We start from the raw sequence: 113340 nt of genomic DNA on the forward strand, positions 1-113340 counted from the left end.
CCCAGGCGCTTGACCAGGCTGCCGGCGGCGTAGTTACGCACGACGCATTCCACCGGGATCATGTCCAGCTTCTTGACCAGGCACTCGTTGTCGCCCAGCAGTTTGTCGAATTGGGTCGGAATGCCGGCCGCTTCGAGTTTCTGCATGATGAAGGCGTTGAACTTGTTGTTCACCATGCCCTTGCGATCAAGCTGTTCGATGCGCTTGCCGTCGAACGCCGAAGTGTCGTTGCGAAACAGCAGGATCAGGCGGTTGGCGTCGTCGGTCTTGTAAACCGACTTGGCTTTGCCGCGGTAGAGTTCTTCACGTTTTTCCATGATGGGCTCCGCTTTGAGTGAGGTGGGCTAGGCGATGTGTCGCCAGTCGAGCCCTGAATCTTGATCGGCCAGTTGCAGCCAGTCCGGGTCGCACCCAAGGGTGTCGACAAAACATTGCCGGGCAAGCGTCGGCAGGTTGTTCTTGCTGCTCAAGTGGGCCAGGACCAGGTGTTGCAGGTCTTGCCAGCCCAACTCATACACCAGGTACGCCGCCTGGTGGTTGTTCAAATGTCCCAGTTCGCCCCCGACCCGCTGCTTGAGAAAGTAGGGGTAATGACCGCGAGCCAGCAGGTCCCGGCAGTGATTGGATTCGATCATCAATGCATCGAGGTTCCGGTAACCGTCCAGCACCTTGGCGCAGTAGGAGCCCAGGTCGGTGAGTACGCCGAAACGCCGCTCACCATCACTGAATACATACTGCGTCGGTTCCTGGGCGTCGTGCGCCACGGCAATCACATCAATGCTCAACGCACCGATCTGCAGTTGCTCGCCACCGGCCAGGAAACCTGCGGGTTCAATCGGTTTGCGCATCCCGCGCAAGGTACCGCGACTGAGGTACACCGGAAGATTGTAGCGCCGAGACAGCAAACCCACGCCATGCACGTGGTCGGCATGTTCGTGGGTCACCAGAATCGCGCTCAGCTGCGTGGGGTGAACCCCCAGGCGCAGCAGGCGCCGCTCGGTTTCCCGTAACGAGAAACCACAATCCACCAGCACGTACGTGTCGTCATGAGCGACCAGCGTGCCGTTCCCTTGGCTACCGCTGCCGAGAACGGCAAAACGCATCGGATCAGCCCAGGTTGTCCTGAATCACCCCCAACACTTTGCGCGCTGTTTCAGCTGGCGCAACGGTATTGATGTTCTTCTCGACGGTGACTTGTACGCTTTCGCCAACCTTGCTCAAACGAACCTGGTAGCGCTCGGCGCGGGTCTCGATCTCTTCCTTGGTCGGCTTGCTGCCGAACAATTTGCCGAAGAAACCTGGCTCTTCATCTTTGCGCTCGGCTTTTTCCGCCACGTTGATGTAGTAGAGGCCCAGGCTGCGGTTGATGTCTTCAACACGCCATGGACCCTGCTCCAAGGCACGGCCAACGCTGGCCCAGGCACGGTCCAGGTCTTCACCCAGGTTCAGCACCACGTTGCCGCTGCCGTCTTCGGTGAGGCTGACGCGGCTCGGGGTGTCGTAATCACGTGCGGCGAGCAGGGAGACGGAACCGCCCTTCTCGGAAATGCGGCTCATGCTGGCCAGCATCTCGTCGACCAGTGCCGAGTCGACACCGGTGTTGACCGAACGGTTGGTGAAATCGACGTTGGCGGTGCTGCCGGCAGGACGCTCGGCGCTGACGACGTAGACTTCACTGGTATTGCGCTGCACGCCAGGCTCGATGCGCACCCGCACACGGGCTTCGCTGTCAGCGGCTACACCACCGGCCTGCAGGCGCTTGGCCATGCTGGCGGAGAGTTCGCTGCTGTGCTGCCATGCAGTGGTGAATTCACCGGTCTGTGGACGCTGCTCTTCAATACGGAAGCCGTTGTCCTGGAAGAACTGCACCGCCACCGGCCAGACTTCGGCAGGTGGACGCTGGGCCATGATCCAGCGCGAATCGCCGCTCTTCTGCAGGCTGTAGTCACTGGCATCCGCCACGGCCGAGATCGGCTGTGGACGTGGTACCACGTACTCACCCTTGGTGGTGTCGTCGGCCACATTGCGTGGAATCGGCAGCAACGGGTCAAGGCGCTTGGCGACATTGACGTCCGGCGGCAGTTGCATCGGTTTGGTTGCTTGTGCTTCCAGGTAATCGCTGCCGCGGTCACGGAAGTAGCCTTCCGGGCCCCAGATCCAACCGCAGCCACTGGTGCTGGAGATAATCAAGGCAAGTGCGGAAAGTCCGGCCAATCGCTTCATGCGTAGTGCTTCCTCAATTAAACCAGGACGCCGGACTGGCGCAGGGCCTGTCGCAGCGGTTCGTGACAGGCGTCGCTGAGGCGGGTGAGCGGCAGACGGATACCGTCCGGCATCAGGCCCATCTCGAACAGTGCCCATTTCACGGGAATAGGGTTGGATTCGATAAACAGTGTCTTGTTGAGCGGCATCAGCTTCTCGTGGATCGCGCGGGCGGTCACGGCGTCGCCGGCGATGGCGGCGGCGCACATTTCGCTCATGGCACGCGGGGCCACGTTGGCGGTGACCGAGATGTTGCCCTTGCCGCCCAGCAGGATCAGCTCGACAGCAGTGGCGTCGTCACCGGAATACACCAGGAAGTCGCTGCTCACGCCGGCGAGGATGTCCTTGGCGCGCTGCAGGTCGCCGGTGGCTTCCTTGATACCGATGATGTTCGGCACGGTGGACAGGCGGATCACGGTCTCGGCCTTCATGTCGCAGGCAGTGCGGCCGGGTACGTTGTAGAGGATCTGCGGGATGTCCACGGCTTCGGCAATGGTGCGAAAGTGCTGGTACAGGCCTTCCTGGGTCGGCTTGTTGTAGTACGGGGTCACCAGCAGGCAGGCATCGGCGCCGGCCTTCTTGGCGTTCCGGGTCAACTCGATCGCTTCACGCGTCGAGTTGGCGCCCGTACCGGCGATCACGGCAATGCGGCCCGCGACGCGCTTGACCACGAATTCGATCACCTGGATGTGTTCTTCCACATCGAGGGTGGCCGATTCACCTGTGGTGCCGACCGCCACGATGGCGTTGGTGCCTTCTTGCAGGTGGAAGTCCACCAGTTTGCCCAGGCTGTCCCAGTCGAGATGACCTTGTGCATCCATGGGTGTGACCAGTGCCACCATACTGCCCGCAATCATGCAACCGCTCCTGCCGGAAAAAGAGAGCCGTAATGGTACTGGCGCCAAGATGCTTGTACAAGCTAAGTACCGCCTGACGATGCGTTCCGGAGCAACTAAACGACGGGCAATGCCATCATTGGGCCAAAGTACGGCCGCAAGCCCGAGAAAATTCCGCCGTTCACGCAATGAAAACGCCACCTCCTATCCCTTGGCGACGCTTTTCGCTACCCTTCATCCTTTGATCGATACGGCCCTCACAGTATCGACCGCTCATCGTTTTAGGAAGGCTGCATGTCCACCCCCACAGTTCGCGAACAATTCCTTGTTATCAGTGCCCTCGGCGCCAACCCCATGGAGCTGACCAACGTCCTGTGCCGCGCCAGCCATGAAAACCGCTGCGCCGTCGTGACTTCCCGCTTGACCCGCCACGGCGAGTGCAGTGCGCTGGTGCTGCAGATTTCCGGCACCTGGGATGCCCTCGCGCGCCTGGAAACCGGCTTGCCGGGCCTGGCCAAGAAGCACGACTTCACCGTCAACGTGGTGCGCAGCGCTGCCCTGGAGAACCGTCCCCAGGCCCTGCCTTATGTAGCGTACGTGAGCTCGGCCTACCGCTCGGACATCGTCAATGAGCTGTGCCAGTTCTTTATCGACCACAACGTCGAGCTGGAGAACCTCACCTGCGACACCTACCAGGCGCCACAAACCGGCGGCACCATGCTCAACGCCACGTTCACCGTGACCTTGCCGGCCGGCGTGCAGATCAGCTGGTTGCGCGACCAGTTCCTGGACTTCGCCGATGCCTTGAACCTCGACGCACTGATCGAGCCGTGGCGCCCACAGAACCCAATGTAAGGAAGTTTTTTCATGGCGGTAGTCATCGACAAACCCGTAGCCGATTTCGAAGCCCAGGCCACCAGCGGCCAGACCTTCAGCCTCGCCGCTCTCAAGGGCAAGCAGGTGGTGATCTACTTCTACCCGAAGGACAGCACCCCGGGCTGCACCACCGAAGGCCAGGGTTTCCGTGACCAGTACGCGGCATTCAAGGCCGCCAACACCGAGGTGTTTGGCGTGTCACGTGACAGTGTGAAGTCTCACGAGAACTTCAAGGGCAAGCAGGAATTCCCCTTTGAGCTGATCAGCGACAAGGACGAAGCGGTTTGCCAACTGTTTGATGTGATCAAGCTGAAGAAGCTGTACGGCAAGGAATACCTGGGCGTGGATCGCAGCACTTTCCTCATCGATAGCGAAGGTGTGCTGCGCCAGGAATGGCGTGGCGTGAAAGTGCCGGGTCATGTGGATGCGGTGTTGGCGGCGGCGCAGGCTTTGAACAAGGCTTGATTGCTGCTGCGACCTTTGGATTGTCAGCGCCGGCAAGCCGGCTCCTACAGTTGTAGCGCATTTCCCTGTAGGAGCCGGCTTGCCGGCGATGGCGTATCCAATCCCCCGCCACGTTCTAAAGCAGCGGCGCCACCACCGGCTCCTGCCGCGGCCACGCATCCAGCACCGCCTTGAACAGCGTCGCCAGCGGAATGGCAAAGAACACGCCCCAGAACCCCCACAGCCCGCCGAACAACAGCACTGCGCAAATGATCGCCACCGGGTGCAGGTTGACCGCCTCCGAGAACAGCAGCGGCACCAGCACGTTGCCATCCAGGGTCTGGATAATGCCGTACACCGCCATCAGGTAGATGAACTGGTCGCTCCAGCCCCACTGGAACAAGGCGATCAACATCACCGGCACCGTCACCACCACCGCACCGACGTACGGCACGACCACCGACACCCCTACCAGCAACGCCAGCAATGCCGCGTAGTTCAGGTCCAGGGCGATAAAGGCGATGTAGGTCACGCCGCCACAGATAATGATCTCGATGACCTTGCCACGGATGTAATTGGCGATCTGGCGGTTCATCTCTTCGGCCACCCGAGTGATCAGCGCCCGCTCGCGCGGCAGGTAGCCGCTCACCCAACGACCGATCATCGCGCGGTCCTTGAGGAAGAAAAACACCAGGATCGGTACCAGTACCAGGTAGATCATGATGTTGACCAGCAACGGCAGGCTGGACAGGGAAAAGGTCAGCGCCCATTGCCCGAATTTTCCGATCTCGCCGCGCGCCGCTTCGATGGCCTGCAACACCTGCTCATCCGAGACCAGGTGCGGGTAACGCTCCGGCAGCAGCAGCAACAGTGATTGCCACTTGGCGAGCATGCCCGGCAGTTCGTTGAACAGGGTAATCAGTTGGTGCCACAGCAACGGCAACACCACCACGATAAACACCACGAGCAAGCCCATGAACAAGGCGAACACCAGGCCCACGGCAGCGCCGCCCGGCAGTCGCAGGCGCTCCAGGGTGGTGACCAGGCCCTGCATCAGGTAAGCCAGCACCATCCCCGCCAGTACCGGCGCCAGCATGCCGCCCAAGGTCAGCACGGCCGTAAAGGCCAGGAAAAGCAGGACCGCCAGCACCACCGCTTCTTCGTCGGAGAAGTAGCGCTGGATCCAGTCTCGTAACACTTTGAACATCAATCAACCTCGGGTGGTGGGGGCGAACGGTTCAGGCCTTGCGCAACCAGTAACGGTACACACCGGCGGCGTCTTCTTCATGTAGCAGGGTATGGCCCGCCAACTTGGCAAAGGTACGGAAATCACGCTGGGAGCCCGCGTCGGTGGCAATGACCTTGAGCACTGCACCACTGGCCAATCGATTGAGCTCCAGCTTGGCCTTGAGCAAGGGCAACGGGCAATTGAGGCCACTGGCATCGAGTTCGGCATCAAAGGCTACAGCGTCGGTCATGGTTTTACTCCAGGCACGCATTCGGGCTGCTTAGAATATCTGGTCCGAAGCTCAGTGTCCGGCTACAGTAAGCTCTTTGTCGAAAGGCTCTGTGCATGACTTTTTTGCGCCCTACCCTGCTGACGCTGGCTTGCCTGCTGGCCTCCCCGGGCTTCGCCGATGACCTGCCGTCACTTGGCGACGCCAGTTCTGCCATTGTCTCGCCACAACAGGAATACCAACTGGGGCGCGCCTGGTTGGCCTATCTGCGCGGCCAGGTCTCACAGCTCAATGATCCGCAACTCAAGGATTATGTCGAAACCAGCGTGTACAAGTTGGTAGAGACCAGCCAGGTGAATGACCGGCGCCTGGAGTTCATCCTGATCAACAGCCCGCAATTGAACGCCTTTGCCGCACCCGGCGGGATTGTCGGGGTCAACGGCGGCCTGTTTCTCAATGCTCAGACCGAGGGCGAATACGCTTCGGTGCTCGCACACGAATTGGCGCATTTGTCCCAACGCCACTTTGCCCGTGGTGTTGAGGCGCAACAGCGCATGCAGATCCCGATGATGGCGGCCCTGCTGGGCGGCATCATCGCCGCCGCTGCCGGCGCAGGTGATGCGGGGATTGCCGCAATTGCCGGTACCCAGGCCGCTGCGATCCAGGAACAACGGCGCTTCTCGCGCCAGAACGAACAAGAGGCCGACCGCATCGGCATCCTCAACCTGGAAAAAGCCGGTTACGACCCGCGTTCCATGCCGACCATGTTCGAACGCCTGATGCGCCAGTACCGTTTCGATGCCAAGCCGCCTGAATTCCTGCTGACGCACCCGGTCACCGAATCGCGGATCGCCGACACCCGCAACCGCGCCGAGCAAGCCAAGCCCGGCGGCAAGGAAGACAGCCTGCGTTATCAGCTGATTCGCGCCCGCGTGCAGCTGCAATACGAAGATACGTCCGGGCTCGCTGCCAAGCGCTTCCAGGCACAGCTGGATGAGAACCCTAAAAACGACGTGGCGCGCTATGGCTTGGCCATTGCCCAGATCAAAGGCTCGCAGTTCAAGGAGGCGCGGGAAAACCTCGCGCAGCTGCTGGCCAAGGCGCCCACTGACATCACCTACAACCTGGCCCAGATCCAGTTGGACATCGACAACAACCACCTGCCGGATGCGCAGCAGCGCACCGATAAGATGTTGACCCAGTATCCGGGCAACTATCCGTTGAATCAGGTGAGAGTGGATCTGCTGCTCAAGCAGAACCGCACCGCCGATGCAGAAAAGGCCCTCGACGCATTGCTCAAGTCTCGTCCGGACGATCCGGATGTCTGGTATCAGGTTGCCGAGACGCGCGGCCTGTCCGGCAATATCATCGGCCTGCACCAGGCGCGTGCCGAATACTTTGCCCTGGTGGGCGATTTCCAGCAGGCCATTCAGCAATTGGACTTTGCCAAGCGTCGCGCCGGCAACAATTTCCCACTGTCGTCACGCATCGATGCGCGCCAGCGTGAGCTGATCGAGCAGGAACGCCTGGTCAAGGGAATGATGAGCTAAACCCATCGCCCACAAAAAAGCCCCGCCTTCGTCATCCGAAGGCGGGGCTTTTTATTGAGCTGGCGGCTACTCGGCCAGCTTGAAGGTAATGAAGCTGGCACGGCCCTGACGCAGCACGCGCATCGAAACCGAGCGATTCTTCGGCAGCGCCTTGGCGATGTCGGTGAACTGCTTGGTAGAGTCAATCGCCTGATTATTCAGGTGAGTGATCACATCGCCTGGCTGCAGGCCGATCAAGGCTGCCGGACCATCCTGCACTTCCTTGATGACTACGCCGCTCTTGAGGTCGAAGGATTTCTTCTGCTCATCGGTCAACTCGGCCACGGCAATACCCAGGCGGTTGCTGCTGCGCTCTGCACCCGGCTTGGTGTTGCCCAGGGCATCCAGGGTCGCACCCTCTTCAGGGATGGCGCCAACCGTCAGCTCAACGGTCTGGCGCTTGCCTTCACGAATCACTTCCAGCTTGGCCTTGCTGCCGGCCTTGAGTGCACCTACCAGGTGTGGAAGGTCAGCCGACATGATGATCGGCTGGCCGTTCATGCTCAGGATCACGTCGCCAACCTGCAGGCCACCCTTGGCAGCCGGGCCGTCGTCCTGGATCTGCGCGACCAGCGCACCGGCCGGCTTGTCGAGGCCGAAGGATTCAGCCAGGTCCTTGTTCACTTCCTGGATCACTACGCCCAACCAGCCACGGCTGACCTTGCCACCGCTTTTCAGCTGGTTGGAAACATCCATTGCCACGTCGATCGGGATAGCGAAGGACACGCCCATGAAGCCACCGGAACGGGTGTAGATCTGCGAGTTGATCCCCACCACTTCGCCCGCCAGGTTAAACAGCGGGCCACCGGAGTTACCCGGGTTGATCGGCACGTCGGTCTGGATGAACGGCACGTAGTTTTCGTTTGGCAGGCTGCGACCAATGGCGCTGACGATACCTTGGGTCACTGTGTGGTCAAAACCGAACGGCGAACCGATGGCGACCACCCACTGACCGGCTTTGAGGTCCTGGGATTTACCCAGCTTCAGCACAGGCAGGTCCTTGCCATCAATCTTCAACAACGCCACATCGGAACGTGGGTCAGTTCCCACCAGCTTGGCCTTGAGTTCACTGCGATCGGCCAGGCGCACAAGAATCTCGTCGGCGTCGGCAATCACGTGGTTGTTGGTGAGGATGTAGCCGTCCGGCGAGATGATGAAGCCCGACCCCAGGGATTGCGCTTCACGCTGGCCACCGCCGCCACGGGGCGTGCGTGGCTGCGGCATGCCGCGCTCGAAGAACTCGCGCAGCATCGGCGGCAGGCCTTCGAGGTCCGGCATCTGCTGGTTGGAGACTTTGCGATCCGGCAGCTTCTGCGTGGTACTGATGTTCACCACGGCAGGCGAGGCTTGCTCAACCAATTGGGTAAAGTCAGGCAACTCGGCCGCTTGCGCAGGCAAGGCCTGGCCCAGCACCAACACCGTGGCGACTATGGATAGGTAAGACTTCAAACGTGGTATCGACATACAGCTCCCGTTACGACGAGCAGGGTTGAGCGACAGGGTTCAAGAAACGCCGAAAACTGCGACCGACATCTTTGTTCCGCGAACAAAACAAGGCCAGAGCCGACAAGCCCTGACCTATAAAAAACATGAGAGATTTTTGCAAGTGAAAATGCTGATCCGGACATTTCATGCTCTCGGCAGCCAACTTGGCGTGGATACACAGTGAAAGGTCAGGATGAACATAGGATTAACGGCTCACGGCTGGGTGACTGGCTTTTTTTCACCGCGCACTGACAGCGCGATACGTTCGGCCGTACCGATAGGAATCTCGCCGACAACCGTCACCATCATTTCGCCGTCCACCGTATTCAGGCGACGGGACACGGCCACCGTCGGGCCCAACTGGGTGCGGGTTTCCGTGACGCTTACATCGCTGATGGGCTCAAGAAACACCGAGAAGCGCGCCAGGCCATCTTCATACATCAGGCTTTCGACGGTTGCCTTGGTTTGCGTGTCTTTACGCACACTGCTGTTGCTCAGCTGAAACCCCGGCGGCAACCACTCCAGGTGCCACGCCTCGACAGACTGGGCTTGCGGTGCCTGAGTCTTGGCGACGCTGACCGGCGTGCAGTCGCTGCCGGGCTGCAGGTCGTGATCATCGGGCAGGGAAGTATCCAAGCGCGTGAACTGGAAACGCTCCAGCAATTGGCCCTGATCATTGAGCAGCAAGGACTTGAGCGGCAACGCGGTTTCACGGTCCAGGTGCAGCTCGAAGCCATAACGGTACTGATCACGCGGCGTTATCGAAACGATTACCGCATTCCGACCGGCCACGCGCGATTTGCCGATGACGGCCAGTTCGTAGAATTGATTGAGTTTTTGCGGATCCAGCGCGCGTGAAGGTGCATCACGCGAATTGCCAAGGCCTGCGACCAGGGTGCCGCTGACACATTGAGTACGGCCGTCCAGACGCACGACTTCCTGGGCAGAGCCATCGAGCTGCAAGAGCCGCTCACGGACCTGACCATCCTGGACGCGATGCCAGATGTCATGGGTGGAAAAACTGCCGTTACGTTCGTAGACAAACGTACCTTTAAAGCTTTGCTGCTGCTCTGCACGCCCAAGTCGAGTCAGCCAGTCTTGGGCTTCATCGGCATGGGCGGGGAGTGCAAACCAACCACTGAGCAAAAGCGTAAGGAGCGGTATGGCGCGCATAGGGCTCCTTGACGGTTTAGCGGTTTTCCAGGCTTGCAGCACGTGCATATGGCAGAGCGCTTTCAGTGCCTTTCAAGGCCGATTCCTGTGCGTGTTGGCGCAGGTAGCCTGGAAGACGCTGGTCCTGCCAGCCGGATTGCCCTTGCAACACACCGTTGGCCATAGGGCCGGTGGTGTCAGAGCTTTCCTTGTAGCCGGCCAATACCGCTGGGCCTTTGACTTGCGGACCGGCCATGACCGGTTGCTGAGTCTGCTGGGCCAGTTCGGCACCGGCGATTTCGTCCTGGTTGTACAGGCGAACACCGGCCAACACGGCAACAGTCACCGAAGCAGCAACTGCCAGGCGACCCAGGCTACGCCAAGGACCACGAGCAGCTTTTGCCGGAACGGCTTCATCAGCCAGCGCGGCAGAAACGGCCGCAGCAATATCCAGACGAGGGATTAGAAGATCCTTGTGCATCACCGCCCGAGCGACTTGGTAACGAGACCAGGTATCACGGGTTTCGGCATCATCAAATGCATTGAGCACTCGACGAAGTTCCAGTTCATCCGCTTCGTTATCCATCACTGCGGACAGCGATTCCTGCAGGGCATCACGACTCATGGCGGTTCCTCTCTTGGCTGTCGCCGCTGTCTTTAGTTTTCCTGCAACAACGGTTGCAAGGCTTTATCGATGGCTTCCCGGGCCCGGAAAATCCGTGACCTTACAGTCCCCACCGGACACTGCATGACGCTCGCAATGTCTTCGTAACTCAGACCATCGAATTCACGTAAAGTTAACGCCGTACGTAAATCTTCTGGCAGTTGCTGAATTGTGCGATGAACGGTTCCTTCGATCTCGTCGCGCAGCAATGCACGCTCCGGCGACTCGAGATCTTTGAGGCCGTGGTCACCATCGTAAAATTCTGCATCTTCTGAACTTACATCACTATCCGGTGGGCGGCGCCCGCGAGACACCAGATAGTTCTTCGCCGTGTTGATGGCGATGCGGTATAGCCACGTGTAAAACGCACTATCACCGCGAAAATTGCCAAGTGCACGGTACGCCTTGATAAAGGCTTCCTGTGCAACGTCCTGCGCTTCATGGGTGTCGTGCACAAACCGCACGATCAACCCGAGAATTTTGTGCTGGTATTTCAGCACTAGCAGATCAAAAGCTCGCTTGTCGCCGCGTTGAACGCGCTCGACCAGCTGCTGATCCTCTTCCTGGGTTAGCATGAACACTCCTCGTTGTACTTGAAGGAGGCTTGCATAACTAAACGATCAGGCTTGCAAACATAGACTCGGACTTTTCGCAAAAGTTCTCCCCCTCCAAGCAAGTTTCCGGCATGCACTGATTTGGCACACACGAAAAACGCAGCACGGGCAATGCCGACTGCGCGAATAATCTTGTCGTCGGTTTTCTGACGCGTCCAATGCTCCCGACGGGCCAATAAACTCAACGTTTTCCCAGCTTTCGGGCAACCTGCTATTGAGTCGGGGCTTATGCAAAAAGTTCCCATCTCAATAACCAGGCGATTTTAACCCGAGCCGCGCACCGTAATCTCACATTGCCACGAATGCCCGGCTATTGTGCCGCTCCCCCCCTCTATATACTAGTGGCCCGTGTGACCCTTTGATTCGCCGATCCGGGCGTCCTGTTTGCGCCAACCCTGTGGATCGCTTTTTGCGGAATCCTTCAAATGAGCCAACAGTTTCAACACGATGTGCTGGTGATCGGTAGCGGCGCGGCCGGCTTGAGCCTTGCGCTGACCCTCCCCCGCCACCTGCGAATTGCCGTACTGAGCAAAGGCGACCTGGCCAACGGTTCGACTTTCTGGGCCCAGGGCGGCGTCGCCGCCGTGCTGGACGACACCGACACGGTGCAGTCCCACGTCGAAGACACCCTCAACGCCGGCGGCGGCCTGTGCAACGAGGACGCAGTGCGCTTCACCGTCGAGCACAGCCGCGAGGCGATCCAGTGGCTGATCGACCAAGGCGTGCCCTTCACCCGTGACGAGCACGCGGGCACTGACGACGGCGGCTTCGAATTCCACTTGACCCGTGAAGGCGGCCACAGCCACCGCCGTATCATCCACGCCGCCGATGCAACCGGCGCGGCCATCTTCAAGACCTTGCTCGAACAGGCGCGCCAACGCCCTAACATCGAATTGCTGGAGCAACGCGTCGCCGTCGACCTGATCACCGAGAAGCGCCTGGGCCTGGCGGGCGAACGCTGCCTCGGCGCCTACGTGCTCAACCGCGCCAGCGGCGAAGTCGACACCTATGGTGCGCGCTTCACGATCCTGGCGTCCGGCGGTGCAGCCAAGGTCTACCTCTATACCAGCAATCCCGACGGCGCCTGTGGCGACGGCATCGCCATGGCCTGGCGTTCGGGTTGCCGGGTGGCCAACCTGGAATTCAACCAGTTCCACCCCACCTGCCTGTATCACCCCCAGGCCAAGAGTTTCCTGATCACCGAGGCCCTGCGTGGCGAAGGTGCGCACTTGAAACTGCCGAACGGCGAACGTTTCATGCAGCGCTTCGACCCGCGCGCCGAGTTGGCCCCGCGCGATATCGTCGCCCGCGCCATCGACCACGAGATGAAGCGCCTGGGCATCGACTGCGTCTACCTGGACATCAGCCACAAGCCCGAAGCCTTCATCAAGACGCACTTCCCCACCGTCTACGAGCGCTGCCTGGCCTTCAATATCGACATCACCAAAGGCCCGATCCCGGTGGTACCCGCCGCGCACTACACCTGCGGCGGCGTGATGGTCGACCAGCAAGGCCGTACGGATGTGCCCGGTCTGTATGCGATTGGCGAAACCAGCTTCACCGGCCTGCACGGCGCCAACCGCATGGCCAGCAACTCGCTGCTCGAATGCTTCGTCTACGCCCGCTCGGCGGCGGCTGACATTCTTGAACAGCTGCCGCGTATCCCGGTGCCAGCCGCCCTGCCCCGCTGGGATGCCAGCCAGGTCACCGATTCGGACGAAGACGTGATCATTGCTCACAACTGGGACGAGCTGCGGCGCTTCATGTGGGACTACGTGGGGATCGTGCGCACCAACAAACGCCTGGCGCGCGCTCAGCACCGGGTGCGGTTGCTGCTGGATGAGATTGATGAGTTCTACAGCAACTATAAAGTCAGCCGTGACCTGATCGAATTGCGCAACCTGGCCCAGGTAGCGGAGTTGATGATCCGCTCGGCCATGGAGCGCAAGGAGAGCCGAGGCCTGCATTACACCCTCGACTACCCGCAGATGCTGCCCGAGGCGCGCGACACTATTCTGGTGCCAACCACCTACGCCGGCTGAACTTCAGGCGAACCCGCAGGTGCCGGTGTACATCGGCGGCCTGCGAATCCCTCGGCACGCAGAGTGAACGCACGCGCCATTGGCCCTTCAGCCGATAGCGCAGCACCACGATCAGCGGCAACGCCAGGCTGTCGGGACGCAATTGCACACTCTGCCAGCCCAGCTCGTCGCTGAATAACTGCCAGCCGTCTTCGTCACGGCGCAGGCCACGAATCGACGAACGGTGAGTCAACAGGATATGGCGCGGTAAAACCCAGGCGGCGTGAGCCAGGCATACCAGCATGCCCAGACTGGCGAACGGTAGATCCACCACCAACAGGGCACCCAAGGCGAACGCCTGGGCAAGAAGATACGCCGCCAGCAAGAGCCGCGAGGCCTGCCAGCGGCATTCAAAACGATTACTTGGGTTGTACACGGTCCAGAATCATGCGGACCATGCGCTGCAGCTCCGGGTCTTCCGACTCGGCACGCTCCATGAACCAGCCGAACATGTCCTGGTCTTCGCACTCCAGCAGGCGGACATAGACATTGCGGTCCACCTCATTAAGGGTTGAATAGACCTCTCTGACGAATGGCACCAGCAACACGTCCAGTTCAAGCATGCCGCGACGGCTGTGCCAGTAGAGGCGATTGAGTTCTACATCTTCGACCATGGAGCGCTCCTCAAATAGAGCGCGAGTATACAGGCCGAACGGCACCGGAACAGTCGGCTTTGGTCGCCCCATACGGAAACTATCCATTTGCCGGGCGCCCCTCTATGATGCACCCATGACTTTTTGACCTGCGATGACCCATGGCTGACTCTGCTTTCTTCTGCCCCCTGTCCCACGAAGGCGTTCTCGCCGTCCGTGGTTCCGACGCTGCCAAATTCCTGCAGGGCCAACTGACCTGCAACCTCAATTACCTGAGCGACACGCAGGCCAGTCTCGGCGCGCGCTGTACGCAAAAAGGCCGGATGCAATCGAGTTTTCGCATTGTGTTGCAAGGTGACGGCGTGCTGCTGGCGATGGCCACCGAGTTGCTGGAGCCGCAGTTGGCGGACCTGAAGAAATACGCCGTGTTCTCCAAATCCAAGCTCACCGACGAAAGCGCCGCCTGGGTGCGTTTCGGCCTGGCCGAAGCCGATCAGGCCCTTGTCAGCCTGGGTCTGGAACTGCCGGCCGACACCGACAGTGTTGCCCGCACCGACCACTTGATCGCCATTCGCGTGTCGCCCGGCCGCAGTGAACTCTGGGTCCCCGCCGAGCATGCCGATGCCGTGCGCAGCCAATTGGCCACGCAATTGAAGCAAGCAGACTTGAATGAATGGCTGCTGGGCCAGGTCCGCGCCGGGATCGGCCAGGTCATGCCCCAGACCCGCGAGCTGTTCATCCCGCAGATGCTCAACCTGCAAGCCGTGGGCGGCGTCAGCTTCAAGAAAGGCTGTTACACCGGCCAGGAAATCGTCGCGCGCATGCAGTACCTGGGCAAACTCAAGCGCCGCCTGTACCGCTTGAGCCTCAATGCGGCGCAAATGCCCGAGCCAGGCACCCCGCTGTTTTCCCCCAGCCACAACAGCGCCATTGGCGAGGTGGTGATTGCGGCAAAAGCGGACCAGGTGATTGAACTTCTGGCCGTGTTGCAAGCCGAAGCAGCCGATAGTGGCGATGTGCATCTTGGCACCCTGGAAGGCCCCGGTTTACAGCTGCTCGACCTGCCTTACCAACTCGACCGTGATCGAGAGATCCAGCGTTAGTCGCCGTACCTTTTTGCAACACCCTAGAGATCATGAATGAACAAGCTGGCGGAAAAAGTCCAACAGGCGTTGGTGACGGCCATCGACAACGATGACCTGGTTCTGCCGACATTGCCGGAAGTCGCCCTGAACATCCGTCAGGCCGCCGAAGACCCGGACATCAGCATCAGCCACTTGAGCAAGGTAATCGGTCGTGACACCGCGCTGTCGGCGCGCCTGATCAAAGTGGTGAACAGCCCGCTGTTGCGCGCGACCCAGGAAGTCACTGACCTGCACACCGCCATCACGCGGCTGGGCACCAACTACAGCAGCAACCTGGCCATCGGCCTGGTGATGGAACAGATCTTCCACGCCCGCTCCGAAGCCGTCGAACAGAAGATGCGCGATGTATGGCGCCGCAGCCTGGAAGTGGCCGGCGTGAGTTACGCCTTGTGCCGCAGCCACAGCCTGCTCAAGCCCGACCAGGCAGCCCTCGGCGGCCTGGTGCACCAGATCGGCGTGCTGCCGATCCTGACCTACGCCGAAGACCACTACGAGCTGCTCTCGGACCCGGTCAGCCTCAACCACGTGATCGACAGCATCCACCCACTGCTCGGCGACAAACTGCTCGGTGGCTGGGACTTCCCGGAAATGCTGGCAAAGTTGCCGGGACAATATTTGAACCTGGAGCGCGACTCCGCCAGCCTCGACTACATCGACCTGGTGCAGATCGCCGTGCTGTATTGCCATCGCGGCACCGATCACCCGTTGGCGAGCGTACCGGTGTCCACCCTGCCGGCGATCAAGAAGCTGCGGGTCGACCCCTACAGTGACAGCTTGCGCGCGGAACTGGATGAAGCGCGCTCGATGTTCTATTGATCAACCGGCGATAAAACTCACGCGCACCTTCAACCCCGCCAGCTCGCCATCATGCAGGCTGATCTGCGCCAGATGCGCGCGGCAGATTTCGCCGACGATCGCCAGCCCCAGGCCTGACCCCATGCCCTGCTGGCTGCGTCGATAGAAGCGCTCGAACACTCGGTCGCGCTCATCCAGCGGGATGCCCGGGCCATCATCCTCCACTTCCAGCACCGCCGGCGCCGTCACCCGCAGGATCACGTTGCCGCCAGGCGGCGTGTGCGCCAGGGCGTTGTCCACCAGGTTACTCAGCAACTCGTTGAGCAGGGTCGGCTCGCCGCGCAGCCACACCGGCTCGTCGGCCTCCAAGGCCAGCGCCACGCCGCGGGCATGCGCCAGCGGCGCCATGGCCATGCCCAGCTCACGGGCGAGCTGGCTGAGGTCGAGCAACTGCGCGCCGCCTTCGGCAATCGCCCGCGCGCCGTTCTCGATACGCGCCAGGGACAGCAATTGGTTGGCCAGGTGGGTCAGGCGGTCCGTGCCTTGGGCCGCGGTTTCCAGGGTGCTGCGCCAGGTGGCCGGGGCGTCGCTGCGCAGGCCCAGCTCCAGCCGTGCCTTGAGCGCCGCCAGCGGGGTGCGCAGTTCGTGGGCCGCATCGGCAATGAACTGCGCCTGGCGCTCGAACTGGCCGCGCAGGCGCTCGGTGAAGTGGTTGAGGGAACGCACCAGCGGGCCGAACTCATGTTGCACCTCCACCAATGGCAGCGGCCGCAAATCGTCGGGCTGGCGCTCTTCCACCGCCGTGCGCAGGCGCTCCAGCGGGCGCAGTGCCGCACTGACGGCAAACCACACCAGCAACAAGGCGCCGATGGCGAGCATGCCCAGGCGCAGCAAGGTGTCGGCCATCAGGCTGCGGGCCATGCTCACACGCGCTTCATCGGTTTCGGCCACGCGGATTTCCGCCATGCCGTTCATGTTCGGTTCGGACACCGCCTTGAGCAGGCTGACCACCCGCACCGGCTGGCCCAGATACACGGCGTCATAGAAGCGCGCCAGTGCCGGGTAATCATCGGTGCGTGGCGTGCCGGGCGGCGGGCCGGGCAAGTTTTCGTAGCCGGAGATCAGCTTTTGGTCGATGTCATTGACCTGGTAATAGATGCGCCCGGCGCTGTCATAGGCGAACGTGTCCAGGGCGACGTAAGGCACATTGGCACTGAGGGTGCCGTCCACCTGGGTCAGGCCCGCGGCGATGGTGCGGGCCGAGGCCAGCAGGGTGCGGTCATAGGCGGTATCGGCGGCCTCGCGGCCATTCCAGTAAGCGCTCATGCCGCTGGCCAGCATCAGCAGCACCAGCAACAGCGCCAGGTTCCACAGCAGGCGCCAGCGCAGGCTGCTGGGCTTATGCATCGCGCGCTTCCAGCAGGTAGCCGAGACCGCGAAAGGTCACAATGGCGATAGGCTGGCCGTCGAGTTTCTTGCGCAGGCGATGCACGTAGATTTCGATGGCATCCGGGCTCGCCTCTTCGTCCAGGCCGAACACCTGCGAGGCGAGTTGCTCCTTGCTCATCACGCGGCCCGGTCGCGCGATCAGTGCTTCAAGCACCGCTTGCTCACGGGAGGTCAGGGTCATCAGTTCGCCGCCGACCGTGAAGCGGCGGGTGTCGAGGTCATAGACCAGCACTCCACACGCCTGCTGGCGCTCGCCGCCCAGCACGCTGCGCCGCAGCAGCGCCTTGACCCGCGCCTCCAGCTCCGTCAGTTCGAACGGCTTGGCCAGGTAGTCGTCGGCGCCGAGGTTCAGGCCATGCACGCGGTCTTTCACATCACTGCGCGCGGTCAACATCAACACCGGCAGGTTTTTTCCACGGGCGCGCAACCGCGCCAGCACTTCGAATCCGTCCATGCGCGGCAGGCCTACGTCGAGGATCGCCGCCGCGTATTCCTCGCTGCTCAAGGCCAGGTCCGCGGCCACGCCATCGTGCAACACATCGACAGTCAAACCCGTGCTCTTGAGCGCCTGGGCGACGCTTTCAGCGAGCTGCAGATGGTCTTCAACCAGGAGGACACGCATGGACTTCTACCTCGTTCGGGCATGGCCGACGCCACGCTTTGCGGGGCAGTTTACAGGCGCCGCCTGGCCTGTGAAGCCCGAAAACATTGAAAGACAACTGAAAGGTTAGTGAAAGCTTCGCCCTTTAGCATCCAGCCACGGTGGGTCATGCCCATCGAGCTACCTGATCCGTAGCGCCCGAAAAACGCCTCGAAGCGTTTTCGCCAAAATAAGAACAATAACGGAGTACCCAACGATGCTGTCGACACAGCCCCAGGCTTGCCCGCCTGTTCGTTCTTCTCGCCTGACCCACACCGCCCTTGCCAGTGCCGCTGCCCTCGCCGGCTTTGCGCCGCTCAGCCAGGCTGCCTTCTTCGAAGACAGCAGCGCGACCCTGGAAACCCGCAACATGTACTTCAACCGCGACTTTCGCGACGGCACAAGTGCGCAGCAATCCAAGCGCGACGAATGGGCCCAGGGGTTCATGCTCAACCTGCAATCGGGCTACACCGACGGCACCGTCGGCTTTGGCGTGGATGCGTTGGGCATGCTCGGGGTCAAGCTCGACTCCAGCCCCGACCGCACCGGCACCGGCCTGCTGCCGACCCATGACGATGGCCGCGCCGCTAACGAGTACTCCAAGCTGGGCCTGACCGGCAAAGTGAAAATCTCTGCCACCGAGTTGAAGATCGGGGCGCTGATCCCTGAACTGCCGATCCTCAAGCCCAACGACGGGCGCATCCTGCCGCAGACCTTCAACGGCGGCCTGCTGACCTCCAAGGAATTCAAGAACCTGGTGTTCACCGCAGGCCGGCTCGACAAGGCCAAGGACCGCGACGACACCAACTACGAGGACATCGCCCTCAACAACAAGAACAGCCGCTTCCTCAGCGGCGCCACCGGCAAGCACTTCAACTTTGGCGGTGCCGACTACAAGTTCGCCGACAAGATCACCGGCAGCTACCACTTCGCCCAGCTCGATGATGTCTACCGCCAGCACTTCCTCGGCCTGGTCGCTGCGCGCCCGATGGGCCCCGGGACCTTCGCCACCGACCTGCGCCTGGCAATCAGCGATGACACCGGCAGTGCCCGTGGCGGCAAGATCGACAACCAATCCCTCAACGGCCTGTTCAGCTATGCGCTCAATGGCCATAAGCTCAGCGCCGGTTATCAGCACATGTCCGGTGACAGCGCCTTCCCGTATGTGGATGGCAGCGATCCGTACCTGGTCAACTTCGTGCAGATCAACGATTTCGCCGGCGCTGAAGAGCGCTCCTGGCAAGCCCGTTACGACTACGACTTCGCCAAACTGGGGATTCCCGGCCTGAGCTTCATGAGCCGTTACCTCTCGGGTGACAACATCAAGCTCAAGAACGGCGAGACCGGCAAGGAGTGGGAACGCAACAGCGAGATCCGCTACGTGGTGCAAAGCGGCACGTTCAAGGATGTGTCGGTGCGCCTGCGCAACGCGACTTATCGTTCCAACTATTCAGCCCGTGACGCGGATGAAATGCGCCTGCTGGTCAGCTATAGCGTCGCCCTTTGGTAGTAACAACTCATAACAACAAAGACGGAGATCACCATGACCCCTTCACTGCGTAAATTGGCCCTCGCCGCCGGCTGCATGCTGTTCGCCGGCCAACTGCTGGCCGCCGACGAGCCCAAGCGTCCGGAATGCATCGCGCCGGCCTCCCCTGGCGGCGGTTTTGACCTGACCTGCAAACTGGCGCAAAGCGCGCTGGTGAATGAAAAGCTGCTGAGCAAGCCGATGCGCGTGACCTACATGCCTGGCGGCGTGGGCGCGGTGGCCTACAACGCGGTGGTCGCGCAGCGTCCGGCGGACGCCGGCACCCTGGTGGCCTGGTCCAGTGGCTCGCTGCTGAACCTGGCCCAGGGCAAGTTCGGTCGCTTCGATGAGAGCGCCGTGCGCTGGCTGGCAGCGGTCGGCACCAGCTACGGGGCCATCGCGGTGAAAGCCGATTCGCCCTACAAGACCCTCGACGATCTGGTCAAAGCCCTGAAGAAAGATCCGGGCAGCGTCGTGATCGGTTCCGGCGGTACCGTCGGCAGCCAGGACTGGATGCAAACCGCGCTGATCGCCAAGGCCGCCGGGATCAACCCGCGTGAGCTGCGTTATGTGGCCCTCGAGGGCGGCGGTGAAATCGCCACCGCGCTGCTCGGTGGGCATATCCAGGTGGGCAGTACCGATATCTCCGACTCCATGCCGCACATTCTCAGCGGTGACATGCGCCTGCTAGCGGTGTTCTCCGAACAGCGCCTGGACGAGCCGGAAATGAAGAATATTCCGACCGCCAAGGAGCAAGGCTACGACATCGTCTGGCCGGTGGTGCGTGGCTTCTACCTCGGGCCGAAAGTCAGCGATGCCGACTACGCCTGGTGGAAAGATGCCTTCGACAAACTGCTGGCCTCCGACGAATTCGCCAAGCTGCGTGACCAGCGCGAGCTGTTCCCGTTCGCTATGACCGGCCCGGAGCTGGACACCTACGTGAAGAAGCAGGTGGCTGACTACAAAGTGCTGGCCAAAGAGTTCGGCCTGATCCAGTAATCGCCCCTCTGTGGGAGCGGGCTTGCCCGCGAAAAACGTCAACGACGACGCGTGCTGCTGGACACACGCGGCGTCCGTGCATTTTTCGCGAGCAGTGTCGCGCCTGCAAAAGTGGCCCAGGAGTTTCCTATGCTCTTACAACGCATTTTCGCCTCGGTGATGTTGCTGGTCTGTGCCGGCCTCGCCTTGATGGCGTGGCCGTATCAGGCGGCATTTTCCTACGAGCCGGTCGGCCCTCGCGCCTACCCGCTGCTGATGCTCGGGCTGATGAGCCTGGGGCTGATCTACATGCTGTTTCGCCCACAGCCGACCAAGCACACCGAGGAAGAACCCGCGCTGGACCGCCAGACCCTGATCAAGATCGGCGTCTGCGTGGCCCTGCTGATTGTGTTTGCCGGCACCTTCGAACCACTGGGTTTCATCCTCAGCAGCATGCTGATCGGCATCCCCATGGCGCGCCTGTATGGCGGCCGCTGGTTGCCCAGCGTGGTGATCGTCAGCCTGATGGCCATTGGTCTTTATCTGCTGTTCGATAAAGCCATGGATGTTCCGCTGCCCCTCGGCCTGCTCGACGTTCTGGAGAACTGACATGGATACTTTTGGCTATTTGGGCCAGGGCTTCGGCGTTGCGCTGTCCCCCTACAACCTGGTGACCGCGCTGTGCGGCACCTTGATCGGCACCGTGGTCGGCCTGCTGCCGGGCTTGGGCCCGATCAACGGCGTGGCGTTGTTGATCCCGATCGCTTTCGCGCTGGGCCTGCCGCCGGAATCGGCGCTGATCCTGCTCGCCGCGGTGTACCTCGGTTGCGAATACGGCGGCCGCATCAGCTCGATCCTGCTGAACATCCCGGGCGAGGCATCCACCGTGATGACCACCCTCGACGGCTACCCGATGGCCCGCAAAGGCCTGGCCGGTGTGGCACTGTCGCTGTCGGCATGGAGTTCGTTCATCGGCGCGTTTATCGCCACCTGCGGCATGGTGCTGTTTGCACCGCTGCTGGCCAAATGGGCGATTGCCTTTGGTCCGGCGGAGTATTTCGTGCTGATGGTGTTCGCGATTGTCTGCCTGGGCGGCATGGCCGGCGACAAACCGCTGAAAACCTTCGTCGCGGCGCTGATCGGCCTGTTTCTCTCGGCAGTGGGCATTGACGCCAACAGCGGCGTCTACCGTTTTACCGGCGATAACATCCACCTGACCGACGGCATCCAGTTCGTCGTACTGGTGCTGGGCTTGTTCTCCATCAGCGAGATCCTGTTGCTGCTGGAAAAAACCCACCGTGGCCAGGAAGCGGTCAAGGCCACCGGACGGATGATGTTCAACCTGAAGGAAGCGTCTGCGGTGTTTGTAGTGAACATCCGCTGCGGCCTGCTCGGTTTCATCATGGGCGTACTGCCAGGTGCCGGCGCGACCTTGGCTTCGGCCGTGGCCTACATGACCGAGAAACGCCTGGCCGGTGCCAGCGGCAAATTTGGCCAAGGCGACATGCGCGGCCTGGCCGCCCCGGAAACCGCGATCGGCGCTTCCGCCTGCGGCGCGCTGGTGCCGATGCTGACCCTGGGTGTACCGGGCTCGGGCACCACGGCGGTGATGATCGGCGCCTTGTCGCTGTACAACATCACGCCGGGCCCGCTGCTGTTCCAACAGCAACCGGACATCGTCTGGGGCCTGATCGCCTCGTTGTTCATCGCCAACATCATGCTGGTGATCCTCAACATCCCGATGATCCGCATTTTCACGCGCATCCTCGCCGTGCCGAACTGGGCGCTGGTGCCGGTGATCGCGATCATCACCGCGATTGGTGTGTACGCGGTCCACGCCACCACCTTCGACCTGTTCCTGATGGTCGGCATCGGCATCTTCGGCTACATCCTGCGCAAGCTGGACTTCCCGCTGTCGCCGGTACTGCTGGGCTTTATCCTCGGTGGCCTGATGGAGCAGAACCTGCGCCGCGCGCTGTCGATCTCCAACGGTGCGCTGGACATCCTCTGGTCGAGCCCGATCACCTTCGGTGTGTGGGTACTGACGGCGCTGATGCTGGCCTTCCCACTGGTGCGCATCTACCGCAAACGTGCCCTGCAGCGTCGTGCCGTGGCTGATGTCTGAGGTCACCTTCAAGCAATGGTGGGGAACACCGCTGGTCGGCCTGGCCGGCGGTTACCTGGCCAGCCTGGTTGGCTGGCCGTTGCCGTACATGGTCGGCTCGTTACTGGCGATCATCCTGGTGCGGTGCCTCACGCCGTGGCAATTGGCGGAAATTCCCGGCGGGCGCAAATGCGGCCAATGGGTGGTGGGGATCGGCATCGGCCTGCACTTCACCCCGGTGGTGATCGAGCAGGTGATGAGCCACTTCGGCCTGATCTTCTTCGGCGCGCTGGTCACCAGCCTGTCGAGCATCGTCGGCGTGTGGTTGATGCGCCGCAGTGGCGAAGACCGCGCCACCGCGTTTTTCTCGAGCATGCCGGGCGGCTCCGGAGAGATGGTCAACCTCGGCGCGCGCAATGGCGCGGTGCTCAGCCGGGTCGCGGCGGGGCAGAGTTTGCGCGTGCTGGTGGTGGTGCTGTGCGTGCCGGCAATCTTCAAGTACCTGCTTGAAGGCGGCGCGCCGCAGTTTCATCCGGCACCGGTCAGTTGGGCATGGCTGGCGTTGTTGTTTCCGCTCGGGGCGTTGGTAGCCTGGGGATGGCAACGCTTGCGCCAGCCGAACCCGTGGCTGTTCGGCCCGTTGCTGGTGAGTGCGACGGCCAGCGTGGTGTGGGACCTGCATATCGGCTTGCCCGACGGCGGCAGCCAGGTAGGCCAATGGCTGATCGGCAGCGGCCTGGGTTGCCACTTCAACCGTCAGTTCTTTCGCCGCGCGCCGTCGTTCATGGGCCGCACCTTGATCGGCACGGCCCTGACCATGGCGCTGGCGACGTTGGCGGCAGTGGGCTTGAGCGCCTTGACCCATCTGGACCTGCGCTCATTGACCCTGGGCATGATGCCTGGCGGCATTGCCGAAATGAGCCTCACGGCCGAGACCCTGCAACTGTCGGTGCCGTTGGTGACGGCAATGCAGGTGATGCGCTTGCTGTTTGTGCTGTTCCTGGCGGAGCCGCTGTTCCGGCACTGGAACCGCCGTGTCTAGGCGCCGGCTTGCCGACGCTGGCGCTGGCTCCGTCGACAATTTGGTTGGCTGACACACTGCAATCGCCGGCAAGCCGGCGCCTGCAGTGGGGTGGCGAGGGTTAGAGCGGTGGCAACCGCCATTCAATCGGCGTCTCGCCATTTTGCTCAAGAAACTTGTTGGTGCGGCTGAAATGCCCGCAGCCCAGAAACCCGCGATACGCCGACAACGGCGACGGGTGCACTGAGGTCAGCACCAAGTGCTTGGTGGCATCCACCAGCTTCTGCTTGCCCTGGGCATGCGCGCCCCACAGCAGGAACACCAAATGCGGCTGGTGTTCGCTGACCACTTCGATAATCCGGTCGGTAAAGAACTGCCAGCCCTTGCCCGCATGCGCATTGGCGTTGGCGCGCTCCACCGTCATGGTGGTATTGAGCAGCAACACGCCCTGGTCGGCCCAGCTCTGCAGGCAGCCGTGATTGGGGATGTCGATGTTCAGGTCGCGCTTGAGCTCTTTGTAGATATTGACCAGCGACGGTGGCGTCGGCACGCCCGGCTGCACCGAGAAGCACAAACCATGAGCCTGGCCGGGACCGTGGTACGGGTCCTGGCCGAGGATCACCACCTTGACCTTGTCCAGCGGGGTTGAATTGAGCGCGTTGAAAATCAGCGGGCCAGGTGGATAGATCTCTTTGCCGGCGGCATGTTCCTGGCGCAGGAACTCGCGCAACTCGGCCATGTAGGGCTTCTCGAACTCATCGCGCAGGGCGTGTTTCCAGCTGGGTTCGAGTTTGATACGGTCGCCTTCGGTCATGGTGTGGTCGTCGCCTGAAAAAGAATGGGCGAACCCTAGGAAAGCCGACCCCGCTTGTCAATTGATCTGACACACCATCGGCACTTTCCCACGAAGCGATCATACTGAACCTTCACTTTCTCGATTGAGGTCACGATGAACCTGCACTTCGAAGAGCTGACAGGCAGCAACGGTGCCCGCATCGGCATCGCCAGCCTGGACGCTGAAAAGTCCCTCAACGCCCTCTCCCTGCCAATGATCCTGGCCCTGGCCGACCGCCTGGATGCCTGGGCCAAAGACCCGAACATCGTCTGCGTACTGCTGCGCGGCAACGGCCCCAAGGCTTTTTGCGCCGGTGGCGAGGTGCGCAGCCTGGCCCTGGCCTGCCGTGAACATCCAGGAGAAGTGCCGGCCCTGGCTGCGCAGTTCTTCGCGGCGGAATACCGCCTCGACTACAGCCTGCACACCTACCCCAAACCGGTGATCTGCTGGGGCCACGGCTACGTGCTGGGCGGCGGCATGGGCCTGCTGCAGAGCGCGGCGGTGCGCATCGTCACGCCGAGCAGCCGCCTGGCCATGCCCGAGATCAGCATCGGCCTGTACCCGGATGTGGGCGCCAGTTGGTTCCTGTCGCGCCTGCCGGGCAAACTCGGCCTGTTCCTGGGCCTCACCGGCGCGCACATCAATGGTCGTGATGCCCTCGACCTGGGCCTGGCCGACCGTTTCCTGCGCGACGATCAACAGGACGAACTGCTCGATGGCCTGCTGCAATTGAACTGGCAGGAACAAACCTCGATGCAACTCAACAGCCTGCTCAAGGCCCTGGCCCAGGAAGCCGTCGACCAGCAACCCGAAGCCCAATGGCTGCCGCGCCGGGCGCAGATCGATGCATGGCTGGATGTCGGCGATGTGCGCTGTGCCTGGCGCGCCTTGAGCCTGTTGCGCGAGCACGCCGACCCACTGTTCAGCCGCGCCGGCAAGACCTTGAGCGAAGGCTGCCCGCTGACCGCGCACCTGGTGTGGGAACAGATCCAGCGTGCTCGCCATCTGTCGCTGGCCGAAGTGTTCCAGATGGAATACACCCTGAGCCTCAATTGCTGCCGTCATCCGGAGTTCAGCGAAGGGGTGCGCGCGCGGTTGATCGACAAGGACCAGACACCCCACTGGCATTGGCCGGACATCAACACGATCCCCGACGCCGTGGTGCAGGCGCATTTCAACAAGGCCTGGGAAGGACGGCACCCGCTGGCGGATCTGTCGGATTACTGAGGGATTACAGGCATAAAAAACGGCGCTTCCTGCGCCGTTTGCGTATTTGATCGATCAACGGTGACCGCCACGGCCGCCGCCGTGATCACCTCCACGTCCATGCCCGCCATTACCGCCGTGATCACCCCAGCCCTGGTTCGGGTAAGGCCGGTAGCCCGCCCTCGGGCCTGCCGGGTAGTAGCGAGGCGCCGGCGCGTAATAGCGCGGTGCCGAGTAATAACGCGGTGGAGGGGCGTAGTAACGCGGTGCGGGGTAGTAGTCACGACGGTATTGGTACGTCGGGCCACCGCCGTAGTAATACACCGGCGCCGGTGCGGTGTAGACCTCGGAGCGGTAATAGCTCTGGCCTCCATCGTAGTAAGGCACACACGCAGAAAGCGTAAGACCGAGTAACGCACTGAGTAGCAATCGTCGATACATGGCGGCCTCCTGGACCGCGGAAGAGCTCCTCCAGCGACGCTGGAGGGCGGCATTCATCTTTCAACGAATGACGAAATATCTGACATCAAAAACAGAATCTGGTGCGTTCTGGTAACAACTTGATACATCAATGCCGGGGGCTTGAAGGGCCGTATGGCTGCATGGGGAGAGCGTGTTTAGTCTGCTCGAAGCTTTAACGATTCAGTAAATTTATCTGGCTCGAAACTTTGTCGATTGCGATGATGTCACTATGACATCGCACAACGCCAGGAAGGCTCTAATGTGCGCCCTTCGCCAACATCTGCGGATTCGAGCCATGAAAATTTCCACCAAGCTGCTGCTGTCATTTCTACTGTGCGCGCTGGTCACCCTCGGGGTCGGCCTGCTGGGGATCAAAGGCGTCGTGCGACTGGCGAGCGCGCTGGAGCTGACGTTCTCCAATAATCTGGTGTCCGTCAGCAACACGGCCGCCACCCTCAATGGCCTGGTTGCGCATAACCGTGGCTTGTACCGCCTGCTGGATGCCAGCAAGGGCGATGTCGCCGCGCAGGACCGCAACCGCGTGCGCGACGACATCAGCAACGAACTCAAGCGCAGCCAGGCCGCCTACGCCACGTACCGCGCCACGCCGCTGGAAGATGACGAACGTGCAGCAGGCGACAAGCTCGACCAGCTCTGGCCGACCTATGTCAGCAATTCCGAACGCATCATCGCCATGCTCGATGGCGGCCAGGTCGAGCAGGCCCGCGCGCAGCTCAACAGCAGCAACAATGAACTGTTCCGCCAGGCCCGCGACCTGATCCGCGTGATGATCGACTCCAACAACCGCCAGATCCAGGAAGGCGCCGTCGCCGCCGATGAACTGCGCAGCAGTGCGTTGACCTGGATGATCGCCGGCATCGTGCTGGCCTTTATCATTGCGATCATCATTGGCGTGCTGATCACGCGGCTGATCACCCGTCCCATCGCCCAGGCGGTAGAAAGTGCGCAACGCATTGCCAAGGGCGACCTGACCCAAGCCATCCTCACCGAGCGCACCGACGAAGCCGGGCAACTGCTGATGGCACTCGCCGATATGCAGGGTGGCCTGAAAAGCACCCTGGTGGAAATCGCCAACGCCGCCGACCAGCTCGCCTCGGCTGCCGAGGAACTGAGCGCGGTCACCGACGAAAGCAGCCGCGGCCTGACGCGCCAGAACGACGAAATCCAGCAAGCCGCCACCGCCGTGAATCAGATGACGACGGCAGTCGACGAAGTGGCCAGCAACGCGGTGTCGACTTCAGAAGCCTCGCGCCAGGCCACCACCGAGGCTGAAGATGGCCGCCAGCAGGTCGAGCAGGCCGTGTCCGGCATGTCATCGATGGTCGACGAGATCAACGACTCCACCCAATCGGTGGCCGACCTCGCCGGCCAAGTGCGCGAGATTGGCAAGGTCATCGATGTGATCCGCGGCATCGCCGACCAGACCAACCTGCTGGCCCTGAATGCCGCCATCGAGGCCGCCCGCGCGGGTGAACAAGGTCGCGGTTTTGCGGTGGTCGCCGATGAGGTCCGCGCGCTGGCCCATCGCACCCAGACCTCGACCGTGGACATCGAAAAGATGATTGGCGAAGTGCAAGTCGGCGCCGATGACGCGGTGGCCGCGATGAACAAAAGCCTGACCTGGGCCAACAATACCCAGGCCCTGGCGCAGAACGCCGGCGACGCGCTGCAGCGGATTACCGCGAGTGTGGCGATGATCAACGAGCGCAACCTGGTGATCGCCTCGGCTTCCGAGGAGCAGGCCCAGGTGGCCCGCGAAGTCGACCGCAACCTGCTCAACATCCAGGACCTGTCGACCCAGACCGCCGCCGGCGCGCACCAGACCAACGCCTCCAGCCAGGACCTGTCACGCCTGGCCACTTCGTTCAACGTGCTGGTCAGCAAGTTCCAGCTGTAAGCGCCTCATTGCAGTGCGCCGACGCACCCGCGTGGCGCACGCTGCCTTTGCCTTTACCCTCCCTCCTCGCCGGGCCGCCTGCACAGACGGGCCCCGGCGCACTTGGCACGAACCTCGCTTTGCATCTGCCGTGCAGGATTCATCACAGGTTCGCGGCACCACAATTTGCAATGGCCGACTAGGGTTCCGGCTCGCCACAAGCGAGTGGCTGGTCCGAGAGTTGGCGACCTCCAGTTGAGGTTACACGGCGGGATAAAAGCCCGGGAGACAAGCCACCGTTCGCGGTGCCGCGTTGCTCCTGCTCGCCCTTGATCAACTGGAGAAGCCCATGCCCTCAATCCGTTTACCCGCCCTCCTCGCCGCTGCGTTCGCCGCCGTGCTGAGCCTGCCTGCCCAGGCCGCCACCAAAGACCACTTCAGCGTCTGCTGGACGATCTACGCCGGCTGGATGCCCTGGGAGTATGCCGGCAGCCAAGGCATCCTCGACAAATGGGCAAAGAAATACGGCATCAGCATCGACATGGTCCAGCTCAATGACTACGTCGAATCCATCAACCAGTACACCGCCGGCCAGTTCGATGGCTGCACCATGACCAACATGGACGCGCTGACCATCCCCGCCGCCGGTGGCGTGGACAGCACCGCGCTGGTGGTCAGCGATTTCTCCAACGGCAACGACGGGGTGATCATCAAGGGCACGGGCAAGACCGTGGCTGATCTCAAGGGCATGAACGTCAACCTGGTGGAACTCTCGGTGTCCCACTACCTGCTGGCCCGTGCGCTGGAATCGGCAGACCTGACTGAAAAAGACCTGAAGGTGGTCAACACCTCCGACGCCGATATTGCTGCCGCCTTCAACACCGATCAGGTGCAGGCCGTCACCACCTGGAACCCGATGCTCTCGGAGATCAAGGCCAAGCCCGGCGTAAGCGAAGTGTTCGACTCGAGCAAAGTGCCCGGCGAAATCATGGACATGATGGTGGTCAACACCCAGACCCTCAAGGACAACCCCAAGCTCGGCAAAGCGCTGACGGGCGCCTGGTTTGAAGTGGTCGCACTGATGAACGCCAAGGGCGCCGCCAGCACCGAGGCCCTGGAACATATGGCCAAGGCTTCCGGCACCGACCTCAAGGGTTTCCAGGCGCAACTGGACACCACCAAGCTGTTTGCCACGCCCAAGGAAGCCCTGGCGTTCGCCACCAGCGCGCAACTGCCGGCGACCATGCGCAAGGTCGCCGAGTTCTCGTTTGAACACGGTTTGCTCGGCGAAGGCGCCAAGGACACCAGCGCCGTGGGCATGAGCTTCGCCAACGGCGTGACCAGCGGCGACACCGCCAACCTCAAGCTGCATTTCGACCCCAGCTACGTGCAGATGGCCGCCGACGGCAAGCTGTAAGAGGACCTGGCCATGCGCCTGATCAACCGTCATCCGGAGCGCTCCAGCCGCCTGTTGTTGGTGATACTGCTATTCGCCCTGCTGCTGTTCGCCTACTTCGTGGGCTCGGCCGAGCGCCTGGCGGAAAATCCCAACGACAAGCTGCTGCCCAGCGCCGCGCAAATGAGCGACGCGGTGAAACGCCTGGCGTTCAGCGCCGACGCGCGCACCGGGGAATATGTGCTCTGGCAAGACAGCGCGTCGAGCCTGCGCCGCCTGGCCATCGGCTTGGGAATAAGCGCCCTCGCCGGCCTGTGCCTGGGCATCGCCGCTGGCACGCTGCCGCTGTTTGGCGCGCCGTTGTCGCCGCTGCTCACGGTGCTGTCGATGGTGCCGCCGCTGGCGATCCTGCCGATTCTGTTCATCGTGTTCGGGCTCGGGGAATTGTCCAAGGTGATGCTGATCGTGATCGGCATCACCCCGGCCCTGGCCCGTGACCTGGAGCAGCGCGCGCGCGAGATTCCGGTCGAGCTGCTGGTCAAGGCGCAGACCCTCGGCGCCTCCACATGGACCCTGATGCTGCGCGTGGTACTCCCGCAATTGCTGCCGCGCCTGTTGATCTCGCTGCGGCTGATGCTCGGCTCGGCGTGGTTGTTTTTGATCGCCGCCGAAGCCATCGCCTCCACCGACGGTTTGGGCTACCGGATCTTCCTGGTGCGCCGCTACCTGGCGATGGACGTGATCCTGCCCTACGTGGTGTGGATCACCCTGCTGGCCTGGCTGATGGACTGGGGCCTCAAGGCCCTGACCCGACGCGCGTTCCCCTGGTACGAAGGAGCGCGGGCATGAGCTTTATCAGCGTCAACAATGTGTGGCAGCGCTATGGCGACCAGGTGGTGCTCGAAGGCCTCAACCTGCACGTGGCCGAGGGCGAGTTCTGCACGCTGGTGGGCACCTCGGGGTGCGGTAAATCGACCTTCCTGCGCCTGCTGTTGGGCCAGGAAACCGCGAGCAAAGGCCAGATCCTGCTGGACGGCCAACCGCTCGCTGCCGAGCCGGATGCCAGCCGTGGCGTGGTGTTCCAGCGCTACTCGGTGTTCCCGCATCTGAGCGTGCTCGACAACGTCGCCCTGGGCCTGGAACTGCCGCGTTCAGCACTGCTCGGCCGGTTGTTCGGCAAGGCCAGGCAGCAGGCCCGCGAACAGGCGGGCGCACTGCTGCACAAGGTCGGCCTCGGCCATGCGCTGGACAAATACCCGGCGCAGCTCTCCGGCGGCATGCAACAACGCCTGGCGATCGCCCAGGCGCTGATCATGCAGCCGCGCGTATTGCTGCTGGATGAACCCTTCGGCGCCCTCGACCCGGGCATTCGCAAAGACATGCACCAACTGCTGCTGGAACTGTGGCGCGAAACCCGCCTGACGGTGTTCATGGTCACCCACGATCTGAGCGAAGGCTTCAGCCTCGGCACGCGCCTGCTGGTGTTCGACAAAGTGCGCGTCGACCCCCACGCCCCCGGCGCCTATGGCGCCCGTATCACCTACGACATCCCTTTGAACAGCGAGCGTCGCAAGGCGCTCGCCGCCGAACTTGGAGCTTTTTCCAAATGACTGATTCCAACCCGCTGTTCCCGCCGTTCGCCGAGGAAATGCTACCCGGTGGTGGTCACCGTTCGTTCGTGCTCAAGCGCGGTCAACTGCTGCGTCTCACGGATATTCGCGGCGGCGCCAACGTCAGCCTGACCCTGCTCAACGCCAACGAAAAAACCGAGCGCCTGAACCTGCCCGACAGCCTCAAATGCCAGCACACCGCCAAGCTCACCACCGGCCATTGCCTGTACTCGGACATGGGCCGCGTACTGGCGGCCATCACCGCCGACACCTGCGGCTGGAGTGACAGCATTGGCGGCGTGTTGTGCGCCGCCGAAGTCGCCGAGAAGTACGGCCAGGGCCGCTATCAGGAACTGCGCAACGGCTTTTTCCGCAACGGCACCGACAACCTGCTGGTGGAGTTGGGCAAGTGGGGCCTGGGCCTGTCCGACCTGCTGATGACCCTCAACCTGTTCAGCCGCGTCAGCGTGGATGCCGACGGCGGCCTGCACTTCGTGCCGGGCAACTCCAAGGCCGGCGACTACATCGAACTCTACGCCCCGATGGACACCCTGGTGGTGCTCACCGCACTGCAACACCCGATGGACCCCAACCCTGACTACGCCCCACAACCACTGAAACTGAGCTGGATGAACGCCGACCCCAGCGTCGCCGAACACTGCCGCACTTCGCGCCCGGAAAACGCGCGCGGCTTTATCAACACCGACCGTCTGTTCGCCTGAGGAGCTGCCATGTCTATCGCACTGAAACAACCGGATGCAGCGGTATACCGCGCCACCATCCCCGCCGGCGAGCCGTGGCTGATGGAGGTCAAGGCCGGGCAGACCCTGCGCATCCTCGATCTTGAGGGCAACCAGGCCGTCGACACGCTGTTCTACAGCCTCAAGAACCCACGTGAGCGCTACGACGTGCAACGCACCTTGCGTCGCCAGAACAGCGTGTACCTGGGTACCGGCAGCGTGCTGTATTCCAACCTCGGCCAGCCGATGCTGACCATCGTCGAAGACACCTGCGGGCGCCACGACACCCTCGGCGGCGCCTGCGCCCAGGAGAGCAACACCGTGCGCTACGCCCTGGAAAAACGCTACATGCACAGCTGCCGCGACAACTACCTGCGCGCCTGCGCCCACGATGGTCGGCTGGGCAAAAGCGACATCGGGCCGAACATCAATTTCTTCATGAACGTGCCGGTAACCGCCGATGGCGGGCTGACCTTCGAAGACGGGATTTCCGCCCCGGGCAAGTACGTCGACCTGCGCGCGGAGATGGACGTGATCGTGTTGATTTCCAACTGCCCGCAATTGAACAACCCGTGCAACGCCTACAACCCCACCCCTGCGGAGCTGCTGGTATGGAATTGAAAATGAGCCGGTTGCGTCAATGGTTGTTTGCCCTGTGCCAGGCCCGCGCCGGGCAGTGCCTCCACAAACGCTGAAGATCAAATGTGGGAGCGGGCTTGCTCGCGAAGGCGGTGTGTCAGCGATACATAGATTGACTGAAACACCGCATTCGCGAGCAAGCCCGCTCCCACACTGACCGCATGCATTTCGGACGACCGAAGTGCTCCCTCACTTTGCGGGACGGCCCGCAGGGTTTTGCCATGTTCGAAAAACTGTTGATCGCCAACCGTGGCGCCATCGCTTGCCGCATCCTGCGCACCTTGCGCGAACTGCAGGTCAAAGGCGTCGCCATCTATGCCGAAGCCGATGCGGCGAGCCTGCATATCCAACACGCCGACGAGGCCTACAGCCTAGGTGAAGGTGCCGCCGCCACGACCTACCTGGCGGTGGAAAAAATCCTCGCGACCGCCAAGGCCTGTGGTGCCAGGGCGATTCATCCGGGCTACGGATTCCTATCGGAAAACGCCGCCTTTGCCCAAGCCTGTGAACACGCAGGCATTGCATTTGTCGGGCCGACGCCCGAACAGTTGCGCGTGTTCGGTCTCAAGCACACTGCCCGCGCCCTGGCCAGGCAACAGCACATTCCGCTGCTGGAAGGCACCGAGCTGCTCGACAGCCTCGACGCTGCGTTGCGGGCCGCCGACACCGTCGGCTACCCGGTGATGCTGAAAAGCACCGCCGGCGGCGGCGGGATTGGCATGCGCGTGTGCCGCAGCGCGGCGCAGTTGAGCGAGTCGTTCGAGGCGGTCAAGCGCCTGGGCCAGAACAATTTCAGCGACGCCGGTGTGTTTATCGAGAAGTACATCGAGCACGCGCGTCACCTTGAAGTGCAGGTGTTCGGCGACGGCGCAGGTGACGTGATCGCCCTCGGCGTGCGCGACTGCTCCGTGCAGCGGCGCAACCAGAAAGTCCTCGAGGAAACCCCGGCGCCGAATCTGCCCGAAGGCATGGCCGAGGCCTTGTGTGCAGCCGCAATCACCCTCGCCAAGGCAGTGAATTACCGCAGCGCCGGCACCGTGGAATTTATCTTTGATAGCGCCGACGGGCGCTTCTACTTCCTTGAAGTGAACACGCGCCTGCAAGTGGAACACGGCGTCACCGAGCAGGTGTGGGGCGTGGACCTGGTGCGCTGGATGGTGCAACTGGCGGCGGGTGAACTGCCGCCATTGAGTGAATTGGACGTAAAGCCTCGGGGCCATGCGATCCAGGCGCGGCTGTACGCCGAGGACCCCGGCCGCGACTTCCAGCCGAGCCCAGGGCTGTTGACCTGTGTGGACTTCCCCGCAGGCGAAGGCCTGCGCATCGACACGTGGGTCGAGGCCGGGTGTGAGATCCCGCCGTACTTCGACCCGATGATCGCCAAGCTGATCGCCTGGGCCCCGACCCGCGAACAGGCGCGCCTGGACCTGCACCAGGCCTTGAGCGACAGCCAGCTGTATGGGGTGGAAACCAACCGCGACTACCTGCGCCAGATTCTGCTCGCCGCCCCCTTCGCCAGCGGTCGGCCCTGGACGCGTTGCCTGGAAGATCTGGTCTACGTCGCCAACACCTTCGAGGTGCTCAGCGCCGGCACGCAAACCAGCGTGCAGGACTATCCCGGCCGCCTCGGTTACTGGGCCGTGGGCGTGCCACCGTCAGGGCCGATGGACAGCCGCGCGCTGCGCAGGGGCAATCGCCTGCTGGGCAATGACGACGGCGCCGCTGCGCTGGAAATCACCATGAGCGGGCCGCTGCTGCGCTTCAACTGTGCGGCGGTGGTCGCGGTGACCGGCGCGGACATTCCATTGTTGTTGAATGAGCAGCCGGTGCCGATGAACACCGCGCTGCTGATCGAGGCCGGCGCGGTGTTGAGCCTTGGCACCATCGCCGGCGCCGGCGCGCGCAGCTACCTGTGCCTGCGCGGCGGGCTGCAAGTACCGGACTACCTGGGCAGTAAAAGTACCTTCACCCTCGGCCAGTTCGGCGGCCATGGTGGACGGGCGTTGCGCGCCGGGGATGTGTTGCACCTGGCGCCGCTGCTGGACGCGAGTGCCGGCCAGCAGTGCCTCGCCGAACCGCTGCCGCAGGTGCGCACGCTGCGAGTGATTTACGGCCCCCACGGCGCGCCGGAATATTTCCTGCCGGAGTACATCGACACCTTCTTTGCCACGCCGTGGGAAGTGCATTTCAACTCCAGCCGTACCGGCGTGCGATTGATCGGGCCCAAGCCATCGTGGGCACGCATGGACGGCGGGGAGGCGGGGCTGCATCCGTCGAATATCCACGACAATCCCTATGCCATTGGCGCGGTGGATTTTACCGGCGACATGCCGGTGATCCTCGGCCCGGATGGCCCGAGCCTCGGCGGTTTCGTCTGCCCGGTGACAGTGATCGAGGCGGACCTGTGGCAGCTGGGGCAGCTCAAGGCCGGCGACAAGGTGCGCTTCGAACCGGTCGACCTCAAGACTGCCCGCGAACTGGCCATGAACGAGAACCGCGTCTGCAGGAGCAAGCTTGCCAGCGATGCCGACAACTCGGTGCTTCAGGCTGACCAAGGCGCCGCCATCGCCGGCACGCCGGGCGCCTACACGTCGCCGGTGGTGCTGGATATCGGCGAGGACGACACCCGCCTGGTCGCCCGCCTCGCAGGCGACACCCATCTGCTGCTGGAAATCGGCGCCGCCGAGTTGGACCTGGTCCTGCGTTTTCGCGGCCACGCCCTGATGCAAGCCTTCGAAGCCCGTGCGCTGCACGGCGTCATCGACCTGACGCCGGGCATCCGCTCCCTGCAGATCCACTACCAGCCCGAACAACTGCCCCTGGCGGAGCTGCTGGCACTGATCGCCAGCGAGTGGAGCGCCGTGTGCGCGCGGCAAAACCTGCAGGTGCCGTCGCGCATCGTGCACTTGCCGTTGTCCTGGGACGACCCGGCGTGCCAGTTGGCCATCGAAAAATACATGACCACCGTGCGCAAGGACGCGCCCTGGTGCCCGAGCAACCTGGAGTTCATCCGCCGTATCAACGACCTGGCCAACCTCGATGAAGTGCGCCACACCGTGTTCGAGGCGAGCTACCTGGTCATGGGCCTGGGCGACGTCTACCTCGGCGCACCGGTGGCCACGCCGCTCGACCCGCGCCACCGGCTGGTGACCACCAAGTACAACCCGGCGCGCACCTGGACCGCCGAGAACTCGGTGGGCATCGGCGGCGCCTACTTGTGCGTGTACGGCATGGAAGGCCCCGGCGGTTATCAGTTCGTCGGGCGCACGTTGCAGATGTGGAACCGCTATCGCGAAGTGGCGGCGTTCGATGGCAAGCCATGGCTGCTGCGGTTTTTCGACCAGATTCGCTTCTACCCGGTGAGCGCGCAGGAACTGCTGCAGATTCGGCGGGACTTTCCCCTGGGGCGTTTTGAGCTGAGCATCGAAGACAGCACGTTGAACCTGGCGGATTACCAGGCATTTCTCGCGCGGGAAGCACCCACGATCGATGCCTTTCGTGAGCACCAGCAGCACGCTTTCAACGCCGAGCGCGAACGCTGGATCGCCAGCGGCCAAGCGCATTTCGACAGTGAAGAGTCAGCGCCGCCGCTGGCGCAGGACACGCCGCTGCAAGCCAATGAGTATAGCATCGACAGCCATATCGCCGGCAATCTCTGGCAAGTCCAGGTGAGCTCGGGTGAGCGCGTGGCGGCCGGCGATGTGCTGGTGGTCCTGGAGTCGATGAAAATGGAGATCCCGGTGCTGGCGCCGTTTGCCGGGGTGGTGCGCAAGATTCCGGTGCAGCCGGGCAGCAGTATCGGCGCCGGCCAGCGGGTCGTCGTGCTGGAACGCGACTGAACGGCGCTGTATCGTGCAGGGACTTCCGAGGCCCTGCCCGACCGACCATGACCACGCCAACCCTTTGCCCTGCCTGCGGTGCCCGCAACGACTGCACCCTGGCCGACCCACGTACCGCCGATCAGCCTTGCTGGTGCTATAGCGTCACCATCGACCCGGCGATACTTGAAGCGCTGCCCGATGAACTGCGCAACAAGGCCTGCCTGTGCCCGCGGTGCGCGCAGGTCGATGAACAGATTCGCCATGCGCGTTGACCGTTTCCTCAGCAATCTGCCGCGTTTCAATCGCCAGCAGGTGCGGGTGTTGCTGGTCGAGCGGCGTGTCAGCGTTGATGGTGTCGCCGTCAGTGATCCTCACCATGAAGTACGCGAATTCAGCCGCGTGTGCGTGGATGCTGAAGTGTTGCAGGCGGGGCGCGCAGCGCGTTACTTCATGCTGCACAAACCCCAGGGGTGCGTGAGCGCTACCGCGGACCCGCAACACCGCACGGTCCTGGACCTGTTGGATGAGCCGGACAAAGACGAGCTGCACATCGCCGGTCGTCTGGATTTCAACACCACGGGCCTGATGCTGATCACCAACGATGGCCAGTGGTCACGGCGCCTGACGCAACCGCAGACCAAGCTGCCCAAGGTCTATCTCGTGCAGACCGAGCAGGACATCGGCCCGCACTACGCGGCTACCTTTACGGCGGGCGTGTATTTCGCGTTTGAAGACCTGACCACGCAACCCGCCGATCTGCAGTTACTGGGGCCCAGGACCGCACGCCTGAGCATCATCGAAGGCCGCTATCACCAGGTGAAGCGCATGTTCGGGCATTTCAACAACAAAGTGACGGGCTTGCACCGGGAGCGGATGGGCCCGTTGGTGTTGGACCTGAGCCTGGCGCCGGGCGAGTATCGGGCGTTGTCCGAGGAAGAAATCCGGCAGGTCTGACGACCGTTCAGCCGGTGATGGCAAAAAACCTGTCTGCCGGCTTGCGAGCTGGCCACTCGACTGCTTGAATCAAACCGTCAGCCAAATTATGACTGGCGAGTCGCCTATAACCTCCAAGAAACACCTTGCCCCGCCCGCGCTTGATCTACGGGCCTCCCAGGCAAACAGCCCGCCATAACAACACCCGTCGGCCAACCGTCATCGGATCGACATGGGCCCTCATTTTCCAGGCGTATGCCTACCTGTCACAAAGCTCGTGCAGAGTGATCTGCGCGCCCTACCCGCTTGCCAGGAGTCTTACGACATGAGGCCAGAAATCGCTGTGCTGGATATACAGGGTCAGTATCGGGTTTACACGGAGTTCTATCGCGCGGACGCTGCTGAAAAGACCATCATCCTGGTCAACGGCTCCATGGCCACCACGGCATCCTTCGCCCAAACCGTGAAAAGCCTGTACCCGCAATTCAATGTGGTTTTGTACGACCAGCCCTACGCCGGTCGCTCCAAGATCCATAATCGTCATGAGCACATGCTGACCAAAGAAGTCGAAGGCCAGATCCTGCTGGAACTGATCGACCACTTCGCGGCCGAGCACGTGCTGTCCTTTTCCTGGGGCGGCGCCGCGACCCTGGTCGCCCTCGCCCACCGCCCGCGCCGTGTGGAAAAGGCCGTGATCAGCTCGTTCTCCCCGGTGATCAACGCGCCGATGCGCGACTATCTAGAGCGTGGTGTCGACTACCTCGGCAACCTCGATCGCCACAGCGTCGGCCACCTGGTCAACAGCACCATCGGCAAACACTTGCCGTCCCTGTTCAAGCGTTTCAACTACAAGCATGTGAGCAGCCTGGCCGAGCACGAGTACGGGCAGATGCATTTTCACATCAGCCAGGTGCTGCACAGTGACCGCCTGTGCTACCTCAAGGCCGCACGGCAGATCGACGTACCGGTGCTGTTCTTGAACGGCGAGTGGGACGAATACACCAGCGCCGACGACGCCAGGCAGTTCGGGCAGTACGTGACGAACAGCAGCTTCAGCACCATTCAGGCGACCGGGCACTTCCTGGACATGGAGCACAAGGCCGCGTGCCGGGACAGTCGTGCGGCGGTGGTGGGTTTTCTCAAACCCGAGCGGCAGGTCAACCGATTGCGCTATCACCAAGGCCAGACCCAGCATGCCTTCGCCATCTGAAATACGCTCGCCAGCGTGTCTAGGCACTGGCTTGCCCGCGATAGCCTGACCTCCAAGGTCCGTCTATCGCGGGCAAACCCAGCCCTTACGCACGCTCGCGCCACACCGAGATCAGTTTGCAGCCTCGCCTGGCGCACGCAACCCACACATTTTTCGAAGAAAAACTTCAAATCCCGGCGCACATCTGGTACAAAGTCAGCCGCTCTGAGCGGGTATAGTTTAATGGTAGAACAGTAGCTTCCCAAGCTTCCGACGAGGGTTCGATTCCCTCTACCCGCTCCACTCAGATTTCGCGCCCACGTCAGGATGGTTCTGACGGGGGAGGCCTAAAAAAACCGGTCCTTGGTGGCCGGTTTTTTTATGGGTGGGATTTGTGCTACTCGTCAGTCGCCTCGCACAAACATGTACAAATCAATATTTTTGTACAAGTATCAATCCTGAGCGATGGCACTACGCCGCGCACCTTCATGGAGCCGGACAATGACGCGTCTATGGATTTCATTGTTGCTGGTGTTGAGTTTGAGCAGTTGCGGCAACGTGGGGGTCGATCACTACGCCGGCCAGCAACCGCAGCTGGACCTGGAGCGTTTCTTCAGCAAGCCCGTGAAAGCCTGGGGCATCTTCCAGAAGCGCTCGGGTGAAGTCGCCAAGCGCTTTGAGGTGAATATCGCCAGCCGGCGCGAGGGCGATGCGTTGATTCTCGACGAGCGGTTTCTCTACAGCGACGGCACGCGTCAGCAACGAATCTGGACGCTGACCCCGGACGGCCCGGGACGCTGGCGCGGTCGGGCAGGAGACGTGGTCGGCGAAGCTATCGGCGAGGTGGCGGGCAACGCACTGCGTTGGCGTTACCGTCTCAACCTACCGGTGGATGGCTCCGTCTACGAAGTCAGTTTTGACGACTGGATGTACCTGATGGACGAGGACACCCTGATCAACCGCTCGAGCATGTCCAAGTTTGGTGTCGAGTGGGGTCAGGTCACTTTGTTCTTTCGTCGCCAATGACCCTGAAGCGAGGCTCAATCATGAATCTGCAACAGCTGGCCGAACTGGCTGGGAAAGGCGAAATACGTGAGCTGGAATTGTTGTCGCTGGAAGGCGGTTTCTATATCGCTCGCGTGAGACTGGATGACGTCGAGATGACGTTACTGGACGATAGCGGCAAGCCGATGCGCATCGGCTCCACCACGCATTTGCGCGATGTGTTGCAAAGGGTTCCGCCGTTTCCGTGTGTACTGGTGCAGCACTGCGTTCATGACGAGATGTGCGGTACGCGCGAAGGGCCGATCGGGGCGTTGCGCATTCCGTTTTCGCTGGCGGCGACACTTTGAATCCTGGCTTCATCCGTTCATGAAGCGCGAACGCTACAACCCAGGAGGCCCAGGTCATGACGTAGGACGGAACTGAGTTTCACCTGCGAAAAGCGATCATCGTTCGTTCCTGTCCACCCCCCTTTGCACTACCCACGCCAGCGGCAACGTCACACACAAGACTCCTGCCAGCACCATCACCGCCACCGGCACACCCAGCGCGTCCCCCACGCCGCCAAACACCACCGGTGCCAGCGCCCCGCCGCCGATTGTGCCGGTGTAGAACAGCGCAAACGCCTGCTCGCGCTTGCCCGCGCCGGCCAGGTCCGGCACGGCGCCGTAGAGCACCGAAGACGTGCCATTGAGCGCCAACCCCAGCAGCGGCAACATCACCATCAACCCGGTCAGCGGCAGGTATACGGCGGCAACGATCAGCAGCGCAGTGCTGGTTTCGGTGATCCATACGGTCTTCATCATGCCAATGCGTGCACCGAGGTAACCGCACAGCAATTTGCCGAAGGCGCCACCGATAAACAGCATCGTCAGCGCCAGGCCGATGCCGGCGGTACCGGCGCCCTTGGCTTGTAGCAGGAACGGTAGAAACGTGAGAAAGCCCATGCGCACGGCACTGTCGAGCGTACCGGTGAGGATCAATGCGCGCAGGCCAGTGACGGAGCCGACGCCCTTGAGCGGCCTGGCTTTTTTGCTGACGGTGGATTCGCAGGCTTGAGTAGGAATAAACCACCACAACAGCCCCGCCGCTGCCAGGCCGATCAGCCCCAGCAGTGTGGCGCTCGCTCGCCAACTGATGACGGTGAGCAGCAGGCCGATCAGCCCCGGGATCAGGGTTTTGCCGATGTCGCCGGAGAAATTGTACTGGGACAGCGCCTGCTTGACCCCGCCCCCGTCCTCATAGGCGTCGGTGATCATCGAGGATGCCAGCGGATGCTGAGTGCTGGCGCCCAAGCCGCCCAGCAACAGCGCCACCAGCAACAGCGTCAATCCGGTCGCCTGCCCCACCAACAGGTAGGCACAACCTGCCAACGCCGTCCCCCCCACCAGCAGCGGTACGCGGCCCCAACGTTTGGCGGCGCGGCTGGCCAGCAATTGGAACACCGCCATCATCCCGGAATAGGCGCCGCGTAAAAGGCCGATCTGCGCGTAGGACAAGGCGAACTGAGCTTGCCAGATAGGCAGCAGCACGTAGATGGCGTCGGTGAGTCCATCGTGGATGGCGTGAGCGCTGCAACCGGCGAACAGCACGCGACGACGAGTGGATATTTCAGACGCAGGCACAGCGACGGTGTCGTTCATGAGGTAGGAATCAGCTCGGGTTTAGGCGGCTTCCAGCCGGTCAAGGCGATCAGCAACGTCAGTAATTGGAAACCGATGATCAGCGTCACGCAGCCCGCCCAGCCCCAGCGTTCCCAGATCAAGGCCGGCACGATGGCGCCGCAACTGCCGCCGAGGTAGTAACAGGTGAGATACAGCCCCACAGCGCGTGCCTTGTTGCCATCGGCGGTGGCGCTGATATAGGCATTCGCGGCGGCCTGTGCGAGAAACACGCCGGTGGAACTGAGCGCCAGGCCCACCACGATGCACCACAGCGACGACGTCAGGGTCAGCGCCGAGCCACTGACCCCGAGCACCGCAGCGACCGTCAGCAGCTCGGTGTGCGGACGGGCTTTGCTGAGACGCCCGGCGATGGGGATCACGATCAACGCCAACAGGAACACCATATACAGCGTGCCCAAAGCTGCAGGCCCGAGATTGAAAGGCGGTAAGCCAAGGTGCAAACCTGCGTAGGTAAACGCCGCGACTTGCGAGAACAACACGCAGAAACCTACGGCGTAAGCGGCGAGCAAAGGCAGGCTAAACACCCCCGATGAAGAGGCTTTGACCTCGACCGACCTCGCGCGGTTGGGCGGTAGCAGAAACTGGATAAACCCGCCGACCATCAAACTCAGGGCCGCGAGCAATTCAAAGGCTTCGCGCCAGCCCACGTACTCGGTCATCACCCCGGTGACAAAGCGCCCTGCGAACCCGCCCAACACGGTGCCGGCGACATACAGGCTGGTGACTTCAGTCACTGTGCCGCCACTCCAGCGGTCGCCGATGTAAGCCACGCTGGTGGCGAACACCACCGGGATCAACATGCCCTCGACAAAGCGCCACACCAACACTTCGGCGAAACTGTCGGCATAGGCTGTCATCAACGCCGGCACCGCCAGCAACAGCGCAGCCACGGCGATCACGCTTCGCTGCTCGAAACGCCCGGTCAGGCGGCTGACGAAAGGGGCCGTGATCGCCACCGCCAGGGTGGTCACGGTGATGCTCCACCCTGCCGCCTTGGCGCTGATATGAAACTGCGCGGCAAAGGTCTGCAGAATGCTCTGGGTCGCATAGAGGTTGAGAAACGCCGCGCAGCCACACAGGAACAGGGCAAGGCGGGCACAATGCAGGCGCGGTTTCATGAAACCTCTCGTTTTATTTTGTAACGCCTTTATAGAATGAGCGGCATGATCGTGACCAATACCGATTTCCGACCGATCAATACCCAAGGATCAGGATGCTCGACCTACGCAAGCTGCGTTACTTTCTGACGGTCGCCGAAGAATTGCACTTCGGCCGCGCCGCCTTGCGCCTGCACTTGGCGCAGCCACCGTTGACCCGGCAGATCTCGGCGCTGGAAACCGAGTTGGGGTTCAAGCTGTTTGATCGCACTAGCCGAACGGTGACCCTCACTGCCCAAGGCCGCGCGTTTTTGCCCTACGCCCGTGGCGTACTCGAACAGGTGGAACTCGCGCAGGTGATCGCCGCCAAACTCGCGGCGGGCACTGCCGGGCAGCTGACATTGGGTTACGTCAGCTCGATTGCCCTCTCGGATTTGTTCAGCCAGACCATCCAGGCCTTTGCCCAGCGCTTTGCCGATGTGCAATTGACGCTGGTGGAATGCGCTTCCGGCAGCCTCGGAGCGCAGGTGGCGGACGGGCGGCTGGATATCGGCCTGAGCAGGTTGTTGCCGCAAAACGAGCAGGTGCAGGCGCTGTCGCTGGGTCAGGAGCCGTTGGTGGCCGCAGTGTCCAGCGACAGCCCGCTGGCCCAGCAGGCGCACATCAGCCTGGCCCAACTGAGCACCTATCCCCTGATCCTGTTTCCCGCCGACTACGGTTCGGGACTGAACCAGTCCATCGAGCAACTTTACCGCCACCACGGCGTGCCGCTGCGTGCCGGGCCGACCGGGCGACAGATCACCTCGATCATCGCGCTGGTCGCGGCCGGGCAAGGGGTCGCGCTGGTGCCGGCGTGTACCCGCAGCTTGATGAACAAGGGCGTCACCTATCGACCCTTGGTGGAAGCGGATGCGTGCGCACAATTGCTGGTGCTGACCCCCACACACAGACACAGTGTGTTGGTCGACGCGTTCCTCGCCGTGATCGCCGAGGTAATGCCGTCTCGCTGACGCATTCGCAAAACCCCGCAATACCTCTTCCAAACGCCCTTCCTGCGCGGTCATACACTCCAGATGCGCCTACCGAAATACCGGTCGCCGACCGTCGGTAGGTATAGTGTTGATAATTTATTTTTCGTGGTTATAGTCACCACCAACACACATCACAAGGAGGTGCTGTGGATAGCCGATATTTGATGGGGCACATCGTTGCCGATGGCTGGTATCTGGTCCGCATCAGGGGCAGTCATCATCACTTCAGGCACCCGACCAAACCGGGGCTGGTAACGATCCCTCATCCAAAGAAGGACCTGCTGGACAAGACCGCCAAGAGCATTCTCAAACAAGCTCTGCTGAGTTAAGCCGTCCCTGGAGGACAACGAACATGCTGTATCCCATCGCAATTTCAACCGGCGACCAAGACCATGCCTGGGGCGTGGAAGTCCCGGATATTCCTGGCTGCTTCTCGGCCGGCGACGACCTCGATGACGCCATGGCCATGGCGCGTGAAGCCATTGAAGGGCACTTCGAGATCCTTGCCGAAGACGGTGCACCGATCCCCAGCGCACAGAAAGTCACCGTGCATGCAGCCAACCCACAGTACGCCGGCTGCACCTGGGCGGTGGTGGACATTGACGTCACCAAGTACCTGGGCAAGGCGCAAAAGCTCAATATCACCTTGCCGGGCTATTTGCTCAACCGCATCGATGAATACGTGCTGCATCACCCCGAGGAAAAAAGCCGCTCGGGTTTCCTCGCGTCGGCGGCGCTCAAAGTGCTGCAGCAAGAGCACTGACCGGCCTGAATTCAACCGCAAGAAACGAAGTTTTCAGTGGCGCGGGCTGCGCTAGATTGAACCAATACCCGCCCACCCAGGAGCTCGATCATGGCTTACGAATACACCCTCATGCCCTCCCCTGTCGGCGTCCTCACCCTGGTGGCGCGCGACGGCAAACTCAGTGCCATTCTGTGGGAGTGCGAGCGCGCCAACCGTGTGCGCCTGGGCGCCTTGCACGAAGCCAATGACAGCCCGGTGCTGTTGGAAACCAAGCGTCAACTGGCGGAATATTTCGCCGGTACGCGCCATCGATTCGAGTTGGAACTGGACTTCGCCGGCACTGAATTTCAGAGGCAGGTCTGGCAGGCACTGCTGACCATCCCCTTCGGCGAAACCCGCAGCTACAGCCAGATCGCCCAACAGATCGGCAACCCCAAGGCCGTGCGTGCCGTGGGGGCGGCCAATGGTCGTAACCCCATCTCGATCATCGCACCGTGCCATCGCGTCATTGGCGCGTCAGGCGGGCTAACCGGCTTTGCCGGGGGGCTTGAGGCCAAGCAGTATCTGTTACGACTCGAGGATCGCGGGCAAGTCAAAATGGCCTTCTGATGACGGCGCGGCGAGGGGTCCACGAACAAACGACTGGTAGTCGAATAAGCGCGTGAAGCGCAACGTTCGATACAGCGGTAGGCCCTGCGTCGATGCTTCAAGAAAACACCGTTCGGCACCCAGGCTCGTAGCGTGACGCAAGGCCGCTTGAATCAATTGGGTGGCGTAGCCTCGTCCGCGAGAGTCCATGAGCGTGCCGACATCATTCAGCCGCGCTTCCCCGTCACACATCGACAACGTTAACGAAGACCTCACCTGCCCTTCGCTGGACAAGATGAAGTGGTAAAGCGCCTCACCCGCCTCAAGCGCCCGTTCGTGCCGGGCCTGATAGCGCGCGAGGCCTTCGGGCAGCATCGAAAACGCATTGCCGAGCGGAGCTGCCCAGTCATCCAAGTGCTGCGTCAGGCTGATCTGCACGGCGCTGTCACTCATCGGCGAAACAAGGTGCGACTGTTCGAGCACCATCGCGGTGGTAACTTCAGCCGCCTGGAAGCCCAGCTCCGTGAGTACGTCACGCAACCCCTCGACCTTTTCCTCATGGATCACCACGCGTATGTCCAGCGTTGTACCGCGAATCACGTCCAGCATCGCGGCCACCGCGTCGCCCAGGGGGCCACTCCCTACCCGGATGAATAACAGGTTAAAAGGGTCCAGCGCTTCGTCGGTCAGATAAGCGTTGATACAGGCGTTGTGGCGGCGATGCAGCGAGCATGTCGCGGCAAAATAGTGGTCCTCGGTTCGGTGGTAGAGCATGGGCAGGTCACAGGCGACGTCAGCGTGCATGAGCAATATCCGGATAAAAATCCAGTCTCGCGCCCATCACGGCAGGGGCGGCGTAGGCCCCCTCCTAAACACTTGTAAAAAAAGCGCATACCTCCGGTCACGCCCAGCAATTGTAAAAAGAAATTTCAGAGCATCCCTGCGGTCAGTATTTCCATCACCCACCCTTGAGGAAAACGGTCATGAAATTCTCCGCAGTCTCCCAATCTCTGTCCCGCTGGGCAGGCAGTGCCCGGACGTTTTACGCGGCCGTCGCGTTGATTTTCCTGTGGAGCCTGAGCGGACCCTACTTCCACTACAACGACACCTGGCAACTGATCATCAACACCTCGACCACCATCATCACCTTCCTGATGGTGTTTCTGATCCAGAACACGCAAAACCGCGACAACGACATCCTGCATATCAAGATCGACGAACTGCTGCGTGTGTCCAAGGATGCGCAGAACGCGGTGCTGAGCCTGGACGGGCTGGACCGCAAGGAGCTGGAAAAACTGCGCAAGGAATACCGCAGCATCGGCGCCACCGGCAGCGTCACGCTCAATAGCAGTTGCGGCGAAGCCGTCGACGATGCGGTGCCAAATAAAACCGATTTGAACCATGCATAAAAAAACGGCGGTTGGATGTGCTCCAACCGCCGTTTTTGCTACCGGCGAAAGTTTCAGCCGTCGCCTTGATGACCTTTACCGTAGGTCGATGCCAGGGCACGGGCTTTTTGCAGGCGCTCTTCCAACTTGGGCAGCGTCTCATCCACCAATGCCTTGATTTCCGGCACATCCGACGCTGCGCCTTCCTGTTTGAACAGGGCGATGGCGTCTTCGTTTTCCTTGACCTGCTGGGCGGTGTAGGCGGCGTCGAACGAGTCGCCGTCCTTGAGTTCAGGCATCAAGGTCTCGGCCTTGTCGACGATCTTCTCGCGCGGCGCCACCGGCAGGTCGAGCTTCTTGGCAATGGCGGCCAGATGCTGGTTGGCCAGGGTGCGCTCGTTGATCACCTCGATGGTGTAGTCCTTGATTTCCTGGGACGAGGTCTTGGCGTGGGCCATGCGACTGGTTTCGATATCGGCCATACCTTTGGCCGAAGCCTGCTCGATGAATTCGGCAGGCGACTGGGCGAAAGCATTGCTGGCGCCGAGGCCCAGCAGCATCGCGAAACTGGCGGTGCGTAACCGGATAGCCATGCGGCTCATGATGGGTTCCTCCAGGGCAAAAATGGGTGCGGGGACTACACCCCGCCCTGAATTCGAATTTTTACGGCGGCAAAGGTTTAGAAAAAACTCGCCAGTACGACGAACGGTCGCTGCCGCCTCAGGCCGGTTTGCTGCCAAACAGCCCCGGCAATGCATGGGCCAGGGCGTTGATGGCAAAGCCGATGAACATCACGCCACAGAGTCGGGTGATCAGGATTTCATGCCGCTGATACACGGTACGCACCCGCTGGGCACCGACCACGCCGATCAGGATCGCGTAGGCCAGCAGGCCGCCGACAAAGCTGAGAAAGATCAACGAAGGCAGCATCGCCCAGGTCAGCAGTTCGGCACGGCTGGACAGCAACGCAGTAAACGTCGCCACGGCCACCGGGTAGGCCTTGGGGTTGGTCAGGCCGAACAGGATGCCGTGCCAGAACGGATGCCGCGCGGCGCCCTGGGGCGCATCACTGCTGCGGCGCTGGGTGCGGATCGCGCGCCAGCCAAGCCAGAACAGGTACAACCCGCTGAGCACACCCAATACATCAAATGCACGGCTGCCGACTTCGCGCGCGCCCACAATCGCGATCAGCGCGGTGCTGCACCACACCACGTCGCCGAGCAAGTGCCCGCACAGAAAACCCGCTCCGGCACGTCGGCCACGGGCGGCGCCGATGCCGAATACGGCCAGCACGCCTGGCCCAGGCGTAATACCGTAGATGAAACCGGAGGCGAGGACGGCAAACAGCAAGGATGGGGTCATGGGCACGACTCTGACAGACGGTGGAAAGGTGTGGTGGATGTGCGCTAGGAGTAAAACTTCATCCCGGCATAGGGCTTGTTGCGACAGGCCTCAAGACGCGAGGCCAGATCGCCAACATGGGCTTCGAGCTTGTGGCCATCGGGATCGAGGAAGTAGAACGAAGCCCCTTCACTGCGATTGTCGCGCCACTCTTGAACGCCGACGGCGCGCAGCTGCGCAACCAGCGCGGTGAAATCAGCCGCCTCGACGGTAAACGCGTAGTGGGTGTAATCCGCCGCCGGCATGGACTCGCGAAGAGGGTCCAGCGACAGGCAGAGCCACAGGCCCGGCAAAGAGAGGTAGGCACCGGTGTCCCAGGTGGCGTCAAGTTTCAGGTGCAACCGCTCATGGTAGAAGCGCACGCTGCGCTCCAGATCGGTGACGGCCAGGGTCAGGTGGTTGAGGCCTGAAAGCATGTGTGTTTCCTGTTAGCGGGGGCCTACGGACAATACACCCTGCAGTTGCTCTTTCAACCACTGCAACCCCGAATCCCCACCGCGACGCGTATGCCACGCCAGCTCGAACGCAAACGAGGGAATATGAAACGGCGGCGGCATGGCCACCAAGTGCTGATGATCGATGTTCAGCAAGCCTCGGGATGAGACGGTCAGGATCAGGTCCGTGCCCTGGATCAACTGCGGCGCCACACCCCAGTGCGGCAGGCTGATCGCCACATGTCGGCGCTCACGAATCGCCGTCAGCGCGCGCTCGATTTCCGGCGTACCGCTGCCGCGTATCTCCAGCAGTACATGGGGCCGCGACAGGTAGGTGGGCAGGTCCAGCACGCCGCCTTCCGGCAGGCTGGCGCGGTCCACCAGGCAGGTGTAGTGCTCGTCGAACAATGGCGTAGTGCGCAGTTCGGCGGGCATGTCAGGGAACACGCCAGCGGCCAGGTCAAGGTCGCCGTTGAGCACGCCGTCGACCATGCCTTCACGGCTGGCCTGGATGATTTGCAGGTCGATGCCCGGCGCTTCGCGGCGCAGGGTGCGCACCAGTCCGGGCAGGAATATCGCCGCGCTGTAGTCCGACATCGCCAGCCGAAAACGCCGCTTGGCCGAGGCAGGGTCAAAGCGATTCGGCGCCAGCAGTGCCTGCACCTGGGCCAATGCTTCGGCCAGCGGTGCCGCCAACTCCAGGGCGCGGGCGGTGGGTACCAGGCTGCCGCCCTGGCGCACCAGCAACAGGTCGCCCAGCAGGTCACGCAGACGCGCGAGCGCATGGCTGACGGCGGGCTGGCTCAGGTGCAGGCGCTCGGCGGCCCGCGTGACGTGTTGCTCACTGAGCAAGGCGTCGAGGATCACCAGCAGGTTAAGGTCGATGCGGCGCAGATCATTCATCAGCTGCATGCCTGACATGAGAATTTGGAATTTAAATTTGCGCGACGAATAGCCTAGAGTCCAGCAAAACCTCTGGGAGATTCACCATGACCACGTTGCACTGGCTGGGATTATTGGCGTTGGCGGTGATTGCCGGCGCGGTGGTGCCGTTTCAAAGCGCGATCAACGCCAACCTCGGTCGCGGGCTTGGCCACCCGCTCTGGGCCACGCTCGCCTCGTTGCTGGTAAGCATTATCGTGCTGCTGCCGGTCATCATCGCGCTGCGCTTGCCGTTGCCAAGCCTGGCATTCATCAGCAAGGCGCCGTTGTGGATGTGGGCCGGCGGCGCATTCGGGGTGTGTTTTATTTCCCTGGCGTTGATGCTGCTGCCCAAGCTGGGCGCGTCGGGGTTTATTGCGTTGGCCATGGCCGGGCAGATTCTCGCCTCGCTGCTGCTCGACCATTTCGGCCTGTTCGGCCTGGTGGAGCGCCAACTGACAACGCCCCGCGTGTTGGGGGCGTTGCTGTTGATCGGCGGCGTGGCGTTGATTCAGTTCAGCGCCACGCCGGCCCGGGCCTTGGCGACGGCGGGCTGATCAGCCTTTGTCGAGGGTGCGCAGTTTCTGCGGCAGGCCCCACAGCAGCAGCGCCGCGGCCAACAGCGCGCACACCCCGATCACGTAGAGCGCCGGGGTGGTGCTGCCGGTCAGGTCCTTGATCCGCCCTACCATTACCGGGCTGACGATCCCACCGAACTGCCCGAGGGTGTTGATCACCGCGATCCCACCCGCAGCGCCCGCACCGGCGCCGGCCAATAGCTTGGGAGGCAGCGTCCAGAAGGTCGGGATCGAGGCGATGATGCCCGCGCCCAACATGCCCAGGGCGATGATCAGGAACGTCGTGTGGTCGGCAAAGATCCCGGCACTGAAGAAGCCCACCGCGCCGAGTACCACCAGGCCGCAGACAAACTTGCGGCGCTCGCCGGTGGCATCCGACAGACGCCCGATCACCACCATGCTGATCGCACCGCACACATACGGGATGGCCGTGAGCAGGCCAATCATCACCGGGCTCTGGGTGCCGGCGCTGCGGATTAATTGCGGTGCCCAGAAGTTGAGGCCGTAGGACGCGACCTGGATCAGGAAGTAGATAAAGCCGAGCATCAAGAAACCCGGAATACGTATCGCCGACAGCAGTGAACCGCCATGGGTGTTCGGCTCATGCTTGGCGATGCGGCTCGACAGCAAGGCCTTTTCCGCAGAAGTCAGCCAATGGGCGTCTTCGATGCGGTCCTTGAGCAACGTCAACACCAGGAACCCCAGGCCGATGCACGGCAAGCCGCCGAGCAGGAACAGCCAGTGCCAGCCGCGCATCTGCAGTACGCCGTCGAGGTGCTCGAGCACCAGGCCGGAAAACGGTGCACCCACCAGGCCGGCGAAGGCCGAGGCCAGGAACAGCATCGAGGTGATGCGCCCACGGAAATGCTGCGGGAACCACAGTGTCAGGTAGTACAACACGCCAGGTGCGAAGCCCGCCTCCATCGCGCCGATGATGAAGCGCAGGCCATAGAACTGCCACTCGGCCGTGACAAACACCATGGCCGCCGTGGCCAGGCCCCAGGACATCATGATCCGCGCGATCCAGCGCCGGGCGCCGACCTTGTACAGCATCATGTTGCTCGGCACTTCAAAGATCACATAGCCCACCACAAACAACCCGGCACCCAGGCCGTAGGCGGTGTCGCTGAGGCTCAGGTCGGTTTGCAGCTGAAACTTGGCGAAGCTGATGTTGATACGGTCAAAAAACGCGAACAGGTAACACACCATGATCAGCGGCATCAGGCGCCAGGCGACCTTGCTGACCAGGGCTTTTTCGGCATCGATTTCAGCGGCCGGGCGCGCGCCGGCCTCCAACGTATTAGTGCTCATGGGGTTCTCTCCAGCGGACTGCTCACAGGCGTCCGATTGTTTTTGTTGTCTGGTGCGGCGTTACAGCGTGGCGATGTAGGCCGGTGGCGGATGCAAGTCACTGTTACGCCCGGCCTTGGCCACCTGGCCGGGCAACTCATGGCCAAGCAAGGCCGGCAAGCGCCGGGACATGTGCAGCAGGTGCGGCAGGTCGATACCGGTGTGAATGCCGACCTCGTCACACAGGTTGACCAGGTCTTCGGTGCAGATATTGCCCGACGCCCCCGGCGCAAACGGACAACCGCCGAGGCCACCCAGCGCCGCATCAAAACGTCGGGCGCCGGCCTCGTAGGCAGCCAGCACATTGCACAAGCCCAGGCCGCGGGTGTTGTGGAAATGCAGGGTCAGATCGCCCGCCGGCACGCGCTGCAACACACGTTTGACCAGGCGTTCCACCTGGCGCGGGTTGGCCATGCCGGTGGTGTCGGCCAGGCTGATGCCCTGGATGCCGAGGGCTTGATACGCGTCGACAATCTGTAGCACGCGGTCTTCATCGATCTTGCCTTCGAACGGGCAACCGAAGGTGGTGGCGATGCTGCCATTGAGGCGCACCGGGTGATCGCCGGCAAAGCGCACAATGTCACCGAACGCTGCCAGCGAGGCCTCGCAGCGCATGCGCATATTCGCCAGGTTGTGGGTCTGGCTGGCGGACATCACCAGGTTCAACTCATCGGCGCGCGACTCGACGGCGCGCTGGGCGCCCTTGAGGTTGGGGATCAGCGCCACATAGATCACCCCGGGTTTGCGCGCGATGCCCTGGAACACCTGCTCGCCGTCGCGCAACGCGGGGATGGCCTTGGGCGACACAAACGAACCGGCTTCGATACGCGAAAAACCGGCCAGCGACAGCTGATCGATCAGCGCGATCTTGTCGACGGTCTCGACCCAGGTCGGTTCGATTTGCAGGCCATCGCGCGGGGAGACTTCCTGCACGATCAGCGGGTCGCCATAGTCAGTGATCATTGCACCACTCCCGAGGTTTTCAGGCGTTGGATATCGGCGCCGGTAAGGCCCAGGCTGCCAAGGATGTCATCGGTGTGCTGGCCCAGGGTCGGGCCCTGCCAGTTGACGCCACCGGGGGTTTCGGAAAGTTTGGGCACGATGCCGGGCATCTTCACCGACACACCGCCAGGCAACTCGGCATCGAGCAGCATTTCGCGCGCCTGGTAATGCGGGTCGCTGACGATATCCGCCACCGAGTAGATGCGTCCGGCCGGCACTTCGGCAGCTTCCAGGGCGCTGAGCACCTGGTCGATGGGCAAGCTGCTGGTCCAGTGGGTGATCGCGGCATCCAGCAGTCCACTCTTCGCCGCGCGGCCGTCGTTGTGGGCAAACTCAGGGGCTTCGGCCAGGTCGACGCGGCCGATGGTGGTCATCAGGCGCTTGTAGATCGGGTCGCTGTTGCCGGCGATCACCACATAGGCACCGTCGGCGGTCAGGTAGGTATTGGACGGCGCAATGCCAGGCAAGGCGCCACCACTGCGTTCTCGCACGTGGCCGAGCATGTCGTATTCCGGCACCAGGCTTTCCATCAGGTTGAACACGCTTTCGGCGAGGGACACATCGACAATCTGCCCGTCGCCCTGGCCGGTCTTGACCCGCAGCAGCGACATCAGCGCGCCGATCACACCGTGCAACGAGGCAAGGGAGTCACCCAGGCTCACGCCGACCCGCGCCGGTGGCGAATCCGGGTTGCCGGTGGTGTAGCGAATGCCGCCCATGGCCTCGCCGATCGCACCAAAGCCTGGGCGGTCGCGGTAAGGGCCGGTCTGGCCATAGCCGGAGATGCGCACCAGGGTCAGCTTGGGGTTGAGCGCGTGCAGCACGTCCCAGCCCAGGCCGAGTTTTTCCAGGCCACCGGGGCGCAGGTTTTCGATCAGCACGTCGGCGTCGCCCAGCAGCTGCTTGATCAGGCCCAGGCCTTCAGCGGACTTGAGGTCCAGCGCCAGGGACTTCTTGTTGCGCGATTGCAGGTACCACCACAGCGATGTGCCTTCGTGCAGCTTTCGCCATTTGCGAAGTGGATCGCCCTGGCCCATGGCTTCGATCTTGATCACCTCGGCACCGAATTCGCCCAGCAGCCGGGCGGCGAACGGCGCGGCAATCAGCGTACCGATCTCGATCACCTTGATACCGCTCAGGGGAGCCGTCATGGGGTGTACCTCTTGTTCTTGGAATGTGCGGCCAAGGCTAGAGGACAGGCACAGGAAAAATCCAACCGTCAGTTGGCAAGGAGCGTTCGCGAAACGCGAACACACTGGTGGGCGACCGGATGCTGAGCCCTGCGGCGATGTCGAGATCGCCATCGCCGCAGGGCTTCTACAGGGGCGCGCTGAGGTAGTCGAACAGCAAGCGGCTGACGGGCGACAACTGCGCTTCATCGCGCACTACCAGGATCAGGCTGCGGTGCGACCATGCATCGGTCAGCGGCACCGCGTGCAATCCCAGGGCGCGGCCAAACAGTTCGTAGGCCTTCTGCGGCAGAATGCCGATACCCATATTGGCCTGGACCATCCGGCACATCGCATCAAACCCCGGCACGTGGATGCGCAGGCGCAACATTTTGCCGGCCTCGCGCGCGGCGGCGTGGGTGCGCATGTTGATCGAACTGGCGGCGTGCAGGCCAACGTAGTCGCTGTCCAGGGTGTCGGCGAAAGCCAGGGATGAGCGCGCCGCCAATGCGTGATCCGCCGGCATCAGCACCACCAGTTTGTCATGGCGATAGGTCACGCTGGGCAGGCCCTTGGTGTCGGTGTCGCTGGAGCAGATGCCCAGATCGGCGACGCCATCCAGCACGCCCTGGACCACGCCGTTGCTGGGGCGCTCTTCAAGGTCGGTCTTGACTTCGGGGTGCAGTTCGGAAAAGTCGCGCAGGTCTTCCGGAAGGAACTCAATGATCGCCGACAAATTGGCCAGCATCCGCACGTAACCACGCACGCCGTGGCTGTGCTCACCGAGTTCCAGGCCCATTTTTTCCACGTTGAACAGCATCTGCCGCGCATGGTGCAACAGGGTCTCGCCGGCCGCGGTCAGGTCCATGCCCTTGGCCCGACGCACGAACAGGCTCACGCCGAGCACCTGCTCCAACTCCATCAGGCGCTTGCTGGCAGCCGACACCGCGATGGCTTCGCGGGCCGCGGCGCGGGTCAGGGTGCCTTCCTCGAACACGGCGACGAACAGTTGCAGGGTGATCAGGTCCAGGCGGCGCACCAGGCTCTTGTGCAACATCAGCCGCGCTCGGACGCCAGGCGATTGATCTCGGCCTGCTCCACCACCGGCTGTGGCGCGCCATGGCGCACCGCCGCCAGCATGGCCCGGCCGACAGTTTCAGTACTGACCACCCAACCCGGCTTGAGCCGACGCACAGACGACAGCAACGGCCCGAGCACGGAGTAAAACGCCTGATACAACGGCGTCTTCGAGCGCACCCCATGCAACGGCTGGATGATCCCCGGCCGGAACAGGTAAACCGCCTTGAACGGCAGGCGCAGCAAGGCATTCTCGGTCTTGCCCTTGACCCGCGCCCACATCGACTTGCCGGCCTCGGAACTGTCCGTCCCGGCGCCGGACACGTAAATGAAGGTCATCTGCGGATTGAGCCGTGCCAGGGTGCTGGCGGCAACGAGGGTGAGGTCATAGGTGAGGTGGGTGTAGCGGGTTTCATTCATGCCCGCCGAGGACACCCCGAGGCAGAAAAAGCACGCGTCAAAGCCTTGCAGCAAGTTTTCCAACGGCTGGAAATCCAGCATGTCGCTGTGCAACACCTGATGCAGCTTGCCATGCTCCTGGGTCAGCGGCGTGCGCCCGACGGCGACCACTTCCTGCACGTCAGGGGCAAGCAGGCACTCGCGCAGGACGCCCTGGCCGACCATGCCGGTGGCACCGAATAACAGAACTCTCATCTAGCACTCCCTTCATCCCGCTCGTTTTGGCTATCTGAGAGACAGGCCGTCATAGGCCGTCGTCACATTCGCCCCCTACGCTGCCACCTTACTCACTATCGTGAGAGCCGACCTCAACAAATTGAACGGCGCCGGCGCCTTGAGCCATGACTGGACAGCCCAAGGCGATTAATTGCCACTGAGTATCGTAGGAGGCTGCCCACATTAGAAAGTCCGCGCGACGTCCTCTCTATAGGAAACGCCTGACAGAGGAAAAGCCGCCATTCGTATAACACTGCGCGCGGACATGCTCCCTCAAACGATACGTTCATTTTGTTCAACACTCGTGATGCTTCTAGAAGAACACGACAACCGCTGACGTTTGCGGTTGCTCAATAATCAGAGCATCACATCGCACGGTTCATGTTGGCAGCTGGATTTTCGATGATGACTTCAGAAGTACCACTGACGGATGTCACCCCTTGAGAAGCACCACGACCCTTACCCTCGCCTGCTGCGCCGCTTTCCTCGCCCAGCTCGGCATCAGCAGTTACTTGCCCGCAGTGCCCGCCATCGCCCTAGCCCTGCGCGCCGTCGAGGACCAGGTAGCCTTGGCTCTGGCGGTGTACCTGGTGGGTATGGCGCTGCCGATGCTGCTGTGGGGGAGACTGAGCGAACGGTTTGGCAGAAAGCCGGTATTGCTGGCGTCACTGGCGGTATATGCCATGGCCAGTACCGCCATTCCATCGGCGTTGAACGTAGAAACATTCTTGGTATTGCGGCTGATTCAGGGAGTCGGCGCGGGCGGTGTTTCGGTGATGGCGCGAGTGTTGGTGCGGGATAGCTTCAGCGGGGAACTGTTGGCCAAAGGCTTGTCGTGGTTGGGCATGACCTTTGTGATCGCGCTGGGTATCGGCCAGTTTGCAGGTTCGCTGGTGCAAGTGGCATTCGGCTGGAAAGCGATCTTTTATACGTTGGCGATCGCAGCCGTCACGTTGATGGTGATCTTGCGGTGGGTAACGTTTGCGCGGCTGGTGAAGGCGGCTTCCTCGCTACCGGCCTGGCGGATCTACGCCACGATTATGCGACACCCCGGCTTTCTCCACGCGGCCATGATCGGCGGCCTGGGCTATGGCGTCATCATTGCGTTCAACACCTGCGCACCACTGATACTGCAGGGGCGCTTCGGCTGGAGCGCGACGCAGTATGGCTGGCTGGGATGGCCGATAAGCGGCGCATATCTGGCAGGGGCGTTGATGGTCAATCGCCTCGTTGTACAAACGGGGCGGTTGACGATGATGAGTTGGGGCGTGGCCTTGATATTGCTGGGGGCTGCCGTGATGTTGCTCGGCAGTGTATTTGCCAGCGGGCTCGCTGTGCTGCTGTGGTTACCGTATTGCCTGGCAGTGTTGGGCCAGTCGATGAGTTACCCGATCAGCTTGTCCCTGGCCAATGATGGTTCCCCCATCAACGGCCCTTACGCCATGGCCTTGAGCGGTTTTATGCATCAACTGATGGCCGCCATGATCGGCGGCGTGGCCAGCCTGTTGGTGAGTCAGCAATCATGGCCATTGGCACTGTTGTGCATGGCGTTGGCAGGCGGCGCATTTCTGTGCGCCGCCGGGTGCCGTACGGATCAGAACGCGCTGCGAAAGATCTCCTCGATCTGACGCTGATCCGCCCGGCGCGGGTTGGTCAGCCCGCACGCGTCCTTCAACGCGTTAGTGGCCAACAGCGGAATGTCCTGCAACTTGGCGCCCAGCTCGCGCAGCCCGGCGGGGATTTCGACGTCCAGGGACAACGCACGAATCGCGGCGATGGCGGCCTGGGCGCCCTCTTCGTCCGTGCTGCCTTTGACATCCGCTCCCAGCGCGCGGCCGACGTCGCTCAAGCGCTTGGCGCTGACGCTGGCGTTGAAGCTTTGCACGTGGGGCAACAGCACCGCGTTACACACGCCATGGGGCAGGTCGTAGAGGCCGCCCAACTGGTGGGCCATGGCGTGCACGAAACCCAGGGACGCGTTGTTGAACGCCATGCCCGCCAGGAATTGAGCGTACGCCATGTTTTCCCGTGCGGCCTTGTCGCTGCCGTCGCGTACGGCCAGGCGCAGGTTGGCGCTGATCAGCTCGATGGCCTTGATCGCGCAGGCGTCGGTGATCGGCGTGGCAGCAGTGGACACATAGGCTTCGATGGCGTGAGTCAGGGCGTCCATGCCGGTGGCGGCGGTGAGGCCCTTGGGCATGCCGACCATCAGCGCCGGGTCGTTGACCGACAGCAGTGGCGTGACGTTACGGTCGACGATGGCCATTTTCACGTGGCGGCTTTCGTCGGTGATGATGCAGAAACGGGTCATCTCGCTGGCGGTGCCGGCGGTGGTGTTGATGGCCACCAGCGGCAGTTGCGGCTTGCTCGATCGGTCGACGCCTTCGTAGTCGCCGATATGCCCGCCGTTGGTGGCGCACAGCGCGATGCCCTTGGCGCAGTCATGTGGCGAGCCGCCGCCGAGGGACACGACGAAATCGCAGGCGCTCTGTTGCAGCAGCGCCAGGCCGTTCTCGACGTTTTCCACATTGGGGTTGGGCTTGGCGCCGTCGTAGATCACCGAGTCGATATCCTGCATCGCCAATTTCTCGACGATCATGCTGGCCACGCCCGCCTTGGCCAGGCCGGCGTCGGTGACGATCAGTGCCTTGCGAAAACCGTAGTTGCGGATAGCGGTCATGGCTTCGTCGAGGCAATCGGTGCCCATGATGTTGACGGCGGGAATGAAGAAGGTGCTGCTCATGGCGAATCCTCGGATGACGTTTATGCCTACAGCATCGACTTCACCCGCCTGCGGCATCTTGATCAGGATCAACGCCGGCTCGTGATAAAGTCACCGTCCAGCCGAATTCGAGTAGACCCGCCGCAATGAAGGATTTCCAGGATATTGACGCCCACCTTGAAGACTGGAGCGCACTGCGCAGCCGCACTGCCTTCAGCGGGATTCTGATCGGCAACGGCGCCAGCCGTACGATTTGGGAAGACTTCGCCTACGACTCGCTGTTCGAAAACGCGCGCACCGTCGAAGAAAAACCCCTCGGCCAGTCCGAACTCAGCGTGTTCGACGCCCTGCAAACCCGCAGCTTCGAACAGGCCCTTGGCGCGCTGAAGACCACCAGCCGGGTCAACAAGGCCCTGGCAGTCAGCTCGGCGGCACCGCGCAATCGCTACTACGCGATCAAGGAAGCGCTGATCAATACCATCCACGCGGTGCACATTCCGTGGCGCCTGGTGCAGCCGTCGACGCTGGCGACGATCAACGCGGAGCTGGCGCAATACACCACGGTGTTTACCAGTAACTACGACTTGCTCAACTACTGGGCGATCCTGCACACGCCAGGCATCGACGACCTGTTTCGCAGCGCCGACTCAAGCTTCGACCTGCGCAACACGCGAACCGAGGCCACGCGCATTCTGTACCTGCACGGAGGCCTGCACCTGGTGCGCAACCTCGATGGTACCGCGCGCAAATTGCCGACCACCGACAGCACCCTGCTGAGCAGTTTTGCGATCAATAACACGATCAAGACCCTCGACGATGTGCCGCTGTTCGTCAGCGAAGGCACGGTAGACGAGAAGCTCAAGACCATCCGTAGCTCGGATTACCTGTCGTTCTGCTATGAGCAACTGCTGACCCATGAAGGCGCGCTGTGCCTCTTCGGCCACGACCTCGGGCCGCAGGATAAACACTTGGTGGATGCGATTCGCCAAGCCCCGGTGACCACGCTGGCAATCTCGGTATCGGGGCGCAGCGACGGGTTTATTCGCCAGCAGAAGCGGCGGTACTCTGAGCTGTTTGATGGGTCGGGCGTGGCGCTGGAATTCTTTGCGGCGCGCACCCATCCGTTGGGCAATCCTGCGCTGGCAGTCCCGGTCGAACGCTGACTTTTCGGGCGACTTCGATCAAATACAGGCGCTGGCTTGCCTGCGCCCACCATGAGCGTGTTCACAACAGCCAAGTGACGTCAGTCCTGCGCGCTGTGCACCACCACCAGCAATTGCGCCTGCACCGGCCCCACCGAGCGCAGGCGGTGGGGCTTCTGCGCATTGAAGTGCAGCGCATCGCCACGCTCGAGGATCACGCGCTCAGTCATGAAATCCACTTCGACCTGGCCTTCATGCACAAACAGAAACTCCTCCCCCACGTGCTCCTTGAAGCTCTTGTCGGTGAATTCCGCTGGCGGGTAGATGATGAAGGGCAGCAGGCTGCGTTCGCTGACCTGATGGGCGAGCACCGCGTAACCGGGCGCCGTGTCGGGCCGTTCATGGCTGCGTACCAGGCTGTAGCTGTCGAGGCTGACGCTGTCTTCGCTGAACAGCTCTTCGACTTTCACGTTCAGCGCCTTGGCCAATTTCAGCGCGGCGGCAATCGACGGCGTGTTGAGGCCGCGCTCAACCTTGGACAGGTAGCTCTTGGTCATCCCGGACTTTTCAGCCAGGTTCTCCAAGGTTACGCCAAGTTTTTTTCTCAATAATTTCAAACGGATAGACATGTTCCGCGGTTAATCCATGCAGGAAGCGATGAGCTGTGCTTGCCAATGACACTTTGTGTCATATAGCATCTTTAGTGTCATTTGCGTTCACCCAGCGACCTTGCGAGCAGCGGGAGACCAGCAAACCAGACGTCCATTGAACCACCCAAAGGACACCGATATGGCCAAGACATTAGCACTCCCGAAAGACCAGCTGGTCAAGCAAGCACTGATCCAGATGCAAAATACCCTGGCGGATAATACGTGGACCGTGCGGCAAAAGCTGGCGCTGACCTGCCGTATCCTCTTCGAGCACGGCCACGACTCGGGCCTCGCCGGGCAGATCACTGCGCGCGGGCCCGAACACGGCACCTATTACACCCAGCAATTGGGGCTGGGCTTCGATGAGATCACCGCCAGCAACCTGCTGTTGGTAAACGAGGACCTTGAAGTGCTCGAAGGCCACGGCATTCCCAACCCGGCCAACCGTTTCCACAGCTGGGTCTACCGAGGGCGCCCGGACGTGAACTGCATCATTCACACGCACCCCACGCATATCGCCGCGCTGTCGATGCTGGAAGTACCGCTGCAGGTGTCCCACATGGACCTCTGCCCGCTGTACGAAGACTGCGCGTTCCTCGAGGCCTGGCCAGGGGTGCCGGTGGGCAACGAAGAAGGCGAAATCATCACCGCGGCACTCGGTGACAAACGCGCGATCCTGCTTTCGCACCACGGCCAGTTGTCGACCGGCGCGAGCGTCGAGGAGGCCTGCGTGATTGCACAGTTGATCGAGCGCGCCGCCAAGCTGCAGTTGCTGGCGATGGCGGCCGGCACGATCAAGCCGATCCTGCCGGAGTTGGGGCGCGAGGCCCACGACTGGATCTCCCGGCCCAAGCGCCATGGCGCCGCGTTCAACTACTACGTGCGACAGAACCTGCGCCAGCACGCCGATTGCCTGAACTGACCCGCCCCTTTTCTGACAGGAGACTTCCCATGTCCAGCCCCGATATTCACGGCATCATCGGCTACACCATCACCCCCTTCAGCGCTGACGGTAAGCGCATCGACCTCGACGCCCTCGGTCGCTCCATCGACCGCTTGATCGACGCCGGCGTCCATGCCATCGCGCCCCTGGGCAGCACCGGCGAAGGGGCTTACCTGAGCGATGCCGAGTGGGATGAAGTCAGCGCCTACAGCCTGGCAAAAATTGCCCGGCGGGTACCGACTGTGGTCAGCGTCTCGGACCTGACCACCGCTAAATCCGTGCGGCGCGCCCGTTACGCCGAGGCAAATGGCGCCGATGTGGTGATGGTGCTGCCGGCCTCGTACTGGAAACTCAGCGAAGCGGAAATCCTCGCCCACTACGCTGCGATTGGCGACAGCATCGGCGTGCCGATCATGCTCTACAACAACCCGGCCACCAGCGGCACGGACATGTCGGTGGATTTGATCCTGCGGATCGTCAAGCACGTGGAGAACGTGACGATGGTCAAGGAGAGCACCGGCGATATTCAACGCATGCACCAATTACGGCGCTACAGCGACGTGCCGTTCTTCAACGGGTGCAACCCGCTGGCACTGGAAGCCTTCGTGGCGGGCGCCAAAGGCTGGTGCACCGCAGCGCCGAACCTGATCCCACAGCTCAATCTGGCTTTGTATGACGCGGTGCTGGCGAATGATCTGACCCAGGCGCGGGAACTGTTCTACCGCCAACTGCCGCTGCTGGAGTTCATCCTCAAGGGCGGACTACCGGCAACGATCAAGGCCGGCTTGCGCCTGACCGGGCTGGAAGCCGGCGATCCACGTTTGCCGGTGTTCCCGTTGAGTGAAGCCGGGATCGAGCAACTAAAGACATTGCTGCGCTGACCCTGTAGGAACCGGCTTGCCGGCGATAGCGCTCTCGCAGTCAACATCAACATCGACTGCCCCGACGCGATCGCCGACAAGCCGGCGTCGACAATTAAACCGAGACAAATGACAATAATTCTCGATATCATTCGCGGCATTTATACGCCGTGCTTCGTCACGAAGGATATCCATGTCTCGTCCCAAGCCCGACCCGCTGTCGGCCGATGCTTTTCGCGGGTTTTATGCAGATATCCTGCATTTCCTGCGCAAACGCACGGACAACGCCAGCGACGCGGCGGACATGACCCAGGATGTCTTTACCCAGTGGCTGGACTACCGCGACCGGGCCAAGGTCGAGCAGCCACGGGCCTTTCTGTTCCAGATGGCGCGCAATCTGCTGCGTGATCACTGGCGCAGACAGAAGGTACGGCACACCGCCCATTCCGATCAGGCCGACAGGGACGCCGAACCGGTCACCGACGAGCAAAACGATCCCATGGCCGCCGCGCAGCGCTTGCAACGCCTGGAACAGTTGAAAGAAGTCCTCGCCGAACTCTCGCCGCGCCGGCGAGAAGCCCTTATGCTGCACCGCTTCGAAGGCTTGAGCCAGGCGCAGATCGCCGAGCGCATGGGCATTTCGACGAGCATGGTGGAAAAGCACATCGCTTTTGCCCTGCTGCATTGCAAGCGACGCCTTCAATCAGACCCCGGCACGGAGCAGCCAGAATGAACCGCCTGAGCGACACCGACGCCCTGGATATCGAAGCGAGTGACTCCATCGATGCCCAAGCCGCCAGCTGGTTTGCACGCAACCGTAATGACGCGAGCCGTGCCGACCGCAAGGCGTTTGCCGCCTGGCATGCGGTCGCGGCGCATGCTCGCGCCTATGCCGAGTTCGAGCAACTGTGGGCCGACCTGGCACAGTTGCAGCAACTGAACAAACCGGTGCCCCTGCCCAAGCGCAAACCGTCGGTGTGGCGCCCTGCCCTGGCCGTCGCCGCCGCAGTGTTGTGCGCCGTGCTGGCCACGCATATCGGCGCGCCCCGCGAGCTGTATCACACACAAGTGGCGGCCCATGCCAAGGGCATGCGCACCTTCAACCTGCCCGACGGCAGCACGCTGTATGTAAATGCCAACACGCGCCTGCGTGTGGACTTCACCGCGCACCAGCGCATCGTGCACCTGGACAAGGGCCAACTGTATATCGAGGTGGCCGCCGACAAGGAGCGACCGCTGTTCGTGCAGGCCGGCGAGGCCAATGTGCGGGTGGTCGGCACCGGCTTCGATGTACGCCGCAGCCAACAGCAACTGGTGGTCAGCGTCGCCCACGGCAAGGTGGCTTTCGAGCCGGACGCAAAGAGCCCGGTGACCCTGCTCGGCGCCCAGCAGCGCGCCACCTACAGCTACGCCAAGGGCACCGTGCAGCAACAAACCCTCACCGCCGAAGAAGTGGCCGACTGGCGCAGCGGGCACTTGTCGTTTCGCAACCGCGAACTGGCCAGCCTGATCGATGAACTGAGCCTCTACCGTCCCCAGGCGCCGTTGCAGGTGAGCAATGCGGTGGCGCAACTGAAGGTCTCCGGCAATCTCGATGTCAACGACCCGGACGCCCTGCTCAACGCCCTGCCCGCCTTGCTGCCAGTGAAAACCGTGGCCTCGGCCGATGGCATCGTGCGGATCGAGCCCAGCAAATAACCCTCGAAACAGTACTTGAGAATATTTTTCATTCGCAGGTGTGGATTTTTTTGCCTGCCCCGTCTTCCTCCGGTCTGCGTTTGATACGCACGCATTTTTCGGCCACTTGGCCACACCGGGGGATTTCATGTTTCGCGCGCCTTGCCACGCTTCGCACCTGTTTCTTCGACCGACCGTCATTGCCACCTGCCTGGCCTTCAGCCTCAGCGCCCAGGCCGAGTCGTTCAAGCTGCAACTGCCCGCCCAGTCGCTGGCCACGTCGCTGAGCCAAGTGGCGCAGCAGGCGAAGATCCAGCTGTTGTTCGATGAAGCACTGCTCAAGAACGTGCAGGCACCGGCGCTCAACGGTGAGTTCAGCCCGGAAGTGGCGATTCGCACCCTGCTGAAAAACGGCGAGTTCATCCTGATCAGGGTCGGCAGCACTTACGTGGTAAAGCCCGAAGAGGCAAAAACCACCCAGAGCGGCGCGATCCAGCTGGAAGCCCTGAGCGTGATCGGCACCGGCAACGAGGTCGACTCCAGCACCGTCGGGCGCTCCACCTTGAGCCAGGCCGATATCGACCGCTACCAGCCCGACAACATCCCTTCGCTGCTGCAGACCTTGCCGGGAGTGTCCATGGGCGGCTCGCCCAAGCCCGGTGGCCAGACCATCAACATTCGCGGCATGGGCGATGCCGAAGATGTGCCAATGACCGTGGATGGCGCGACCAAAAGCGGCTTCGAGCGCTACCAGCAAGGCACGGTGTTCATCGAACCCGAGCTGATCAAAAGCATTGAGGTGGAGAAAGGCCCGTATTCGCCGTTCAACGGCAACGGCGGTTTCGGCGGCACGGTCAACATGATCACCAAGGATGCACCGGACCTGCTCAAGGATGGGCGTAACGCCGGGGCGATGGCCAAGTACGGCTACTCCAGCAACACCCACGAACAGGTGTACACCGGCGCAGTGTATGGCCGCACCGACGACGGCCGCATGGATGGCCTGATCTACCTGACCAAACGCGACGGCGATGACTTGAAGCTCGCCGGCACCCCGCCCGACCCACGCAACGAATACCCGATCAACCCCAAGCGCCTGCCCAACAGCGCGCAGGATGTAGAAGGCGAGCTGCTCAAGTTCAACGCGCACTTCACCGACGAGCACAGCATGGGCCTGTCCTATTCCAGCGCCAGAAGCGAGCGCATGGCGCCGTTCTCGGCTAAAACCTACCCGTCGCCGCCGACGCAATCAGCCATCGACCGATATGGCTACGAAGGCGCACTGAAACGCTTTCTGGCCGACCGCGAAACCGTGGACACCACCTGGTCAGGCAAGTACGAATACCAGCCGTTGAACAACCCGCTGATCGACTTGAAACTCAGCTACTCGTTCTCCAAGACCGATCAGACCGACGAGCGCGCCGAGAATGCGGTGATCAGCCTGGCCACCGGCGGGCGCAAGATGGAAACGTCTTACACCGACCGCATCCTTGAGCTGCGCAACATCAGCCTGTTTACCACCGGCCCGCTGGAACACGCCGTAACCACCGGCGTGCAGGTGCGCAAGCACGACCGCGAAACCGAAAGCTGGATGCCGGGCGCGACCTACAACACCGCTAAATACAACTATGGCCATTTCCAGCCGTACTTCATGCCCCACGGCAAAGTCGACACCAATGCGTTCTACCTGCAGGACGCCGTGACACTTGGCGACGTCACCCTCACGCCGTCCCTGCGCTATGACCACGTGCGCAACCGCGGCGAAGCCAACGATGCGCCGTACTACAGCAGCCCGGACCCGCGCGTCGGCCATGACTACAGCGACCGCACCTACACCGGTTGGTCGCCACGCCTGGCAGCCTTCTGGAACGTGACCCCGGATGTCGCCTTCTTCGCCAGCTGGAACCGCACCTGGCGCGCGCCGGTCATCGATGAGCAGTACGAGGTGCAAGGCTCTGCCAGCACGCGCAGCGCCACCAGCCTCAACCTCGACCCGGAGCGCATCACCGCGATTACGGCGGGCAACGTCACGCACTTCTCCGGCGTCTTCACCCGCGATGACAACCTGCAGTTGCGCACCACGCTGTTTCACAACCGCATCGAAGACGAGATCATGAAGGCCACCGGCCTCGGCTGCGAACGGCAAATGACCGTGCCGGGCAGTATCGATGCGGTGTGCACCGACGCGGCGTCCAGGACCAACTATCGCAACGTGGGCGGCATGACCATCAAGGGCTTCGAGCTGGAAAGCTACTACGACTCGACGTACGTGTTCGGTTCCCTGACTTACTCCTGGGCTACAGGTAAACGAGACAACCCCTACACCAACCCTTGGGCTACCGACCGGCACGTGTGGGCACGGGATATTCCACCGGCCAAATGGGTGGTAGTCCTCGGCACCAAGATCCCGAGCTGGGACGCGCAGGTGGGCTGGCAGGGCCAGTTCGTGCGCAAGACCGATCGCGTACCTACCGACATCTATCCTGGCGGCTTCAACTCCACCATCGGCGACTTTATCTACGACCAGACCGAGAACCCCAGCTACGACACCCAGGGCCTATTCGCCAACTGGAAACCGCAGCAGGCGGGCCTCAAAGGCACCGAGATCAACTTCACCGTCGACAACCTGTTCAACCGCAGCTACCAGCCAGCACTCAGCGGCGACGGTGTCTACAGCGAAGGGCGCAACGCCAAGATCAGCATCACGCGGTTCTTCTGAACCTGTAGGCGCCGGCGTGCCGGCGATGCGGGCGACTCGGTCTACCCGCGAAACAGCAGCGATCCCATCGCCGTCTCGCTCAAGCTCGACAGCGCCTACACGGCGATGGCGGCGGCACTGTCGGCCCTGGCACGCAACTGTACGGATAAATCCGCACCCAGCTGTAGGCCCGCGATTGGCGGGGGATGTGGCTAGATGGGCTTCCCTTGAAGCCCTCTGGATTTCGGATCCCTCCCATGAGTTCGCGCGAAAATACCGGCATGGCCCTCGGCCTGCTGGGCGTCATCATCTTCAGCCTGACCCTGCCTTTCACCCGCATCGTGGTGCAGGAAATCCACCCGTTGCTCAACGGCCTCGGCCGTGCGCTGTTCGCGGCGATTCCGGCGGCGGCGCTGTTGCTGTGGCGTCGTGAGCGCTGGCCGACCTGGCGCCAGGTGCGCGGGCTGTGCCTGGTGATCGCCGGGGTGATCCTGGGCTTTCCGGTGTTGTCGGCCTGGGCCATGCAAACCTTGCCAGCCTCCCATGGCGCGCTGGTCAACGGCCTGCAACCCTTGTGCGTGGCACTGTATGCCGCGTGGCTGTCGCATGAGCGACCGTCCAAAGCCTTCTGGGCCTGCGCGGCGCTCGGCAGTGCGCTGGTGTTGAGTTACGCGCTGATCACCGGCGCCGGCAGTATTCAGGCCGGCGATTTGTTGATGCTCGGCGCGATTGCCGTCGGCGGGCTGGGCTATGCCGAAGGCGGCCGGCTGGCCAAGGAGATGGGCGGCTGGCAAGTGATCTGCTGGGCGCTGGTGCTGTCGACGCCGGTGCTGATCGGCCCAGTCTGGTACCTGGCGGCGCAGCATCAAGGTGCGATTTCGATGCGCACCTGGTGGGCGTTTGGCTATGTGTCGCTGTTCTCGCAGTTCCTGGGATTCTTCGCCTGGTACGCGGGGCTGGCCATGGGCGGGATCGCGCGGGTCAGCCAGATCCAATTGCTGCAGATCTTCTTCACCATCGCGTTTTCGGCGCTGTTCTTTGGCGAACATATCGAGCCGATTACGTGGCTGTTCGCCTGTGGGGTGATCGTCACGGTGATGCTCGGGCGCAAGACGGCGGTGCAGCCTGCGCCCGCGCCAAAGGTAAACGCTATCTAATGCAGGCGCCGGCTTGTGTGGGAGCCGGGCTTTCCCGCGAAAGCGGCCGGTCAGCCAACCCCGCTATCGCCCATGCCGCCGCCTTCGCAGCCTCGCTAAAGCTCGACAGCTCCCACAGGGGAATCGCGGAATGGCTATGAGATCTGTGGCCGGGTACGGTCAAAATGTGGGAGCGAGCTTGCCCGCGAAAGCGGTGAATCAGCCCACCACTCTATCGCCAATACCGCCGCTTTCGCAGCCTCGCTAAAGCTCGACAGCTGCCACAGGGGATTGCGGGATGGCTATGAGATCTGTGGCGGGGTACGGTCAAAATGTGGGAGCGGGCTTGCCCGCGAAAGCGGCCGGTCAGCCAACCCTCTATCGCCCGTGCCGCCGCCTTCGCAGCCTCGCTAAAGCTCGAGAGCTCCCACAGGGGATTGCGGGGGTATGTGAGATCTGTGGCGGGGTACGGTCAAAATGTGGGAGCGGGCTTGAACTGGCCTAATGATTTTGGACACCTCAATCGGGCGCTATGATGGCGTCCAAATCTGAGGTGTTTGGATATGCGTAAATCTTATTCATGTGAGTTCAAACTCAAGGCTGCCAGCATGGTGCTGGACGAGGGGCAGTCGGTTCCCGAGGTCTGTGCCAGCTTGGATATTGGCCCTACGGCCTTGCGCCGCTGGGTCGATCAAGTTCGCAAGGAACGCTTGGGCTCGACTCCGGTGGGAGCCAAGGCGATCACCGCGGATCAGCGAGAGATCCAGGAACTTAAAGCCTTGCTCAGGCAAAGAGACCGGGATATCGAAATCCTAAAAAAGGCCAGTGCTCTCCTGCTTTTGGACGCCAAAGATCACTCTCGTTGATCTGTGAGCTGGGCGAGCAGTACGGCGTTAACGATTGCTGTCGTGTGTTCGGAATAAACCGCAGTAGCTTTTACGCATGGCGTCAGCGCCAAGGCAAGGTGAGCCCTAAGCGAGAGAAACTCAAGGCTATGCTGGTCAAGCACCACAGGGCGTCGAGAGAGTCTGCGGGCGCTCGTACCTTGGCTAAACAGCTGCAAGCCGGCGGGCATGATGTCGGGCGGTTCATGGCTCGCAGCTTGATGCGAGAAGCAGGCATTGTCAGCCGTCAACGCCGGCGCCATAAGTACAAGTCACCTGGCGTGGAGGCTTTGGTGGCACCGCATGTGCTCAAACGCAAGTTTGATGTTGCGACGGTCAATCAGGTGTGGTGTGGGGACGTGACGTACATCAAAGTCGGCAAGCGTTGGCTGTATTTTGCGGCGGTTCTGGACTTGTTCGCTCGCCGGATTGTGGGCTGGTCGTTTTCGATGATCTCTGATGCCACGCTGACCTGCGAAGCCCTGCGCATGGCGATTGAACTGCGCGGTCGCCCAAAAGACGTACTGTTTCACTCCGACCAAGGTTGCCAGTACACCAGCCATAAATTCAGAAATGAACTGCTGGAACATGGACTCCGACAAAGCATGAGCCGTAAAGGCGAATGCTGGGACAACGCTCCGATGGAGCGTTTCTTTGGAAGTTTGAAATCAGAGTGGGTGCCAGAAGCAGGCTACGGGTCGGAACATGAGGCCCGAGCGGATGTGCAGCGCTATGTATCGCGCTACAACATCACCAGGCCGCATAGCTACAACGACTATCGGTCACCAGTCGCCAGGGAGAAGCTGGTGGCGTGAAACCTTAATCGGTGTCCAAGATTACTTGACCAGTTCAGCTTGCTCGCGAAAGCGGCCGGTCAGCCAACCCCTCTATCGCCCATGCCGCCGCCTTCGCAGCCTCGCTAAAGCTCGACAGCTGCCACAGGGGAATCGCGGAATGGCTACGAAATCTGTGGCCGGGTACGCTCAAAATGTGGGAGCGGGCTTGCTCGCGAAAGCGGTCGGTCAGCCAACCCCTCTATCGCCCATGCCGCCGCTTTCGCAGCCTCGCTAAAGCTCGACAGCTCCCACAGGGGAATCCTATCGCCAATACCGCCGCTTTCGCAGCCTCGCTAAAGCTCGAAAGCTCCCACACAAGCCAGCGCCTGCACGTAGTGTGTTCAGTTCAAGAAACCATCCGCCCTCAGCAGGGTTTCCAGGCAGTGCTCGGTGATGTGGTAGAACGCCTTCAGCTCCTGGATTTTCGCCAGCAACTGCGCGTTGTCCAAAGGCTCGGCGCGCTTGACCGCGAGGATCATCTTGTTCTTGTTGGTGTGCTCCAACGAGATGAACTCGAACACTTTGGTCTCGTAGCCACAGGCTTCGAGGAACAGCGCACGCAAGCTGTCGGTGACCATTTCCGCCTGCTGGCCCAGGTGCAGGCCGTACTGCAGCATCGGCTTGAGCAGCGCCGGGCTCTGGATCTGCAGGCGAATCTGCTTATGGCAGCACGGCGAGCACATGATGATCGACGCGCCGGAACGGATGCCGGTGTGGATCGCGTAATCGGTGGCAATGTCGCAGGCATGCAGGGCGATCATCACGTCCAGCTCGCTCGGCGCCACGCTGCGCACGTCGCCGCACTTGAACACCAGGCCCGGATGCTCCAGGCGCGCAGCGGCGCTGTTGCACAGGGTCACCATGTCTTCACGCAGTTCCACGCCGGTCACTTCACCCTCGGCCTTGAGGGTGTTGCGCAGGTAATCGTGAATCGCAAAGGTCAGGTAGCCCTTGCCCGAGCCGAAGTCGGCGACGCGCACCGGCTGGTCCAGCTTCAACGGTGATGAGGTCAGCGCATGGCTGAACACTTCGATGAACTTGTTGATCTGCTTCCACTTGCGCGACATCGACGGGATCAGCGCCTGCCTGGCATCGGTCACGCCGAGGTCGGCGAGGAACGGCCGGCTCAGGTCGAGGAAGCGATTCTTCTCGCGGTTATGCTCAGCCGAAGGCGCCTCGCGCAGTTGCTGCGGCTTGCTTTTGAACAGCGAGCTTTTGTTCTTCTTGCTGTATTCCAGCTGCGCTTCATCGGTCAGCGACAGCAGGTGCGCGTTCTTGAAGGACGCCGGCAGCAACTCGGCAATCATCGCCACACCTTCGGCCAGCGCGAAATTCTTGGTGATGTCGCGGGTCTTGTAGCGGTAGACGAAGGACAGGCACGGCTGCTCCTTGACCTCTACCTGCTTGATGATCAGCCGTTGCAGCTCGGCTTCCGCACCGACGTACTTGGCCAGCACCAGCTTGATAAACGCATGCTGCGCCAGGCTTGCGCTCAACAGTTCGATGAACTGGGCGTGATGATCCGGCGCAGGGCGGGCAGGTTGAGCGGTGACAGACATGAACAAAAAAGCCTCGGGCTGGGGATGCCGGGCATTTTAGGGGGGATGGGGGCCGAGGGCACGGGGTTATTTGATCAACGGTCAATCAACCCTGCCCATCCACGGCGGGACGCACCTTATGTGGGAGCCGGGCTTGCCCGCGATTGCATCACCTCGACGGGCCTGACAGACCCAGTTGCCCGCCCCGCAGGCAAGCCAGTTCCCACCTGGAGCAAGATGGGCTATTCGAGCACGACCAGGCGATTGGGCAGTTCATTGCGGGTCTGCGTGACCGGCACATGCACCTTGAGCAACTCCCCGCAGGCTTCAATGCAAGCAATAAACCCCGCCAGTGTCTGCCCCTGTTTCACTTGCTGAGTGAACGCCCTGACGATGGTGTCCCAACTGCTGTCATCCAGGCGCTTGGAAATCCCCTCATCCACCAGGATCTCCACGTAGCGCTCGGCCTCACTGACAAAAATCAGCACACCCGTGCTGCCCAGCGTGTGGTGCAGGTTCTGCTCCAGGAACTGCCGGCGCGCCAGGTTGGACGCGCGCCAATGGCGCACCGAGCGCGGGATCAGGCGGGTGGTGACCTTGGGCAGGCGAAACACCAGGCACAGCACGATAAACGTCGCCCACTGCGCCAACAGCAAGGTGTACATGGTCAAGTAGCCGGACAAGTAATGCACCACACCCGGCACCACCAACGCGATCAGGCTGGCCCACAGCAGTGGGATGTAGGCGTAGTCGTCCGCGCGGGCAGCCAGTACCGTCACCAGTTCGGCGTCGGTCTGCTGCTCGACGCGGGCAATCGCCTCGGCGACCTGGCGTTGCTCGTGTTCACTCAGTAGTGCCATGGTTGTAGATGCTCTGTTGTCGTTATTGTCATTACCAGCCGCCCGAGGCCCCGCCGCCGCCGAAGCCGCCACCGCCGCCGCGGAAACCACCGCCTCCGCTTCCGCCACCACCGCCGCGCCCGCTGCTGCTGCTGAGGATCGCCAGCAAGATGGCGCCCACCGGCAGCCCCAGCCGATTGCACAGCCACAGCACACCGATCAGCAAGATAAACAGGCCGATGGAAAACCCCGGATTATCCTTGGCAAAGTTGGCGTCCGCCACGTGCGCCGGCACCGCCAGCGGTTCGCCGCCGACCACCTGCACCATCGCCGAAACACCATCGCTGATGCCCTGGCTGTAATTGCCAGCCTTGAACTTGGGCGCAATCACCTGGTTGATGATCACCCAGGACTGCGCATCGGTCAGCACGCCTTCCAGGCCATAGCCGACTTCGATGCGCAATTTGCGCTCATCGCGGGCGACGATCAACAGCGCGCCGTTGTCCTTGCCCTTCTGGCCAATGCCCCACTGGCGGCCCAACTGATAACCGTAGTCTTCAATCGGCACCCCCTGCAGGTCGGGTACCGTGACCACCACGATCTGGTCGCCACGGGCTTGCTCGAGCGCCTGCAATTGCTGGGTGATCTGCTCCCGAGTCGCCGGGTCGATCATCTGGGCGGTGTCCACCACCCGACCGGTCAATGCCGGGAAGGTCAGCGCCGCCTGGGCCACGCCCACGCAGGCCAGCAGCCACAGCGCCAGGCCTATCCTGAATAAACGCATCGACACCTCAATGCAGCCTTATTTGAACTTCACTTGCGGCGCTTTATCGGCATCGGCACTGGTGGCTTCAAACGTGGCGCGGATCGGCAGATCGCTGTACATCACGCTGTGCCACAAGCGGCCGGGGAAAGTGCGGATCTCGGTGTTGTAGGCCTGCACCGCCTGGATAAAGTCGCGGCGGGCCACGGCGATACGGTTTTCGGTGCCTTCAAGCTGCGATTGCAGGGCCAGGAAGTTTTGGTTGGCCTTCAGGTCCGGGTAACGCTCGGACACCACCATCAAGCGGCTGAGGGCACCGCTCAAACCATCCTGGGCCTGCTGGAATTGCTTGAGTTTTTCCGGGTTGTCGAGGGTGCTGGCATCCACCTGGATCGAGGTGGCCTTGGCCCGTGCCTCAATGACGGCGGTCAGGGTGTCCTGCTCATGGGCAGCGTAGCCCTTGACCACTTCCACCAGGTTGGGGATCAGGTCGGCACGGCGTTGATACTGGTTCTGCACCTGGCCCCAGGCGGCCTTGGCCTGTTCATCCAGGGTCGGGATGGTGTTGATGCCGCAACCGCTCAGCACCGTGCTGATCAGTAGCAAAGCCGCGGCCTTGAGGCCCCAGCGGGAAGAGTGTGCTGCTTGCATGGTGTTTCTCCTGACCAAACTGGATGGAATGTGACGACTAACCCTATAAACCGCGCGCTTGGGGCATAATCCGCCACCACTGGAATGCATTGAGCCAATCAGCTACAAAGATGCCCAGCGCGAAAAAGAGTTCAGAGTGTGCTGCATTTATCTGAACAACACCCGAACAACAATAGACGCTCCCCACATTTTGGCCGATCAGCCCCAGCGCTGTGCAGTGAGCCGAAAAAGGATATTCATGAAGAAGCTGTGTTTGCTCGGCCTTGTTGCCACTCTGGCCACCCACCCAGTCTGGGCAGAAACAAAGCCTGCTGCGCTCAAGGACAAGGACGCCTTCGTCAGCGACCTGCTCAAGCAGATGACCCTCGATGAAAAGATCGGCCAGTTGCGCCTGATCAGCATCGGCCCCGAGATGCCCCGCGAGCTGATCCGCAAGGAAATCGCCGCCGGCCGCATCGGTGGCACCTTCAACTCGATCACCCGCCCGGAAAACCGTCCGATGCAGGACGCGGCCATGCGCAGCCGGTTGAAGATCCCGATGTTCTTCGCCTATGACGTGATCCACGGCCACCGCACGATCTTCCCGATCAGCCTGGCCCTGGCGTCCAGCTGGGACATGGACGCCATCGGCCGCTCCGGGCGCATCGCCGCCCAGGAAGCTGCCGCCGACAGCCTCGACATCACCTTCGCGCCGATGGTCGACATCTCCCGCGACCCGCGTTGGGGCCGCACCTCCGAAGGTTTCGGCGAAGACACCTACCTGGTCTCGCGCATCGCCGAAGTGATGGTCAAGGCCTTCCAGGGCACCAGCCCCGCCAATGCCGACAGCATCATGGCCAGCGTCAAGCACTTCGCCCTGTACGGCGCGGTGGAAGGCGGGCGTGACTACAACGTGGTCGACATGAGCCCGGTCAAGATGTACCAGGACTATCTGCCGCCCTACCACGCCGCGATCAAGGCCGGCTCCGGCGGCGTGATGGTCGCGCTGAACTCGATCAACGGCGTCCCCGCCACCGCCAACACCTGGCTGATGAACGACCTGCTGCGCAAGGACTGGGGGTTCAAGGGCCTGGCAGTGAGCGACCACGGCGCGATCTTCGAGCTGATCAAGCACGGCGTGGCCAAGGACGGGCGTGAAGCCGCCAAGCTGGCGATCAAGGCCGGCATCGACATGAGCATGAACGACTCGCTGTACGGCAAGGAATTGCCCGGCTTGCTCAAGTCCGGCGAGATCGAGCAGAGCGACATCGACAACGCCGTGCGCGAAGTGCTCGGCGCCAAGTACGACATGGGCCTGTTCGCCGACCCGTACCTGCGCATCGGCAAGGCCGAGGATGACCCGGCCGACACTTACGCCGAAAGCCGCCTGCACCGCAGCGAGGCCCGCGACATCGCGCGCCGCAGCCTGGTACTGCTGAAGAATCAGAACGACACCCTGCCGCTGAAAAAATCCGCGACCATCGCCCTCGTCGGCCCGCTGGCCAAGGCACCGATCGACATGATGGGCAGCTGGGCCGCCGCCGGCAAACCGGCGCAGTCGGTAACCCTGCTCGACGGCATGAATGCCGTGATCGGCGAAAAAGGCAAGGTGATCTACGCGCGGGGCGCCAACATCACCAACGACAAGGCCGTGGTCGACTACCTCAACTTTCTCAACTTCGATGCCCCGGAAGTGGTGGATGACACCCGTTCGCCGCAAGTGCTGATCGATGAAGCGGTCAAGGCCGCCAAGGATGCCGACGTGGTGGTGGCTGCCGTGGGTGAATCGCGCGGCATGTCCCACGAGTCGTCCAGCCGCACCGACCTGAACATCCCGCAAAGCCAGCGCGACCTGATCAAGGCCCTCAAGGCCACCGGCAAGCCGCTGGTGCTGGTGCTGATGAACGGTCGTCCGCTGTCGATCCTCGAAGAGAACCAACAGGCCGACGCGATCCTGGAAACCTGGTTCGCCGGCACCGAAGGCGGCAACGCGATTGCCGACGTGCTGTTCGGTGACTACAACCCGTCGGGCAAGCTGCCGATCACCTTCCCACGTTCGGTGGGGCAGATTCCGACCTACTACAACCACCTGACCATCGGCCGGCCCTTTACCCCGGGCAAGCCGGGCAACTACACCTCGCAGTACTTCGATGACGTCACCGGGCCGCTGTTCCCGTTCGGTTATGGCCTGAGCTACACCACGTTCAGCCTGTCGGAAATGGCGTTGTCGTCGACCACCCTGAACAAGACCGGCAAGCTCGACGCCAGTGTCACGCTGAAAAACACCGGCAAGGTCGACGGCGAAACCGTGGTGCAGCTGTATATCCAGGACGTGGCCGGCTCGATGATCCGCCCGATCAAAGAACTGAAGAACTTCCAGAAGGTCATGCTCAAGGCCGGTGAGGAGCGCACGCTGCACTTCACCATCACCGAGGACGATTTGAAGTTCTACAACACCCAGTTGAAGTACGCCGCCGAACCCGGCCAGTTCAACGTGCAGATCGGGCTGGACTCCCAGGATGTGCAGCAACAAACCTTCGAACTGCTCTGACCTGAAGCAGTAGACACAGTCAATGTGGAAGCTGGCTTGCCTGCGATAGTGGTGGAACATTCACCGCCGCTATCGCAGGCAAGCCAGCTCCCACCGTTTATCGATGTGAGCGAATCAGCCGCGTCGATCAAGCAAGTTGACCACCAGCCGATCAATCCACCCCCACACCCGCTGCTTCACCCGCCGCCACAATGGCCGCGCCTTCCACGCCTCCAGGCTCACCGCCAGGCTCTGGGCAAAGTCGCGCTCGAAACTGCCCGCCACCGCCTGCGTCAATTCCGGGTCCAACGCTTCCAGGTTGGCTTCCAGGTTGAAGCGCAAATTCCAGTGATCAAAGTTGCATGAGCCGACGCTGACCCAATCGTCCACCAGCACCATCTTCAGGTGCAGGAAACACGGCTGGTATTCAAAGATCTGCACCCCCGAACGCAGCAGGCGCGGGTAATAACGGTGCCCGGCGTAGCGCACGGACGGGTGATCGGTGCGTGGGCCGGTGAGCAACAGGCGCACGTCCACCCCGCGCCCGGCTGCGCGGCGCAAGGCACGGCGGACACTCCAGGTCGGCAGGAAATACGGCGTGGCCAGCCAGATACGGTGCTGGCCGCTGTTCAAGGCGCGGATCAGCGATTGCAGAATATCGCGGTGCTGGCGGGCATCGGCATAGGCCACGCGCCCCAGGCCCGGCCCGGTCGCCGGCACCTTGGGCAAGCGGGGCAAACCAAAATGCGTGGCAGGTTTCCACTCGCGCCGCGCGGCGTTGGCGTGCCACTGGCGATCGAACAGTGCCTGCCAGTCCTGCACCAGCGGGCCGCTGATCTGCACCATCACTTCGTGCCAGTCGGCAGTGTCTTGCCCCGGCGTCCAGAACTCATCGGTAACGCCCGTGCCGCCGACCACGGCGATGTGCTGGTCGATCAACAACAGCTTGCGGTGGTCACGGTAGAGATTGCGCATCCACCGTCGCCAGTTCAGGCGATTGTAAAAACGCAACGCCACACCGGCGTCGGTCAAGCGTTTGCGCAGCCCCAAGGTAAAGGCCAGGCTACCGTAATCATCAAACAGGCAGCGCACCTGCACCCCGCGCTCCGCGGCCAACACCAACGCCTGCACCATGGCCTCGGCGCAGGCGCCGGCTTCCACCAGGTACAACTCCACATCGACTTGCCGCTCGGCGCGGGCAATGCCCACCAACATCTGTGGGAAAAATTGCGGGCCGTCGATCAACAACTCGAAACGGTTGGCGCTGCGCCACGGGAAGACCGCGCCGCTCACGTCAGCGCGCCGTGAAAATCAGTACCGCACCCACCGGCACCGACAAACTGATCGACTTGAGCCCCGCCGCCTTGCGCAACGCGGCCACACCCGGCACCAGCTCGAAATCCTCGGCATGCAACACCACCGGTTCCAGGGTCACCACCTGGAACCGTCGATCATCCAGGCGCGTTGCCAACAGCTCGGCGCTGTAGGTCTGGGTCTTGCCATGCAACGTCACGCTCAGTGGCAGGCGCAATTCCAACTGCGCGCCAGGCGCCAGGTCGTTGATGGGTTGCAGGTTGATCTGCGCATTGATCAGCGCGTCAGGGAAGGTCTTGATCTCGAACAGCTGGTTGCGCATGCGCTCATCGCGCAGCGGAATGCCACTGTTGACCGACTCCAGCTCCACCTCCAACTGCGCCGCGCCTTTGCCGTCGACCTTGCCGTGCAACACCAGGAAGCGCTGCACCTCGGCAATCTCGGTGTTTTTGGTCGTCACGAAGGACAGGCGCGAGGACTCGTTGTCCAGGTACCAATCGGCGTGTGCAGGCGCAGCGGCGGCGATCAGCAGGAAGAAGGCCAGGGGTTTGACATTGAACATAAAGACTCATGCGGCAAAAAACCTGCACGAACCTTAACTGTGCCGTGGGCCCGGTGCAATGGAACTGACAAAGCCGAGCAAATGTGGGCGCTGGCTTGCCTGCGATGGCGGTAGACCAGCCAACATCCCTATCGCCGGCTTGCCGGCGCCTGCATGGGAAGGTGGTGTGTCAGGGGTTGAGGCGACACCCCTGCCGATCGCCGAACCACCGCGCGCTGTGTGTGCGCCCCAACCCACTGGCCGTCACTTCACTGCGCTCCGGGTTGTCGGTGAATGCGCTGGTGGGCACGTACTGCTGCACATACCCCCGGCAATATTCAGCCGGGTTGTTCGCCACATACCGACACGAGCAATACTCCTTGGCGGTATAGGCCGCGATGATGTCGGGGAAGGCTTGCAGGTTGACGCGCTCGTGCCAGATCCATCCCAGCAGGGCAAGCAACAGCAGCAGAAACAGGCTGGTAAACGGGCGACGACGGATCATGGCTTCACCGCCGCCAGCACGCGCTTGAGCAGTTCGTTATGGCGGTAGCTGCCATCGCGGTCATCGCCGTAGCGCACGATCACCAAATGTTCTTCAGGCATCACAAACAGCGCCTGGCCCCAGTGACCCAGGGCGGCGAAGGTGTCCGCAGGGGCGTCGGGCCACGGGCGTGGAGCCCCTTGGTTGAGCCACCATTGGCCGCCAGGCACGGCTTCGTCCTGGCCGGCCTGGTAGCGACCGAACGGCTGGCGATTGAAATCGACCCAGGCCTTGGGCACCAGCTGTTGCTCCCCCCAGCGCCCGTCTCGCGCCATCAGCAGACCGACACGCGCCAGATCACGGGCGGTGAGGTAGGCGTAGGACGAGGCGACAAAGGTTTCGTCGGCGTCGGTCTCCCACGTGGCGTTGTGAATCCCCAGCGGCTTGAACAGTGCATCCCACGGGTAGCTCATGTAGGCCTTGTGGCCGAGCATGCCTTTAAGGGTGGCGGAGAGAATATTGCTGTCACCGCTGGAGTAACGAAAGACCTGGCCCGGGGCGGCGAAAGCTTCGGTGTCGGCGGCGAACTCGGCCATGTCGGCGTGGCCACGGGTGTAGAGCATCGCCACCACCGAGGATTTCAACGGGGCGTATTCGTAGTCTTCCTGCCAGTCCAGGCCCGAGGCCCAGTGCAACAGGTCAGCCATGGTCACCGTGGGGTGCTGTTTCATCGGCGGGTAAAACCGCGCCGCCGGGTCGGTCAGTTTGAAGCGATTATCACCGAAGGCCACGCCCAGCACGGTGGCCATCAGGCTTTTGCTGATGGACCAGGTGAGGTGCGGCGTGGTGGCGGTGGTGGGCGCGGCGTAGCGTTCATAAATGATTTGGCCGTCACGGATCACCAGCAACGCATCGGTGCGGATGCCTTGTCGGGTGGTGTCATCACGCGGCGGGAACGCATAAGTGTTGAGCGCTTCGACAGCGGGGCCTTCAAGCGGTGTGCCCTTGACCCAGTCCTTGTCCGGCCAGGTTTCGGCGCGGGCGGTGACGGTGGCTAACAGCAGGGCAACGCACAACAGGCCTCGGACCATGGACGCAAACTCAAGGGGGCATTCAAGCCCGCGAGGCTAGCCGAGGCCAATGATGGTTTTGTGACAACCCGCTATGACAAGCATCGCACGCTTATGATTTCTTGAATGCATATGCGTAAATATCCTCCCCAGTCGGGGATGAACCACCGCGCAGCCCCCAACGCTCCTCTTTACCACCCACGCTCACAGAGCTATGACTGCCGTTTTTAGCGCCGCTGGAAAAAGCCCCTAAACGGCCCTTGAGCAAGTCTTCAGGCGATACCATTTCAATCATATTTCCCAAGCCAAGCCGCGCAAGCGCCAGAGGAAGGGCGTCAGGGCGATTCAAGACCTGCAGCGCTTCGCCAAACCCCACATTCCTGTTCTGTTCCTTGGATAATTTCTGCTGCTCAACCTTGGCCATAACCGTACTGATTACGTTCGCCGAGGTGATCGCCCCTGGATCCGTCCCCTTGAACTTCATTGCCATGGACGTCATTTCAAGCTCAGCCTGGGTCACGTAAACCGACTCGTTATTTCTTAACGTAACCTGGAAACCACCCGGGACTTCTCGCACCTCCTTGAATACGTCGGTTGGCTGCTCACCAAACTGCATCATCGCCATCTTTATTGCCGCAACGGTCACACAGTTGTCCTGATTCCACTGGCTGAAAGCACTCCAAATGTCCTCGGGTTTCTTCCCAGGATCACGACTATCTGGCTTGTATACAAACAGGTGCATGCCCGACGCCACGACCTTGTTGTTGACGGGTTCGCCATAAGACCGACCATCCTGGCTGCGGGTGCCGCTGTACCGTTTGCTGATGACTTGCACCTCCGGCGGCTCAGAACCCTGACTTTTTTCATGATTATTAATTTCCCACCAGGCGGGAGTGGTATTCGAAACTGGCGAAACCGGCATAGTGCTCCTACCTCCACAACGGAAGGCTTGGCAAACGTCCAACGGCATAAGGCGCCCATCTGCCCTCACATCCAGAGCCTGTGTGGCAGCATGGGTAATCCGGTTCCCTCCAAGCGGTCGTCCTACTCCAAATCAAAAGTAGGAAAACAATATCGGGCGACCGTTGCTGTGCAGCCCTATCAAAACGCCTGTCATCCAAGCGTCACCATAACTTCATGGAGATGACACCGAGGCTACATAGCCTGACTTTGGACAACAAAGTCGACCGGCCGAAATCGTGGCCGGCACTCGGAGACTCGCCATGACTCAGATCGCCCGCATCAGCGACACCGGCAATGAACGCCGTCTGCAAGCCGAACGCCTGATCGGCGCGCAGGCTTTGCAGGAAGCCCAGGCCCTGCGGTTCAACGTGTTCAGCGGCGAGTTCAACGCCAAGCTGAAAGGCGCGGAACTGGGCCTGGACATGGATGACTATGATGTTCACTGCAGCCACATCGGCGTGCGGGACTTGAACAGCGGTCGACTCGTCGCCACCACCCGCTTGCTCGACCACCAGGCCGCCAGCACCCTGGGCCGGTTCTACAGCGAAGAAGAATTCAGCCTGCATGGCTTGCTGCACTTGCAGGGCCCGATCCTGGAGATCGGCCGCACCTGCGTCGACCCGGCCTACCGCAATGGCGGCACCATCGCCGTGCTGTGGGGCGAGTTGGCCGAAGTGCTCAACCAGGGCGGCTACAGCTACCTGATGGGGTGCGCGAGCATCCCGATGCACGACGGCGGCATCCAGGCCCACGCGATCATGCAGCGCCTGCGCGAACGCTACCTGTGCAACGAACACCTGCGCGCCGAACCGAAAAAACCGCTGCCCGCGCTGGACCTGCCGTCCAACGTGATCGCCGAAATGCCGCCGCTGCTCAAGGCTTACATGCGCCTGGGTGCGAAGATCTGCGGCGAGCCGTGCTGGGATGAAGACTTCCAGGTCGCCGACGTGTTCATCCTGCTCAAGCGCGACGAGCTGTGCCCGCGCTATGCACGTCACTTCAAGGCGGCCATGTGATGAGCCGCCTGCGCGTATACGGGCGCATTGCCCGGGTGCTGGGGGTGGTGGCACTGGGCTTGAGCATGGCCAGTGTGTTTGGCGTGTTCGAACGCATGGGGGTGGCCAATTCGATGGTGCGCCGCCAACGCTGGTCGCGGTTTTTCATGGCGCGACTGACCAACGCCCTGCCCTTTCGCGTGACGGTGCACGGTGAGCTGCCACAAACGCCGATGCTGTGGGTGAGCAATCACGTGTCGTGGACCGACATCCCGCTGCTGGGCATGGTCACGCCGATGTCGTTCCTGTCCAAGGCCGAAGTGCGCACCTGGCCGGTGGCCGGCTGGTTGGCGGCCAAGGCCGGCAGCCTGTTTATCCGCCGCGGTTCAGGTGACAGCCAGTTGATCCGCAAGCAGATGACCCGTCATCTGGAGCAACAGCACCCGCTGCTGATGTTCCCCGAAGGCACCACCACCGACGGGCGCAGCCTGCGCACCTTCCACGGGCGCTTGCTGGCGAGTGCGATCGAGGCCGATGTGTCGCTGCAGCCGGTGGCGATCCGTTACCTGCGCGACGGGCAAGTCGACCCGCTGGCCCCGTTCATTGGCGATGACGATTTGCTCTCGCACCTGATGCGCCTGTTTGCCAATGACCAGGGCGATGTGGAAATCCACGTGCTCAAGCCGATCGCCTGCGCCGGACAGGAACGCGCGGCACTGGCGTTCCAGGCGCAGCAAGCGGTGCAGAAGGCGTTGTTTGGGCCGTTGCCGGAAGCTGAACAGGTGGATACCCGACCTGCGTTTGCAGCCTGATATCAACTGAACACGGTTTAAAGTGTGGGAGCTGGCTTGCCTGCGATGACGGTCTACCTGTGAATGCTGCGATTGCTGACACACCGCGATCGCAGGCAAGCCCGCTCCCACCTTAGATCCCACTGATCAGTTGGGTGCGTGCAAACGCCTGCAACTGCGGATAGAACCGCCGGAAATCCTCACTCAGCGGCTCATACAGCACCCGCAATTCCTGCATGGCCTGTCCCAGTTCCTCGGGTTGCGTCAGGCGCCGCGAGATCCCCCGCAAGACCTGCTCCATCACCGCAAACTCGCGGTACGACCCCAACCAGTCATCCGCCGCCATGTACGGCGCAATCTGCGCCAGCCGCCCTGGCAACTGCGGCTCGGCGGCGAGCACGCGGTAGACCTGCTCGGTGAAGCGCTCCAGCGGTTGGTCGGCATACAGCGCCCAATCGCGCGCCAGGCAATGATCGAAGAACACATCAAGGACAATCCCCGCGTAGCGCCTGCGGGTCAGGCTGAAACGCGACAACGCCTCGCCGACCAGCGGGTGACTGTCGGTGAAGCGGTCGATGGACCGATGCAGCTGGATCGCCGCCTCGATTTGCGGGCTGAACTGGCCCTGCAGGCGGCCTTTGACGAAATCGCCATACAGGCTGCCCAGCAGTTGTGCAGGAAGTTGGCCGCCCAGGTGCAGATGTGCGAGATAATTCATGGCGCGCAGTCTAGCACTGCCGACAACGTATCGTTATAACCCGATATACCGATTTAGCCTGACCTCAGACCAAAATCATATTGGTATATCGAGATATAACGATTTAAGGTTCGCCTCATCGCGATATAACGCTTTACGACACCGAGCACCTGCCATGTCCATCGACCTCGACGAAATAATAAAAGCCCTGGCGCACCCAGTACGACGAGACATCCTCACCTGGCTGAAAGACCCGAAAGTGCAGTTCCCCGAGCAACTGCACAACCACGAATACGGCATCTGCGCCGGGCAGATCGACCAGCGCTGCGGCTTGTCCCAGTCGACGGTGTCGGCCCACCTGGCGACCTTGCAACGGGCGGGACTGATCAGCAGCCAGAAGGCCGGGCAGTGGCACTTTTTCAAACGCAATGAGGAAGTGATCCAAGCCTTCCTCACGGCGCTCATCACTGAACTCAGCGCACCGCTGTAACAAGGAAACGCAAATGCCCCTCTCGCTACTCATACTGGCCCTGAGCGCCTTCGCCATCGGCACCACCGAGTTCGTCATCATGGGCTTGCTGCCCGATGTGGCGGCGGACCTCGGCGTGTCGATTCCCGGCGCCGGCTGGCTGGTCACCGGCTACGCCCTGGGCGTGGCCATCGGCGCGCCGTTCATGGCGCTGGCCACCGCCAAGCTGCCCCGCAAGGCCGCCCTGGTAGCGTTGATGGGCATCTTCATTGTCGGCAACCTGCTGTGCGCCCTGGCCAGTGACTACAACGTGCTGATGTTTGCCCGTGTGGTCACCGCGCTGTGCCACGGTGCGTTCTTCGGGATCGGCTCGGTGGTGGCCGCCAACCTGGTACCGGCCAACAAACGCGCTTCGGCAGTGGCCTTGATGTTCACCGGCTTGACCCTGGCCAACGTGCTCGGCGTGCCGCTGGGTACGGCGCTGGGCCAGGCAGCCGGCTGGCGCTCGACCTTCTGGGCCGTAACGGTGATTGGCGTCGTGGCGCTGATCGGCCTGATCCGCTTCCTGCCGGCCAAGCGTGACGAAGAAAAACTCGACATGCGTGCCGAACTGGCCGCCCTCAAAGGCGCCGGCATCTGGCTGTCGCTGACCATGACCGCGCTGTTCGCCGCGTCCATGTTCACCCTCTTCACCTACGTGGCGCCTCTGCTTGGCGACGTCACCGGCGTCTCCCCCAAAGGCGTGACCTGGACCCTGCTGCTGATCGGCCTGGGCCTCACCGTGGGCAACATCATCGGCGGCAAGCTGGCGGACAAACGCCTGGCGGCCACGCTGATCGGCGTGTTCATCAGCATGGCGGTGGTCTCCACCGCGCTGACCTGGACCAGCATCGCCGTGATCCCGACTGAAATCACCCTGTTCCTGTGGGCCACCGCCTCGTTTGCCGCCGTCCCCGCGCTGCAGATCAACGTGGTGACCTTCGGCAAGGCCGCACCGAACCTGGTATCCACCTTGAACATCGGCGCCTTCAACATCGGCAACGCCCTGGGTGCCTGGGTCGGCGGCAGTGTCATTGCCCACGGTTTCGGCCTGACCAGCGTGCCCCTGGCAGCCGCCGCCCTGGCGATCCTCGCGCTGGTGGTGACCTTGATTACTTTCCGCCAGAGCGGCGATGCCGACCTGGCCCCTGCGACCAACTGATCAACTTCAAAGAGAAAGGTGTTTTCCCCATGACGACTATTTTCGATCCGATCAAACTGGGCGACCTGGAACTGGCGAACCGCATCATCATGGCGCCGCTGACCCGCTGCCGTGCCGATGCCGGCCGCGTACCCAACGCGCTGATGGCCGAGTACTACGTGCAACGCGCCTCCGCCGGGCTGATCCTCAGCGAAGCCACCTCGGTGACGCCACTTGGCGTGGGCTACCCGGACACCCCGGGGATCTGGTCCAACGACCAGGTGCGTGGCTGGGCCAACGTCACCAAGGCGGTGCACGGTGCCGGCGGCAAGATCTTCCTGCAGCTGTGGCACGTGGGCCGTATCTCCCACGAGTCGTACCTGAACGGCGAAACGCCGGTGGCTCCGAGCGCCATCCAGGCTAAAGGCCACGTCAGCCTGGTGCGCCCACTGGCGGACTACCCGACGCCACGTGCGCTGGAAACCGCTGAAATCGCCGACATCGTCGACGCCTACCGCACCGGCGCCGAAAACGCCAAGGCCGCCGGCTTCGATGGCGTGGAAATCCACGGCGCGAATGGCTACCTGCTCGACCAGTTCCTGCAGAGCAGCACCAACCAGCGTACCGACCTCTACGGCGGCTCCCTGGAAAACCGTGCACGCCTGCTGCTGGAAGTGACCGACGCAGCCATCGAAGTCTGGGGCGCCGGCCGTGTCGGTGTGCACCTGGCACCACGCGCCGATGCCCACGACATGGGTGACGACAACCTGGCAGAAACCTTCACCTACGTCGCCAGCGAGCTGGGCAAGCGCGGTATCGCGTTCATCTGCTCCCGCGAGAAAGAAGCCGGCGACAGCCTCGGTCCACAATTGAAAAAGGCCTTCGGCGGCGCGTACATCGCCAACGAGCGCTTCACCAAGGACAGCGCCAACGCCTGGCTGGCGGCGGGCAAGGCCGATGCGGTGGCCTTCGGCGTACCGTTCATTGCCAACCCGGACCTGCCAGCACGCCTGAAGGCCGAGGCGCCGCTCAATGAGCCACGCCCGGACACCTTCTACAGCAAGGGTCCGGTCGGCTACATCGATTACCCGACACTGGCCCTGTGATGTAACTTGCTGAAACGAAAAAGCCCCGGCTCGCGAGAACCGGGGCTTTTTCTTGAGGGCGAAGAAACATTCCTTCACAGCCTTGCAACAAAATCGCTACAAAATACTTAGGCGGCTACCTATCAACCGCCCGCCAGCCCGTATATAAAGTCACCCCACCGATCAGGCAAAAGGACGATTGACGGTCCTTGGGCTTTACTGTTGACACAACTGGATGCAATTACGCATTTTGTCTTAATTGCGCAGGCTGGGGCTCCAGCGCAGCATGTCCAGCCCGGCATCCACCCAGCGCTCGGCGTCCTGGTGCAGTTGGAAACTGTCGGGGACCAGCAGCCACTGGCCAATCAACCCGTTGATGTAGGCATGAATGCACACTGCCCCTCGGGTAGTGTCGAGGTTTTCCGGAAGTTGCCCGCGATGGACCGCATTACGCAGTGTCAGGCCAATGCGCAGGTTGCATTCCAGGCTGTGGGTCTGGCGCTGACGGCGCATATCGCACATTTCATCGGTGAATTCGCACTTATGAAACAGGATCTCATTGATGCGCCGGGTTTTCGGGTCCAGGGCCACTTGATGAAACAAATGAATCAACAGCTTGCGCATGCACCCGAGCGGGTCGAGTTCATCCTCGCTTTCGCTGGCGCGCGCCAACTCATCCAGCGGCTCATGCAGGGTGTCGAGCAGCGCCTGCAACAGATCGGATTTATTGCTGAAATGCCAATAGATGGCACCCCGCGTCACCCCGGCCAGCGCGGCGATGTCAGCCAGCGTGGTCCGCGCAACGCCGCGCTCATAGAAGGCTTGCTCGGCGGCGGCGAGAATCTGGCTGCGCGTTTCCTGAGCTTCCTCTTTGGTGCGACGAACCATGGCAGTAAAACCTCAATCAGGACACTTGGGACTATCGGTAACGCACGATCAATAGGCGGTAACGATCATCTGAATAATTGTGGGACGACACCGTCATGGGCGCCGAACGTACTAAAATCGAGGCTTTGGGCGGTGCTTTGTCAACATTCCGCGAAGCCTGTCAAGAGTTTACAAACAACCATGAACGTAAGTATATTGCGTAGCAAGCTACTTATCTACTCACAGCTTGTTTTTTACCCTTCCACACTTCTTGTGCGCACTCTGCGCGCCTGACCCGAGGATCTTCATGCAACTTAAGCCAGCTGTTACCGCTCTGGTCACTGCCGTCGCCCTGGCATCGCTGCTCAGCGGATGTAAAAAGGAAGAAGCGGCTCCGCCCGCTCAAACCCCTCAGGTCGGCGTGGTCACCCTTCAACCGCAAGCCTATACCCTGACCTCCGAACTGCCGGGCCGCACCACTGCCTACCGCATCGCGGAAGTTCGCCCGCAGGTCAACGGCATCATTCTCAAGCGCCTGTTCAAGGAAGGCGCGGATGTGAAAGAAGGCCAGCAGCTTTATCAGATCGACCCGTCGGTCTATGAAGCCACGCTGAAAAGCGCACAAGCCAGCCTGACCCAGACCAAGTCCATCACCGACCGCTACAAGCAGTTGGTCGATGAGCAAGCCGTCAGCCGCCAGGAATACGACACCGCCGTCGCCAACCGCATGACTGCCGAAGCAAACGTTCAAACCGCCCAGATCAACGTGCGCTACACCAAAGTGTTCGCGCCGATCTCCGGGCGTATCGGGCGTTCTTCGGTGACCGAAGGCGCGCTGGTCAGCAACGGCCAGGCCGATGCCATGGCCGTGATCCAGCAACTGGACCCGATCTACGTCGACGTCACGCAGTCTTCGGCTGAAATGCTGAAACTGCGCCGCGACCTGGAAAGCGGCCAGCTGGAGAAAGCCGGCGCCAATGCCGCCAAGGTCAAGCTGACCCTGGAAGACGGCAGCGACTACGGCCTGGACGGCAAGTTGGAGTTCTCCGAAGTGTCGGTTGACCAGACCACCGGTTCCGTGACCCTGCGCGCCGTGTTCCCCAACCCTGACCACACCCTGTTGCCTGGCATGTTCGTCCACGCCCAGTTGCAGGCCGGTGTGAACAGCAAGGCCATCCTGGCCCCGCAGCAAGGCGTGACCCGCGACATCAAGGGCATCCCGACCGCGCTGGTGGTGAACAAGGACAACAAGGTCGAGCAGCGCCAACTGGTGGCCAACCGTACTGCCGGCGCCTACTGGCTGGTGGAAAAAGGCTTGAACGCCGGTGACCGCGTGATCACCGAAGGCTTGCAATTCATCAAGCCGGGCATCGAAGTCAAGGTCAAGGACGCGGACAACGCCAAGCCCGCAGGTTCCGCTGCTGCTCCTGCTGCCGCTGCTGGCCAGGGGGAGTAACCCATGTCGAAATTTTTTATCGACCGTCCCATTTTCGCCTGGGTAATTGCCCTGGTGATCATGTTGGTCGGGGCACTGTCGATCCTGAAGTTGCCCATCAACCAATACCCGGCCATTGCGCCAACCGCCATTGATATCCAGGTGACCTACCCAGGTGCCTCTGCACAAACCGTGCAGGACACCGTGGTACAGGTGATCGAGCAACAGCTCAACGGTATCGACAACCTGCGTTATGTCGCCTCGGACAGTAACTCCGACGGCAGCATGACCATCACCGCGACGTTCAACCAGGGTACCAACCCGGACATCGCCCAGGTCCAGGTGCAGAACAAGCTGAACCTGGCGACCCCACTGCTGCCGCAAGAAGTGCAGCAGCAGGGTATCCGCGTGACCAAGTCGGTGAAGAACTTCCTGATGGTGATCGGTCTGGTGTCGGAAGACGGCAGCATGACCAAGGACGACCTCTCCAACTACATCGTGTCCAACATCCAGGACCCGATCTCGCGTACCGCGGGTGTAGGTGACTTCCAGGTGTTCGGTTCGCAGTACGCCATGCGTATCTGGCTCGACCCGGCCAAGCTGAACAACTACCAGCTGACGCCGGTGGATGTGAGCAACGCGATCCAGGCGCAGAACGTCCAGGTGGCCACCGGCCAACTCGGCGGCCTGCCTGCCCTGCCCGGCACCCAACTGAACGCCACCATCATCGGCAAGACGCGCCTGCAAAGCGCCGAAGAGTTCGCCAAGATCCTGATGAAGGTGAACGCCGACGGCTCGCAGGTGCGCCTGGGTGATGTCGCGCGTATCGAACTGGGCGGCCAGAACTACAGCATCAGTGCACAGTTCAACGGCAAACCGGCTTCCGGCATGGCGATCAAGCTGGCTGCCGGTGCGAACGCCCTGGACACCGCCAAGGCCATCCGCGCCACCGTGGCGTCCCTGGAGCCGTTCTTCCCGCCTGGCATGAAGGCGGTGGTGCCGTATGACACCACCCCGGTCGTGACCGAGTCGATTTCCGGTGTTGTACACACCCTGGTCGAAGCGATCGTGCTGGTGTTCCTGGTGATGTTCCTGTTCCTGCAGAACTTCCGCGCCACCATCATCACCACCATGACCGTACCGGTGGTATTGCTGGGTACTTTCGGGATCCTCGCAGCGTTCGGTTTCACCATCAACACCCTGACCATGTTCGGCATGATCCTGGCCATCGGCTTGCTGGTGGACGATGCCATCGTGGTGGTGGAAAACGTCGAGCGGGTCATGGCCGAGGAGCACTTGTCGCCGAAAGAAGCGACGGTCAAATCCATGAGCCAGATCCAGGGCGCCCTGGTGGGTATTGCCCTGGTACTGTCGGCGGTACTGTTGCCGATGGCGTTCTTCGGTGGTTCCACCGGTGTGATCTACAAACAGTTCTCCATCACCATTGTTTCGGCGATGGCGCTGTCGGTACTGGTTGCCTTGATCTTCACCCCGGCCTTGTGCGCCACCATGCTCAAGCCGATCGATCCTGAAAAGCATGGCCAACCCAAGCGCGGTTTCTTTGGCTGGTTCAACCGCACCTTCGACCGTGGCGTACTGAGCTACGAGCGCGGCGTGGGCAACATGATCAAGCATAAGTTTCCAGCGTTCCTGGTCTACGTGCTGATCCTGGCCGGCATGATCTGGATGTTCACCCGGATTCCAAGCGCGTTCCTGCCTGAGGAAGACCAGGGTGTGATCTTTGCCCAGGTGCAGACACCGGTCGGTTCTTCGGCTGAACGTACGCAAAAAGTCATCGACGACATGCGCGCCTTCCTGCTGAACGACAAGGAAGGCGAGCCGGGCGAAGGCAAGGCCGTGAAGTCGGTGTTTACCGTGAACGGCTTCAACTTCGCCGGTCGTGGCCAGAGCTCGGGCCTCGCGTTTGTGATGCTCAAGCCGTGGGATGAGCGTGACTCGTCGATGTCGGTATTCGAGGTGGCCAAGCGTGCGCAGGGTTACTTCTTCGGGGCCTTCAAGGACGCCATGGTATTTGCCATCGTGCCGCCTTCGGTACTGGAGCTGGGTAACGCCACCGGTTTCGACGTGTTCCTGCAAGACCAGGGTGGCGTCGGCCACGAGAAGCTGATGGCGGCACGCAACCAGTTCCTCGGTGCAGCGGCGCAAAGCAAGATCCTCGCAGGTGTGCGTCCCAACGGCGTGAACGATGAGCCGCAGTACGAACTCACCGTCGACGACGAGAAGGCCAGCGCCCAGGGCATCAGCCTGGCGGATATCCAGCAGACCCTGGCGATTGCCCTGGGTGGTAGCTACATCAACGACTTCATCGACCGTGGTCGTGTGAAGAAGGTGTACGTGCAGGGTGACGCGGCCAGCCGGATGTCTCCGGAAGACCTGAACAAGTGGTTCGTGCGCAGCAGCTCCGGGAAGATGGTGCCGCTGTCGGCCATCTCGTCGGGCCAGTGGATCTTCGGTTCGCCGAAACTCTCGCGCTATAACGGTGTAGCGGCGATGGAAATCCTCGGTACCCCAGCACCTGGCTACAGTACCGGTGATGCGATGGCGGAAGTCGAGCGTATCGCCAAGGACCTGCCGGCCGGCGTCGGCTATGCATGGACCGGCCTGTCGTATGAAGAGCGCCTCTCCGGCTCCCAGGCGCCTGCGCTGTACGCGCTGTCGCTGCTGGTGGTGTTCCTGTGCCTCGCGGCACTGTACGAAAGCTGGTCGATCCCGATCGCGGTGATCCTCGTAGTGCCACTGGGTGTGATCGGTGCATTGATCGCCACCAGCCTGCGCGGCCTGTCCAACGACGTTTTCTTCCAGGTGGGCCTGTTGGTCACAGTGGGCCTGGCGGCGAAGAACGCCATCCTGATCGTGGAGTTCGCCAAAGAGCTCCACGAACAAGGCAAGGGCATCGTCGAAGCGGCCATCGAGGCGTCCCGCATGCGTCTGCGTCCGATCATCATGACGTCCATGGCGTTCATGCTCGGCGTATTGCCACTGGCGATTTCCACCGGCGCCGGCTCGGGCAGCCAGCACGCCATCGGTACCGGCGTAATTGGCGGTATGATCACCGCCACCGTCCTGGCGATCTTCTGGGTGCCACTGTTCTTTGCAACCGTGTCGGCCGTTGGCGAGCGTAAAAAGACCGACACTACTGAAACTCCTAAAGAGGCTGGCCAATGAGCAAGTCGCTACTTTCCCTAGCCGTCACGGCATTCGTGCTCAGTGGCTGCTCGTTGATACCTGACTACCAGCGCCCCGACGCGCCGGTAGCAGCGCAATACCCGCAGGGGCCGGCGTATTCGTCGGCCCAGGCACCGGGCCAGGCCGCTGCCGAGCAGGGCTGGAAGCAGTTTTTCCATGACCCTGCCCTGCAACAGCTGATCCAGACCGCGCTGGTGAACAACCGTGACCTGCGCGTTGCGGCCTTGAACATCGACGCCTACGCCGCGCAGTACCAGATCCAGCGTGCCGACCTGTTCCCGGCCATCTCGGCCACGGGCAGCGGCAGCCGTTCGCGTACCCCGGCCAAGTTGTCGCAGACCGGCGAAGCCGGGATCACCAGCCAATACTCGGCCGGCCTCGGGATCAGCTCGTATGAGCTGGACCTGTTCGGTCGTGTGCGCAGCCTGAGTGAAGAAGCACTGCAGAAGTACTTCGCCACTGAAGAAGCGCGGCGCAGCACCCAGATCAGCCTGGTGGCCAGCGTGGCCAACGCCTACCTGACCTGGCAGGCCGACAAGGAACTGCTCAAGCTGACCCAGGACACCCTCGGCGCGTTCGAGCAGAGCTACAAGCTGACCTCGCGCAGCAATGAAGTCGGCGTGGCCTCGGCCCTCGACCTCAGCCAGGCGCGCACCTCGGTGGAAAACGCCCGTGTGCAACTGGCGCGCTACACCCGCCAGGTGGCCCAGGACGAAAACAGCCTGACCCTGCTGCTGGGCACCGGCTTGCCGGCAAACATCACCAGCAAGCCGCTGTCGGATGACCTGCTCAGCGAAGTGCCGGCCGGGTTGCCATCGGACCTGCTGCAACGTCGTCCCGACATTGTGCAGGCCGAGTACAACCTCAAGGCGGCCAACGCCAATATCGGCGCGGCCCGTGCGGCGTTCTTCCCAAGCATCAGCCTGACCGCGAGTGCCGGCGCTGCCAGCCCGACCCTGGGCGGCCTGTTCAAAGGCGGCTCGGGGACCTGGTCGTTTGCCCCGCAGATCAACATCCCGATCTTCAACGCCGGTAGCCTGCGCGCAAGCCTGGACTACTCGAAGATCCAGAAAGAGATCAACGTGGCCAACTACGAGAAGGCGATCCAGACCGGCTTCCAGGAAGTTTCCGACGGCCTCGCCGCGCGTGAAACCTACAAGCAGCAGCTGGATGCCCAACGTGGCTTCGTCGCGGCCAACCAGGATTACTACCGCCTGGCCGAGCGTCGCTACCGCATCGGTGTCGACAGCAACCTGACCTTCCTCGACGCCCAGCGCCAACTGTTCAGTGCCCAGCAATCGCTGATCACCGACCGCCTGGCGCAGCTGAACAGCGAGGTCAACCTGTACAAGGCCCTCGGCGGTGGCTGGAACGAGCAGACCGCGAAGAACGAGCCGTTGAAAGAACAGGCACCGCCGCTGAAGTTGTTCTGACAGTGCGGCTGTAGATAAAACCGCTTCCCTTACCGGAAGCGGTTTTTTTATGCCTGTTCACTGCTCAACGGTGCTTTTCTGTGGGAGCTGGCTTGCCTGCGATTGCATCGAATGGGTGTCACTGATGTACCGAGGTGCCTGCATCGCAGGCAAGCCAGCTCCTACAGAAAAGCCGCGTGTTTTTTGCTCGGTTGCCCATCTCGCTCCAACCCCACCGATCCGCCTATCCCCGGTCGTGCACCTTGCGCTCCCTTCAACCTTTCAGGGTAAAATTGGTAACAGATTCTTACAGACCACAGAGGGAGCTTGTCGTAATGATCGTAGGAATCGACTTGGGGACCACCAACAGTCTCGCGGCAGTCTGGCGGGGTGATGCCACTGAATTGGTGCCCAACGCCCTGGGCCAGATGCTCACCCCCAGCGTGGTCGGGCTGGATGACCAAGGCCGCGTGCTGGTCGGCCAGGCCGCCAAAGAGCGCCTGCACACGCACCCGCACCTGACCACTTCGCTGTTCAAGCGCTACATGGGCAGTGCCACCGAAGTGCGCCTGGGCGACCGTTCGTTCCGTCCTGAAGAACTCTCGGCACTGGTGCTCAAGAGTCTCAAGGAAGACATCGAGCGCACCTACGGCCATACCGTCACCGAAGCCGTGATCAGCGTGCCCGCCTACTTCAGCGACGGCCAACGCAAGGCCACGCGCATCGCCGGCGAACTGGCGGGGCTCAACGTCGAGAAACTGATCAACGAGCCCACCGCGGCCGCCCTCGCCTACGGCCTGCACCAGCGCGACAAGGAAACCTCGTTCCTGGTGTTCGACCTCGGTGGCGGCACCTTTGACGTGTCGATCATCGAGCTGTTCGACGGCGTGATGGAAGTGCGCGCCAGCGCCGGCGACAACTTCCTCGGCGGCGAAGACTTCGACACGCTGCTGCTCGAACACTTTGTCGACAGCCAGCGCAACGCCCAGGGTTTCCCGCCCACCAGCAGCGTCTTGCAAGCCTTGCGCCGCGAGGCCGAGCGCGTGCGCAAGGCCCTGGGCCAGGACGACAGCGCCGACTTCAACCTGCGCGTCGACGGCCAGCAATGGGTCACGACCATCACCCAACAGGAGCTGGCCAAGCTCTACACGCCACTGCTCGAACGCCTGCGCGCGCCGATCGAACGGGCCCTGCGCGATGCGCGGATTCGCGTTGGCGACCTCGATGAAATCCTGCTGGTCGGCGGTACCACGCGCATGCCGCTGGTGCGCAAACTCGCCGCCGGCCTGTTCGGGCGCTTCCCGTCCATCAGCCTCGACCCCGACCAGGTGGTCGCCCACGGCGCCGCGATCCAGGCCGCGCTGAAGGCACGCTCGGCCGCCCTCGAAGAAGTCGTGCTGACCGACGTCTGCCCCTACACCCTCGGTATCGAGACCTCGAACCAGTACGGCAGCCACATCGAAAGCGGCCACTACCTGCCGTTGATCGAACGCAACAGCAGCGTGCCGGTGAGCCGGGTCAAAAGTGTGTTCACCCTGTACGACGACCAGACCCGCGTGCTGTTGAAGATCTACCAGGGCGAAAGCCGCCTGGTCAAAGACAACATCGAGCTGGGCCAGCTGGAAATTGCCGTGCCCAAGCGCAAGGCCGGTGAAGTCTCGCTGGACGTGCGTTTCACCTACGACAACAACGGCCTGCTGGAAGCCCAGGTGAAAATCCCGCTGACCGGCGAGCAACACTCGCTGGTGATCGAGAACAACCCCGGCGTGCTGAACCCGCAGGAGATCCAGCAACGCCTGCAAGCCTTGGCAGAGTTGAAGGTTCACCCCCGCGACCAGCAGGTCAACACCGTACTCGTCGCCCGCCTCGAACGCCTCTACCAGGAAAGCCTGGGTGAGTTGCGCGAGCAGCTCGGGCACTGGGCCGGGCAATTCCAGCAGGTGCTCGACACCCAGGACGAACGCCGCATCCGCGAAGCGCGCAGTGAACTGACCCGGCAACTTGAGCAACTCGACAACGGGTTCTGGCGCTGAGGGAACACTCCATGGATTGTTGGACTGTGCTGCAACTGCCGGAAGATGCCGACGAGCGCACCATCAAGCGCACTTATGCGCGGCTGCTCAAAAGCTGCCGCCCGGACGAAGACGCCGAAGGCTTCCAGCGCCTGCGCGAGGCCTACGAAGAAGCCCTGAGTGAAGCGCGCTGGCGCGTCGATAACCAGGACGAGGACGAGGACCGGGTCGAGGCGCCTGTGGCCGAAGCCGCCTACGGCAACCTCAGCGACCTGGCCGAACTGATGGACGTTCGCCCGCTCAGCGCTGCCCCCTTCGAGGCGCCGGCGCCGAACCCGGCCCAGGCGCTGCTCAGCGGCCTCAGCGTGCATAACCTCGACGAGCGCTGGGCCCAGGCCCGCCAACAAGGCTGCGCCGACGCCTTCCAGGCCCTCCTGCTGCGCCATTGTTTCGATGCCCCGGGCGAGCGCAGCGCCATCGCCAGCTGGGCAGTGCAGCACCTGGAATGGCTGACACCGTGGCAGCAGGTGACGATGACCCCCTGGCAATACGAAGCGCTGACCAGCGAGCTGCTGCAGGATTACCGCCGCACCTTGCAGGAACTGCTCGAGCAAAAGGCCGAGCGCGAGTTCATCACCCGGCTCACCCACTACAACAACCAGCCGTGGCTGCGGGTCTTTGACCTGCAGCAACAGTGGCAACGTATCGTCCTGCACCTGCTCCACGACACCCAATGGAGCGTGCCGCTGTTTGAACGGGTGTGCCAGGCGTTCGGCTGGGACGACCAGAAAGGCGTGTACCCGGAACCCGCCTGGATATGGCGCCAACTGGTGTCCCGCTGCGAGCAGGAAAGCTTCTACGCCAACCTGCTCGACAAGGCTCAGGACAAGCGGCGCAACTCGGCCGATGCGCTGGCCGCGCGCCTGCTGCTGACGCCGATGTCGGCCACGCAACAAAAACGCCTGACCGACACCTTCGGCGAAAACGACTGGCAGGCCTGCCAGCACCTGGCCGAAACGCTCACCTGGCGCTACCCGCAACTGCTCGAACGCCTGCCCCACAAACAACTGTTTTTCTGGCGCAAGTTCGTGCCACGGCCCATCTACACCCAGGTATTTATCCGGCTGTGGGCCGTGTTCGCCCTGGGGTTCGGCCTGAGCATCGCACACGACAAACCCGACAACCTGAACCTGATGTCGCTCGTGATCTTCATGCTGATGGCGTTCGTGCCGGCCGCCATCGGTTTTCGCGTGACACAGCTGTGGGCCGGGATGAGTTCCACCTATCGGGTACCCGACCTGTGGCTGAGCCAGTACCTGATCCCCAAGCGGATCAACCCCAATGAATACTGGCTGGTGATACGCCACGGCGTGCCGCAGGCGATCATGCTGGTGGCCTGCGGGCTGATGCTCGGCGTGCTCGGCGCGCTCACCTATGCCGGCATGGTCCTGATCCACCTGTTGCACAAAAAACGCATCGGCTCCATGAGTCCTGCCTTCGCCGAAGGCTACCCGTGGCTGAATGGCTTGCACTGGGCGTTCTGGAGCCCGTTGCAAGCGGTGTTCCTGGTGGTGATGGTGGCGCTGATCGTTGCCGCCCAGCACTACCTGCCGAGCTTCCCCTGGACCCACTTCGACCTGCCCAAGCGCTGACCCTGACTGCCGGGCCCGACGGCCCGGCAACTTGCGTTCGATCATCGCCCACAACCCGCCCTCCCCCGATTGAATCGTCCCCGCAGCGCCCCGCACCATGGCCGCCACCTGCATAACCCCAATAACAACAGGTCCGACACCATGAGCACTTTCCACCCGCGCCGGCTCTTGCTGGCCACCGCTGTCGCCAGTCTTGCGTTGCCTGCCGTCGCCGAAGAACATGGGTTTCTCGAAGACGCCAGCGCCAACCTCAACCTGCGCAATTTCTTCTTCAATCGCAATTACACCAACCCCACCAAGACCCAGGGCGGCGCGCAGGAGTGGACGCAAAGTTTCATCCTCGATGCCAAGTCCGGCTTTACCCAGGGCACGGTCGGTTTCGGCGTGGATGTGCTGGGCCTGTACTCGGTGAAGCTCGATGGCGGGCGCGGCACCGGCGGCACTCAATTGTTGCCGCTGGATCATGACGGTCGCCCGGCGGACGAGTTCGGCCGCCTGGGCGTGGCGTTCAAGGCGCGGATATCGAAGACTGAGGTCAAGGTGGGCGAATGGATGCCGGTGCTGCCGATCCTGCGTTCGGACGATGGCCGCTCCCTGCCGCAAACCCTGCGCGGCGGGCAGATCACCTCCAGGGAAATCGATGGCCTGACCCTCTACGGCGGCCAGTTCCGCGCCAACAGCCCGCGCGACGACAGCAGCATGACCGACCTGTCGATGGTCGGTAAACCCGCCTTCACCTCCGACCGTTTCAACTTCCAGGGCGGCGAGTATGCGTTCAACGACAAGCGCACCCAGATCGGCCTGTGGAATGCCCAGCTCAAGGACATCTATAGCCAGCAGTTCGTCAACCTGATCCACAGCCAGCCCATCGGCGACTGGACGCTGGGGGCCAACCTCGGATTCTTCTACGGCAAGGACGATGGCAGCGCCCGCGCAGGCAACCTGGACAACAAGACCTGGTCCGGGCTGTTCTCCGCCAAGTACGGCGGCAACACCTTCTATGTCGGCCTGCAACGACTCACCGGCAACAGCGCCTGGATGCGCGTCAACGGCACCAGCGGCGGCACCCTGGCGAACGACAGCTACAACTCGAGCTACGACAACGCCGAGGAAAAATCCTGGCAGGTGCGCCATGACTACAACTTCGCCGCCCTCGGCGTCCCCGGCCTGACCCTGATGAACCGCTACATCAGCGGCAGCAACGTGCACACCGGCACCATCACCGACGGCAAGGAATGGGGCCGTGAAAGCGAAATCGGCTACACCGTGCAAAGCGGCGCCCTGCAAAACCTGACGGTACGCTGGCGCAACTCAAGCATGCGCCGGGACTACAGCAACAATGAATTCGACGAAAACCGGTTGATCGTCAGTTACCCGATAAGTCTGCTGTAAACCGCCGCCGGACTTGCTGTATGGTGCGCGCCTGCCGCTGCTGATCCACTCAGCAGCGGCTTCTATCCGGGCCCGCGCACACCATGAAATCCTTCGTCATCGCCTTCGCCCTCTGTGCCCTGGCCCTGAGCCTCAGCGGCTGCATTGGTGCGCCCATTCCCCTGACGCCGCAGACCGAACAGCGCCTGCAAGCCCAGGCACCGATCCGCTTCCTGCTGACCTTCGACGACGGCCCCAGTGCCTCGGGCTACAACAACCCCAGCCGTTCCGTGGTCGCCGACCTGGCGCACAACCCGGTGTTGCCGGGGATCAAGGCGGTGTTTTTCCTGCAGACCGAAGCGAGCCGTTCCGGCGGTAGCTCCCGGGGCCGCAAGACCATGGAGCGTGAGTACGCGGGCGGGCATATCCTGGCCTTTCACACGGCGACAGCGTTTCATACCAACCATCGCTGGCTGAATGACGCCGAGCTGGACAGCACCCTCGCCCAAGGTGCGGCCGACATTGCCGCGATCACCGGCACGCCGCCCGTGCTGGTGCGCCCACCGTTCTGGAACTACGACCGCCGCACGTTCGCCGCCTACCAACGCCATGGCATGCAGGTGTTGCTGACCGACTTGAGCGCCAATGACGGCAAGATCTGGGGCTTCAACGGCAGCCCGCGCCGCCGCGCCAATCTGTATCGACAACTGTCGGTGGTGCGCGAACACATCGCGCTCGGCGAGCTACCGACGGTGGACGGGGTGATACCGGTGGTGGTGACCTTCCACGATATCAACCGCTACACCGCGCGGCACCTGCAGGAGTACCTGCAGATCCTGCTCGACAGCGCCCGCATCAATGGCATGCCGACGGCCGCCGAGCCGTTCTACACCGACACCGGCGCCCTGCAACGCGCCGCGCTGGCGCGCACGGTCAAGGATGTCAGCGAGCCCGTGCATCTGCCCGGCGTGTGGAATTGGGTGTGGGACGCCGACTCCCACTAAATCCAGGCCGCTCGCAAGGCACGCAACATCAAGACAAGTGTTTGACTGCCCTCTCCTCGGAACAACACTTCCCTGCCCACCACTCAAAGGAAAATCTGCCAGCAACGATCGAGCCTTACCATGACTATCTCTGCGTCCACGCCCGTAATGACGAATTACACCCACAGTCCATCGCCGACACCGCCAGAACCCTCCGTCCAGATCAAATACAAACGCCCTGACTCCGATGCCCTGACCCCCGCCTCCCGTCCGTCTCCGGAAATCGCCCTGGGACACAAAAGCTACGTTAACAGCGAGGTCCTGTTTCAGGACAAGAATGTGAAAATCTCCCAGGAGGTTGAATTCAGCGCCGAAAAAAACGGCGACGTCAGCACCATATTCAGTCAAATGGTGTTAGAAACCGGCAACCATGCAGACCGGGTGAACATCAAGCGCGCCCCCGATGGGAAGCTGATCGCGACGGTCAACGGTAAAGCCTACAGCCTCGAGCTGCTCAATCGTCCCGAGCAGGGAATGGTCCAGCCCCTGTATATCAAGACCCACGGCGGCAACGACTCCGTGGTGGTGGCTCCAGACGTCACGACGCCCATCAAGATCGATTTGGGAGACGGTGACGACTACGCCCGCGGTGGTGGCGGCAACACCCAAATCAAGGGCGGCGCAGGCGACGACTTTATCGTGATGGGCAGGGCGCGTGGGGTCGCATCAGGCGGGGAAGGCAACGACACACTGATCGCGGGCAGTGGCAGCAGTGCGCTGTATGGCGACAATGGCGATGACCGCCTTCAGGCCATGCAGGGCCCTGCCCACCGAAAGGTGCATATGGACGGAGGGCGCGGCAACGACTTCATGATCGCCAAAAATGGCCACACCGTGATGCACGGTGGCGGTGGTGACAACCTGATGGTCAGCCATGGCAGTTCGGTCATTTACACCGGCAGGGGTAAAAACAACGTGAGGTCTTACCATGACAACACGGTGATCTACGCCAAACCTTCGGATAACGTGGTCCACTCGCCCAGCTCACGCAGGATTGATGTAACGCCCAGTGATGCCGGGAAAACTGCCTATAAGGTCGAGGGTTCCGCCGAGTTCAAACAGCGCGTCGAAGACGATCTGGAGCTATTGAGAATGTCGCCCATAGGCCAGCAGTCCTTGAAGAAAGAGGACGAACTGGCCGCGAGCAACAACGCGCCGGTCACCCTGCGCGAGCTGGACACCCGGTATGACATGACCTACGGCTTCAACACCAAGGCCATCCAACAGCATCTTCAAGCCGGCGGCGCCGTCGAAGCCCTGAGCGAGTCACAGTTGGGTTATATCGTGGAGGGTAAAGCCGGAGAAAAAGCTGACCTGGGCACGATCAATTACAACCCGATGTATATGCATGACGACAGTTCCTCCCCGATCACCAGTCTCGCGCATGAAAGGGGACACGCCTTCGCGGGTGCCACAGGCCAAAATCTAAAGGGCGCAACCGCAGAACCCGACAATAACCAGGAAGGTGAACCCAACAGGGAGCGACAGGCGATCGGTCTGCAATCGGCAGTCCCCCCGGTTGATTTCGACGGCGACCCCAGCACCGCGAAAACCACCTCCAATCCACGGGCATTTACCGAAAACGGCCTGAAAGAAGAAATGGGGCTTCCATTGCGCAAGAGGGTCTACACCACGTAGACGGCCTGAGCCGGCTCGACCGCCTCAGGCCCGGGCGGGTCCAGATGTCACCCCAGGCGTGGCGGGTGATCATTTCCTGGAACCCACTGTTGAACTCGGTCAGGGCATCGAGGCTGCGGTCGACATGCGCATCACCCAGTACTTCGCGGCGCACCTGCAGGCCATCGGCATAACGGTGTTTCTCCCCCACAAAAATACTCCCGACTGAACGTGATAAAGGCTCGCCCCACTGTGGCAAACGCACTTGCCGTAGCCAGCACGCTTGTTTTGCTGAGCGGACTTATTGTGGCTAGTGGGCTTGTTGTGGCGAGCGGGCTTGCCCCGCGTTGGGCTGCGCAGCAGCCCCAAATCCAGGCACAATGATTCACCTGAACAAACGCACTGACTGACTCCCCCCCGCTTCGCAAACCAACGCGGCAAGCCCGCTCACCACAGGTTTACCTGCAACACAACTCCCGGCCTATGTCGAATGCCCGGCAAATTTTTGAATCAGATGAGTCGGCCCAGACACGATCAGCAGATCCCCCGGCAGTACCTGCGTACCCGGGGTGGCATGCTGAAAATCTTGACTGGCACGCTTCAACCCTACGACCGTCACGCCGAATTTTTCGCGGATTTGCCCATCGGCCAGCGTGCTGTTGTGGCTCGACACGGGCGAATGAATCTTGGCGATGGCGAAACCGTCGTCGAACTCGATGAAATCAATCATCCGCCCGGTAATGAGGTGAGCCACACGCTCGCCCATTTCCTTCTCTGGATAGACAACGTGGTGAGCGCCAATGCGTTGGGCTATCTGCCCGTGCTCGGCTGTTCGGGCCTTGACCCAGATATCCGGGATCCCCAGTTCGGTCAGCGTCATGATGGTCAACAGGCTGGCGGCCAGGTCGGTGCCGATGCCCACAATGGCATGGGCAAAGTCGGCAACGCCCAGTTGGCGTAACACCTGCTGGTTGGTGGAGTCGGCCTGCACCGCATGCGTCAGCAGGTCAGCCCACTCATGAACCGGTGCCGCGTCGCGGTCGATGCCCATGACGTCGTGCCCCAGCCGCATCAGCGATTGGGCCACCGAGCCGCCGAAGCGGCCCAGACCGATTACCACCACGCTGTCGCCCTTGGCAAATGAGAACTTCTCTGAAAATAGAAAGTTAGCCAACAATGGGATGCTCCTCTGGGTAACGGTAGGGCATACGGTGCTTGCCCAAGGCCAGTGACGCCGCCAGCGTGATAGTGCCCACCCGTCCGGCGAACATCAGCAGCGTCAACACCAGTTGGCTTGAGGTGGGTAGCTCGGCGGTGATACCGGTGGACAAGCCGACGGTACCAAACGCCGAGATGACTTCGAAGATGACCTGGTCTGTGGGCAACGCGGTTTCACGCAGGATAAAGAGCGTTGCCAACACGATCAGGGCGCTGCTCAGGACCAGCACGGTTATCGCTTGACGCTGGGCCGCAGCGCCGACTCGCCGGCCAAAGGCCTCGCAATCACTGTGCCCACGAATTTCAGCAATCACCAGCAAGACCAGGATCGCCACAGTACCGACTTTCACCCCGCCCGCAGTGCCTGCACTGCCACCACCGACGAACATCAGAAAGTAATGCACCGCCCAGCTTTCCGGGGTCAGTGCCCCAATGTCGATCGAATTGAATCCGGCGGTACGCGCGGACACGGAAGCAAATGCTGCCGATAACACTTTATCGGTCACGGCCATCGGGCCAAGGGTAGTGGAATGGTCCCACTCGAACAGCAACAGCGTGAAAAACCCGACCACCAGCAAGATCACCGTGCCAGACAAGGTGAGCTTGGTATGCAGCGACCAGCGATGAGGATGGTTGAACCGGCTGCGCAGGTCATACAGCACGGGAAAGCCAATGCCACCGATAATAATGGCGGCCATCACAGGCAACAGAATCCAGGTATCCGTGGCGTAATGCATCAGGCTGTCGGGATAAATCGAGAACCCTGCGTTGTTGAACGCCGATACGGCATGAAACAGGCCGCTCCAAGCCGCATCAGCCCATGACTGGCCATAGCCCCAATGCAACCTTAAAGTGAGCCACACGGTCGTGATGAGCTCCAAGGCGAACGTCACCACCAGCACCAGTTTGGCCACGCCGGCAATGTCGCCCACCCCCAATGAGCGCGACTCCAACTGTGCGACCATCTTGGTGCGCAGGCGCAACCGGCTGTTAACCATGAGGCCAAGCAGGGTCGCCACCGTCATGATGCCGAAACCGCCAAGCTGGAACAGCAGCAGAATCACCGACTGGCCGAAGGTCGACCAGTACGTACCCGTATCCACCACCACCAACCCGGTCACACAGACGGCCGATACCGCCGTAAAGAAGGCCGTCGCCCACGGGACGGCGCCCCCCTCGGCATGGGAAATCGGCTGCATCAGAATGAAGGTTCCGACCCCTATCGCGGCCAGGAACACCAAGGCGACAACCCTGGCGGGATGCAGCAGTAATTTCATTAGGGCCGGGGCTCAGGTCGGATAGGAAGATCCGTAGCGCAGGATAAACACGACGCCCCTTAGGAGCTGTAGGAATAAGCCGCTACTCCCCGTCAGCATAGCTGAAACACTCAACCTCCCATTTTACCGCCCCCAACTGCGTCGCGGAGTCTGCGTTCAGGCCTGTTCCCGCGACTCGACACCCAGTTCATCCCACACCGACTCAGCCAGGTGAAACGTCGCGTTCGCCGCCGGTATGCCGCAGTAGATTGCGCTCTGCATCAGCACTTCCTTGATCTCGGCGCGGGTCACGCCATTGCTGGCCGCGGCGCGCAGGTGCAGCTTGAGTTCTTCGCTGCGGTTCATGCCGATCAGCATGGCGATGGTGATCAGGCTGCGGGTGTGCCGCGGCAGCCCCGGGCGGGTCCAGATGTCACCCCAGGCGTGGCGGGTGATCATTTCCTGGAACTCACTGTTGAACTCGGTCAGGGCATTGAGGCTGCGGTCGACATGCGCATCACCCAGAACTTCGCGGCGCACCTGCAGGCCATCGGCATAACGTTGTTTCTCATCCACAAAAAATACTCCCGACTGAATGTGATAAAGGCTCGCCCCACCGTGGCAAACGCACCTGCCATAGCCAGCACGCTTGTCTTGCTGAGCAGGCTTGTCTTGCTGAGCGGACATATTGTGGCGAGCGGGCTTGTCGTGGCGAGCGGGCTTGTCGTGGCGAGCGGGCTTGCCCCGCGTTGGGCTGCGCAGCAGCCCCAAATCCAGGCACACTGATTCACCTGAACAAACGCACTGACTGACTCACGCCCGCTTCGCCCCCCAACGCTGCGCAATCCCGCTCACCACAGGTTCAATGCGCCAGCAGAAACTCCAGCACCCGCCCACTGAACGCCGCACCCGCCTGCACATTGGACAGGTGCGCAGCATAGAACTCGGCGTATTCGGCGCCCTGCACATGGCTCTGGATAAAGTGGCTGCCGGCCGGTGGCGTGACGGCATCTTCGGTGCCGGCAATCGCCAGGGTCGGCACTTTGATCAAGGCCAGTTGCTCGCGGAAATCGGCGTCGCGCACCGCCGCACAATTGGCCGCGTAGCCTTCGGGCGAGGTCGCCGCGAGCATGTCGGTGATCTGCTGGGCCTGGTGCGGGTTGGCCGCAGCGAAATCGGCGGTGAACCAGCGCGCAATCGATGCATCGCGCAACGCTACCATCGCCGCCGCGCCATCGCGCAGGACCATCTCGATACGCGGGTTCCAGATGTCCGGCGTGCCGATCTTGGCGGCGGTGTTACACACCACCAGGCGCTGCAGGCGCTCGCCGGCATGGATGCCGAGCCATTGGCCGATCAAGCCGCCCATCGACAGCCCACAGAAATGCGCCCGCTGGATATCCAGCGCATCCAGCAGCGCAATCACGTCGCGCCCCAGTTGCTCGATGCTGTAGGGCCCCTCGGTGACCAGGGATTTGCCATGGCCACGGGTATCGAAACGCAACACGCGAAAATGCCTGGTGAAAGCCGGGATCTGGATGTCCCACATGTGCAGGTCAGTGCCCAGCGAGTTGGACAGCACCAACACGGGTGCCTCCGCAGGTCCATCCAGTTGGTAATGCAGTTCGCCCTCGGCGAGTTGTACAAAAGCCACAGCGTTCTCCTCAGGCGGTCAAGGCAAAATGTTCGGTGACGGCGCGGGTCACCCAGGTGTGCGCCTGGCCCAGGTAGTGGGCCGGGTCGAGCAGGCGGTCGAGTTCAGCGGCGGACAGTTCGTGGGTGATTTGCGGCTCGTCCGCGAGCACCGCACGCAAGTGACGCCCCTCGGCGACCGCGCGTTTACAGCATTGCTCGAGCAGGTGGTGGGCGGTCTCGCGCCCCAGGCGTTGGGCGAGCACGATGCTCACGGCTTCGGCCAGCACCAGGCCCTGGGTCAGGTCGAGGTTCTGCGCCATGCGCTCAGGATTGACCTCCAACCCCTCGCTCACCAGCAAGGCCTGGCGCAGCGCTCCGGAGACCAACCGGCAAATCTCCGGCAGGGTTTCCCACTCGGCGTGCCACAGGCCCAGGCTGCGCTCGTGTTCCTGGGGCATGGCGCTGAACAGTGTCGCCACCAGGCCAGGTACGCGAGTCGCCGCGCTGATCAGTACGGCGGCGCCCACCGGGTTGCGTTTGTGCGGCATGGTCGAGGAACCGCCCTTGCCCGGCGCCGACGGCTCGAAGACTTCCGCCGCCTCGGTCTGCATCAGCAGGCTGATATCACGCCCCAGCTTGCCGAGGCTGCCGGCGATCAGGCCGAGCACACTGGCAAACTCCACCAAACGGTCGCGCTGGGTATGCCAGGGTTGTTCGGGCAGGCCCAGCTGCAATTCGGCAGCCAAGGCCTCGGCGACCGGCATCGCCTGTTCACCGAGCGCCGCCAAAGTGCCGGACGCGCCGCCAAATTGCAGCACCAGCAGACGCGGTTTCAGCTCGGCGAGACGTTGCCGACTGCGCGTCACTGCCCCCAGCCAACCGGCGATTTTCATCCCCAACGTGACCGGTGTCGCATGCTGCAACCAGGTGCGCCCAGCTAACGGCACGCCGGCATAACGCTGCGCCTGCGCGGCCAGCACGCCGCCCAGTTGCGCGAGGTCAGCTTCGATCAACGTCAGCGCCTGGCGTATTTGCAGGACCAGGCCGGTGTCCATCACGTCCTGGCTGGTCGCGCCCAGATGCACATAACGCTCGGCCCCGGCATCCTCACTGGCGATCAACTTGCCCAGCGCCTTCACCAACGGAATGGCCGAATTCCCCGCCGTGGCAATCGCCACGCCGAGGGCGTCCACGTCGTACCGCGACGCCAGGCAGGCCTGGGCAATCGGGGCAACGGCGGCGTGCGGAATCAAGCCGACCCGCGCCTCGGCACGGGCCAGGCCCGCTTCGAAATCGAGCATGCCCTGCAGGCGCCCCTGATCGCAGAACACCTCGGCCATGCTGTCAGCGGTGAAGTAGGCGTCGAACAATTGATTGCTCGTGCGCAGCGTCATAACGGTCCCTTACAAATCGTGGTGCAAATACGCCGCCTGTTTCGGCAAGCGCAAGCTGAACAGGAAGGCCACCGCCATCATGCCGGTGACATACCAATAGAAGGTGTTTTCCATGCCCATGGATTTGAGCCCCAGGGCCACGTATTCCGCCGAACCGCCGAAGATCGCGTTGGCCACCGCATAGGCCAGGCCCACGCCGAGGGCGCGCACTTGTGGCGGGAACATTTCGGCTTTCACCAGGCCGCTGATCGAGGTGTAGAAGCTCACAATGGCCAGGGCCAGGGTGATCAGCACAAAGGCCAGGAACGGGCTGCTGACGGTTTTCAGGCTGAGCAGGATCGGCACCGTGCACAGCGTGCCCAGCGCGCCGAACCACAGCATCGAGTTACGGCGACCGATCTTGTCGGCCAGCATGCCGAACAGCGGCTGCATGCACATGTAGAGGAACAGCGCGCCGGTCATGATGTAGCTGGCAGTCTTGGCGTGCATCCCGGCGGTGTTCACCAGGTACTTCTGCATGTAGGTGGTAAAGGTGTAGAAAATCAGCGAGCCGCCAGCGGTGTAGCCAAGCACGGTGATAAACGCAGCCTTGTGGTCACGGAACAGCGCGGCGATGCTGCCGGCGTCCTTGTCCTGGCGGGTTTCCTTGCTGGTGGTTTCCTTGAGGGTGCGACGCAGCAGCAGGGAGATCACGGCTGCAACTGCGCCGATCACGAACGGAATCCGCCAGCCCCACGCCCGCAGTTCGTCTTCGCTGAGCAGTTGCTGCAGGATCACCACCACCAGCACTGCCAGCAGTTGCCCGCCGATCAGCGTCACGTATTGGAACGAGGCAAAGAAGCCACGCTGGCCCTTGAGCGCGACTTCACTCATGTAGGTCGCGGTGGTGCCGTATTCGCCGCCGACCGACAAGCCCTGGAACAACCGCGCCACCAGCAGCAACGCCGGCGCCCAGGCGCCGATGTCTTTGTAGGTGGGCAGGAAGGCGATCACCAGCGAGCCGGCGCACATCATCAGCACCGAGATCATCATCGAATTCTTGCGACCATGCTTGTCGGCCACCCGGCCAAACAGCCAGCCGCCGATAGGTCGCATCAGGAAGCCGGCGGCAAAGACGCCAGCAGTGTTGAGCAGTTGGACCGTGGGGTCGTCCGACGGGAAAAACGCCGGGGCAAAGTAGATGGCGCAGAAGGCATAGACGTAGAAGTCGAACCATTCGACGAGGTTGCCGGAAGACGCACCGACGATCGCAAAAATCCGTTTGCTGCGTTCTTCTCCGGTGTAGTGGCTGGTTTTTGTTGTCATGTTTTTTCACTCAGTGGGAACGGTTATAGCCTAGACATACTTTGCAACAACCATGTTCCGCAAGCAGACTTTTGCACAGCAGTTGCCTGAACCGGCCTCATCGCCGGCAAGCCCGGCGCCCACATGTGGAACGCATCCCCCTGTGGGAGCTGGCTTGCCGGCGAAAAATCTCAAGCCAACTCAATAATCAAAAAACACGGTCTCTTCGTCTGTGCCTTGCAAAATCACATTCCACTGATACACACCCGCCGCATCCGCCTTGGCGATCAGCGTGCGCCGCCGCTCCTGGGGCACACACGCCAGCAGCGCGTCATCCCCGTTCAGCGCCTCGCCGTCAAAGTAAATCCGCGTCAGCAGGTGCTTCACCAGCCCACGCGCGAACACCAACACCACCAGGTGCGGCGCCTGGGTCGTACCCTTCAAGCCCGGAACGGCACCTGGCTTGATGGTGGTAAAACGAAACCGCCCTTCGGCATCCACCGGCACCCGGCCAAAGCCTTCAAAGTTGGGGTCGACAGCCTTGTCCTGCTCATCCTCGGGATGGTCGTACTTGCCGGCGGCATTCGCCTGCCAGACTTCCAGCATGGCGTCGTTGACGACATCGCCGTTGCCATCCACCACCTGCCCGCTGATCGCCACGCGCTCGCCGAGGGTGGCGGGCACGGTGAGGTCTTCGCGGTTCAGCCAGGTCAGGCCGATGTGGTAATACGGCCCGACGGTGTGGGACGTGGTCGCAGTGAGTGTCATCTCATTTCTCCATCGGCGTGGCGTCGCGGCCGCGCAGGACGATGTCCCAGCGGTAGCCGAGGGCATAGGAAGGAATGGTTTTTTCCAGGTCGAAGCGGGCGATCAGGCGCTGCTTGGCCGAGGTGTCCGGCACGCAGTTGTAGATCGGGTCGTACTCCAGCAGCGGGTCGCCGGGGAAATACATCTGTGTGACCAGGCGCGTCAGCACGCTCGGGCCGAACAGTGAAAAGTGGATATGCGCCGGGCGCCACGCATTGTGGTGGTTGCCCCACGGGTAGGCGCCGGGCTTGATGGTCTGGAACTGGTACCAGCCCTCGGCGTCGGTGACGGTGCGGCCGGTGCCCGTGAAGTTCGGGTCCAGCGGCGCGTCGTGCAGGTCGCGCTTGTGGTTGTAGCGACCGGCGGCGTTGGCCTGCCAGATCTCCACGAGGATGCCCGGCACCGGTTGACCGTTTTCATCCAGCACACGCCCGTGAATGATGATGCGCTCACCGAGCGGTTCGCCGGCGTGCTGGGCGGTGAGGTCGTTGTCCTGCGCATTGACGCGCTCGGCGCCGATGGTCGGGCCGGTGATTTCCGACAACGAATGGGGCAGAAACACCAAGGGCTTGGACGGCGAACGCAGGTTCGTCGACTGGTAGGCCGGGTGCAGGTAATCAGGTTGAGTGCCCGCTTGCGGGCGCCGGTAACCGGGCTTGTCACTCATGGAGCAATCCTCTCTTATTAGACGCGTTCAATCGCCAGGGCCAGGCCTTGGCCGACGCCGACACACATCGTCGCCAGGCCTTTGCTGCCGCCGGTTTTTTCCAGTTGATGCAGCGCCGTCAACACCAGCCGCGCACCGCTCATGCCCAGCGGGTGGCCGAGGGCGATGGCGCCGCCGTTCGGGTTGACCTGCGGCGCGTCGTCGGCAATCCCCAATTCACGCAGCACGGCCAGGCCTTGGCTGGCGAAGGCTTCGTTGAGTTCGATCACGTCGAAGTCGCTGACCGCCAGGCCCAGGCGCTCCACCAGCTTGCGCACCGCCGGCACCGGGCCGATGCCCATCACGCGCGGTGCCACGCCGGCACTGGCCATGCCGAGCACCCGGGCGCGGGCCGTGAGGCCGTGTTTTTTCACGGCGTCGGCGGAGGCCAGGATCAGCGCTGCCGCACCATCGTTCACGCCCGAGGCATTGCCGGCGGTGACGGTCTTGTCCGGGCCGTTGACCGGCTTGAGTTTGGCCAGGGCATCGAGGGTGGTGTCCCGTGGGTGTTCATCGTGCTCCACCACGGTCTCGCCTTTTTTGTGCGCAACGCGTACCGGCACGATTTCCTCGGCGAAGTACCCGGCAGCCTGGGCGGCGGCCGTGCGTTGCTGGCTACGCAGGGCGAACGCGTCCTGGTCGGCGCGGGACACGTTGAAATCGTCGGCGACGTTGTCGGCGGTCTGCGGCATTGCATCCACGCCGTACTGGGCTTTCATCAACGGGTTGATAAAACGCCAGCCGATGGTGGTGTCTTCGAGCTTCATGTTGCGGGAAAACGCCGCGTCGGCCTTGCCCATCACGAAGGGTGCACGGGACATCGACTCGACGCCCCCGGCAATCGCCAACTCCATTTCACCGCTGGCGATTGCACGGAACGCTGTGCCGATGGCATCCATGCCCGAGGCACACAGGCGGTTCAGGGTCACGCCAGGGATGCTTTCCGGCAGGCCCGCCAGCAGCAGGGCCATGCGCGCGACGTTGCGATTGTCCTCACCGGCCTGGTTGGCGCAGCCGAGGAAGACTTCGTCGACCGCGTTCCAGTCCACCGAAGGGTTGCGCTCGATCAGTGCCTTGATCGGCAACGCGGCGAGGTCATCGGCGCGCACGGTAGACAGGCCACCGCCGAAACGGCCGATGGGGGTACGAATGGCGTCACAGATAAATACTTCGCGCATCAGGCTTCTCCGGGGGCTTGGCCATGGGCGGCGGCGGTACGTGCTTCGAGGTCACGCAAGGCGCTCAACTCGACGTCGGTGGGTTCCTCGGTGGTGCTGACCTGGTCGGCAAATCGAATCGCCCAACCGGTGGCGGCCACGACTTGTTCGCGGGTCACGCCAGGGTGCAGCGCGGTGACCACAAATTCATGGGTGCCCGCTTCCGGCTCCATGATGCACAGGTCGGTAATGATCCCTACAGGCCCAGCCCCTGGCAGGCCCAGGCGTTTGCGTGAATCGCCGCCTTCGCCGTGGCCGACCGAGGTGATGAAGTCCAGCTTGTCGACAAACGAACGCGACGACTGCTTGAGGATGATCAGCACGCTCTTGGCCGAACCTGCGATCTCCGGTGCGCCGCCGGCCCCCGGCAGTCGCACCTTGGGCTGGTGGTAATCGCCCACCACGGTGGTGTTGATGTTGCCAAAGCGGTCGACCTGGGCGGCACCGAGAAAGCCGACGTCGATACGCCCGCCTTGCAGCCAATAACGAAAGATCTCACCGGTCGGCACCACCGTGTCGGCGGTCTCCGCCAGCTCGCCATCACCGATCGACAGCGGCAACACCGAAGGCTTGGCGCCAATCGGGCCGGACTCGTAGATCAGCACCACGTCGGGCGATGAGGTCAGGCGCGCCAGGTTGGCGGCCTTGGACGGCAGGCCGATGCCCACAAAGCAGACGGAGCCGTTCTTGAGGCGACGCGCGGCGGCGACGGTCATCATTTCATTGGTCGAGTAAGCCATTACTTGGCCTCCTGCACGGTGGCCAGCTTGGCCCGGAATTCACTGAAGTCGGCAGTGCCGTGGATGTATTCGTCGATCCAGGCGGTAAACGTCGCACGGTCGCGGGCAATCGGGTCCCACGCCTGATAGAAGCGGTTATCACGCTCGTTGTAACCATGCGCGTAGGAAGGGTGTGCGCCACCAGGTACATGGCACACCGCAGTCAGTGCCCACGTCGGCAACACGCAGCTGTTCATCGGCGCGTTGAGGTCATCGACGATTTCCTCGACGGTGACGATGCAGCGCTTGGCCGCCAGGGCCGCTTCCTTCTGCACCCCGAGAATGCCCCAGAGCAGCACGTTGCCCTTGCGGTCGGCCTTCTGTGCATGGATCACGGTGATGTCCGGGCGCACCGACGGCACCGCCGCCAGCACTTCGCCGGTGAACGGGCAGGTCACGGTCTTGATCAGCGGGTTGACCTTGGGCAGGTCGGAACCGGCGTAGGCACGCAGTACCGCGAACGGCAGGCCCGAGGCGCCGGCGACGTAGGCATTGGCCAGGTCGGCGTGGCTGTGTTCTTCGATTTCCAAGGGTTGCGGCCATTGCTTCTCGACCGCGTCACGCAGGCGGTGCAAGGAGCCCACGCCAGGGTTGCCGCCCCAGGAGAAAATCAACTTGCGCGCACAGCCGGCGCCGATCAACTGGTCGTAGATCAGGTCAGGCGTCATACGCACCAGCGTCAGGTCTTTCTTGCCCTGACGAATGATTTCATGACCCGCTGCCGTGGGGATCAGGTGGGTGAAGCCTTCCAGTGCGACGGTATCGCCGTCGTTCACGAATTGCTTCACCGCGTCGCGCAGCGCAAGAATTTCAGCCATGGGGTTCGGGCTCCCGGTGTGGATCGAAAAAGGCGCTGAGGTGGCGCCGAAGTGCTTGAAGATTAAGCCGGGTAAATGGGCTGAACAATCCGATAATCGACTCAGTGTTCGATTATCGAACGGATTGTTGTCTAGCTAATCTTCTCGTCGACACGCCATCAGAAGCGCCCCACCCCTGTAGGAACGGGCTTGCCAGCGACCGCATCACCGCGCTCAATGATTGACCGAGGCGCCCGCATTGCCGGCAAGCCCGCCCCTGCAACGGCGTGTCAGGTAGCGTCGGCGTGGCTGACCATGCCTTTGATGACCACGGCTGCCGTAGCCAGCGCCGCCGGGATTACCAGCGCGGTCAGCACCTGCTCGAAGTTCCAGCCCAGACCCAGCAAGGTGGCGCCCATCCACGCGCCGAGGATCGCACCGAAGCGGCCGATGCCGAGCATCCACGACACACCGGTGGCACGCCCCTGCGTCGGGTAGAAACGGGCCGCCAGGGACGGCATCGCCGATTGCGCGCCGTTGACGCACATCCCGGCGATCAGTACCAAAGTCGCCAATAAGGTGATATTGCCCAGGCTTTGCCCCACCGCGTAGGCAAACACCCCGGCCAGCAGGTAGAAAGTGCCGATGACCTTGTGGGGGTTGAACCGGTCCATCGCCCACCCTACCCCGACTGCACTCAACACCCCGCCAAACTGGAACAATGCGCCGATAAACGCGGCCTGCTCCAGGCTGGCGCCGCTGTCACGCATCAGGGTCGGCAACCAGCTGGTCAGCAGGTACACGATCACCAGGCCCATGAAGTAGGTCAGCCACAGCAGCAAGGTGCCGGCGCTGTATGTGCCGGAGAAGATCACCGCAAACACGTTGCGCGCCTTGACGGTTTTCTGCTCCGGCACGCTGAAGTGGGTAGCCTGGGCGACGATGGTGGGCTCGATGGGTGACAGGGTTTTGCGCACCTTGTCGGTCCCACGGTTGCGCACCACCAGGTAGCGCGCCGACTCCGGCAACCACAGCACCAGCACCCCCACGAGAATCAGTGGCAGGATGCCGCCGATCATCAACAACGCGTGCCAGCCAAACGCCGGGATCAGCTTGGCCGAGATAAACCCGCCACCCGCCATGCCAAGGTTGAAGCCGCAGAACATGCTGGTCACCAGCAGCGACTTGTGGCGTTCGGGGGTGTACTCCGACAGCAGCGTCGTTGCGTTCGGCATACCGGCACCCAGGCCCAGCCCGGTAAGGAAGCGCAGCACCAGCAATTGGTCGACATTGCTGCTGTAGGCCGAGGCCAGGCTGAATGCGCCAAACACCAACACCGCGCCGACCAGCACGACCTTGCGCCCGAACCGGTCGGCCAGCGGCCCCGATCCCAGGGCACCGAAGACCATGCCGATCAACGCGGCGCTCATCACCGGGCCGAGGCTGGCGCGATCAATGCCCCAGTCCTGGGACAGCGCGGGCGCGATAAAGCCCATGGCCGCGGTATCGAGGCCATCGAGGAACACGATGAGGAAACACAGGACAACCACGCGCCACTGGTAGCGTGACAGCGGCTGGGCGTTGATAAAGGACTGGACGTCCAGCGTGGTACCGACAGAAGGCTGATTCATTATTTTTATTCCACACCGATGGCGGGCTGACGGCCTGGGGTCGTCGTTATTATTGGGCGGCGCTCAGAGCGCTGCCGCACAGTAATAAGCCAGGGGAAACATCGTCAATTGATCAAACCGGGATCTGTGCGGTCACCGAACAGTTAGGCAAACAGCTGCGCGCTCAGATCCCGACTGGCACTCAGCATGTTCGGCAGGAACCGCTGCTCCAGCTCGCTGCGGCTGACCCGCCCGGCGTGGGTGCTGACATTGAGCGCAGCCAGCACCTGGCCGGACGCGTCATACACCGGCACGGCGATGGAGCGCAGGCCTTGCTCCAATTCCTGATCGACGATGCACCAGCCCTGCTGACGCACTTGTTGCAGGCATTCGAACAGGGCTTCGGGGGTGGTCAGCGTACGGCTGGTTTTGGTTTGCAGGTCGGCATGGTCGAGGTAATCCTGCAGGGAGGCATCGTCCAGCGCCGCCAGCAGGATGCGGCCCATGGAGGTGCAATAGGCCGGCAAGCGCCCGCCCACCGACAAGTCCACCGAGATCAGGCGCTGGGTGGTGGCCGAACGCGCGATGTAGAGGATGTCGTCCCCTTCGAGGGTGGCCATGTTGCAGGCTTCGTGGAGCTGCTCGCTCATGCGATCCAGGTAAGGCTGGGCCGACACTGCCAGTGGCGTGGATGACAGGTAGGCATGGCCGAGGGTCAAGACCTTGGGCAGCAGCGAATAGGTGCGCCCGTCGGTGGTGGCGTAGCCCAGCTTGATCAATGTGTGCAGGCAACGGCGCACGGCGGCGCGGGGGATTTCCGTGCGATGGCTGATCTGGGCGATGGTGAGGTGACGCTTGCGTTCCTGGAACGCCTGCACCACGGCCAGGCCACGGGCCAGGGAGGTCATGAAGTCCGGATCACCGGTAAAGGCCTGGATACGCTTGGCCGGTGAGGCAACGATCGGCGGCGCCACTGAGGCGAAAGCGTTGCGCAATTGATCGTTCATGTCGGGATCCTTTCTCTTATTGTCAACCGCAAGGGGGTTTGGCTGCTATTACAAGCCGCGCCGGCCGGGATGCACAAGGCACGACCGGGAACATTGGGCGATTATCGGACGCTCATTCGATAATCGCAATTTTGCATGACCGAGGACGGGTCCGCCCGCCCACCAACTAAAGTTAGGGCGGGGTTTTAACGTCCGAAGTGGGGTGGATTTTATGACGCCAACTTTTATGCAAACACTGACGCGCTCGTGTAACAAAACGCTCACACAAAGTTGACGCTTTTTAACTTTATGCCGATAGTGTTATTCAAATGCGCCGCTATAATGCACCCTGTACGCAGGTCCGCCCGGTTTCACTGTCGGGACGGGAGCTGGCCAGATGATGCAGATGCCGTGCATTGTTGATCGCAACTACCTGCCTCGAATGTCAGCATTAATCCATGGCCGTTCGTGCCTGTTTCAAGTTCAACGCTGCAACGGTTTAACTTGAAAGAGCCCGAGGGCGACATTCAGGCACCGTGCTGCAATGTAATTACTCAACTCAATTAGGTAACGATGTGACGAAAGACGAACTGCGCGCGGAACTTGAGCGCCAGGAGCAACGTTACAAGGACGTTTACGGCGGGGAAATCACCACCTACGCCGCCCAGCCTGAACCTGAACGCAAACCATGGCGCAAACGAGCCAGCCTGCTCGACCAGGCATTTGCCCAGGAAATCCAAAAGATTGAACAGGAACTCAAAACCGAAGAGCCATAAGCGCTTCGGTTTGAGCCACGGGTCGCGCCAGGCTGCTGGCACATAGCTAGCAGCCGGCTATTCGGCATCCCACTGCCGCGAGCGAAATTTCATACAAATGTTTCAGGCATGCGGTTTTCGCCAAAAAACCCTGCCCCTGGCACCCTCCGCGTTATAAATCAAAGACTTGCCAACCCCCCGAAAACCCTGGGATGGGCGCCTTTTGCCGCGGCTTTTTCAATGAAGATTGTTACCGATG

Annotated in this window: 109 protein-coding genes, 1 tRNA gene, 1 pseudogene and 1 riboswitch (1 of these 112 cut by a window edge); of the genes and pseudogenes, 56 read left to right on the forward strand and 55 right to left on the reverse strand. The window is 62.1% G+C overall.

What is annotated here, in order from left to right:
• The 4 genes in view from purC to dapA are tightly spaced (at most 27 nt apart) and all read right to left on the reverse strand, a layout consistent with a single transcriptional unit that may run on beyond the window.
• Positions 1-317, reverse strand: the beginning of a protein-coding gene (gene purC / locus C9990_RS23850; RefSeq protein ID WP_016971341.1) for a phosphoribosylaminoimidazolesuccinocarboxamide synthase. The gene continues 397 nt to the left of window position 1, outside the view; only the first 317 of its 714 coding nucleotides appear in the window; it begins with the start codon at positions 315-317; its stop codon lies off the left edge, out of view.
• Positions 318-344: 27 nt separating this feature from the next.
• The gene (locus tag C9990_RS23855; RefSeq protein ID WP_065899398.1) at positions 345-1103 is read right to left on the reverse strand and encodes an MBL fold metallo-hydrolase; all 759 of its coding nucleotides are present in this window, start codon (positions 1101-1103) and stop codon (positions 345-347) included.
• 4 nt (positions 1104-1107) lie between these two features.
• Positions 1108-2223 (reverse strand): outer membrane protein assembly factor BamC, encoded by a 1116-nt coding sequence (gene bamC, locus C9990_RS23860; RefSeq protein ID WP_065899399.1) that lies wholly within the window; start codon positions 2221-2223, stop codon positions 1108-1110.
• A gap of 17 nt (positions 2224-2240) precedes the next feature.
• Complete coding sequence (gene dapA / locus C9990_RS23865; protein WP_065899400.1) at positions 2241-3119, reverse strand: 4-hydroxy-tetrahydrodipicolinate synthase; 879 nt, start codon at positions 3117-3119, stop codon at positions 2241-2243.
• A 273-nt stretch (positions 3120-3392) separates the two neighbouring features.
• Here dapA and C9990_RS23870 point away from each other — a divergent pair, with 273 nt between their 5' ends.
• Positions 3393-3953 carry a glycine cleavage system protein R gene (locus tag C9990_RS23870; protein ID WP_003172487.1) on the forward strand — a complete coding sequence of 187 codons (561 nt, stop codon included), beginning with the start codon at positions 3393-3395 and terminating at the stop codon, positions 3951-3953.
• Positions 3954-3965: 12 nt separating this feature from the next.
• Positions 3966-4439 (forward strand): peroxiredoxin, encoded by a 474-nt coding sequence (locus C9990_RS23875; protein ID WP_025855402.1) that lies wholly within the window; start codon positions 3966-3968, stop codon positions 4437-4439.
• Between the two features lie 115 nt (positions 4440-4554).
• Here C9990_RS23875 and C9990_RS23880 read toward each other — a convergent pair whose 3' ends face one another.
• Both C9990_RS23880 and C9990_RS23885 read right to left on the reverse strand, forming a co-directional pair.
• Positions 4555-5625 carry an AI-2E family transporter gene (locus C9990_RS23880; protein WP_065899401.1) on the reverse strand — a complete coding sequence of 357 codons (1071 nt, stop codon included), beginning with the start codon at positions 5623-5625 and terminating at the stop codon, positions 4555-4557.
• A 31-nt stretch (positions 5626-5656) separates the two neighbouring features.
• Positions 5657-5896, reverse strand: a complete 240-nt coding sequence (locus tag C9990_RS23885) for a sulfurtransferase TusA family protein (protein ID WP_010212198.1) — start codon at positions 5894-5896, stop codon at positions 5657-5659.
• Positions 5897-5991: 95 nt separating this feature from the next.
• Here C9990_RS23885 and C9990_RS23890 point away from each other — a divergent pair, with 95 nt between their 5' ends.
• Positions 5992-7425: a M48 family metalloprotease gene (locus C9990_RS23890; RefSeq protein ID WP_065899402.1), complete on the forward strand. Its 1434-nt coding sequence runs from the start codon at positions 5992-5994 to the stop codon at positions 7423-7425.
• A 66-nt stretch (positions 7426-7491) separates the two neighbouring features.
• Here C9990_RS23890 and C9990_RS23895 read toward each other — a convergent pair whose 3' ends face one another.
• The 4 genes from C9990_RS23895 to rpoE form a co-directional block, all read right to left on the reverse strand.
• Positions 7492-8928, reverse strand: coding sequence for a DegQ family serine endoprotease (locus C9990_RS23895; RefSeq protein ID WP_065899403.1), 1437 nt, complete (start codon positions 8926-8928; stop codon positions 7492-7494).
• A 234-nt stretch (positions 8929-9162) separates the two neighbouring features.
• The gene (locus C9990_RS23900) at positions 9163-10122 is read right to left on the reverse strand and encodes a MucB/RseB C-terminal domain-containing protein (RefSeq protein WP_065899404.1); all 960 of its coding nucleotides are present in this window, start codon (positions 10120-10122) and stop codon (positions 9163-9165) included.
• A gap of 16 nt (positions 10123-10138) precedes the next feature.
• Positions 10139-10726, reverse strand: a complete 588-nt coding sequence (locus C9990_RS23905) for a sigma-E factor negative regulatory protein (RefSeq protein WP_003172479.1) — start codon at positions 10724-10726, stop codon at positions 10139-10141.
• 32 nt (positions 10727-10758) lie between these two features.
• Positions 10759-11340: an RNA polymerase sigma factor RpoE gene (gene rpoE / locus C9990_RS23910; RefSeq protein WP_003172477.1), complete on the reverse strand. Its 582-nt coding sequence runs from the start codon at positions 11338-11340 to the stop codon at positions 10759-10761.
• A gap of 464 nt (positions 11341-11804) precedes the next feature.
• Here rpoE and nadB point away from each other — a divergent pair, with 464 nt between their 5' ends.
• Positions 11805-13421: an L-aspartate oxidase gene (gene nadB / locus C9990_RS23915; RefSeq protein ID WP_065899405.1), complete on the forward strand. Its 1617-nt coding sequence runs from the start codon at positions 11805-11807 to the stop codon at positions 13419-13421.
• Here the strand turns inward: nadB and C9990_RS23920 are convergent.
• Complete coding sequence (locus C9990_RS23920) at positions 13390-13836, reverse strand: protein YgfX (protein ID WP_106804866.1); 447 nt, start codon at positions 13834-13836, stop codon at positions 13390-13392. The genes nadB and C9990_RS23920 overlap by 32 nt on opposite strands.
• Positions 13820-14074: a succinate dehydrogenase assembly factor 2 gene (locus tag C9990_RS23925; RefSeq protein WP_010563680.1), complete on the reverse strand. Its 255-nt coding sequence runs from the start codon at positions 14072-14074 to the stop codon at positions 13820-13822. Before C9990_RS23925 ends, C9990_RS23920 begins: the two co-directional genes overlap by 17 nt.
• A gap of 140 nt (positions 14075-14214) precedes the next feature.
• On the opposite strand from C9990_RS23925, the gene C9990_RS23930 reads away from it, so the two are divergent.
• Positions 14215-15156, forward strand: coding sequence for a folate-binding protein YgfZ (locus C9990_RS23930; protein ID WP_106804867.1), 942 nt, complete (start codon positions 14215-14217; stop codon positions 15154-15156).
• A gap of 36 nt (positions 15157-15192) precedes the next feature.
• Positions 15193-16014, forward strand: a complete 822-nt coding sequence (locus C9990_RS23935) for an HDOD domain-containing protein (protein WP_065899408.1) — start codon at positions 15193-15195, stop codon at positions 16012-16014.
• Here the strand turns inward: C9990_RS23935 and C9990_RS23940 are convergent, their stop codons facing one another.
• Both C9990_RS23940 and C9990_RS23945 read right to left on the reverse strand, forming a co-directional pair.
• Positions 16015-17400: a sensor histidine kinase gene (locus C9990_RS23940; RefSeq protein WP_065899409.1), complete on the reverse strand. Its 1386-nt coding sequence runs from the start codon at positions 17398-17400 to the stop codon at positions 16015-16017.
• A complete protein-coding gene (locus tag C9990_RS23945) occupies positions 17393-18064 on the reverse strand; it encodes a response regulator (protein WP_010212220.1) in 672 nt (223 codons plus the stop codon). The genes C9990_RS23940 and C9990_RS23945 overlap by 8 nt, the downstream gene beginning before the upstream one ends.
• 235 nt (positions 18065-18299) lie before the next feature.
• On the opposite strand from C9990_RS23945, the gene C9990_RS23950 reads away from it, so the two are divergent.
• The 5 genes from C9990_RS23950 (at position 18300) to C9990_RS23970 (ending at position 23734) form a co-directional block, all read left to right on the forward strand.
• On the forward strand, positions 18300-19592 hold the full coding sequence (locus C9990_RS23950) for an OprD family porin (protein ID WP_065899410.1): 1293 nt from the start codon (positions 18300-18302) through the stop codon (positions 19590-19592).
• Between the two features lie 33 nt (positions 19593-19625).
• On the forward strand, positions 19626-20609 hold the full coding sequence (locus C9990_RS23955; protein WP_065899411.1) for a tripartite tricarboxylate transporter substrate binding protein: 984 nt from the start codon (positions 19626-19628) through the stop codon (positions 20607-20609).
• A 129-nt stretch (positions 20610-20738) separates the two neighbouring features.
• The gene (locus C9990_RS23960; RefSeq protein ID WP_065899412.1) at positions 20739-21197 is read left to right on the forward strand and encodes a tripartite tricarboxylate transporter TctB family protein; all 459 of its coding nucleotides are present in this window, start codon (positions 20739-20741) and stop codon (positions 21195-21197) included.
• A gap of 1 nt (position 21198) precedes the next feature.
• Positions 21199-22713, forward strand: a complete 1515-nt coding sequence (locus C9990_RS23965) for a tripartite tricarboxylate transporter permease (protein WP_065899413.1) — start codon at positions 21199-21201, stop codon at positions 22711-22713.
• The gene (locus C9990_RS23970; RefSeq protein ID WP_065899414.1) at positions 22706-23734 is read left to right on the forward strand and encodes an AbrB family transcriptional regulator; all 1029 of its coding nucleotides are present in this window, start codon (positions 22706-22708) and stop codon (positions 23732-23734) included. Before C9990_RS23965 ends, C9990_RS23970 begins: the two co-directional genes overlap by 8 nt.
• A gap of 100 nt (positions 23735-23834) precedes the next feature.
• Here the strand turns inward: C9990_RS23970 and ung are convergent, their stop codons facing one another.
• Positions 23835-24527, reverse strand: coding sequence for a uracil-DNA glycosylase (gene ung, locus C9990_RS23975; protein WP_065899415.1), 693 nt, complete (start codon positions 24525-24527; stop codon positions 23835-23837).
• A 135-nt stretch (positions 24528-24662) separates the two neighbouring features.
• Here ung and C9990_RS23980 point away from each other — a divergent pair, with 135 nt between their 5' ends.
• Positions 24663-25775 carry an enoyl-CoA hydratase/isomerase family protein gene (locus C9990_RS23980; RefSeq protein WP_106804868.1) on the forward strand — a complete coding sequence of 371 codons (1113 nt, stop codon included), beginning with the start codon at positions 24663-24665 and terminating at the stop codon, positions 25773-25775.
• Positions 25776-25829: 54 nt separating this feature from the next.
• Here C9990_RS23980 and C9990_RS23985 read toward each other — a convergent pair whose 3' ends face one another.
• Positions 25830-26195, reverse strand: coding sequence for a hypothetical protein (locus C9990_RS23985; protein ID WP_083221300.1), 366 nt, complete (start codon positions 26193-26195; stop codon positions 25830-25832).
• A 316-nt stretch (positions 26196-26511) separates the two neighbouring features.
• On the opposite strand from C9990_RS23985, the gene C9990_RS23990 reads away from it, so the two are divergent.
• The 13 genes from C9990_RS23990 to C9990_RS24050 all read left to right on the forward strand — a co-directional run bounded on the left by C9990_RS23990 (position 26512) and on the right by C9990_RS24050 (position 39793).
• Positions 26512-28134 carry a methyl-accepting chemotaxis protein gene (locus C9990_RS23990; protein WP_106805711.1) on the forward strand — a complete coding sequence of 541 codons (1623 nt, stop codon included), beginning with the start codon at positions 26512-26514 and terminating at the stop codon, positions 28132-28134.
• Positions 28135-28301: 167 nt separating this feature from the next.
• A riboswitch (guanidine-I (ykkC/yxkD leader) is annotated at positions 28302-28403 on the forward strand.
• Between the two features lie 59 nt (positions 28404-28462).
• A complete protein-coding gene (locus C9990_RS23995; protein WP_065899418.1) occupies positions 28463-29530 on the forward strand; it encodes a putative urea ABC transporter substrate-binding protein in 1068 nt (355 codons plus the stop codon).
• A 12-nt stretch (positions 29531-29542) separates the two neighbouring features.
• Positions 29543-30358, forward strand: a complete 816-nt coding sequence (locus C9990_RS24000) for an ABC transporter permease (RefSeq protein ID WP_106804869.1) — start codon at positions 29543-29545, stop codon at positions 30356-30358.
• Positions 30355-31119 (forward strand): ABC transporter ATP-binding protein, encoded by a 765-nt coding sequence (locus C9990_RS24005; protein ID WP_106804870.1) that lies wholly within the window; start codon positions 30355-30357, stop codon positions 31117-31119. The genes C9990_RS24000 and C9990_RS24005 overlap by 4 nt, the downstream gene beginning before the upstream one ends.
• Entirely contained in the window at positions 31116-31841 is a 726-nt protein-coding gene (locus tag C9990_RS24010) for an urea amidolyase associated protein UAAP1 (RefSeq protein WP_065899421.1), read from the forward strand. The genes C9990_RS24005 and C9990_RS24010 overlap by 4 nt, the downstream gene beginning before the upstream one ends.
• Before the next feature lie 9 nt (positions 31842-31850).
• A complete protein-coding gene (locus tag C9990_RS24015; RefSeq protein ID WP_065899422.1) occupies positions 31851-32480 on the forward strand; it encodes an urea amidolyase associated protein UAAP2 in 630 nt (209 codons plus the stop codon).
• 239 nt (positions 32481-32719) lie between these two features.
• Positions 32720-36337, forward strand: a complete 3618-nt coding sequence (gene uca / locus C9990_RS24020) for an urea carboxylase (RefSeq protein WP_106804871.1) — start codon at positions 32720-32722, stop codon at positions 36335-36337.
• A 47-nt stretch (positions 36338-36384) separates the two neighbouring features.
• Positions 36385-36591: a cysteine-rich CWC family protein gene (locus tag C9990_RS24025; protein WP_065899424.1), complete on the forward strand. Its 207-nt coding sequence runs from the start codon at positions 36385-36387 to the stop codon at positions 36589-36591.
• Positions 36581-37273, forward strand: a complete 693-nt coding sequence (locus tag C9990_RS24030) for a 16S rRNA pseudouridine(516) synthase (RefSeq protein WP_106804872.1) — start codon at positions 36581-36583, stop codon at positions 37271-37273. Before C9990_RS24025 ends, C9990_RS24030 begins: the two co-directional genes overlap by 11 nt.
• 304 nt (positions 37274-37577) lie before the next feature.
• Complete coding sequence (locus tag C9990_RS24035) at positions 37578-38462, forward strand: alpha/beta fold hydrolase (protein ID WP_106804873.1); 885 nt, start codon at positions 37578-37580, stop codon at positions 38460-38462.
• A gap of 208 nt (positions 38463-38670) precedes the next feature.
• A tRNA-Gly gene (locus tag C9990_RS24040) sits at positions 38671-38744 on the forward strand.
• A 198-nt stretch (positions 38745-38942) separates the two neighbouring features.
• Complete coding sequence (locus C9990_RS24045; protein ID WP_106804874.1) at positions 38943-39467, forward strand: DUF3833 domain-containing protein; 525 nt, start codon at positions 38943-38945, stop codon at positions 39465-39467.
• A 20-nt stretch (positions 39468-39487) separates the two neighbouring features.
• Positions 39488-39793 (forward strand): DUF6482 family protein, encoded by a 306-nt coding sequence (locus C9990_RS24050; RefSeq protein ID WP_065899428.1) that lies wholly within the window; start codon positions 39488-39490, stop codon positions 39791-39793.
• 96 nt (positions 39794-39889) lie between these two features.
• Here the strand turns inward: C9990_RS24050 and C9990_RS24055 are convergent, their stop codons facing one another.
• On the reverse strand, positions 39890-41086 hold the full coding sequence (locus C9990_RS24055) for an MFS transporter (RefSeq protein WP_106804875.1): 1197 nt from the start codon (positions 41084-41086) through the stop codon (positions 39890-39892).
• Positions 41083-42246 (reverse strand): MFS transporter, encoded by a 1164-nt coding sequence (locus tag C9990_RS24060; protein WP_106804876.1) that lies wholly within the window; start codon positions 42244-42246, stop codon positions 41083-41085. The genes C9990_RS24055 and C9990_RS24060 overlap by 4 nt, the downstream gene beginning before the upstream one ends.
• 95 nt (positions 42247-42341) lie before the next feature.
• Here C9990_RS24060 and C9990_RS24065 point away from each other — a divergent pair, with 95 nt between their 5' ends.
• The 4 genes from C9990_RS24065 to C9990_RS24080 all read left to right on the forward strand — a co-directional run bounded on the left by C9990_RS24065 (position 42342) and on the right by C9990_RS24080 (position 44610).
• A complete protein-coding gene (locus C9990_RS24065) occupies positions 42342-43235 on the forward strand; it encodes a LysR family transcriptional regulator (RefSeq protein WP_106804877.1) in 894 nt (297 codons plus the stop codon).
• A 167-nt stretch (positions 43236-43402) separates the two neighbouring features.
• Positions 43403-43585, forward strand: a complete 183-nt coding sequence (locus C9990_RS24070; protein ID WP_065899432.1) for a type II toxin-antitoxin system HicA family toxin — start codon at positions 43403-43405, stop codon at positions 43583-43585.
• Positions 43586-43608: 23 nt separating this feature from the next.
• Positions 43609-44019: a type II toxin-antitoxin system HicB family antitoxin gene (locus C9990_RS24075; protein WP_065899433.1), complete on the forward strand. Its 411-nt coding sequence runs from the start codon at positions 43609-43611 to the stop codon at positions 44017-44019.
• Between the two features lie 90 nt (positions 44020-44109).
• Positions 44110-44610 carry a methylated-DNA--[protein]-cysteine S-methyltransferase gene (locus C9990_RS24080; RefSeq protein ID WP_106804878.1) on the forward strand — a complete coding sequence of 167 codons (501 nt, stop codon included), beginning with the start codon at positions 44110-44112 and terminating at the stop codon, positions 44608-44610.
• Here C9990_RS24080 and C9990_RS24085 read toward each other — a convergent pair.
• Positions 44569-45393, reverse strand: coding sequence for a GNAT family N-acetyltransferase (locus C9990_RS24085; RefSeq protein WP_106804879.1), 825 nt, complete (start codon positions 45391-45393; stop codon positions 44569-44571). The genes C9990_RS24080 and C9990_RS24085 overlap by 42 nt on opposite strands.
• Positions 45394-45572: 179 nt before the next feature.
• On the opposite strand from C9990_RS24085, the gene C9990_RS24090 reads away from it, so the two are divergent.
• Positions 45573-45998: a low affinity iron permease family protein gene (locus tag C9990_RS24090; protein WP_106804880.1), complete on the forward strand. Its 426-nt coding sequence runs from the start codon at positions 45573-45575 to the stop codon at positions 45996-45998.
• A 53-nt stretch (positions 45999-46051) separates the two neighbouring features.
• On the opposite strand, the gene C9990_RS24095 is transcribed toward C9990_RS24090, so the two are convergent.
• From C9990_RS24095 to C9990_RS24110, 4 genes are all read right to left on the reverse strand, one after another.
• Positions 46052-46579 carry a DUF4142 domain-containing protein gene (locus C9990_RS24095; RefSeq protein WP_016975135.1) on the reverse strand — a complete coding sequence of 176 codons (528 nt, stop codon included), beginning with the start codon at positions 46577-46579 and terminating at the stop codon, positions 46052-46054.
• Positions 46580-46697: 118 nt separating this feature from the next.
• A complete protein-coding gene (locus tag C9990_RS24100; RefSeq protein ID WP_106804881.1) occupies positions 46698-47339 on the reverse strand; it encodes a LysE family translocator in 642 nt (213 codons plus the stop codon).
• Between the two features lie 44 nt (positions 47340-47383).
• Positions 47384-47794, reverse strand: a complete 411-nt coding sequence (gene fos / locus C9990_RS24105; protein WP_106804882.1) for a fosfomycin resistance glutathione transferase — start codon at positions 47792-47794, stop codon at positions 47384-47386.
• 12 nt (positions 47795-47806) lie between these two features.
• Positions 47807-48733, reverse strand: a complete 927-nt coding sequence (locus C9990_RS24110; RefSeq protein ID WP_106804883.1) for a LysR family transcriptional regulator — start codon at positions 48731-48733, stop codon at positions 47807-47809.
• A 68-nt stretch (positions 48734-48801) separates the two neighbouring features.
• Between C9990_RS24110 and C9990_RS24115 the strand changes: the two genes are divergently transcribed.
• On the forward strand, positions 48802-49290 hold the full coding sequence (locus C9990_RS24115) for a DMT family transporter (protein WP_065899440.1): 489 nt from the start codon (positions 48802-48804) through the stop codon (positions 49288-49290).
• Here C9990_RS24115 and C9990_RS24120 read toward each other — a convergent pair whose 3' ends face one another.
• The 5 genes from C9990_RS24120 to C9990_RS24140 all read right to left on the reverse strand — a co-directional run bounded on the left by C9990_RS24120 (position 49291) and on the right by C9990_RS24140 (position 54563).
• The gene (locus tag C9990_RS24120; protein ID WP_065899441.1) at positions 49291-50622 is read right to left on the reverse strand and encodes an MFS transporter; all 1332 of its coding nucleotides are present in this window, start codon (positions 50620-50622) and stop codon (positions 49291-49293) included.
• A gap of 60 nt (positions 50623-50682) precedes the next feature.
• A complete protein-coding gene (locus tag C9990_RS24125) occupies positions 50683-51624 on the reverse strand; it encodes a hydroxymethylglutaryl-CoA lyase (RefSeq protein ID WP_106804884.1) in 942 nt (313 codons plus the stop codon).
• Entirely contained in the window at positions 51621-52814 is a 1194-nt protein-coding gene (locus tag C9990_RS24130) for a CaiB/BaiF CoA-transferase family protein (protein WP_106804885.1), read from the reverse strand. The genes C9990_RS24125 and C9990_RS24130 overlap by 4 nt, the downstream gene beginning before the upstream one ends.
• Positions 52815-52980: 166 nt before the next feature.
• On the reverse strand, positions 52981-53889 hold the full coding sequence (locus C9990_RS24135; RefSeq protein ID WP_065899444.1) for a LysR family transcriptional regulator: 909 nt from the start codon (positions 53887-53889) through the stop codon (positions 52981-52983).
• A complete protein-coding gene (locus C9990_RS24140) occupies positions 53889-54563 on the reverse strand; it encodes an NAD(P)H-binding protein (protein WP_065899445.1) in 675 nt (224 codons plus the stop codon). The genes C9990_RS24135 and C9990_RS24140 overlap by 1 nt, the downstream gene beginning before the upstream one ends.
• A gap of 461 nt (positions 54564-55024) precedes the next feature.
• Between C9990_RS24140 and C9990_RS24145 the strand changes: the two genes are divergently transcribed.
• Complete coding sequence (locus C9990_RS24145; RefSeq protein WP_106804886.1) at positions 55025-56212, forward strand: MFS transporter; 1188 nt, start codon at positions 55025-55027, stop codon at positions 56210-56212.
• Here C9990_RS24145 and yiaY read toward each other — a convergent pair.
• A complete protein-coding gene (gene yiaY / locus C9990_RS24150; RefSeq protein ID WP_106804887.1) occupies positions 56179-57327 on the reverse strand; it encodes an L-threonine dehydrogenase in 1149 nt (382 codons plus the stop codon). The two genes, C9990_RS24145 and yiaY, sit on opposite strands and share 34 nt — an antisense overlap.
• 125 nt (positions 57328-57452) lie before the next feature.
• Between yiaY and C9990_RS24155 the strand changes: the two genes are divergently transcribed.
• Positions 57453-58469 (forward strand): DUF4917 family protein, encoded by a 1017-nt coding sequence (locus C9990_RS24155; protein ID WP_106804888.1) that lies wholly within the window; start codon positions 57453-57455, stop codon positions 58467-58469.
• A gap of 80 nt (positions 58470-58549) precedes the next feature.
• On the opposite strand, the gene C9990_RS24160 is transcribed toward C9990_RS24155, so the two are convergent.
• The gene (locus tag C9990_RS24160; RefSeq protein ID WP_106804889.1) at positions 58550-59077 is read right to left on the reverse strand and encodes a helix-turn-helix domain-containing protein; all 528 of its coding nucleotides are present in this window, start codon (positions 59075-59077) and stop codon (positions 58550-58552) included.
• A gap of 160 nt (positions 59078-59237) precedes the next feature.
• Here C9990_RS24160 and C9990_RS24165 point away from each other — a divergent pair, with 160 nt between their 5' ends.
• From C9990_RS24165 to C9990_RS24195, 8 genes are all read left to right on the forward strand, one after another.
• On the forward strand, positions 59238-60020 hold the full coding sequence (locus tag C9990_RS24165) for an aldolase (protein WP_065899449.1): 783 nt from the start codon (positions 59238-59240) through the stop codon (positions 60018-60020).
• Positions 60021-60049: 29 nt separating this feature from the next.
• Positions 60050-60922, forward strand: a complete 873-nt coding sequence (locus C9990_RS24170) for a dihydrodipicolinate synthase family protein (protein ID WP_106804890.1) — start codon at positions 60050-60052, stop codon at positions 60920-60922.
• A gap of 172 nt (positions 60923-61094) precedes the next feature.
• Positions 61095-61634 carry an RNA polymerase sigma factor gene (locus C9990_RS24175; protein ID WP_065899451.1) on the forward strand — a complete coding sequence of 180 codons (540 nt, stop codon included), beginning with the start codon at positions 61095-61097 and terminating at the stop codon, positions 61632-61634.
• Positions 61631-62599 (forward strand): FecR family protein, encoded by a 969-nt coding sequence (locus tag C9990_RS24180; protein ID WP_065899452.1) that lies wholly within the window; start codon positions 61631-61633, stop codon positions 62597-62599. Before C9990_RS24175 ends, C9990_RS24180 begins: the two co-directional genes overlap by 4 nt.
• A 127-nt stretch (positions 62600-62726) precedes the next feature.
• Positions 62727-65297 (forward strand): TonB-dependent receptor, encoded by a 2571-nt coding sequence (locus C9990_RS24185; protein ID WP_106804891.1) that lies wholly within the window; start codon positions 62727-62729, stop codon positions 65295-65297.
• A gap of 236 nt (positions 65298-65533) precedes the next feature.
• Positions 65534-66433 (forward strand): DMT family transporter, encoded by a 900-nt coding sequence (locus tag C9990_RS24190; protein ID WP_065899454.1) that lies wholly within the window; start codon positions 65534-65536, stop codon positions 66431-66433.
• 542 nt (positions 66434-66975) lie between these two features.
• A complete protein-coding gene (locus C9990_RS32855; protein WP_065899480.1) occupies positions 66976-67278 on the forward strand; it encodes an IS3 family transposase in 303 nt (100 codons plus the stop codon).
• On the forward strand, positions 67275-68111 hold the full coding sequence (locus tag C9990_RS24195) for an IS3 family transposase (protein WP_065899479.1): 837 nt from the start codon (positions 67275-67277) through the stop codon (positions 68109-68111). The genes C9990_RS32855 and C9990_RS24195 overlap by 4 nt, the downstream gene beginning before the upstream one ends.
• A gap of 362 nt (positions 68112-68473) precedes the next feature.
• Here the strand turns inward: C9990_RS24195 and C9990_RS24200 are convergent, their stop codons facing one another.
• The 4 genes from C9990_RS24200 to C9990_RS24215 all read right to left on the reverse strand — a co-directional run bounded on the left by C9990_RS24200 (position 68474) and on the right by C9990_RS24215 (position 71923).
• Complete coding sequence (locus tag C9990_RS24200) at positions 68474-69691, reverse strand: SAM-dependent methyltransferase (protein ID WP_065899455.1); 1218 nt, start codon at positions 69689-69691, stop codon at positions 68474-68476.
• A 221-nt stretch (positions 69692-69912) separates the two neighbouring features.
• The gene (locus C9990_RS24205) at positions 69913-70530 is read right to left on the reverse strand and encodes a TPM domain-containing protein (RefSeq protein ID WP_106804892.1); all 618 of its coding nucleotides are present in this window, start codon (positions 70528-70530) and stop codon (positions 69913-69915) included.
• 31 nt (positions 70531-70561) lie between these two features.
• The gene (locus C9990_RS24210; RefSeq protein ID WP_106804893.1) at positions 70562-71293 is read right to left on the reverse strand and encodes a YgcG family protein; all 732 of its coding nucleotides are present in this window, start codon (positions 71291-71293) and stop codon (positions 70562-70564) included.
• An 18-nt stretch (positions 71294-71311) separates the two neighbouring features.
• Positions 71312-71923: a LemA family protein gene (locus C9990_RS24215; protein ID WP_106804894.1), complete on the reverse strand. Its 612-nt coding sequence runs from the start codon at positions 71921-71923 to the stop codon at positions 71312-71314.
• Positions 71924-72161: 238 nt separating this feature from the next.
• Between C9990_RS24215 and bglX the strand changes: the two genes are divergently transcribed.
• Positions 72162-74453 carry a beta-glucosidase BglX gene (bglX, locus tag C9990_RS24220; RefSeq protein ID WP_106804895.1) on the forward strand — a complete coding sequence of 764 codons (2292 nt, stop codon included), beginning with the start codon at positions 72162-72164 and terminating at the stop codon, positions 74451-74453.
• Between the two features lie 114 nt (positions 74454-74567).
• Here the strand turns inward: bglX and C9990_RS24225 are convergent, their stop codons facing one another.
• The 5 genes from C9990_RS24225 to C9990_RS24245 all read right to left on the reverse strand — a co-directional run bounded on the left by C9990_RS24225 (position 74568) and on the right by C9990_RS24245 (position 78763).
• Entirely contained in the window at positions 74568-75725 is a 1158-nt protein-coding gene (locus tag C9990_RS24225; protein WP_065899460.1) for a phosphatidylserine/phosphatidylglycerophosphate/cardiolipin synthase family protein, read from the reverse strand.
• 1 nt (position 75726) lies between these two features.
• Positions 75727-76308: a YceI family protein gene (locus C9990_RS24230; RefSeq protein WP_065899461.1), complete on the reverse strand. Its 582-nt coding sequence runs from the start codon at positions 76306-76308 to the stop codon at positions 75727-75729.
• A gap of 169 nt (positions 76309-76477) precedes the next feature.
• Positions 76478-76792, reverse strand: a complete 315-nt coding sequence (locus C9990_RS24235; protein WP_065899462.1) for an amidase — start codon at positions 76790-76792, stop codon at positions 76478-76480.
• On the reverse strand, positions 76789-77862 hold the full coding sequence (locus C9990_RS24240) for a serine hydrolase (protein WP_106804896.1): 1074 nt from the start codon (positions 77860-77862) through the stop codon (positions 76789-76791). The genes C9990_RS24235 and C9990_RS24240 overlap by 4 nt, the downstream gene beginning before the upstream one ends.
• Before the next feature lie 91 nt (positions 77863-77953).
• The gene (locus C9990_RS24245) at positions 77954-78763 is read right to left on the reverse strand and encodes a hypothetical protein (protein ID WP_157955098.1); all 810 of its coding nucleotides are present in this window, start codon (positions 78761-78763) and stop codon (positions 77954-77956) included.
• Between the two features lie 301 nt (positions 78764-79064).
• On the opposite strand from C9990_RS24245, the gene olsB reads away from it, so the two are divergent.
• Complete coding sequence (olsB, locus tag C9990_RS24250; RefSeq protein WP_049709576.1) at positions 79065-79820, forward strand: L-ornithine N(alpha)-acyltransferase; 756 nt, start codon at positions 79065-79067, stop codon at positions 79818-79820.
• A complete protein-coding gene (locus tag C9990_RS24255; RefSeq protein ID WP_106804898.1) occupies positions 79820-80611 on the forward strand; it encodes a 1-acyl-sn-glycerol-3-phosphate acyltransferase in 792 nt (263 codons plus the stop codon). Before olsB ends, C9990_RS24255 begins: the two co-directional genes overlap by 1 nt.
• A gap of 112 nt (positions 80612-80723) precedes the next feature.
• Here the strand turns inward: C9990_RS24255 and C9990_RS24260 are convergent, their stop codons facing one another.
• Complete coding sequence (locus C9990_RS24260) at positions 80724-81308, reverse strand: ACP phosphodiesterase (protein ID WP_106804899.1); 585 nt, start codon at positions 81306-81308, stop codon at positions 80724-80726.
• Positions 81309-81462: 154 nt separating this feature from the next.
• Between C9990_RS24260 and C9990_RS24265 the strand changes: the two genes are divergently transcribed.
• Genes C9990_RS24265 through C9990_RS24275 form a run of 3 tightly spaced genes read left to right on the forward strand, consistent with a single transcriptional unit; the run spans position 81463 to position 84042 of the window.
• The gene (locus tag C9990_RS24265) at positions 81463-81777 is read left to right on the forward strand and encodes a helix-turn-helix transcriptional regulator (RefSeq protein ID WP_065899467.1); all 315 of its coding nucleotides are present in this window, start codon (positions 81463-81465) and stop codon (positions 81775-81777) included.
• Between the two features lie 13 nt (positions 81778-81790).
• A complete protein-coding gene (locus C9990_RS24270; protein WP_065899468.1) occupies positions 81791-82957 on the forward strand; it encodes an MFS transporter in 1167 nt (388 codons plus the stop codon).
• Between the two features lie 29 nt (positions 82958-82986).
• A complete protein-coding gene (locus C9990_RS24275; protein WP_065899469.1) occupies positions 82987-84042 on the forward strand; it encodes an alkene reductase in 1056 nt (351 codons plus the stop codon).
• 234 nt (positions 84043-84276) lie between these two features.
• Here C9990_RS24275 and C9990_RS24280 read toward each other — a convergent pair whose 3' ends face one another.
• Entirely contained in the window at positions 84277-84909 is a 633-nt protein-coding gene (locus C9990_RS24280; RefSeq protein WP_065899470.1) for a TetR family transcriptional regulator, read from the reverse strand.
• A gap of 286 nt (positions 84910-85195) precedes the next feature.
• Here C9990_RS24280 and C9990_RS24285 point away from each other — a divergent pair, with 286 nt between their 5' ends.
• The 8 genes from C9990_RS24285 to C9990_RS24320 all read left to right on the forward strand — a co-directional run bounded on the left by C9990_RS24285 (position 85196) and on the right by C9990_RS24320 (position 98658).
• On the forward strand, positions 85196-86344 hold the full coding sequence (locus C9990_RS24285) for an efflux RND transporter periplasmic adaptor subunit (protein WP_106804900.1): 1149 nt from the start codon (positions 85196-85198) through the stop codon (positions 86342-86344).
• A 3-nt stretch (positions 86345-86347) separates the two neighbouring features.
• Positions 86348-89509, forward strand: coding sequence for an efflux RND transporter permease subunit (locus C9990_RS24290; protein ID WP_065899472.1), 3162 nt, complete (start codon positions 86348-86350; stop codon positions 89507-89509).
• Positions 89506-90963, forward strand: coding sequence for an AdeC/AdeK/OprM family multidrug efflux complex outer membrane factor (gene adeC / locus C9990_RS24295; RefSeq protein ID WP_106804901.1), 1458 nt, complete (start codon positions 89506-89508; stop codon positions 90961-90963). Before C9990_RS24290 ends, adeC begins: the two co-directional genes overlap by 4 nt.
• 314 nt (positions 90964-91277) lie before the next feature.
• On the forward strand, positions 91278-92975 hold the full coding sequence (locus C9990_RS24300; protein ID WP_106804902.1) for a molecular chaperone HscC: 1698 nt from the start codon (positions 91278-91280) through the stop codon (positions 92973-92975).
• 11 nt (positions 92976-92986) lie between these two features.
• Complete coding sequence (locus C9990_RS24305; RefSeq protein WP_106804903.1) at positions 92987-94606, forward strand: J domain-containing protein; 1620 nt, start codon at positions 92987-92989, stop codon at positions 94604-94606.
• A 141-nt stretch (positions 94607-94747) separates the two neighbouring features.
• Positions 94748-95998, forward strand: coding sequence for an OprD family porin (locus C9990_RS24310; protein ID WP_106804904.1), 1251 nt, complete (start codon positions 94748-94750; stop codon positions 95996-95998).
• Between the two features lie 83 nt (positions 95999-96081).
• Positions 96082-96981 (forward strand): polysaccharide deacetylase family protein, encoded by a 900-nt coding sequence (locus C9990_RS24315; RefSeq protein ID WP_065899477.1) that lies wholly within the window; start codon positions 96082-96084, stop codon positions 96979-96981.
• Between the two features lie 120 nt (positions 96982-97101).
• Positions 97102-98658, forward strand: coding sequence for a M91 family zinc metallopeptidase (locus C9990_RS24320; RefSeq protein WP_106804905.1), 1557 nt, complete (start codon positions 97102-97104; stop codon positions 98656-98658).
• Between the two features lie 10 nt (positions 98659-98668).
• On the opposite strand, the pseudogene C9990_RS24325 reads toward C9990_RS24320, so the two are convergent.
• The 14 genes and pseudogenes from C9990_RS24325 to pcaR form a co-directional block, all read right to left on the reverse strand.
• Positions 98669-98848, reverse strand: a pseudogene (locus C9990_RS24325) (4-carboxymuconolactone decarboxylase); the annotation flags it as partial.
• A 270-nt stretch (positions 98849-99118) separates the two neighbouring features.
• Entirely contained in the window at positions 99119-99814 is a 696-nt protein-coding gene (locus tag C9990_RS24330; protein WP_201143679.1) for a TrkA family potassium uptake protein, read from the reverse strand.
• Entirely contained in the window at positions 99804-101132 is a 1329-nt protein-coding gene (locus tag C9990_RS24335) for a TrkH family potassium uptake protein (RefSeq protein ID WP_106804906.1), read from the reverse strand. The genes C9990_RS24330 and C9990_RS24335 overlap by 11 nt, the downstream gene beginning before the upstream one ends.
• 156 nt (positions 101133-101288) lie before the next feature.
• The gene (gene pcaC / locus C9990_RS24340; protein WP_065902905.1) at positions 101289-101687 is read right to left on the reverse strand and encodes a 4-carboxymuconolactone decarboxylase; all 399 of its coding nucleotides are present in this window, start codon (positions 101685-101687) and stop codon (positions 101289-101291) included.
• Between the two features lie 286 nt (positions 101688-101973).
• Positions 101974-102765 (reverse strand): 3-oxoadipate enol-lactonase, encoded by a 792-nt coding sequence (pcaD, locus tag C9990_RS24345; RefSeq protein ID WP_106804907.1) that lies wholly within the window; start codon positions 102763-102765, stop codon positions 101974-101976.
• 10 nt (positions 102766-102775) lie between these two features.
• On the reverse strand, positions 102776-104140 hold the full coding sequence (locus C9990_RS24350) for a 3-carboxy-cis,cis-muconate cycloisomerase (RefSeq protein WP_106804908.1): 1365 nt from the start codon (positions 104138-104140) through the stop codon (positions 102776-102778).
• 9 nt (positions 104141-104149) lie between these two features.
• Positions 104150-105445 (reverse strand): MFS family transporter, encoded by a 1296-nt coding sequence (locus tag C9990_RS24355; RefSeq protein WP_065902911.1) that lies wholly within the window; start codon positions 105443-105445, stop codon positions 104150-104152.
• Positions 105446-105625: 180 nt separating this feature from the next.
• Positions 105626-106192, reverse strand: coding sequence for a protocatechuate 3,4-dioxygenase subunit alpha (pcaG, locus tag C9990_RS24360; protein WP_106804909.1), 567 nt, complete (start codon positions 106190-106192; stop codon positions 105626-105628).
• A gap of 1 nt (position 106193) precedes the next feature.
• On the reverse strand, positions 106194-106898 hold the full coding sequence (gene pcaH / locus C9990_RS24365; RefSeq protein ID WP_106804910.1) for a protocatechuate 3,4-dioxygenase subunit beta: 705 nt from the start codon (positions 106896-106898) through the stop codon (positions 106194-106196).
• A 17-nt stretch (positions 106899-106915) separates the two neighbouring features.
• Positions 106916-108118 carry a 3-oxoadipyl-CoA thiolase gene (pcaF, locus tag C9990_RS24370; RefSeq protein ID WP_177410378.1) on the reverse strand — a complete coding sequence of 401 codons (1203 nt, stop codon included), beginning with the start codon at positions 108116-108118 and terminating at the stop codon, positions 106916-106918.
• A complete protein-coding gene (locus tag C9990_RS24375; protein ID WP_065902919.1) occupies positions 108115-108894 on the reverse strand; it encodes a CoA-transferase subunit beta in 780 nt (259 codons plus the stop codon). The genes pcaF and C9990_RS24375 overlap by 4 nt, the downstream gene beginning before the upstream one ends.
• Positions 108894-109751, reverse strand: coding sequence for a CoA transferase subunit A (locus C9990_RS24380; protein WP_106804912.1), 858 nt, complete (start codon positions 109749-109751; stop codon positions 108894-108896). Before C9990_RS24380 ends, C9990_RS24375 begins: the two co-directional genes overlap by 1 nt.
• 269 nt (positions 109752-110020) lie before the next feature.
• Complete coding sequence (locus C9990_RS24385; protein WP_106804913.1) at positions 110021-111361, reverse strand: MFS transporter; 1341 nt, start codon at positions 111359-111361, stop codon at positions 110021-110023.
• 143 nt (positions 111362-111504) lie between these two features.
• A complete protein-coding gene (gene pcaR / locus C9990_RS24390; RefSeq protein ID WP_106804914.1) occupies positions 111505-112347 on the reverse strand; it encodes a pca regulon transcriptional regulator PcaR in 843 nt (280 codons plus the stop codon).
• Between the two features lie 554 nt (positions 112348-112901).
• Here pcaR and C9990_RS24395 point away from each other — a divergent pair.
• Complete coding sequence (locus C9990_RS24395) at positions 112902-113102, forward strand: hypothetical protein (protein ID WP_057701255.1); 201 nt, start codon at positions 112902-112904, stop codon at positions 113100-113102.
• The last annotated feature ends 238 nt before the right edge of the window (positions 113103-113340 follow it).

Origin of the sequence: Pseudomonas sp. S5D5, assembly GCF_003013355.1 — a bacterium.
Taxonomy (GTDB): domain Bacteria; phylum Pseudomonadota; class Gammaproteobacteria; order Pseudomonadales; family Pseudomonadaceae; genus Aquipseudomonas; species Aquipseudomonas aylmerensis.

Excerpts from the sequence above, each read along its gene's own strand:
- C9990_RS24100 (WP_106804881.1), bottom strand. The coding sequence starts at position 47,339 with ATGACCCCATCCTTGCTGTTTGCCGTCCTCGCCTCCGGTTTCATCTAC.
- C9990_RS23960 (WP_065899412.1), top strand. The coding sequence starts at position 20,739 with ATGCTCTTACAACGCATTTTCGCCTCGGTGATGTTGCTGGTCTGTGCC.
- C9990_RS24005 (WP_106804870.1), top strand. The coding sequence starts at position 30,355 with ATGAGCTTTATCAGCGTCAACAATGTGTGGCAGCGCTATGGCGACCAG.
- C9990_RS24280 (WP_065899470.1), bottom strand. The coding sequence starts at position 84,909 with ATGGTTCGTCGCACCAAAGAGGAAGCTCAGGAAACGCGCAGCCAGATT.
- C9990_RS23970 (WP_065899414.1), top strand. The coding sequence starts at position 22,706 with ATGTCTGAGGTCACCTTCAAGCAATGGTGGGGAACACCGCTGGTCGGC.
- C9990_RS23885 (WP_010212198.1), bottom strand. The coding sequence starts at position 5,896 with ATGACCGACGCTGTAGCCTTTGATGCCGAACTCGATGCCAGTGGCCTC.
- C9990_RS23895 (WP_065899403.1), bottom strand. The coding sequence starts at position 8,928 with ATGTCGATACCACGTTTGAAGTCTTACCTATCCATAGTCGCCACGGTG.
- C9990_RS24350 (WP_106804908.1), bottom strand. The coding sequence starts at position 104,140 with ATGACGCTGCGCACGAGCAATCAATTGTTCGACGCCTACTTCACCGCT.
- dapA (WP_065899400.1), bottom strand. The coding sequence starts at position 3,119 with ATGATTGCGGGCAGTATGGTGGCACTGGTCACACCCATGGATGCACAA.
- C9990_RS24115 (WP_065899440.1), top strand. The coding sequence starts at position 48,802 with ATGACCACGTTGCACTGGCTGGGATTATTGGCGTTGGCGGTGATTGCC.
- C9990_RS23890 (WP_065899402.1), top strand. The coding sequence starts at position 5,992 with ATGACTTTTTTGCGCCCTACCCTGCTGACGCTGGCTTGCCTGCTGGCC.
- C9990_RS24095 (WP_016975135.1), bottom strand. The coding sequence starts at position 46,579 with ATGAGCCGCATGGCTATCCGGTTACGCACCGCCAGTTTCGCGATGCTG.
- C9990_RS23930 (WP_106804867.1), top strand. The coding sequence starts at position 14,215 with ATGGCTGACTCTGCTTTCTTCTGCCCCCTGTCCCACGAAGGCGTTCTC.
- C9990_RS24290 (WP_065899472.1), top strand. The coding sequence starts at position 86,348 with ATGTCGAAATTTTTTATCGACCGTCCCATTTTCGCCTGGGTAATTGCC.
- C9990_RS24110 (WP_106804883.1), bottom strand. The coding sequence starts at position 48,733 with ATGTCAGGCATGCAGCTGATGAATGATCTGCGCCGCATCGACCTTAAC.
- adeC (WP_106804901.1), top strand. The coding sequence starts at position 89,506 with ATGAGCAAGTCGCTACTTTCCCTAGCCGTCACGGCATTCGTGCTCAGT.
- olsB (WP_049709576.1), top strand. The coding sequence starts at position 79,065 with ATGACTCAGATCGCCCGCATCAGCGACACCGGCAATGAACGCCGTCTG.
- C9990_RS23950 (WP_065899410.1), top strand. The coding sequence starts at position 18,300 with ATGCTGTCGACACAGCCCCAGGCTTGCCCGCCTGTTCGTTCTTCTCGC.
- C9990_RS24075 (WP_065899433.1), top strand. The coding sequence starts at position 43,609 with ATGCTGTATCCCATCGCAATTTCAACCGGCGACCAAGACCATGCCTGG.
- C9990_RS24050 (WP_065899428.1), top strand. The coding sequence starts at position 39,488 with ATGAATCTGCAACAGCTGGCCGAACTGGCTGGGAAAGGCGAAATACGT.
- C9990_RS24380 (WP_106804912.1), bottom strand. The coding sequence starts at position 109,751 with ATGGCTGAAATTCTTGCGCTGCGCGACGCGGTGAAGCAATTCGTGAAC.
- C9990_RS23940 (WP_065899409.1), bottom strand. The coding sequence starts at position 17,400 with ATGCATAAGCCCAGCAGCCTGCGCTGGCGCCTGCTGTGGAACCTGGCG.
- C9990_RS24185 (WP_106804891.1), top strand. The coding sequence starts at position 62,727 with ATGTTTCGCGCGCCTTGCCACGCTTCGCACCTGTTTCTTCGACCGACC.
- C9990_RS23855 (WP_065899398.1), bottom strand. The coding sequence starts at position 1,103 with ATGCGTTTTGCCGTTCTCGGCAGCGGTAGCCAAGGGAACGGCACGCTG.
- ung (WP_065899415.1), bottom strand. The coding sequence starts at position 24,527 with ATGACCGAAGGCGACCGTATCAAACTCGAACCCAGCTGGAAACACGCC.
- C9990_RS23870 (WP_003172487.1), top strand. The coding sequence starts at position 3,393 with ATGTCCACCCCCACAGTTCGCGAACAATTCCTTGTTATCAGTGCCCTC.
- rpoE (WP_003172477.1), bottom strand. The coding sequence starts at position 11,340 with ATGCTAACCCAGGAAGAGGATCAGCAGCTGGTCGAGCGCGTTCAACGC.
- C9990_RS24130 (WP_106804885.1), bottom strand. The coding sequence starts at position 52,814 with ATGACGGCTCCCCTGAGCGGTATCAAGGTGATCGAGATCGGTACGCTG.
- C9990_RS24060 (WP_106804876.1), bottom strand. The coding sequence starts at position 42,246 with ATGAAACCGCGCCTGCATTGTGCCCGCCTTGCCCTGTTCCTGTGTGGC.
- C9990_RS24265 (WP_065899467.1), top strand. The coding sequence starts at position 81,463 with ATGTCCATCGACCTCGACGAAATAATAAAAGCCCTGGCGCACCCAGTA.
- C9990_RS24210 (WP_106804893.1), bottom strand. The coding sequence starts at position 71,293 with ATGCGTTTATTCAGGATAGGCCTGGCGCTGTGGCTGCTGGCCTGCGTG.
- C9990_RS23905 (WP_003172479.1), bottom strand. The coding sequence starts at position 10,726 with ATGAGTCGTGATGCCCTGCAGGAATCGCTGTCCGCAGTGATGGATAAC.
- C9990_RS24240 (WP_106804896.1), bottom strand. The coding sequence starts at position 77,862 with ATGGTCCGAGGCCTGTTGTGCGTTGCCCTGCTGTTAGCCACCGTCACC.
- C9990_RS24180 (WP_065899452.1), top strand. The coding sequence starts at position 61,631 with ATGAACCGCCTGAGCGACACCGACGCCCTGGATATCGAAGCGAGTGAC.
- C9990_RS24245 (WP_157955098.1), bottom strand. The coding sequence starts at position 78,763 with ATGCCGGTTTCGCCAGTTTCGAATACCACTCCCGCCTGGTGGGAAATT.
- C9990_RS23925 (WP_010563680.1), bottom strand. The coding sequence starts at position 14,074 with ATGGTCGAAGATGTAGAACTCAATCGCCTCTACTGGCACAGCCGTCGC.
- C9990_RS24355 (WP_065902911.1), bottom strand. The coding sequence starts at position 105,445 with ATGACAACAAAAACCAGCCACTACACCGGAGAAGAACGCAGCAAACGG.
- C9990_RS24010 (WP_065899421.1), top strand. The coding sequence starts at position 31,116 with ATGACTGATTCCAACCCGCTGTTCCCGCCGTTCGCCGAGGAAATGCTA.
- C9990_RS24260 (WP_106804899.1), bottom strand. The coding sequence starts at position 81,308 with ATGAATTATCTCGCACATCTGCACCTGGGCGGCCAACTTCCTGCACAA.
- C9990_RS24320 (WP_106804905.1), top strand. The coding sequence starts at position 97,102 with ATGACTATCTCTGCGTCCACGCCCGTAATGACGAATTACACCCACAGT.
- C9990_RS24305 (WP_106804903.1), top strand. The coding sequence starts at position 92,987 with ATGGATTGTTGGACTGTGCTGCAACTGCCGGAAGATGCCGACGAGCGC.
- C9990_RS24030 (WP_106804872.1), top strand. The coding sequence starts at position 36,581 with ATGCGCGTTGACCGTTTCCTCAGCAATCTGCCGCGTTTCAATCGCCAG.
- C9990_RS24205 (WP_106804892.1), bottom strand. The coding sequence starts at position 70,530 with ATGGCACTACTGAGTGAACACGAGCAACGCCAGGTCGCCGAGGCGATT.
- fos (WP_106804882.1), bottom strand. The coding sequence starts at position 47,794 with ATGCTTTCAGGCCTCAACCACCTGACCCTGGCCGTCACCGATCTGGAG.
- pcaG (WP_106804909.1), bottom strand. The coding sequence starts at position 106,192 with ATGACACTCACTGCGACCACGTCCCACACCGTCGGGCCGTATTACCAC.
- C9990_RS23990 (WP_106805711.1), top strand. The coding sequence starts at position 26,512 with ATGAAAATTTCCACCAAGCTGCTGCTGTCATTTCTACTGTGCGCGCTG.
- C9990_RS24055 (WP_106804875.1), bottom strand. The coding sequence starts at position 41,086 with ATGAACGACACCGTCGCTGTGCCTGCGTCTGAAATATCCACTCGTCGT.
- C9990_RS24125 (WP_106804884.1), bottom strand. The coding sequence starts at position 51,624 with ATGATCACTGACTATGGCGACCCGCTGATCGTGCAGGAAGTCTCCCCG.
- C9990_RS24120 (WP_065899441.1), bottom strand. The coding sequence starts at position 50,622 with ATGAGCACTAATACGTTGGAGGCCGGCGCGCGCCCGGCCGCTGAAATC.
- C9990_RS23955 (WP_065899411.1), top strand. The coding sequence starts at position 19,626 with ATGACCCCTTCACTGCGTAAATTGGCCCTCGCCGCCGGCTGCATGCTG.
- C9990_RS24045 (WP_106804874.1), top strand. The coding sequence starts at position 38,943 with ATGACGCGTCTATGGATTTCATTGTTGCTGGTGTTGAGTTTGAGCAGT.
- C9990_RS24035 (WP_106804873.1), top strand. The coding sequence starts at position 37,578 with ATGAGGCCAGAAATCGCTGTGCTGGATATACAGGGTCAGTATCGGGTT.
- C9990_RS24385 (WP_106804913.1), bottom strand. The coding sequence starts at position 111,361 with ATGAATCAGCCTTCTGTCGGTACCACGCTGGACGTCCAGTCCTTTATC.
- yiaY (WP_106804887.1), bottom strand. The coding sequence starts at position 57,327 with ATGAGCAGCACCTTCTTCATTCCCGCCGTCAACATCATGGGCACCGAT.
- pcaR (WP_106804914.1), bottom strand. The coding sequence starts at position 112,347 with ATGAACGATCAATTGCGCAACGCTTTCGCCTCAGTGGCGCCGCCGATC.
- C9990_RS24255 (WP_106804898.1), top strand. The coding sequence starts at position 79,820 with ATGAGCCGCCTGCGCGTATACGGGCGCATTGCCCGGGTGCTGGGGGTG.
- C9990_RS23965 (WP_065899413.1), top strand. The coding sequence starts at position 21,199 with ATGGATACTTTTGGCTATTTGGGCCAGGGCTTCGGCGTTGCGCTGTCC.
- C9990_RS24160 (WP_106804889.1), bottom strand. The coding sequence starts at position 59,077 with ATGTCTATCCGTTTGAAATTATTGAGAAAAAAACTTGGCGTAACCTTG.
- C9990_RS24025 (WP_065899424.1), top strand. The coding sequence starts at position 36,385 with ATGACCACGCCAACCCTTTGCCCTGCCTGCGGTGCCCGCAACGACTGC.
- C9990_RS24135 (WP_065899444.1), bottom strand. The coding sequence starts at position 53,889 with ATGTTGCACAAGAGCCTGGTGCGCCGCCTGGACCTGATCACCCTGCAA.
- C9990_RS24170 (WP_106804890.1), top strand. The coding sequence starts at position 60,050 with ATGTCCAGCCCCGATATTCACGGCATCATCGGCTACACCATCACCCCC.
- C9990_RS23875 (WP_025855402.1), top strand. The coding sequence starts at position 3,966 with ATGGCGGTAGTCATCGACAAACCCGTAGCCGATTTCGAAGCCCAGGCC.
- C9990_RS24000 (WP_106804869.1), top strand. The coding sequence starts at position 29,543 with ATGCGCCTGATCAACCGTCATCCGGAGCGCTCCAGCCGCCTGTTGTTG.
- C9990_RS24155 (WP_106804888.1), top strand. The coding sequence starts at position 57,453 with ATGAAGGATTTCCAGGATATTGACGCCCACCTTGAAGACTGGAGCGCA.
- C9990_RS23995 (WP_065899418.1), top strand. The coding sequence starts at position 28,463 with ATGCCCTCAATCCGTTTACCCGCCCTCCTCGCCGCTGCGTTCGCCGCC.
- C9990_RS23980 (WP_106804868.1), top strand. The coding sequence starts at position 24,663 with ATGAACCTGCACTTCGAAGAGCTGACAGGCAGCAACGGTGCCCGCATC.
- C9990_RS24285 (WP_106804900.1), top strand. The coding sequence starts at position 85,196 with ATGCAACTTAAGCCAGCTGTTACCGCTCTGGTCACTGCCGTCGCCCTG.
- C9990_RS24235 (WP_065899462.1), bottom strand. The coding sequence starts at position 76,792 with ATGATCCGTCGTCGCCCGTTTACCAGCCTGTTTCTGCTGCTGTTGCTT.
- C9990_RS24140 (WP_065899445.1), bottom strand. The coding sequence starts at position 54,563 with ATGAGAGTTCTGTTATTCGGTGCCACCGGCATGGTCGGCCAGGGCGTC.
- C9990_RS24300 (WP_106804902.1), top strand. The coding sequence starts at position 91,278 with ATGATCGTAGGAATCGACTTGGGGACCACCAACAGTCTCGCGGCAGTC.
- C9990_RS24165 (WP_065899449.1), top strand. The coding sequence starts at position 59,238 with ATGGCCAAGACATTAGCACTCCCGAAAGACCAGCTGGTCAAGCAAGCA.
- C9990_RS32855 (WP_065899480.1), top strand. The coding sequence starts at position 66,976 with ATGCGTAAATCTTATTCATGTGAGTTCAAACTCAAGGCTGCCAGCATG.
- uca (WP_106804871.1), top strand. The coding sequence starts at position 32,720 with ATGTTCGAAAAACTGTTGATCGCCAACCGTGGCGCCATCGCTTGCCGC.
- C9990_RS24335 (WP_106804906.1), bottom strand. The coding sequence starts at position 101,132 with ATGAAATTACTGCTGCATCCCGCCAGGGTTGTCGCCTTGGTGTTCCTG.
- C9990_RS24065 (WP_106804877.1), top strand. The coding sequence starts at position 42,342 with ATGCTCGACCTACGCAAGCTGCGTTACTTTCTGACGGTCGCCGAAGAA.
- C9990_RS24275 (WP_065899469.1), top strand. The coding sequence starts at position 82,987 with ATGACGACTATTTTCGATCCGATCAAACTGGGCGACCTGGAACTGGCG.
- C9990_RS24270 (WP_065899468.1), top strand. The coding sequence starts at position 81,791 with ATGCCCCTCTCGCTACTCATACTGGCCCTGAGCGCCTTCGCCATCGGC.
- C9990_RS24200 (WP_065899455.1), bottom strand. The coding sequence starts at position 69,691 with ATGTCTGTCACCGCTCAACCTGCCCGCCCTGCGCCGGATCATCACGCC.
- C9990_RS24090 (WP_106804880.1), top strand. The coding sequence starts at position 45,573 with ATGAAATTCTCCGCAGTCTCCCAATCTCTGTCCCGCTGGGCAGGCAGT.
- C9990_RS24315 (WP_065899477.1), top strand. The coding sequence starts at position 96,082 with ATGAAATCCTTCGTCATCGCCTTCGCCCTCTGTGCCCTGGCCCTGAGC.
- bamC (WP_065899399.1), bottom strand. The coding sequence starts at position 2,223 with ATGAAGCGATTGGCCGGACTTTCCGCACTTGCCTTGATTATCTCCAGC.
- C9990_RS23935 (WP_065899408.1), top strand. The coding sequence starts at position 15,193 with ATGAACAAGCTGGCGGAAAAAGTCCAACAGGCGTTGGTGACGGCCATC.
- bglX (WP_106804895.1), top strand. The coding sequence starts at position 72,162 with ATGAAGAAGCTGTGTTTGCTCGGCCTTGTTGCCACTCTGGCCACCCAC.
- C9990_RS23900 (WP_065899404.1), bottom strand. The coding sequence starts at position 10,122 with ATGCGCGCCATACCGCTCCTTACGCTTTTGCTCAGTGGTTGGTTTGCA.
- C9990_RS24085 (WP_106804879.1), bottom strand. The coding sequence starts at position 45,393 with ATGCACGCTGACGTCGCCTGTGACCTGCCCATGCTCTACCACCGAACC.
- C9990_RS24190 (WP_065899454.1), top strand. The coding sequence starts at position 65,534 with ATGAGTTCGCGCGAAAATACCGGCATGGCCCTCGGCCTGCTGGGCGTC.
- C9990_RS24175 (WP_065899451.1), top strand. The coding sequence starts at position 61,095 with ATGTCTCGTCCCAAGCCCGACCCGCTGTCGGCCGATGCTTTTCGCGGG.
- C9990_RS24230 (WP_065899461.1), bottom strand. The coding sequence starts at position 76,308 with ATGTTCAATGTCAAACCCCTGGCCTTCTTCCTGCTGATCGCCGCCGCT.
- C9990_RS23985 (WP_083221300.1), bottom strand. The coding sequence starts at position 26,195 with ATGTATCGACGATTGCTACTCAGTGCGTTACTCGGTCTTACGCTTTCT.
- C9990_RS24080 (WP_106804878.1), top strand. The coding sequence starts at position 44,110 with ATGGCTTACGAATACACCCTCATGCCCTCCCCTGTCGGCGTCCTCACC.
- C9990_RS23945 (WP_010212220.1), bottom strand. The coding sequence starts at position 18,064 with ATGCGTGTCCTCCTGGTTGAAGACCATCTGCAGCTCGCTGAAAGCGTC.
- pcaH (WP_106804910.1), bottom strand. The coding sequence starts at position 106,898 with ATGAGTGACAAGCCCGGTTACCGGCGCCCGCAAGCGGGCACTCAACCT.
- C9990_RS23880 (WP_065899401.1), bottom strand. The coding sequence starts at position 5,625 with ATGTTCAAAGTGTTACGAGACTGGATCCAGCGCTACTTCTCCGACGAA.
- C9990_RS24215 (WP_106804894.1), bottom strand. The coding sequence starts at position 71,923 with ATGCAAGCAGCACACTCTTCCCGCTGGGGCCTCAAGGCCGCGGCTTTG.
- nadB (WP_065899405.1), top strand. The coding sequence starts at position 11,805 with ATGAGCCAACAGTTTCAACACGATGTGCTGGTGATCGGTAGCGGCGCG.
- C9990_RS24310 (WP_106804904.1), top strand. The coding sequence starts at position 94,748 with ATGAGCACTTTCCACCCGCGCCGGCTCTTGCTGGCCACCGCTGTCGCC.
- C9990_RS24375 (WP_065902919.1), bottom strand. The coding sequence starts at position 108,894 with ATGGCTTACTCGACCAATGAAATGATGACCGTCGCCGCCGCGCGTCGC.
- C9990_RS24015 (WP_065899422.1), top strand. The coding sequence starts at position 31,851 with ATGTCTATCGCACTGAAACAACCGGATGCAGCGGTATACCGCGCCACC.